This is a genomic window from Stenotrophomonas sp. CFBP 13725 (assembly GCF_014841935.1).
In the GTDB taxonomy this organism is placed as follows: domain Bacteria; phylum Pseudomonadota; class Gammaproteobacteria; order Xanthomonadales; family Xanthomonadaceae; genus Stenotrophomonas.
The window spans coordinates 1-115,343 of sequence record NZ_JACYUV010000002.1 but is presented as its reverse complement, the minus strand read 5'-3'; the positions used below and the strand labels follow the sequence as shown (position 1 = coordinate 115,343).

84 protein-coding genes, 1 pseudogene and 1 riboswitch (1 of these 86 running past the window's edge) are annotated in these 115,343 nt (G+C 66.4%); of the genes and pseudogenes, 37 read left to right on the top strand and 48 right to left on the bottom strand.

Annotation, left to right across the window (positions count from 1 at the left end):
• From IFT65_RS03610 to hflK, 6 genes are all read right to left on the bottom strand, one after another.
• Positions 1–106, bottom strand: the start of a protein-coding gene (locus tag IFT65_RS03610; RefSeq protein ID WP_192080257.1) for a hypothetical protein. 308 nt of this gene lie to the left of the window's left edge; the window shows 106 of its 414 coding nt (coding positions 1–106); the start codon lies at positions 104–106; its stop codon lies beyond the left edge, outside the window.
• A gap of 378 nt (positions 107–484) precedes the next feature.
• Positions 485–1,777 (bottom strand): adenylosuccinate synthase, encoded by a 1,293-nt coding sequence (locus IFT65_RS03605; protein WP_188324631.1) that lies wholly within the window; start codon positions 1,775–1,777, stop codon positions 485–487.
• A 207-nt stretch (positions 1,778–1,984) separates the two neighbouring features.
• A complete protein-coding gene (locus tag IFT65_RS03600) occupies positions 1,985–4,123 on the bottom strand; it encodes a M13-type metalloendopeptidase (RefSeq protein ID WP_192080255.1) in 2,139 nt (712 codons plus the stop codon).
• 212 nt (positions 4,124–4,335) lie between these two features.
• Entirely contained in the window at positions 4,336–4,521 is a 186-nt protein-coding gene (locus IFT65_RS03595) for a DUF2065 family protein (RefSeq protein ID WP_192080254.1), read from the bottom strand.
• Between the two features lie 68 nt (positions 4,522–4,589).
• On the bottom strand, positions 4,590–5,453 hold the full coding sequence (locus IFT65_RS03590; protein ID WP_188324634.1) for a protease modulator HflC: 864 nt from the start codon (positions 5,451–5,453) through the stop codon (positions 4,590–4,592).
• Positions 5,450–6,583, bottom strand: coding sequence for an FtsH protease activity modulator HflK (gene hflK, locus IFT65_RS03585; RefSeq protein WP_188324635.1), 1,134 nt, complete (start codon positions 6,581–6,583; stop codon positions 5,450–5,452). The genes IFT65_RS03590 and hflK overlap by 4 nt, the downstream gene beginning before the upstream one ends.
• 143 nt (positions 6,584–6,726) lie before the next feature.
• Between hflK and IFT65_RS03580 the strand changes: the two genes are divergently transcribed.
• Positions 6,727–7,722, top strand: coding sequence for a YhdH/YhfP family quinone oxidoreductase (locus IFT65_RS03580; RefSeq protein ID WP_192080253.1), 996 nt, complete (start codon positions 6,727–6,729; stop codon positions 7,720–7,722).
• An 89-nt stretch (positions 7,723–7,811) separates the two neighbouring features.
• On the top strand, positions 7,812–8,183 hold the full coding sequence (gene pilH / locus IFT65_RS03575; RefSeq protein WP_188324637.1) for a twitching motility response regulator PilH: 372 nt from the start codon (positions 7,812–7,814) through the stop codon (positions 8,181–8,183).
• Positions 8,184–8,757: 574 nt separating this feature from the next.
• Here the strand turns inward: pilH and IFT65_RS03570 are convergent.
• A complete protein-coding gene (locus IFT65_RS03570; RefSeq protein ID WP_192080251.1) occupies positions 8,758–9,654 on the bottom strand; it encodes a DnaJ C-terminal domain-containing protein in 897 nt (298 codons plus the stop codon).
• A gap of 195 nt (positions 9,655–9,849) precedes the next feature.
• On the opposite strand from IFT65_RS03570, the gene IFT65_RS03565 reads away from it, so the two are divergent.
• Together IFT65_RS03565 and IFT65_RS03560 are read left to right on the top strand one after the other, a co-directional pair.
• The gene (locus tag IFT65_RS03565; protein ID WP_192080249.1) at positions 9,850–10,332 is read left to right on the top strand and encodes a peroxiredoxin; all 483 of its coding nucleotides are present in this window, start codon (positions 9,850–9,852) and stop codon (positions 10,330–10,332) included.
• Positions 10,333–10,376: 44 nt separating this feature from the next.
• Positions 10,377–10,946 (top strand): ferritin-like domain-containing protein, encoded by a 570-nt coding sequence (locus IFT65_RS03560; RefSeq protein ID WP_188324640.1) that lies wholly within the window; start codon positions 10,377–10,379, stop codon positions 10,944–10,946.
• Between the two features lie 78 nt (positions 10,947–11,024).
• Here IFT65_RS03560 and pbpC read toward each other — a convergent pair whose 3' ends face one another.
• Positions 11,025–13,442 carry a penicillin-binding protein 1C gene (pbpC, locus tag IFT65_RS03555; protein WP_192080247.1) on the bottom strand — a complete coding sequence of 806 codons (2,418 nt, stop codon included), beginning with the start codon at positions 13,440–13,442 and terminating at the stop codon, positions 11,025–11,027.
• A gap of 326 nt (positions 13,443–13,768) precedes the next feature.
• Here pbpC and IFT65_RS18640 point away from each other — a divergent pair, with 326 nt between their 5' ends.
• Entirely contained in the window at positions 13,769–14,131 is a 363-nt protein-coding gene (locus tag IFT65_RS18640) for a carbonic anhydrase family protein (RefSeq protein ID WP_192080245.1), read from the top strand.
• Positions 14,132–14,189: 58 nt separating this feature from the next.
• Here IFT65_RS18640 and IFT65_RS03540 read toward each other — a convergent pair whose 3' ends face one another.
• From IFT65_RS03540 to prpB, 5 genes are all read right to left on the bottom strand, one after another.
• Positions 14,190–19,133 (bottom strand): alpha-2-macroglobulin, encoded by a 4,944-nt coding sequence (locus IFT65_RS03540; protein WP_192080243.1) that lies wholly within the window; start codon positions 19,131–19,133, stop codon positions 14,190–14,192.
• Between the two features lie 174 nt (positions 19,134–19,307).
• The gene (gene prpF, locus IFT65_RS03535; RefSeq protein ID WP_192080241.1) at positions 19,308–20,492 is read right to left on the bottom strand and encodes a 2-methylaconitate cis-trans isomerase PrpF; all 1,185 of its coding nucleotides are present in this window, start codon (positions 20,490–20,492) and stop codon (positions 19,308–19,310) included.
• A 28-nt stretch (positions 20,493–20,520) separates the two neighbouring features.
• Entirely contained in the window at positions 20,521–23,136 is a 2,616-nt protein-coding gene (gene acnD / locus IFT65_RS03530; protein ID WP_192080720.1) for a Fe/S-dependent 2-methylisocitrate dehydratase AcnD, read from the bottom strand.
• A gap of 148 nt (positions 23,137–23,284) precedes the next feature.
• Entirely contained in the window at positions 23,285–24,442 is a 1,158-nt protein-coding gene (gene prpC / locus IFT65_RS03525; RefSeq protein ID WP_192080239.1) for a 2-methylcitrate synthase, read from the bottom strand.
• Between the two features lie 30 nt (positions 24,443–24,472).
• A complete protein-coding gene (prpB, locus tag IFT65_RS03520; RefSeq protein WP_192080237.1) occupies positions 24,473–25,363 on the bottom strand; it encodes a methylisocitrate lyase in 891 nt (296 codons plus the stop codon).
• Between the two features lie 155 nt (positions 25,364–25,518).
• On the opposite strand from prpB, the gene prpR reads away from it, so the two are divergent.
• The gene (gene prpR, locus IFT65_RS03515) at positions 25,519–27,096 is read left to right on the top strand and encodes a propionate catabolism operon regulatory protein PrpR (protein ID WP_192080719.1); all 1,578 of its coding nucleotides are present in this window, start codon (positions 25,519–25,521) and stop codon (positions 27,094–27,096) included.
• A 357-nt stretch (positions 27,097–27,453) separates the two neighbouring features.
• Here the strand turns inward: prpR and pdxH are convergent, their stop codons facing one another.
• Positions 27,454–28,053, bottom strand: coding sequence for a pyridoxamine 5'-phosphate oxidase (gene pdxH, locus IFT65_RS03510; RefSeq protein WP_192080235.1), 600 nt, complete (start codon positions 28,051–28,053; stop codon positions 27,454–27,456).
• Between the two features lie 40 nt (positions 28,054–28,093).
• Here pdxH and IFT65_RS03505 point away from each other — a divergent pair, with 40 nt between their 5' ends.
• From IFT65_RS03505 to mdtD, 7 genes are all read left to right on the top strand, one after another.
• Complete coding sequence (locus IFT65_RS03505) at positions 28,094–28,921, top strand: kinase (RefSeq protein ID WP_192080233.1); 828 nt, start codon at positions 28,094–28,096, stop codon at positions 28,919–28,921.
• 226 nt (positions 28,922–29,147) lie between these two features.
• A complete protein-coding gene (locus tag IFT65_RS03500) occupies positions 29,148–31,601 on the top strand; it encodes a hypothetical protein (protein ID WP_192080231.1) in 2,454 nt (817 codons plus the stop codon).
• A gap of 26 nt (positions 31,602–31,627) precedes the next feature.
• Entirely contained in the window at positions 31,628–32,170 is a 543-nt protein-coding gene (locus IFT65_RS03495; RefSeq protein ID WP_188324650.1) for a shikimate kinase, read from the top strand.
• Positions 32,167–33,276, top strand: a complete 1,110-nt coding sequence (gene aroB / locus IFT65_RS03490; RefSeq protein WP_192080229.1) for a 3-dehydroquinate synthase — start codon at positions 32,167–32,169, stop codon at positions 33,274–33,276. Before IFT65_RS03495 ends, aroB begins: the two co-directional genes overlap by 4 nt.
• A 108-nt stretch (positions 33,277–33,384) precedes the next feature.
• Positions 33,385–33,624 (top strand): WGR domain-containing protein, encoded by a 240-nt coding sequence (locus IFT65_RS03485; RefSeq protein ID WP_192080227.1) that lies wholly within the window; start codon positions 33,385–33,387, stop codon positions 33,622–33,624.
• 61 nt (positions 33,625–33,685) lie between these two features.
• A complete protein-coding gene (hemE, locus tag IFT65_RS03480) occupies positions 33,686–34,759 on the top strand; it encodes a uroporphyrinogen decarboxylase (protein ID WP_192080225.1) in 1,074 nt (357 codons plus the stop codon).
• Between the two features lie 95 nt (positions 34,760–34,854).
• Entirely contained in the window at positions 34,855–36,252 is a 1,398-nt protein-coding gene (gene mdtD, locus IFT65_RS03475) for a multidrug transporter subunit MdtD (protein ID WP_188324654.1), read from the top strand.
• 359 nt (positions 36,253–36,611) lie between these two features.
• Here mdtD and IFT65_RS03470 read toward each other — a convergent pair whose 3' ends face one another.
• Positions 36,612–40,136, bottom strand: a complete 3,525-nt coding sequence (locus IFT65_RS03470) for an ATP-binding protein (RefSeq protein WP_192080224.1) — start codon at positions 40,134–40,136, stop codon at positions 36,612–36,614.
• A 163-nt stretch (positions 40,137–40,299) separates the two neighbouring features.
• On the bottom strand, positions 40,300–43,836 hold the full coding sequence (locus IFT65_RS03465; RefSeq protein ID WP_249405034.1) for an ATP-binding protein: 3,537 nt from the start codon (positions 43,834–43,836) through the stop codon (positions 40,300–40,302).
• 229 nt (positions 43,837–44,065) lie between these two features.
• On the opposite strand from IFT65_RS03465, the gene IFT65_RS03460 reads away from it, so the two are divergent.
• Genes IFT65_RS03460 through IFT65_RS03450 form a run of 3 tightly spaced genes read left to right on the top strand, consistent with a single transcriptional unit; the run spans position 44,066 to position 45,843 of the window.
• Positions 44,066–44,707, top strand: coding sequence for a YceI family protein (locus IFT65_RS03460; RefSeq protein ID WP_249405049.1), 642 nt, complete (start codon positions 44,066–44,068; stop codon positions 44,705–44,707).
• Complete coding sequence (locus IFT65_RS03455) at positions 44,704–45,273, top strand: cytochrome b (RefSeq protein ID WP_192080221.1); 570 nt, start codon at positions 44,704–44,706, stop codon at positions 45,271–45,273. The genes IFT65_RS03460 and IFT65_RS03455 overlap by 4 nt, the downstream gene beginning before the upstream one ends.
• A gap of 3 nt (positions 45,274–45,276) precedes the next feature.
• Positions 45,277–45,843: a YceI family protein gene (locus tag IFT65_RS03450; protein WP_192080219.1), complete on the top strand. Its 567-nt coding sequence runs from the start codon at positions 45,277–45,279 to the stop codon at positions 45,841–45,843.
• Between the two features lie 64 nt (positions 45,844–45,907).
• On the opposite strand, the gene IFT65_RS03445 is transcribed toward IFT65_RS03450, so the two are convergent.
• Positions 45,908–46,135, bottom strand: a complete 228-nt coding sequence (locus IFT65_RS03445) for a glutaredoxin family protein (protein ID WP_192080217.1) — start codon at positions 46,133–46,135, stop codon at positions 45,908–45,910.
• Between the two features lie 97 nt (positions 46,136–46,232).
• Between IFT65_RS03445 and IFT65_RS03440 the strand changes: the two genes are divergently transcribed.
• Positions 46,233–47,615, top strand: coding sequence for an L-serine ammonia-lyase (locus tag IFT65_RS03440; RefSeq protein WP_192080215.1), 1,383 nt, complete (start codon positions 46,233–46,235; stop codon positions 47,613–47,615).
• 109 nt (positions 47,616–47,724) lie between these two features.
• The gene (locus IFT65_RS03435; protein WP_192080213.1) at positions 47,725–48,717 is read left to right on the top strand and encodes an alpha/beta hydrolase; all 993 of its coding nucleotides are present in this window, start codon (positions 47,725–47,727) and stop codon (positions 48,715–48,717) included.
• A 48-nt stretch (positions 48,718–48,765) separates the two neighbouring features.
• Here IFT65_RS03435 and IFT65_RS03430 read toward each other — a convergent pair whose 3' ends face one another.
• Both IFT65_RS03430 and IFT65_RS03425 read right to left on the bottom strand, forming a co-directional pair.
• On the bottom strand, positions 48,766–50,592 hold the full coding sequence (locus tag IFT65_RS03430) for a S8 family peptidase (RefSeq protein WP_192080211.1): 1,827 nt from the start codon (positions 50,590–50,592) through the stop codon (positions 48,766–48,768).
• Between the two features lie 43 nt (positions 50,593–50,635).
• Positions 50,636–54,106 (bottom strand): ESPR-type extended signal peptide-containing protein, encoded by a 3,471-nt coding sequence (locus IFT65_RS03425; RefSeq protein ID WP_192080209.1) that lies wholly within the window; start codon positions 54,104–54,106, stop codon positions 50,636–50,638.
• 242 nt (positions 54,107–54,348) lie between these two features.
• Here IFT65_RS03425 and IFT65_RS03420 point away from each other — a divergent pair, with 242 nt between their 5' ends.
• The gene (locus IFT65_RS03420) at positions 54,349–55,653 is read left to right on the top strand and encodes a HAMP domain-containing sensor histidine kinase (protein WP_192080207.1); all 1,305 of its coding nucleotides are present in this window, start codon (positions 54,349–54,351) and stop codon (positions 55,651–55,653) included.
• Here the strand turns inward: IFT65_RS03420 and IFT65_RS03415 are convergent.
• The 4 genes from IFT65_RS03415 to IFT65_RS03400 are packed head-to-tail and all read right to left on the bottom strand — an operon-like array spanning position 55,650 to position 59,766.
• Positions 55,650–56,363: a response regulator transcription factor gene (locus IFT65_RS03415; protein WP_342365839.1), complete on the bottom strand. Its 714-nt coding sequence runs from the start codon at positions 56,361–56,363 to the stop codon at positions 55,650–55,652. The two genes, IFT65_RS03420 and IFT65_RS03415, sit on opposite strands and share 4 nt — an antisense overlap.
• Before the next feature lie 51 nt (positions 56,364–56,414).
• Positions 56,415–57,503, bottom strand: a complete 1,089-nt coding sequence (locus IFT65_RS03410) for a homoserine dehydrogenase (RefSeq protein ID WP_192080205.1) — start codon at positions 57,501–57,503, stop codon at positions 56,415–56,417.
• On the bottom strand, positions 57,500–58,738 hold the full coding sequence (locus IFT65_RS03405) for an O-succinylhomoserine (thiol)-lyase (protein ID WP_192080203.1): 1,239 nt from the start codon (positions 58,736–58,738) through the stop codon (positions 57,500–57,502). The genes IFT65_RS03410 and IFT65_RS03405 overlap by 4 nt, the downstream gene beginning before the upstream one ends.
• Positions 58,735–59,766, bottom strand: a complete 1,032-nt coding sequence (locus IFT65_RS03400) for a homoserine O-succinyltransferase (protein WP_192080201.1) — start codon at positions 59,764–59,766, stop codon at positions 58,735–58,737. The genes IFT65_RS03405 and IFT65_RS03400 overlap by 4 nt, the downstream gene beginning before the upstream one ends.
• A gap of 90 nt (positions 59,767–59,856) precedes the next feature.
• Positions 59,857–59,975: riboswitch (SAM riboswitch) on the bottom strand.
• Positions 59,976–60,224: 249 nt separating this feature from the next.
• Here IFT65_RS03400 and IFT65_RS03395 point away from each other — a divergent pair.
• The 4 genes and pseudogenes from IFT65_RS03395 to IFT65_RS03380 all read left to right on the top strand — a co-directional run.
• Positions 60,225–60,698, top strand: a pseudogene (locus tag IFT65_RS03395) (M23 family metallopeptidase); the annotation flags it as partial.
• A gap of 114 nt (positions 60,699–60,812) precedes the next feature.
• Positions 60,813–62,414, top strand: a complete 1,602-nt coding sequence (locus IFT65_RS03390; RefSeq protein WP_192080197.1) for a peptide chain release factor 3 — start codon at positions 60,813–60,815, stop codon at positions 62,412–62,414.
• 85 nt (positions 62,415–62,499) lie between these two features.
• Positions 62,500–63,138: a hemolysin III family protein gene (locus IFT65_RS03385; protein WP_188327334.1), complete on the top strand. Its 639-nt coding sequence runs from the start codon at positions 62,500–62,502 to the stop codon at positions 63,136–63,138.
• Between the two features lie 1,094 nt (positions 63,139–64,232).
• Positions 64,233–66,125, top strand: a complete 1,893-nt coding sequence (locus IFT65_RS03380) for an AsmA family protein (RefSeq protein ID WP_249405048.1) — start codon at positions 64,233–64,235, stop codon at positions 66,123–66,125.
• Positions 66,126–66,171: 46 nt separating this feature from the next.
• On the opposite strand, the gene IFT65_RS03375 is transcribed toward IFT65_RS03380, so the two are convergent.
• From IFT65_RS03375 to mtgA, 3 genes are read right to left on the bottom strand one after another with little or no spacing between them, the layout of a single operon-like run.
• Entirely contained in the window at positions 66,172–66,603 is a 432-nt protein-coding gene (locus tag IFT65_RS03375; RefSeq protein WP_188324672.1) for a CBS domain-containing protein, read from the bottom strand.
• Positions 66,563–67,582 carry a glycosyltransferase family 2 protein gene (locus IFT65_RS03370; RefSeq protein WP_192080195.1) on the bottom strand — a complete coding sequence of 340 codons (1,020 nt, stop codon included), beginning with the start codon at positions 67,580–67,582 and terminating at the stop codon, positions 66,563–66,565. Before IFT65_RS03370 ends, IFT65_RS03375 begins: the two co-directional genes overlap by 41 nt.
• A 13-nt stretch (positions 67,583–67,595) precedes the next feature.
• The gene (mtgA, locus tag IFT65_RS03365) at positions 67,596–68,336 is read right to left on the bottom strand and encodes a monofunctional biosynthetic peptidoglycan transglycosylase (RefSeq protein WP_192080716.1); all 741 of its coding nucleotides are present in this window, start codon (positions 68,334–68,336) and stop codon (positions 67,596–67,598) included.
• A gap of 80 nt (positions 68,337–68,416) precedes the next feature.
• On the opposite strand from mtgA, the gene IFT65_RS03360 reads away from it, so the two are divergent.
• From IFT65_RS03360 to IFT65_RS03350, 3 genes are all read left to right on the top strand, one after another.
• On the top strand, positions 68,417–69,310 hold the full coding sequence (locus IFT65_RS03360) for an Hsp33 family molecular chaperone HslO (RefSeq protein WP_188324674.1): 894 nt from the start codon (positions 68,417–68,419) through the stop codon (positions 69,308–69,310).
• A 129-nt stretch (positions 69,311–69,439) separates the two neighbouring features.
• The gene (locus IFT65_RS03355) at positions 69,440–70,288 is read left to right on the top strand and encodes a hypothetical protein (protein ID WP_188324675.1); all 849 of its coding nucleotides are present in this window, start codon (positions 69,440–69,442) and stop codon (positions 70,286–70,288) included.
• 239 nt (positions 70,289–70,527) lie between these two features.
• Positions 70,528–73,284: a TonB-dependent receptor gene (locus IFT65_RS03350; protein ID WP_192080193.1), complete on the top strand. Its 2,757-nt coding sequence runs from the start codon at positions 70,528–70,530 to the stop codon at positions 73,282–73,284.
• Between the two features lie 146 nt (positions 73,285–73,430).
• Here the strand turns inward: IFT65_RS03350 and IFT65_RS03345 are convergent, their stop codons facing one another.
• The gene (locus tag IFT65_RS03345; RefSeq protein WP_188324677.1) at positions 73,431–74,030 is read right to left on the bottom strand and encodes a TetR/AcrR family transcriptional regulator; all 600 of its coding nucleotides are present in this window, start codon (positions 74,028–74,030) and stop codon (positions 73,431–73,433) included.
• Positions 74,031–74,206: 176 nt separating this feature from the next.
• Here IFT65_RS03345 and IFT65_RS03340 point away from each other — a divergent pair, with 176 nt between their 5' ends.
• Together IFT65_RS03340 and IFT65_RS03335 are read left to right on the top strand one after the other, a co-directional pair.
• Complete coding sequence (locus IFT65_RS03340; protein ID WP_192080191.1) at positions 74,207–75,124, top strand: alpha/beta hydrolase; 918 nt, start codon at positions 74,207–74,209, stop codon at positions 75,122–75,124.
• Positions 75,121–77,601 (top strand): acyl-CoA dehydrogenase, encoded by a 2,481-nt coding sequence (locus tag IFT65_RS03335; RefSeq protein ID WP_188324679.1) that lies wholly within the window; start codon positions 75,121–75,123, stop codon positions 77,599–77,601. Before IFT65_RS03340 ends, IFT65_RS03335 begins: the two co-directional genes overlap by 4 nt.
• A gap of 123 nt (positions 77,602–77,724) precedes the next feature.
• On the opposite strand, the gene IFT65_RS03330 is transcribed toward IFT65_RS03335, so the two are convergent.
• On the bottom strand, positions 77,725–78,090 hold the full coding sequence (locus IFT65_RS03330) for a DUF1304 domain-containing protein (RefSeq protein WP_192080189.1): 366 nt from the start codon (positions 78,088–78,090) through the stop codon (positions 77,725–77,727).
• A gap of 82 nt (positions 78,091–78,172) precedes the next feature.
• A complete protein-coding gene (locus IFT65_RS03325; RefSeq protein ID WP_192080187.1) occupies positions 78,173–79,513 on the bottom strand; it encodes an MFS transporter in 1,341 nt (446 codons plus the stop codon).
• Between the two features lie 296 nt (positions 79,514–79,809).
• Here IFT65_RS03325 and IFT65_RS03320 point away from each other — a divergent pair, with 296 nt between their 5' ends.
• The gene (locus IFT65_RS03320; RefSeq protein ID WP_192080185.1) at positions 79,810–81,192 is read left to right on the top strand and encodes a serine hydrolase domain-containing protein; all 1,383 of its coding nucleotides are present in this window, start codon (positions 79,810–79,812) and stop codon (positions 81,190–81,192) included.
• Between the two features lie 132 nt (positions 81,193–81,324).
• On the opposite strand, the gene IFT65_RS03315 is transcribed toward IFT65_RS03320, so the two are convergent.
• The 8 genes from IFT65_RS03315 to IFT65_RS03280 form a co-directional block, all read right to left on the bottom strand.
• On the bottom strand, positions 81,325–81,894 hold the full coding sequence (locus IFT65_RS03315) for a histone (RefSeq protein ID WP_192080183.1): 570 nt from the start codon (positions 81,892–81,894) through the stop codon (positions 81,325–81,327).
• 308 nt (positions 81,895–82,202) lie between these two features.
• Positions 82,203–82,397 carry a hypothetical protein gene (locus IFT65_RS03310; protein WP_192080181.1) on the bottom strand — a complete coding sequence of 65 codons (195 nt, stop codon included), beginning with the start codon at positions 82,395–82,397 and terminating at the stop codon, positions 82,203–82,205.
• A 306-nt stretch (positions 82,398–82,703) separates the two neighbouring features.
• A complete protein-coding gene (gcvH, locus tag IFT65_RS03305; protein WP_188324684.1) occupies positions 82,704–83,099 on the bottom strand; it encodes a glycine cleavage system protein GcvH in 396 nt (131 codons plus the stop codon).
• 94 nt (positions 83,100–83,193) lie between these two features.
• A complete protein-coding gene (gcvT, locus tag IFT65_RS03300; protein WP_192080179.1) occupies positions 83,194–84,306 on the bottom strand; it encodes a glycine cleavage system aminomethyltransferase GcvT in 1,113 nt (370 codons plus the stop codon).
• Positions 84,307–84,747: 441 nt separating this feature from the next.
• On the bottom strand, positions 84,748–85,182 hold the full coding sequence (locus tag IFT65_RS03295; protein ID WP_188324686.1) for an NfeD family protein: 435 nt from the start codon (positions 85,180–85,182) through the stop codon (positions 84,748–84,750).
• A 1-nt stretch (position 85,183) separates the two neighbouring features.
• Entirely contained in the window at positions 85,184–86,143 is a 960-nt protein-coding gene (locus IFT65_RS03290; protein ID WP_188324687.1) for an SPFH domain-containing protein, read from the bottom strand.
• A gap of 222 nt (positions 86,144–86,365) precedes the next feature.
• Positions 86,366–87,109: a FadR/GntR family transcriptional regulator gene (locus IFT65_RS03285; RefSeq protein WP_188324688.1), complete on the bottom strand. Its 744-nt coding sequence runs from the start codon at positions 87,107–87,109 to the stop codon at positions 86,366–86,368.
• Between the two features lie 104 nt (positions 87,110–87,213).
• Entirely contained in the window at positions 87,214–90,012 is a 2,799-nt protein-coding gene (locus IFT65_RS03280) for a TonB-dependent receptor (protein WP_223203075.1), read from the bottom strand.
• A 338-nt stretch (positions 90,013–90,350) separates the two neighbouring features.
• On the opposite strand from IFT65_RS03280, the gene IFT65_RS03275 reads away from it, so the two are divergent.
• The 5 genes from IFT65_RS03275 (at position 90,351) to IFT65_RS03255 (ending at position 97,355) form a co-directional block, all read left to right on the top strand.
• Positions 90,351–91,784, top strand: coding sequence for a polysaccharide lyase 6 family protein (locus IFT65_RS03275; protein WP_192080177.1), 1,434 nt, complete (start codon positions 90,351–90,353; stop codon positions 91,782–91,784).
• The gene (locus tag IFT65_RS03270; RefSeq protein WP_192080175.1) at positions 91,781–94,024 is read left to right on the top strand and encodes an oligoalginate lyase; all 2,244 of its coding nucleotides are present in this window, start codon (positions 91,781–91,783) and stop codon (positions 94,022–94,024) included. The genes IFT65_RS03275 and IFT65_RS03270 overlap by 4 nt, the downstream gene beginning before the upstream one ends.
• Positions 94,021–95,343: an MFS transporter gene (locus IFT65_RS03265; RefSeq protein ID WP_192080173.1), complete on the top strand. Its 1,323-nt coding sequence runs from the start codon at positions 94,021–94,023 to the stop codon at positions 95,341–95,343. The genes IFT65_RS03270 and IFT65_RS03265 overlap by 4 nt, the downstream gene beginning before the upstream one ends.
• 67 nt (positions 95,344–95,410) lie before the next feature.
• Positions 95,411–96,163, top strand: coding sequence for a glucose 1-dehydrogenase (locus IFT65_RS03260; RefSeq protein WP_188324692.1), 753 nt, complete (start codon positions 95,411–95,413; stop codon positions 96,161–96,163).
• Positions 96,164–96,176: 13 nt separating this feature from the next.
• Complete coding sequence (locus IFT65_RS03255) at positions 96,177–97,355, top strand: GDSL-type esterase/lipase family protein (RefSeq protein WP_192080171.1); 1,179 nt, start codon at positions 96,177–96,179, stop codon at positions 97,353–97,355.
• Between the two features lie 40 nt (positions 97,356–97,395).
• On the opposite strand, the gene IFT65_RS03250 is transcribed toward IFT65_RS03255, so the two are convergent.
• Genes IFT65_RS03250 through nudE form a run of 4 tightly spaced genes read right to left on the bottom strand, consistent with a single transcriptional unit; the run spans position 97,396 to position 99,956 of the window.
• Positions 97,396–97,722 (bottom strand): YnfA family protein, encoded by a 327-nt coding sequence (locus IFT65_RS03250; protein ID WP_192080169.1) that lies wholly within the window; start codon positions 97,720–97,722, stop codon positions 97,396–97,398.
• Positions 97,719–98,540, bottom strand: coding sequence for a nucleoside triphosphate pyrophosphohydrolase (gene mazG, locus IFT65_RS03245; protein ID WP_192080167.1), 822 nt, complete (start codon positions 98,538–98,540; stop codon positions 97,719–97,721). The genes IFT65_RS03250 and mazG overlap by 4 nt, the downstream gene beginning before the upstream one ends.
• Positions 98,537–99,364 (bottom strand): 3'(2'),5'-bisphosphate nucleotidase CysQ, encoded by an 828-nt coding sequence (cysQ, locus tag IFT65_RS03240; protein WP_192080165.1) that lies wholly within the window; start codon positions 99,362–99,364, stop codon positions 98,537–98,539. The genes mazG and cysQ overlap by 4 nt, the downstream gene beginning before the upstream one ends.
• A gap of 43 nt (positions 99,365–99,407) precedes the next feature.
• Complete coding sequence (gene nudE, locus IFT65_RS03235) at positions 99,408–99,956, bottom strand: ADP compounds hydrolase NudE (protein WP_188324697.1); 549 nt, start codon at positions 99,954–99,956, stop codon at positions 99,408–99,410.
• Positions 99,957–100,119: 163 nt separating this feature from the next.
• Between nudE and IFT65_RS03230 the strand changes: the two genes are divergently transcribed.
• Entirely contained in the window at positions 100,120–100,857 is a 738-nt protein-coding gene (locus tag IFT65_RS03230) for a 16S rRNA (uracil(1498)-N(3))-methyltransferase (RefSeq protein WP_192080163.1), read from the top strand.
• Positions 100,858–101,256: 399 nt separating this feature from the next.
• Here the strand turns inward: IFT65_RS03230 and IFT65_RS03225 are convergent, their stop codons facing one another.
• The 7 genes from IFT65_RS03225 to pilG all read right to left on the bottom strand — a co-directional run bounded on the left by IFT65_RS03225 (position 101,257) and on the right by pilG (position 113,065).
• Entirely contained in the window at positions 101,257–101,718 is a 462-nt protein-coding gene (locus tag IFT65_RS03225; RefSeq protein ID WP_188324699.1) for a chemotaxis protein CheW, read from the bottom strand.
• On the bottom strand, positions 101,715–102,995 hold the full coding sequence (locus tag IFT65_RS03220; protein WP_192080161.1) for a chemotaxis protein CheB: 1,281 nt from the start codon (positions 102,993–102,995) through the stop codon (positions 101,715–101,717). Before IFT65_RS03220 ends, IFT65_RS03225 begins: the two co-directional genes overlap by 4 nt.
• Positions 102,982–109,554: an Hpt domain-containing protein gene (locus IFT65_RS03215; protein ID WP_192080159.1), complete on the bottom strand. Its 6,573-nt coding sequence runs from the start codon at positions 109,552–109,554 to the stop codon at positions 102,982–102,984. Before IFT65_RS03215 ends, IFT65_RS03220 begins: the two co-directional genes overlap by 14 nt.
• A 112-nt stretch (positions 109,555–109,666) precedes the next feature.
• Positions 109,667–111,703 (bottom strand): methyl-accepting chemotaxis protein, encoded by a 2,037-nt coding sequence (locus IFT65_RS03210; RefSeq protein ID WP_192080157.1) that lies wholly within the window; start codon positions 111,701–111,703, stop codon positions 109,667–109,669.
• 49 nt (positions 111,704–111,752) lie between these two features.
• Positions 111,753–112,283 (bottom strand): chemotaxis protein CheW, encoded by a 531-nt coding sequence (locus IFT65_RS03205; RefSeq protein ID WP_188324703.1) that lies wholly within the window; start codon positions 112,281–112,283, stop codon positions 111,753–111,755.
• Positions 112,283–112,645, bottom strand: coding sequence for a response regulator (locus IFT65_RS03200; protein ID WP_188324704.1), 363 nt, complete (start codon positions 112,643–112,645; stop codon positions 112,283–112,285). Before IFT65_RS03200 ends, IFT65_RS03205 begins: the two co-directional genes overlap by 1 nt.
• An 18-nt stretch (positions 112,646–112,663) precedes the next feature.
• The gene (pilG, locus tag IFT65_RS03195; protein WP_042614342.1) at positions 112,664–113,065 is read right to left on the bottom strand and encodes a twitching motility response regulator PilG; all 402 of its coding nucleotides are present in this window, start codon (positions 113,063–113,065) and stop codon (positions 112,664–112,666) included.
• Positions 113,066–113,281: 216 nt separating this feature from the next.
• Between pilG and gshB the strand changes: the two genes are divergently transcribed.
• Together gshB and IFT65_RS03185 are read left to right on the top strand one after the other, a co-directional pair.
• Positions 113,282–114,229, top strand: a complete 948-nt coding sequence (gene gshB / locus IFT65_RS03190) for a glutathione synthase (protein ID WP_188324705.1) — start codon at positions 113,282–113,284, stop codon at positions 114,227–114,229.
• The gene (locus IFT65_RS03185) at positions 114,229–115,107 is read left to right on the top strand and encodes an energy transducer TonB (RefSeq protein WP_192080155.1); all 879 of its coding nucleotides are present in this window, start codon (positions 114,229–114,231) and stop codon (positions 115,105–115,107) included. Before gshB ends, IFT65_RS03185 begins: the two co-directional genes overlap by 1 nt.
• Positions 115,108–115,343 lie beyond the last annotated feature (236 nt).

The following is a 115,343-nucleotide window of genomic DNA, read 5'->3' as shown; positions in this document are numbered from 1 at the left end:
CTTTGAGGGTTGTTTCCAGACGCTCGGCCAAGTGGCGCGGGATATCGAGCACGGCATCGCCGATGAGGGCATGGAGCCGTGCGCCGGGGGGAGAGAATTCACCCATGGAATGCCTGTCCTTCGCTGTGGCCACCCGCAGGATGCGGGGTGGCGGACGGTGCGGGTTGGCATACCGGAGCTTTCAATCACCATCAAACCGGCGGATCGGGTAAGGATCCCCACGCACCGCCCGCCGCAAGCCGGCAGGACGATGCATTCTCCGCCGTCCCCGAAGGGCCACAACAGAGATGGTGATTTGAAAACTAACGGAATGCCAATCCCGGCTGGAACTGTTGATTCCAGCCTCTGCATCGTCGATGCGATGGCCCGACGGGGATATCGGCGGATGTGTAAAACGGCAGAGGGCGTGACGACCGCTGGTCGCCACGCCCTCCGTGTGAAGCCCGCCGAGCAGAGCTCGGCGCTACCGCGTCACTGCCTGGGATCAGGCGAACGGGTCCTGCAGCACCATCGTGTGGTCGCGGTCCGGGCCGGTGGACACGATGCTGATCGGGCAACCGGCCAGCTCTTCCAGCGAACGCAGGTAGGCGCGTGCGGCCGGCGGCAGGTCGTCCCAGGTGGTGATGCCGTGGGTGTTCTCGGTCCAGCCCGGGAACTCCAGGTACACCGGCGTGCACTCTTCCCAGCCCTGCCCGTCCAGCGGCGCGTACTCGGTACGCTTGCCACGGTATTCGTAAGCGATGCAGATCTTCAGCTTTTCCATGCCATCCAGCACGTCCAGCTTGGTGATGCACAGGCCGCTGATGCCGTTGATGGCAACCGCGCGCTTCAGCGCCACGATGTCCATCCAGCCGCAACGACGCGGGCGGCCGGTGGACGCACCGTACTCGGCGCCGCGGTCACGGATGCCCTGGCCGATTTCGTCGTCCAGTTCGGTCGGGAACGGGCCACCGCCCACGCGCGTTGCGTAGGCCTTGGCGATGCCCAGCACGTAGTCGATGGAATCAGCGCCGACGCCGGCACCGGCCAGTGCACCACCGACGGTGGTGTTGGAGCTGGTGACGTACGGATAGGTGCCGTGATCGATGTCCAGCAGCGCGCCCTGCGCACCCTCGAACAACACCCGCTTACCCTGCTTGCGCAGGTCGTGCAGGATGCCGGCCACGTCGGACTTCATCGGCTGCACGTATTCGCCGAAGGCCAGCGCTTCATCGAAGGTCTGCTGGAAATCGACAGCATCGGTGCCCAGGTATTTGGTCAGCACGAAGTTGTGGTAATCCAGCGCGGTGCGCAGCAGCTCTTCCAGCTGCGCCGGGTAATGCAGGTCGGCGATGCGGATGCCGCGACGCGCCACCTTGTCTTCGTATGCCGGGCCGATGCCACGGCCGGTGGTGCCGATCGCCTTGCCACCGGCAGCGCGTTCGCGCGCCTGGTCCAGGGCGATGTGGTACGGCATGATCAGCGGTGCCGCCGGGGAGATCTTCAGGCGCGAGCGCACTTCCACGCCGGAGGTTTCCAGCTCGGCGATTTCTTTCTGCAGCGCGGCCGGGGAGATCACCACGCCATTGCCGATCAGGCACAGCGCATCAGGACGCAGGATGCCTGACGGGATCAGGTGCAGGACGGTCTTCTTGCCGTTGATGACCAGCGTGTGGCCGGCATTGTGGCCGCCCTGGAAACGTACTACGGCACCGATTTCCTCGGTGAGCAGATCGACGATCTTGCCCTTGCCTTCATCGCCCCACTGGGCACCAAGCACTACGACAGACTGACCCATGACGGGCTCCTCGAATTGTGTGCGGCCATCGGGGCCGCTGACGGGTAAACCGTGGCAGGACAGGCCAGCGCGGGATGGCGGCTCCAACGGGGAGGCGCCGGCGAAGGAAGGTCCCGGACACAGAAAAAGCCGAACGGGAGGGCCCGTCCGGCTTTTGTGCATTATCCGGGTTTCAGGGGGCAGGTGCCACCCCGGCCGGGGTACGGGTCAGCCACGGTTGGGGTCGGTCGTACCGGCGGCAGCGTCGCGCACGGGGAATAGATACTCGAAGGGCTGGGCGGGGCGCGGCGTGCAACCGAAGGCGCTGTCGAAGCCCTGCACGAATCGGGCCAACCCCGCGCGAAACGGGCCCGGCGGGTGGTCATCTTCGGCAACCTGCCGCCGCAGTTGCCGCTCGGTGGGATTGGCGGCGTGCAGGCCTGCGGCGGCAAGAAAAAAGCGCTGTAGATCGAACGACTCCCCTGCCGCCTCGGCCTCGGCCTGCCCGGCGCGTCGCGCCGCACTGATACCGCGCAGGTCACACGCGGCTTCTTCCTGCACGCGCGTGGCGTTCAGATGCGTCTGGTCTATCCACATGTCCCCGATACGTTGTCGGATGGCGGTGTCTTCGCGTGCCATCAGCGCTTCCGCCTCGGGGCTCAGGTCGCGCGCTTCGCCCAGCAGGTGCGCGATCTCATGCCCCAGCATGAAACCCAGCAAGCCCCAGCGCTCCTCACGGGATGAACCAAGGTGCTCAAGGCTGTCCAGCAGCGCCGGCGAAAGCATGACCCGTTCGTCGATCACGTTCGTCCCGAGCGAGAGGTGATGCGCAGGTCCCGCAAGGAGGGAATCGGTGGGGCCTTCAATGATGGCCAGATCGTTGCGGGTCGCGAGCACGTCCAGCGCCTGCATATTGGCAAGGTGCGAGGCCGAGGCGATGAATCCGTCCCAAGGCACCTGCTGGCCTGCATCGTCGAATACCAGCTGGACGGCTTCAAGCGCGGCGTGCAGCGAGGCGCGGTCCGCATCGGGCAACGCGGACATCGCCAGGTCGTCGATGAACACCTGGCGGATCGCATCGAACATCGCCAACGCCGGCGCGGTCAGCGCCGGTGCCATGCGCTGGCCGTACCACGCACTGAGCAGCAACCTGCCGCCGCGGCTTTCATCCAGTTGTTTCAACCGCGCTGGCGGTTCGACACTCCCCAGCAGATACCCCTGTGCGCGACGCGCCTGGTGGTACTGCAGGAATGCCCGCCAATCGGCAAGCGGGCGCCGTTGCAGCATCACGTCAAGCTTCCTGCAACTCTCCATGGTGATGTACAGCGACGTCATCGGATCCAGGCCCAGCGTTTGCCAGACGGTCTGCCAGGCAAAACCCGGCAGCGCCGCCTCGGCTTGGGAAAGCGTGTAGGAATTCACCTGCACAGGGGCTTGGGCCAGCGTGCGCTCCATCTCCAGCACCGTGTCTGCGGCCGCAGCCGCGTCGGTGGGCGCCATGCCGGACGTGCGCAGCAGGTCGGCAATGCGATCACGGTAAGCCAGCACATCGGGATGCGAAGGGGGCAGGCCGTACACCGCACCATCCGGGCTGCCAAGCGCGAAACCTGCGGCCAGCACGCCGTTGAGAAAGAAGCGCTGCAGGCCGAGCACCGACTCCTGCCCTCGCAGCATGCCCTGGCATATGTGGTGCTCGATGTCGGCTCGGCTGGCGAGCGCGGCAATGGCATCGCGCTGCGGCCGGAAATGCGACCATCCCCGGCCCGCCGGATCGGCGGCGGCAGCCCAGGTTGCGGCAAGTGCGGCCTCGGCGCCCCCCGCTGCAGTGGATGCCTGCTGCGCCAGCGGCAGCAACGACTCGCTGGCGTGATGACGCATTTCCGCGAAGCGGGTCGGGATCTCACGGCCCGGTGGGTGCTGCAGTTTCCAGAAGCCGTTGACGTAGCTGTCGAGCTGGCCGCAGGGGGTGGCGAACCACGCGGCGATGCCTTGCCACAGCAGTGAACTGCCGGCGCCGCCGCTCTCTTCGGCCACCGCGAGCGCTTCGGCATTGGCCAGCATTTCCAGCGGCTGCACCAACGGGTTGAACAGATCCGGGTGGAAGGCCTGCGGAAGTGGTGCGGCAGGTGTCGGTGCAGCGGCAGGCACGCAGCGCACGGCGTGCGGGCGCACGGCGGCCAGCAGGGATGACCCCGCCGGTGGGGGCCTCGGTGGCAGGGCCGTATCGTCTTGCCGCATGCCGGCCCGCGCCCCCAGTGACGCCGCCTGCTGCCCTGCCAGCAACACGACCGTGCCCAGCGTCAGCGCGCTGCGCAGGTCCCAGGACCGGTTGCCGACAAAGCCAAGGCCCGGCACCCGTTTCGGCATGCGGCCTGCACGCCCTGAAACGGGCTGGCGGTGCGCCTCCCTCGCGACCTCATTGTTGCCCTGACGTGCGCGAACATCCCCCACTGCAATCGGCATCGTTCCACCTCCTGACCAGGAAGCTCCAACCCTAGTGAAGGTGCGTCAGGCGTCATAGGGACGCATGCGTCAATGAGCGGGAACTGGCAGTGGGGTGCGTGTCAGCAGGGTGCGTGTCAGTGCCGCGCCCACCACAGCAGGCTCAAGCCGGCCAGCAACACCAGTCCGCCAAAACTGCGCAGCGCCGGACCGGGCAGGTCCAGCAGGCGCTCGGCCATGCGCTTCCACGCCAGCGGCGCGGCGAACAGCAGCAGGCCTTCCAGCACCGCCACCAGGCACAGCGCGGCGAACAGGTCTTTCATCCGGTTTGAACTCCACGAAAAGCACGAGGCCCGGACATGCCGGGCCCCGTACGAAGCAACTACAGAACTTACTTGTCGCTCTTCAGGTACTGCAGGAACGGATCATTCTTGTCCAGCACGATCACGCCATTACCATCGGTCAACGAGTTGCGGTAAGCCTCAAGGCTGCGCGTGAACGCGTAGAACGAGGGATCGGCCGAACCCGCCTGCCCGTAGATGCGCGTGGCATCGGCATCGCCCTCGCCTCGCATCCGTTGGGCATCACGCTCGGCAACGGCCACCAGCACCGTGGCCTCACGATCGGCCTGGGCACGGATGGTCAGCGCCTGTTCCTCGCCTTCCGCCCGCAGCTTCGCGGCTTCCTGCTTGCGCTGTGCACGCATGCGCTCGTACACATCATTGATCACCTGGCTGTCGGTCGGCAGGTCGATCTGCTTGATGCGCAGGTCGATGATCTGCATGCCCAGGCCCTTCACCGCCTCGTTGATGCCGGTCAGCTGATCGGCGATCAGTTCGCTGCGGTCACCCGATACCAGCTCGGTCAACGAACGCGAGTTGATCTGGTTGCGCAGCGAGTCGGTGATGATCGGTGCCAGGCGGGCATTGGCCACGCGCGGATCGCCACCGGTGGCGCGGAAATAATCGCCCACGTTGGAGATGTACCCGATGGCGAAGAAGTCAACGCTGACATCCTTCTGCTCGGCGGTGAAATACCGCGCCGGTGCCGTGTCGAGCACCTGGAAACGGCGATCGAACACGCGCACGCTTTCCACCAGCGGCACCTTGAAATGCAGGCCCGGCTTGATGTCCGCACGGACCACACGGCCCAGATTCAGCACCATGCCGGTCTGGTCCTCACGGACCACGAACACCGAACCCAGCAGGCCGAACAGGATCACGACCACCAGGCCGATCCACAGTGAACTCCTCATTGGCTGCCCTCCTCACGGCCGTTCGGTCGACCCGTCGGACGGCCCACCGGCCGACCTGGATCACGCGGAGCGGTCGTTGCACTGCCGGTCACGGCAGGCAGCACGACATCCGGATTGGTCAATGGCAGCTGCGCCGCACCGGTCGGGCGCGTTTCACCCGGGAACGGTACGTACAGCACCTGGCGGCTGTCGCCACCGATCACCTTGCGGTTTTCGGCCAGCACCTGCTCCACCGTTTCCAGCCACAGGCGCTTGCGGGTCACGTCCGGCGAGTTCTTGTACTGCTGCTGCAGCAGGGTGAAGCGCTGGGCGTCACCCTCTGCACGCGAGACCACCGCCGCCTTGTAGCCCTCGGCCGTGGTGCGGGTACGTGCGGACTGGCCGCGCGCTTCCGGAACCACCTTCGCTGCATAGGCCTGCGCCTCGTTGATCAGACGCTCCTTGACCTGCTGCGCACCATTGACCTCGTCGAAGGCCGGCTTCACTTCTTCCGGCGGGCGCGCGTCAGGCAGGGTCAGACCGGTCACCGTCACACCGGTGCGGTACGCGGCCAGCAGGGTCTGCAGGCGCGTTTCGGCCGCCGTCGCCAGCGGGCCACGGTTGTTGAGCACCGAGTTCAGGTCGGCACGGCCGACCTCTTCACGCACCGCACTCTGCGACGACTGCTCCAGTACCTGGTTGGCATCGAATGTGCCGAACAGGAACAGGCGCGGATCATCGATGCGGTACTGCACGTTGAGCGAGACGTTGACGATGTTCTCGTCGCGGGTCAGCACCGGCACCGAGATCGAGAACGTCTTGATCTCCGTGGCGTTGACCTTGGTCACCGACTCGATCGGCCACGGCAGCTTGAAGTTCGGGCCGGGCTGCAGGATGCGCGAGAACTGGCCGAAGCGCAGGACCACGCCCCGCTGTTGTTCGCCTATCAGCTGGAAGCTGGAGAACAGCAACAGCAGGACCGCCGCGATCGCGATCCAGCGGACGATGCCTCCATCGAACATTTCCTTCAACGGCCCCGGGAACCCACCCCAGCCACCACCAAATCCGCCGCCGCGGGGCTTGGAAGGCCCCCGCCGGTTGTCTTCGGGACGTTGTCCGTCCCTGTTGCCGCCGGGTGTATTCCAGGCCATGCACGCTCCATCTGTATTGGGCCGCGCCACGGGCCCTTCCCGTGACACCAGCCTTGTACCGGTTTCCCTGATTCTACAAGATGGGGCGGATCAGGAGGATTGGAAGGGGGTAAGGTGATATTTCCCCGTCAGCGAGCGTTGCAATGTCCCTCCCCGCGTCTTTCACCGCCTTCCGTATCCACCAGGACGACCACGGCCATCGTAGCGGCCTGGAATCGATAGGCCTGGATGACCTGTCCGCCGGGCAGGTGCTGGTGCGGGCGCACTGGTCCTCGGTGAACTACAAGGACGCCCTGGCTGGCACGGGCAAGGGCCGTATCCTGCGGCGCTTCCCGCTGGTGGGAGGCATCGATGTCGCCGGCACGGTGGTGGCCTCCACGGATCCGGCCTGGCGTGAGGGCGATGCCGTACTGGCGACCGGATGTGGGCTGAGTGAGACCCGCGACGGGGGCTACAGCCCGTACGTGCGCCTGGAGTCCAGTGCCGTCATCGCCCAGCCGTCCGGGCTTTCCCCGCGCGAGGCGATGGTCATCGGCACCGCCGGATTCACCGCCGCGCTGGCGTTGGTGCGCATGCAGGACAACCGGCTCACCCCCGCTCATGGTCCCTTGGCGGTGACCGGTGCCAGCGGCGGCGTTGGCTGCCTGGCCGTGGATATCTTCAGCCGCGCGGGGTATGCCGTGCATGCGATCAGTGGCAAGCCCGGCCAAGCCGACTGGCTGCGCTCGCTGGGCGCCGCCGAGGTGCTGCCGCGTGAGGCCCTGGCGGATGCCGGGCCGCTGCAGTCGGCGCGTTTCGGCGGCGGCCTGGACAGTGCAGGCGGGACGATGCTGACCAGCCTGTTGGCCCAGACGGTGCCCTACGGCAGCGTGGTCAGCGCCGGTCTCGCTGCGGGCCCATCGCTGGAGATGACCGTGATGCCCTTCATCCTGCGGGGGGTGTCACTGCTTGGCGTGTCCTCGGCCAATGCACCCCGCGCGCTCCGCGAACAGGTCTGGGCGCAGCTGGGCACGGCCTGGCGGCCCGCACACCTCGATGCCATCTGCACACGGGAAGTGGTGCTCGCCGACCTGCCCGAGGTCTTCGATGGAATGCTGGCCGGGGGATCGACGGGGCGCACGGTCGTGCGGATCGACTGAACGTTGCAGGCGGGCGACGGACGGTGCGGCCTTTGCTTCACCCTGCCATGAGCAGCGCACTACACTGCTGGCATCACTTGGGGAACAACATGGCACGCATCCTTATCGTCGACGATTCGCCGTCGCAGCTGTTGGGGATACAGCGCATCGTCGAAAAACTCGGCCACGAGATCCTGACCGCCACCGACGGTGCCGCGGGCGTGGAAGCAGCACGCGCCGCGCTGCCCGATCTGGTCCTGATGGATGTGGTGATGCCCAACCTCAACGGGTTCCAGGCAACGCGCACGCTGGCCCGCGACGCATCCACGCGGCACATCCCAGTGATCCTGGTCACGACCAAGGATCAGGACACCGACCGTATGTGGGGCATGCGCCAAGGCGCGAAGGCGTACATCACCAAGCCGTTCTCGGAAGATGAGCTGTCCGAGGTGCTGGAGCGGGTGTTCGCCGGGCAGCCCTGACGGGGTGGTCGAACGGGTGGGGCCCCCTCGCGGCTGGCTCTGACAGCAGACTGCTTGCTTGGGGCCAGGCGGTGGGGCTGGTCGGGGGACGGCAAAAGCCGCTCCTGCGGGCCTCGTTTCGCGCCATCCATGGCGGGGTCCACGTCATCGCATTCGCGCTGCCGCTCCCACGCTTTGCTGCGCAAACCGCGGGCCCCGTCTCACCAGCACCCACACCCCGCCGCTTCGCGGCACGGGTCCACGTCATCGCATTCGCGCTGCCGCTCCCACGCTTTGCTTCGCAAACCGCGGGCCCCGTCTCACCAGCACCCACACCCCGCCGCTTCGCGACCGCCCCTGACTCAGGGGCTCCCTCCACCAGACGGGTCAATGCGGCCTGTGGTAGCGCCGACCCATGGTCGGCGAGCGCAGCGGGCCGTTGGCGTGAACACTCCGCCGAGCACGGCTCGGCGCTACCGATTCATGCCTGCCATGTTCCTGCCGACAAGCGGCCCTGCCGCCCTTGCCTCGGACGTTGCCGTTGCCGTTGCTTCAGAGCGGGTGCCGGGCGCAGCCCGGCCCCTACCACGCACCCTTACACCGATTCGCCGAACGCCTTCGCCAGGTTCTGGTAGGCCTTCTTCTGTGCTTCGTCGGTGGCCGCCGGGGCGACGATCTCCAACTCCACGATCTGGTCGCCGTCCGGATTACCCGGCAGCCCGCGCCCGCGCAGGCGCAGCTTTCGGCCCGCATCGGAATCGGCCGCGATCTTCAGGTCCACCGCGCCGCCCAGCGTGGGGACGCTGATGCTGGTGCCCAGTGCCGCCTGCCAGGGGGTCACCTGCAGGGTGTACAGGATGTTGCGCCCGTCGACCTCAAACTGCGGGTGCGCGGCGTATTCCACTTCGAGCAGGAGATTTCCGCCGTCGGTACCCTGCCCGCCCAGCCGGATGACCTGCCCCGGCTTGATGCCCTTGGGCACACGCACGTCCAGCTGCCGCCCGTTGACGGTGATGCGCAGCGTATCGCCGTTGTAGGCCGCCTCCAGCGGCACCGACAGCTTGGCCCGGGTGTCGCGCTGCGGTGCCTGGCCGGCACTGCTGAACCCCGGGCCCGGCCCACGGCCACCGGCGCCGCGCTGGCGGGCGAACAGGCTCTCGAAGAAGTCGCTGAAGCCGCCGTTGGCCGCGCCGCCACCACCGAATACCTCTTCGAAATTGAAGCCTGCGCCACCACCGTAGTTCGGCGGCACATTGAATTCTTCGCCAGGCCGGTAGCCCTGCGCGCGCAACTGATCGTAGGCGGCGCGCTTCTGCGGATCCCGCAGGGCCTCGTACGCCTCGTTGATGCCCTTGAACGTGTCTTCCGCCCCGGCCTCCTTGCTGACGTCCGGGTGGAACTTGCGTGCCAGCCGCCGGTAGGCGGTCTTGATCTCGGCCTCGCCTGCGGTCGGCTCGACCCCCAGGGTGGCGTAGTAATCCTTGAATTCCATCGTGCTACCTCGATTGATCCGTCGGCACCGGGGGCGCCGACCCATGCATATTCTAGCGGCAGCCGCGTGCGGGGCCGGTCAGCAGCTGCACCGGCGGCGCCTGGTTCGGCAGATGGGCCTCAACGCCGGTTTTTCAATCCGTTGACACCGCCATTCCACGGCCTTGCCTACCCTGCAGGCCTGCAAGGAGACCCCATGAGCATCCGCGTCGGCGACCGCATTCCGGAAGTGACACTCAAGCGTATCCGCGATGGCATCGAAACACTGGATACCCGCGCCCTGTTCCAGGGCCGCAAGGTCGTAATGTTTGCCGTCCCGGGTGCTTTCACCCCGACGTGCTCGGCACAGCACCTGCCCGGCTACGTCACGCGCTTTGCCGAGTTCCGCCAGCGTGGCATCGAGGTGTACTGCATGGCGGTCAACGACCCCTTCGTCATGAACGCCTGGGGAAAAGACCAGAACGTGCCGGACGGACTGTTGATGTTGTCCGACGGCAATGGCGACTTCAGCCGGGCACTCGATCTGCAGCAGGACGCGAGTGCATCCGGCATGGGCACCCGCTCCCGCCGGTTTGCCCTTTACGTGGAGGACGGCACCGTCCGTGGCGCATGGGTCGATGCGCCGGGCGCGTTCGAGGTGTCCTCCGCCGACCACGTGCTGCAGCAGCTACCCGCGTAGGTCGACGACCACGCGTCCCCCACCGAAAGGAGAAAAGGCCAGCCATGTCAAAGCCAGCCAACCAACCGCATCCCGCCCATCCCGCTGGCATCAGCGACCGTCAGGTACTGCGTGAGAACGCGCGCCGCAATGTGGAAGATGGGGCGATCACCGATTCCTACAGTGCCGACCGCAAGGCCGTCATCAAACTGCTCAACGATGCCCTCGCCACCGAATACGTGTGCGTGCTCCGGTACTACCGCCACTACTTCACCGCCAAGGGGATGTTCGCCGAGTCGGTGAAGGCCGAATTCCTCGAACACGCGCAGCAGGAACAGGCACACGCGGGCAAGCTGGCCGAGCGCATCGTGCAGTTGGGCGGCGAGCCGGATTTCAATCCCGACACGCTGACCGCACGGTCGCATGCCGAATACAAAGAGGGCACCGACCTGCGTGACATGGTCCGTGAGAACCTCATTGCCGAACGCATCGCGATCGACAGCTATCGCGAGATGATCAACTTCGTCGGTGACAAGGACACCACGACCAAGCGCATCCTCGAGGAGATCCTCGCGCAGGAAGAGGAACACGCGGATGAGTTCGCTGACCTGCTGGATGGCTGGATCGGCAAGTAACCCGCCCATGCAGCAGGGCAGTGGGTGACGATCGGCTGTCGTCACTCACTGCACTGGCCGATGCCCCGCGGTCCAGCATCAACGCGCCACTGTAAAACGCACCTGGGTCCATGCACCGTCGTTGGCAAGCGCGGTCAGCGTGTGTGCACCCGTCTGCTCGAGCACCGGGTTGAAGGGTTGCGCACCGCGGGTGCGTGCCAACCAGCGCCCGTCCATCAGCCAATCAATCTCGTGCTCGCTGCCCAGGGCGCGAAGCTGCAGGCGGACGCCCTGGGTGTTGCCGGGCGCACGCGCCAACGTCGCGCCGTCGTTCAGTCCGTCGATGTGCAGGGCGATGCTGGACTGGCGCCCATCGTCACGACAATCCGGTGCCAGTGCCGGCAGCTGCGAGGCCTTGCGCGCCGCCTCTGGCAGCCACGGTGACAGCAGTGCGGGCCAGCGCGCGATCTCGCGCTCTTCCTCATCGTGCACCGCGCTGCAGTCGGCTGAAAGGCGCAGGCCGGTGACGGCGTCTACCTGGTAGCGCTGCCTGCCGGGCTGCCAGCGGCGCGCATCGCGCTCGGCGAAGGTCGGCGGTACGTTGCCGTCGAGCAGCCACGCCTTCAGACGTCGCTGGCACAAAGCGGGCGGCAGCTCGGACGCCAGCCCGCCACCGGGCCAGCAGATGTCGGCCTGGCTGACGCTCACGGGCGCAGGCACGGCGTGGCCCGCGCCTGCACCGCGCGGCAGGCTGTCCACCACTTCGAACATAAGCGGCAGCGCCGTGACGGCGCCGTACTGCCCGGGCAGCGGTGTGCCATCGGGCCGTCCGACCCATACCCCCACCGTGTACTGGCGGGTGCTGCCGATCGCCCAGGCATCGCGGTAGCCATAGCTGGTTCCGGTCTTCCACGCGACCCGCGGGCGCCCTCCCACATCGAAGGTATCAGTGCCCTGCCCCGGCCGCGGGTTGGCCTCCAGCATCTCGCGGGTGATCCATGCCGCGCCCGGTGACACCAGCCTGCGCTCCTGCAGAGGCGCCTCATCGGTATAGCGCACGCGCCCGGCGATTCCGCCCCGGTTCAACGCGGAAAAGGCACCCACCAGGTCTTCCAGGCGCGCGCCTGTGCCGCCCAGGATCAACGAAAGATTCGGTGAACTGCCGCGCGGAAACCGCAACTGGATGCCGGCATGCGACAGACGCGCGGCAAAGCGCGCAGGCCCCACACGGTCCAGCAGGTCCACGGCAGGCACGTTCAGCGACAGACGCAACGCCGTGGCCGCGCTTACCGGGCCGTTGAAGGCCTCATCGAAGTTGCCCGGCCGGTAGCCGCCGAAGCTCTGCGGCGCATCCACCAGCAGGCTCTCCGAATGGATGAGTCCGTCATCCAGCGCCATGGCGTACAGGAACGGCTTCAGCGTGGAGCCTGGCGAACGCCAGGCCTGCACCATGTCCACATGGCCCAGCCGTTGCCGATCGCCGAAATTCAAGGTGCCCACATAAGCGCGCGCCTGCAGGGTCTGGTTGTCGATGACCAGCAGCGCTGCCGAAGTCCGTTCGGGCAGGGTGGAAAAATAGCTGGCGAGGCGTTCTTCCAGCGTGCGTTGCAGGTCGATGTCGATGCTGCTCTGGATGCGCGCCTGGTCAGGCTGCGCTGCATGCAGCCGCTGGGCCAGCAAGGCCGCATGCAGGGGCGGCCGCAGGGAGCGAGCCACCACGGTTTCCATGCGCGCATCGGCCACCACGTCGGCGGGCCATTGCTGCAGCGATTGCATGCGCGCCAGCACCTTGTCCCGGGCCCGCTGCGCTGCCTGCGGATGCCGGTCCGGCCGCAGCCGGCTGGGCGCCTGTGGCAGAACAGCCAGCAAGGCCGCTTCGGCGTGTGACAGGTGCGCTGCGGATTTGCCCAGATACGCCCAGCTCGCCGCCTCCACCCCTTCGATGGTGCCGCCGTAAGGCGCGCGCTCCAGGTACAGGGTCAGGATATCGCGCTTGCTGAGGTGTACTTCCAGCTGCAGCGCCCGCAGTACCTGCTTGAGCTTGCCCCACGGCGTACGCGTGTGCGGATCCAGGATGCGCGCGACCTGCATGGTCAAGGTCGAGCCGCCGGATACGATGCGGCGCTGCCCTGCCATCTGCTTGCCTGCACGCAGCAGTGCGACCGGATTGATGCCGGGGTGGCGCCAGAACCAGCGATCCTCATATCCCAACAAGGCCTGCAGATAGAGCGGCGACACCGCGTCCACCGACGCCGGATAGCGCCACACCCCTTCTGCGTCCGCAAAGGCGCGCAACGGGCTGCCGTCCTGCGCTACCACCAGCGTACTGGTATCACGCCGCGTCGGCAGCGGCGGCGGGAAGACGAGGTCCATCACCAGCAGGGTCACCAGCAGCGCAGCCAGCGCCCAGCGCACCCAGCGCAGAATCGGACCAGACCAAGGGAGGCGACGGCGGAAGCGGGCAGACGATGCGATCACGCGCTGCACCTGCCGACGACAGCGACACGGGCGAGCCATTCCGGCACGGCTGCGCAACGGTTTCCACCCTGGGCTGCGGCGCCGCGCTTTTTCTCCGCTTCCCGGACACCTCGATGCCCTTCATTGCTCGTACTTCCCTGTTCCGCACCGGCCTGCTGGCTGCAGCCGTATGCGCGACGGCCGCGTCGGCCTGCTGCGACCCATCTCACTGGGGCTAAGACAACCTGGCCAGCCCGTCCCAGTGGGCTGGCATCGCGCCTGCCTGTGCCGGCCCCCAGCAGTCGCCCATCGATCTGTTGAGCAGCGACATCCAGCACGGCGCGAAGTCCGCACTTGAATCGGATTAACAGGACACCCGCTTCGAGGTGATCAACAACGGTCACACCCTGCAGGCGACGCCGCAGCCGGGTGGCGCGAACACCATCACGCTTGACGGTGAAACGTTCACGCTGGCCCAGTTCCACGTGCACACGCCCAGCGAGCATATCCGCCTGTACGCCCCCATCAATCCGGCACGATTGCTGCCTGACCACTCCCGCGTCGTCCATTACACCGGTTCACTGACCACGCCGCCGTGCACCGAAGGCGTGCTGTGGAACATCGAAATGGAACCGCAGACCCTCTCCCGGCAGCAGCTGGACGCGCTGCGGTTTGTGTTCCCGCACAAGGCGCGACCGATCCAGTCATTCAACAAACGCGCGCTCATCGACGAGCCGGCCGCGCCGTGATCCGCCGCGCGGATGGGCTGCGTGCGCAGTCCATCCGGCGTTGCCACCAGGCACGCGATCACGGCTGCACCACCGTGATCGTCGACGGATTGCTCCGGCCTACGCCCCGCAGCTGCGGCCGGTACATGTCTTCCACCAACGAGGGTGGCACGGTGTAGGTACCCGGCGTCACCGCACGCACGAGGTAGAACACGGTCGCCTTGCTGCCGCGCGACAACTTCAGCGCGGCGACGTAGCGGTCGTCGCGGAACTCCTCATGCTGCACCTGGGCCGCATCGCTGCGGTCGTTGATGCCGATGCCGTCGACCACCACGTCGGCCCACTGCTTGGCATCGCCCAGGTTGAAGTTCTCGATCTCCAGGCCGGCCGGCAGCAGGTCAATGAGCAGCGCGTCAGGCATCGTGCCGTCCGGGGTGACCGTGACCCGCACGATCAGCGCCTCGCCTTCCTTCAACGGACGCGGCGTCCAGGGCTTACCGTCGGTACCGAACCAGCTGCGCTCCACGCCTATCACGCTGTTGTCCGGCGCCGGCGCGGTGCGCGGAATGCCGGCAACATCGATGCTGGCGAACATCGGAGGCTCGCCCGTGGGACTGAACCGTACGCCGCTGGCCAGCTGAGCCGCATCGAAGCTGCGGCCGAACAGACGGCGCTCACTGATGACTTCGGACTGCGCGCCGATGAACAGCTCGCCGGCCACCCGCTTCTTCTGGTTGGCGGCCAGCGCCTTGCCCAATCGCGCGATCGCCACCTGCTCCTGCGTGCTCAGCCACATCCAGCCGCTGTTGCGGCGCGCATCCAGCTCGCGGCCCAGGTCGACCGAACGGGCGTCCCAGGCCGACGTGGCCAGGCCGTGCTCGTGCGTGAGCGCGATCATCAACGCATCGTCGCGGATCGCACTGCCGTAGTCACCGAAGTAGGACGGCCGCTCGCTGCTCGGCTTGGCGAAGCCAGCGGCAATGGCGGCCTCACCCCGCTTGCGGTCGCCCTGCAGCGACAGCGCAACGCCCAGGTGCACCAGCGGCAGCCCGCCGATGGCCTTGGCCCGCTCGTTGTCATACAGCGTGCGCAGGGTGCCCAGCGGCGCACGGTTGACCCGTGCCAGCACATAACCGGAATACGCTTGGTTGGCGAACTTCAGGTTGTCGCGGCGATCCTGTCCATAGAACTGGTTGCCCCCGGACAGCAGATCCTCGCTGAGGCGGTTGAGCGCTTTCTGCAGTACGTTGTCCGGCACAGCGAAACCGGCATCGCGCGCATCCAGCAGGAACTCGGTGATGTAGGGCGTCAGCCAAGGATTGACGTAACCGTCGTCACCCCACATCGAGAAGTTGCCGTTGGCCACCTGCATCGACGCCAGTCGACCAAAGGCACCCTCCATGCGCTCACGCCGGACCTTCGCATCCAGGCCATCGGCGCCCAGCATCGACGACGTCGCCTGGTCCAGGATCAGGGCGGCGTAGCCCTTGCTGGTGGTCTGCTCGGCACAGCCATAGGGATAGTTCAATGCGCCCTGCAGCGCGCTGGCGAACGGAATCGGCGGCAGCGGGCTGACCAGCAGGCGTGCGGTCACCGACTCGGCCATCAACCCGTCCAGCAGGGTGCTGTCCAGGTTCACCGCGGCCAGCGGATCCAGCGTACGCACCTGCGAACGCAGCACCTGCGGCCATGCCGCGCGCACGGGCAGTTCATAGCGGCGGTCCGCCTTGAAGCCATTGCCCTCCACGCGCACGCGCACCTTGGCCACGCTGTGCCCGTCACGCGCACTCAGCGGGAAGCTCAGGGTGCTCTTGGCGTCGGCAGCCAGCTGCACGCTGCGGGTACCCTCGCCCAGGCTCAACGGGCCGTCGGTGTCCACCCGCACGTTGAACTGGCCGGGCTTTCCGGTGAAGTTCTGCACATCCAGGGTCACCGTACTGCGGTCACCCGGCGCCAGCACGCGCGGCATGCTGGCCTCGGCCAGGATCGGGGCGCGCACTACCGTCTCCACGTCACGCTTGCCGTAGTGGTCATCGGAATAGACCAGCGCCGATACCCGCAGCGTGCCGTTGAAGTCAGGCACTTTCAAACGGATGCGCGCATTGCCCTTGGCATCAAGCTGCACAGGGCCGGTGAACAGATCCACGGTCTGTACCCGCGCGGTGGGCCGCTTGGCCTGCGGCAACGCCGCCAGCGCCATGTCGCCACCGAACTTCAGCTTGCCGCTGCTGCCGTCGAAGCTCTCGATGACCCGGCTGTAGATGTCATACGCATCGATGCCCAGCCGACGCTGTGCGAAGAAATGCGCCGCCGCGTCCGGCACCGGGAACCGGGTGATGTTGAGGATGCCGACGTCCACGGCGGACACCGTCACGTAGGCGGACTTGCCCGCCAGCTGCGGCGCACTCACCGTCACCGGCAGGTCCTGCTCCGGACGCATCTGCTTCGGTGCGACCAGACCGACCGCTACCGTCCGTGCCTTGCGGTCCATCGGTACGTGCACCACGCCCACGGCCCGCGCCGGCGTCACCTTGCTGGGCGCACTGCCGCCGCGGAACACCAGCGCGGTGATGTAGACGTCGTGCCGCTCCCAGTCTGCAGTGACTGGAATCTTGAACGTACTGCCCGGCTTGGCGTCGATGTCCTGCACGTAGATCATGCGATCGGTCTCCACCATCAGCACGCCACGTCCGGCATGCGGCGGCGTCACCGTCACTTCCAGTGTGTCGCCGGCCTTGTAGCCGGTCTTGTCCAGCGCCAGCTTGACCTTGTCCGGGCGCGCATCCAGGCCGCGGTTGTCATCGCCCCAGCTCCAGCCCGCCCGGAACGGATAGCGGCTGGTCAGTCCGGTCGCCGGGTCGAATACATCGACGCGGTACTCACCCCATTCCACGGGCACGTCGAAGGCCACCGCGCTGGTACCCGCATCGACGGTGCGCGTGTCTTTGTTCTCGAAGCGACGGGTGAAATCGTAGTCCCAGCGGTTGTCGTTGAATGCCCAGTGGTAGTCACGCAACTCGCGTACCAGGGTGACTTTCAGGCCCTTCGCGGGCTGCGGCTTGCCTGCCGCATCCACGCGCATCAGCTCGAAGCGCGCGGTGCCGTTGGCATCTGCACCGTCGTCAGGGTTGAACAACGGGCGCACGCCGACCAGCGCCGCAGCCGGCCACATCACCCGCTTCAAGGAGCGGTTCACGGTGCGGCCACCAGTTTCATACAGGCTGCCCGACAGCACTACCGCCACAGGCGTCTTCGCCTTGGCTGCCTCTTCCGGCAGGTCGATATCCTGCTTCAGCGAGCCGTTGGCCGGCAGCTCGGTATCCAGCACATCCTTTGCTTCGCGCGGCAATGCCACGGTCGGGTCGCCGAAGAAATAGCCTGGCAGACCCTCCACCGGCTGTTGCTCCACCGCCACGGCCAGGCGCGCGGTCAGCCGATTGCCATCGGCCGGCGCGCCGTACAGATACGCGCCGTCTGCCTGCAGGCGCAGCGCAGCGCCCGGCTTGAGGCTTTTCTGCGGGCTGTCCAGGTCCAGCTTCATGCGCTCCGGCAGGAACTCTTCGATCCGCAGGGTCATGCCCTGGATCGCTTCCTTGCTGGCCGGGTCGGTACGGAACTCCACCTGCCAGCGGCCTGTCGGCGCGTCGGCGGGGATCAGCTGCTCGAAATTGAAGTATCCCTGCGCGCCCGGCTGCAGCTGGGTCTCGCGGAAAATCTTGCCGTCGGGCTGTTTCAGGCGCAGGAACACGGGTTGGCGGGCCTTGGCGTCCTTTGCATCCTTGCCGGCTGCGACCGGCTTGCCATCGTTGTCGCGCAGCAGCGCCGACAGCCTGATCGTTTCTCCCGGGCGATACAGGTCACGCCCGGACCAGGCAAATACATCGAACCAGGCATTGTCGCGGCCGGCGACGGCGAACTCGCTCAGGTCCAGCGCGGGCTGGTTGAACGGGATGAAACTGGTGTCCTTGCCGCTGCCTGCCACCAGCACGTGGCTGGCATCCAGCGTGTAATCCAGCAGCGCATTGCCGTTGCCGTCGGTGCTGCCGCGCAGAACGACCTCGCCCTTGCCATCGAGCACGCGCACGTCGACCTTCTTCAGCGGCGAACCGTCCTTCAACGAGGCGGTATGGACGAACAGCTTGTCCTTGTAGGCCCGCGTATGCAGGCCGATGTCACTGACGCTGAAGAACGCCGTGTCGAACTCGCCATCGAAGGCACCGGTGCGCTTGAGCACGGCGAAATACAGCCCTGGCTCCTGCAGCTCTTTGATGTCCTGCGTCGGCAGGTAGGTCAGCACGCGTCCGTTCTGCTTGCCACCCAGGATGAAACGGTTGACGTACACCGGCTCGGCCAGACGGCTGATCGGGGTGCGCTCGCTGTAATCACTGTCCAGCTCCCAGCTGCCACGGCGGCCGCCGCGCTGGTACTGGCTGAAGAACGTGGGCAGCTCCTTTTCGCGGACCCGCAGGAACTCCACGTCCACTTCCGGCACGTTGACCGACACCACGGGCAGGCCGCGGCTGTCACGGGCCGGCAGGACACTGCCCTGCGAAGCGAAGCCGGCGACCGCCTTCAGCTCACCGCTGAAGACCTTCTGCCGCAGTTCCTTGCCAAGCCGGCTGCCATCGGCGGCCAGCAGGTCCTCGGACACCACCAGTGAATATTCCTTGGCCGCTTCGACGAACGGATAGCGCAGCGTCCTGCCGTCGTCGGACAGGGTCCAGCTGCTGTCTTCGGTGCCGACCTTTTCTTCGAAGCGCACCAGCGCGTCGAAATCCTGCGTACCGACCAGCGGCCGCGAAAACTCCAGCGCCAGCGACAGACCGTCGTTCTTCTGGTCGGGGTAAGCGCGCAGCAGGACGAACTCGGTCACCTGCTCGGCCTTGGCGGTGATCGCCTCGCCGCTGGCGGCAGGCAGCTGACCGCTTTCATTGCGGTTGCAGCCGACCAGTCCCGCCAGCAGGCTTCCTGCCAGCAGGGCCGTCGCCCACCCCCATTTCCGAAGCCGCGCAGGACCGGTCATGTCGTCACTCCTTGAACAAGGAGGGCATTATGCCCCTCCCTGCACCGGTAGTGACGGCTGCTGGCCGTCATCCGTCATCCGCATCCGACAGGGTAGTGAGAGCCGCTGGCCGTCAACGGGCATCGCGCTGACGGCCAGCGGCCGTCACTACCACGTCAAGGCGTCACTACCGCTTCAAAGCGTGTCGGCCGGCACCCGCACCGTCCCTTCCATCAACACCCGTGCGCTGCGGCTCATGATGGCCTTGGTCACTACCCACTGGCCGTCGACCTGCGACGCCTGGGCCCCCACCCGCAACGTGCCGGACGGATGGCCGAAGGTGACGGCCTCGCGCGTGCCGCCGCCTGCCGCCAGGTTGACCAGCGTGCCGGGAATGGCCGCGGCCGTGCCGATCGCCACCGCGGCCGTTCCCATCATCGCGTGGTGCAGCTTGCCCATCGACAGCGCACGCGCATGCAGGTCGATGGCGGTGGCCGGAATGGTCTTGCCGCTGGACGAAACGAAGTCCTGCGCCGGGGCCACGAACGCAACCTTGGGCGTGTGCTGTCGCGTTGCGGCCTGTGACACGTCTCCGATCAGGCCCATGCGCACCGCACCCTGGGCGCGGATCGCCTCGAATTTCTCCAGCGCTGCGCGGTCCTCGTTGATCGCCGGCTGCAGTTCCGTCCCGGTGTAGCCCAGGTCTGCCGCGTTGAGGAAGATGGTGGGGATGCCCGCCGTGATCATCGTGACCTTGAACGTGCCGACACCGGGCACCTCCAGGTCATCCACCACATTACCGGTCGGGAACAGGGCCGCGCCTTCGTCACCGTCGGACGGGTCCAGGAACTCCAACTGGATCTCCGCCGCCGGGAAGGTCACGCCGTCCAGCTCGAAGTCGCCCATTTCCTGCACCTCGCCATTGCGCATCGGCACATGGGCGATGATCGTCCTGCCGATGTTGGCCTGCCAGATGCGCACCGTGCACACGCCGTCACGCGGCACGCGCGACGGATCGATGAAGCCATTGCTGATGGCGAAAGGACCGACGGCGGTGCTCAGGTTGCCGCAGTTGCCACTCCAATCGACGAATGCAGTGTCGATGGAGACCTGGCCGTAAAGGTAGTCGACATCGTGGTCCGGCACGCTGGCGCTGGAGATGATCACGCACTTGCTGGTGCTGGACGTCGCCCCGCCCATGCCGTCGGTGTGCTTGCCATACGGGTCCGGCGAGCCGATCACCCGCATCAGCAGCGCATCGCGCCCCGGGCCGGGAAGCTGCGCGGCGAACGGCAGGTCCTGCAGGCGGAAGAACACCCCCTTGCTGGTACCGCCACGCAGGTACGTGGCGGGAATGCGGCGCTGCGGGAGATCATTCATGAGACAGGATCCTGGAAGAATGAAGGCATCAGGCGACCTGGGTCGCCTCGAGGAAATCCTGCGCGAAGCGCTGCAATACCCCACCGGCCTCGTAGATGGACACCTCTTCGGCGGTATCCAGGCGGCATGTCACCGGCACCATCACCTGGCCCCCGTCGCGGCGATGGATCACCAGCGTCAGCTCGGCCCGTGGCACGCGCTCGCCGACCACATCGAAGGTCTCCGTGCCATCGATGCCCAGAGTCAGGCGGGTGACACCCGGCTTGAACTCGAGCGGCAGCACGCCCATGCCGATCAGGTTGGTGCGGTGGATGCGCTCGAAGCCCTCTGCCGCGATCGCCTCCACGCCGGCGAGTCGTACGCCCTTTGCCGCCCAGTCACGCGAACTGCCCTGCCCATAATCGGCACCCGCGATGATGATCAGCGGCTGCTTGCGCTGCATGTAGGTCTCGATCGCTTCCCACATGCGCAGTACCTGGCCTTCCGGCTCCACGCGCGCCAGCGAGCCCTGCTTCACCACGCCGTCCACCACCGCCATCTCGTTGATCAGCTTCGGGTTGGCAAAGGTGGCGCGCTGGGCGGTCAGGTGATCGCCGCGATGGGTCGCATAGGAATTGAAGTCCTCCTCGGGCAGGCCCATCTTCGCCAGGTACTCACCGGCTGCGCTGCTGGCCAGGATCGCATTGGACGGCGAAAGATGATCGGTGGTGATGTTGTCACCGAGCACCGCCAGCGGCCGCATGCCCGTCAGGCTGCGCTCGCCCGCCAGCGCACCTTCCCAGTACGGCGGTCGGCGGATGTAAGTGCTCTGCGGCCGCCAGTCGTACAACGGGCTGATCGGCGCACCGTGCTCCACCTTGAAGGTGAACATCGGCTCGTACACCTTGCGGAACTGTTCCGGCTTGACGCTGGCCTTGACCACCGCATCGATCTCTTCGTCGCTCGGCCAAAGGTCCTTCAAGGTGATCGGGTTGCCCAGCGCATCCGTGCCCAGTGCATCTTTCTCGATGTCAAAGCGCACCGTACCGGCGATGGCGTAGGCCACCACCAGCGCCGGCGACGCGAGGAAGGCCTGCTTGGCGTAAGGATGGATGCGGCCATCGAAGTTCCGGTTGCCCGACAGCACGGCCGTGGCATACAGGTCGCGGTCGATGATTTCCTGCTGGATCACCGGATCCAGCGCGCCGCTCATGCCGTTGCAGGTGGTGCAGGCGAATCCCACGATGCCAAAACCCAGCTGCTCCAGCTCGACCAGCAGATCGGCCTCTTCCAGGTACAGTTGCACGGCCTTGGAACCGGGGGCCAGCGAGCTCTTCACCCATGGCTTGCGCGTCAGGCCGGCACGGTTCGCGTTGCGCGCAAGCAGCGCCGCGCCGATCACATTGCGCGGATTGCTGGTATTGGTGCAGCTGGTGATCGCGGCGATGATCACCGCGCCGTCAGGCATCAGGCCCTCTGCCTGCTCGACCCTGCCGGACGCCAGCTTGGCCTCGTCGGAAATACCGCGTGCGGCCAGCTCGCTGGTGGCGACGCGCTTGTGCGGGTTGGACGGTCCCGCCATGTTGCGCACCACGCTGGACAGGTCGAACTGCAGCACACGCTCGTACCGCACCTGCCCCAGGTCGTCGGACCAGAGGCCGGTCGCCTTCGCATAGGTCTCCACCAACTCGATCTGGGCCTCTTCGCGTCCGGTCAGGCGCAGGTAGTCCAGCGTCTGCTGGTCGATGGAGAACATCGCAGCGGTCGCGCCGAACTCCGGCGTCATGTTGGATATCGTCGCGCGATCGCCAATGCTGAGCGCGCTCGCACCCGCGCCGAAGAACTCGATCCATGCGCCCACCACGCGCGACGCGCGCAGGAACTCGGTCAGCGCCAGCACGATGTCGGTGCAGGTGATGCCCGGCTGCGGTCGACCCGTCAATTCCACCCCGATGATGTCCGGCAGACGCATCCACGAAGCACGACCGAGCATCACACTCTCTGCTTCCAGGCCACCGACACCGATGGCGATCACCCCCAGTGCGTCCACGTGCGGGGTGTGGCTGTCGGTGCCGACGCAGGTATCCGGGAACGCGACGCCATCGCGTATCTGGATCACCGGCGACATCTTTTCCAGGTTGATCTGATGCATGATCCCGTTGCCCGGCGGAATCACGTCAACGTTCTCGAAGGCCTTCTTGGTCCAGTTGATGAAGTGGAATCGGTCTTCGTTGCGGCGGTCCTCGACGGCGCGATTACGCGCGAACGCGGCCTTGTCGAAGCCGGGATATTCCACGGCCAGCGAGTGGTCGACGATCAACTGGGTGGGCACCACCGGATTGATCCGGGCCGGGTCACCGCCCGCATCGGCGATGGCATCACGCAGCCCGGCCAGGTCCACCAGGGCGGTCTGGCCGAGGATGTCATGGCACACCACGCGCGCGGGGAACCACGGGAAGTCGAGGTCCTGGCGGCGCTCGATCAGCTGCCGCAGGGACGGCTCCAACATGGCCGGATCACAACGGCGCACCAGGTTTTCAGCCAGCACGCGCGACGTATAAGGCAGCGTGGCATAGGCACCGGGCTGGATCGCATCGATCGCAGCACGGGTATCGAAATAGTCCAGCGTCGTGCCGGCGAGGGGCTTGCGGTATTCGGTGTTCAAAACGGGGCTGTTCATGGCTGGCTCTTGATCGTTGGCGGGCCGGGTGTCGCTTCGCCGGCAAACAGGGCGCTGCGACGCCAGAACGAAGCCGGGACGGCCAGGCCGTCCCGCTCCGCAGTGCACCCTTCACGCGGGTGCACATCATGCATCAGGCGCGCTTGTCGATCGGCACGAACGCCTGGTCTTCCGGACCGGTGTAGTTGGCACTCGGACGGATGATCTTTCCATCGATGCGCTGCTCGATGACATGCGCACTCCAACCGGAGGTGCGTGCGATGACGAACAACGGGGTGAACATCGCCGTCGGCACGCCCATCATGTGGTAACTGACCGCACTGAACCAGTCCAGGTTGGGGAACATCTTCTTGATGTCCCACATCACCGTCTCAAGACGTTCGGCGATGTCGTACATCTTCGTGCTGGACTGTTCTTCGGACAGCTCGCGGGCCACGTCCTTGATCACCTTGTTGCGTGGATCGGACACCGTATACACCGGATGGCCGAAACCGATCACTACTTCCTTGCGCTCCACGCGTGCCTTGATGTCGGCCTCCGCCTCATCGGCCGTGTCGTAACGCTTCTGCACTTCGAACGCCACTTCATTGGCGCCGCCGTGCTTCGGGCCACGCAATGCGCCGATGCCGCCCGCGATGGCGCTGAACATGTCGCTGCCCGTGCCGGCGATCACGCGGCACGCGAACGTGGACGCATTGAACTCGTGCTCGGCGTAGAGAATGAGCGACGTGTGCATTGCCTTCACCCACGAATCCTGTGGCTTCTCGCCGTGCAGCAGGTGCAGGAAATGGCCACCGATGGAGTCATCGTCGGTTTCCACATCGATGGCGCGACCGTTGTGGCTCCAGTGGTACCAGTACAGCAGCATCGAACCGAGGCAGGCCATCAGCTTGTCGGCGATGTCACGCGCGCCCGGATGATTATGGTCGTCCTTCTCCGGCGATACGCAGCCGAGCACGGACACGCCCGTGCGCATCACGTCCATCGGGTGGGCCGACGGCGGCAGCTCTTCCAGCGCGGCCTTCACCGACGCCGGGATGCCGCGCAGTGCCTTCAGCTTGGCCTTGTAAGCGACCAGCTCGGCCCGGGTGGGCAGCTTGCCGTGCACCAGCAGGTGGGCGATTTCCTCGAACTCGCTGGTCGTGGCCAGGTCCAGGATGTCGTAGCCCCGGTAGCGCAGATCATTGCCACTGCGCCCTACGGTGCACAGGGCGGTGTTGCCGGCGGCGGTGCCGGACAGCGCGACGGACTTCTTCGGCTTGAAGGTCGGGGTAGCGGTGGTTTCGTTCATGGTTTTCCTCCCGGAAATCGTGAGAGCAGGTTACTTCCTGGCGGCGAACAGCGCATCGAGCTGCTGCTCGAACGCGTGGTAGCCAATGCGGTCATAGAGTTCATTGCGCGTCTGCATGGCGTCGACCACGCTGCGCTGGTGGCCGTCGCGGCGCACCGCTTCGTACACGTTCTCGGCGGCCTTGTTGGCGGCGCGGAAGGCGGACAACGGGAACAGCTGGATGGCCACACCCGCAGATGCCAGCTCATCGCGACTGAACAACGGCGTAGCGCCGAACTCGGTGATGTTGGCAAGCACCGGCACCTTCACCGCATCGACGAAACGACGATAGGTCTCCAGATCATAGGCCGCCTCGGCGAAGATGCCGTCGGCACCCGCGTCGACACAGGCGATGGCGCGCTCGATCGCGGCGTCCACGCCATCCACCTGGATCGCATCGGTGCGCGCGATCAGGAAGAACGCCGGATCCGTCTTGGCATCGGCTGCGGCTTTCACGCGGTCCACCATTTCCTCCTGCGACACGATCTCCTTGCCGGGACGATGACCGCAGCGCTTTGCGCCGACCTGGTCCTCGATATGGCAGGCGGCGGCGCCGGCCTTGATCAGCGACTTGACCGTGCGCGCGATGTTGAACGCGCTTGGCCCGAAGCCCGTATCGATGTCCACCATCAACGGCAGGTCACAGACATCGGTGATGCGGCGGACATCGATCAGCACGTCTTCGAGCGTATTGATGCCCAGGTCCGGCAGGCCCAACGATCCGGCCGCGACGCCGCCACCGGACAGGTAGATGGCACGGTAGCCGGCGCGCTTGGCCAGCAGCGCGTGGTTGGCGTTGATCGCGCCAATTACCTGCAGCGGAGATTCGGCCGCGAGCGCGTCGCGGAATCGGGTGCCAGCGGATACGGGAGAGGCAGTCATGAAGCGATCCTTTCAGTGGTCAGGGTAACAAGCGCAAACTCCGTGCCAACTGCCAAGTCATTGATTTGAATGACAACGTACCTGCTACGCAATGGAACATATGAAACACTGAAACACCTGTATCATGAAACGCCTCTCTCGATGAGCCGGTCGTGATGCATCTGCCCCGCCTCCCCTTCGTTGCCGCCGAGGCCGATCCCTCCCGACCGGTCATCTGGACCGTGAGCGTGTCTCGCCTGACGGGACTGCTCGGCGACGTGATCCCGGAGTTCGACCGCCGCGCGCGCATCGAACAGATCAACCTCGGCTTCGAAGAAGCCGTGGCCGTGATCAACCAGCGCCTGCGCCAGGAGCACTGCGATGTAGTGATCGCCGGCGGCTCCAACGCCGCTTGGCTGCGCAGCCGGCTGGACGTGCCGCTGGTGCCGATCCAGGCCAACGGCTTCGACCTGATGGAGGCGCTCGCACGGGCACGGCGCATCGCACCTCGCATAGGGCTGGTCACCCACGCCAGTGACGTGCCCACGTTCGGCAGCTTCCAGGACAGCTTCGGCCTGCAGATCGAACATCGCCGCTTCGTGACCCGGGAAGATGCGCGCGATTGCATCGCGGATCTGCGCGCCAACGGGATCGAGGTGATCGTCGGCACCGGCATGGCAATCGATCACGCCGAAGCCGCCGGTCTGCAGGGCGTGCTGCTGTATTCGGCCGACTCGGTGCGACAAGCGTTCGAGCATGCTCTGGAGCTGACGCATACCCTGGCGCGCTCCGTGACCCGCACCGCGCGCATTCCCCGGCGCAGCAGCCCGCCGGGCCACGGGCAGGTGCTGCTCGGCGACAGCCGGGTGATGCAGGACGTTCGCAAGCAGATCGCCCTGTATGCCCCACACGACAGCACGGTACTGGTCAGCGGCGAGACCGGCACCGGCAAGGAGCTGGTAGCCCGTCAGCTGCATGCGGACAGCGGTCGTCGCGGACGTTTCGTTGCACTCAACTGCGGCGCCATCAGCGAGTCGCTGCTGGAATCCGAACTGTTCGGCTACAGCGATGGCGCCTTCACCGGCGCCCGCCGCGGCGGACGTATCGGCCTGGTGGAAGCCGCGGATGGCGGCACCTTGTTCCTGGATGAAATCGGCGAACTGCCGCTTCCGCTGCAGACGCGGCTGTTGCGGGTCCTGGAAGAGCGCGAGGTGTTGCGGGTGGGCTCGACCGAACCGACGCCGGTCAACCTGCGGGTGGTTGCGGCGACGCTGCAATCGCTGGAGCAGCGGGTGCAGATGGGCCTGTTCCGTCGCGATCTCTATTACCGGCTGGCGACACTGCGCATCGCCCTGCCCGCCCTGCGCGTGCGGCGCGACGATATCCCCCTGCTGGCACGCGCGTTCTTCCAGCAACTGCGAGGCCTGGACGCTCCCCTGGATGAGGATGCCATGGTGGCGCTCGCGGCCGCCGACTGGCCCGGCAACGTGCGCGAACTACGCAATCTGATGGACCGCCTGCGGATTCACTGGCAGCCCAGCGAGGGCCCCGTCAGCCGTGCACGGCTGCTGGAGCTCGCCCCCGAACTGGGCGACGCAGCGGCCGCCGGCGCCATCGTGCCGGGGCGCCCCTCGCCGGCCCACCTGCAGCAGTTGCTTGCCACCCATCGCCATGATCGCGAAGGCATGGCCCAAGCACTGGGCATCTCACGCACCACCCTGTGGCGTTGGCTGCGGGCGGCAGGATTGGCGTAACCCCCCGCCTCCGGTAGAGCCGATTTCAGTCGGCTGTCCTTCGCGTAACGCCCAGCCTCAGGTAGAGCCGACTTCAGTCGGCTGCCCGTCGCGCAACCCCCAGCCTCCGGTAGAGCCGACTTCAGTCGGCTGCCCTTCGCGTAACTCCCGGCCTCCGGTAGAGCCGACTTCGGTCGGCTGCCCGTCGCGTAACCCCAGCCGACTGAAGTCGGCTCTACCCTTTTGCGCTGCCCTTCGCGTAACGCCCAGCCGACTGAAGTCGGCTCTACCCTTCTGCGATGCTCTTCGCGTAATGCCCAACCGACTGAAGTCGGCTCTACCCACGCGCGGATGCGGGGGGGGGGCAACGTGGGGCAATCAGGGATACAGCTGTCGCTTGCTCCACGTGTCATCGGCTGCGCGCTCGTAGCACCAGCGCTCGTGCAGCCGGAACTGCGCGCCGTACCAGAACTCGAACCGGTCAGGCACCACGCGCAGGCCGCTCCAGCCCGCCGGCCGTGGCACGTCCTGGCCTTCGAAGCGCGCCTCGACCTCGGCGACCCGCGCGTCGAACTCGTCCCGCGAGGCCAGGGTCTGCGATTGACTCGATGCCCATGCCCCGATCTGGCTCAACCGCGGCCGTGATGCGAAATAGGCATCGGCCTCGGCATCCTCCACCTGCTCGACGCGCCCTTCGATGCGCACCTGGATGCCCGCCTCGCGCAGGCTGCGCCACAGGAACAACAGCGCAGCCTGCGGATTGGCCTGGAGCTCCTGGCCCTTGTGGCTGTCCAGATGCGTATAGAACACGAAACCACGCGCGTCGAACGCCTTCAGCAGCACGGTCCGTGCCGACGGACGGCCGCTGCGATCGGCGGTCGCCACCGTCATCGCGTTGGGCTCCAGCTCGCTGCTCTTGCGTGCCTCGTCAAACAACGTGGCAAACGTGGAAAGCGCTTCGGCGTGCAGATTGCTCATGACAACGGGTTCCCTACTTGGATTGGGCTATTGTGGCGGCATGAAGGCTGCTGCGTACACGCCCCCGTCGAAAGGTTTCCCCGATGCCCTGGTAGAGCAGGCGCTCGATGATGCGATGGCGAGCGCCACCCCGGTTCCGGTGCTGGCCATCAGCGGCCTGCAGGGCAGTGGCAAATCGACGCTGGCCGCGCAGGTCGTGGCGCGCGCGCAGGCGCGTGGCCTGCGAGCCGCCGCGCTCTCCATCGACGATGTCTACCTCACCCGTGCCCAACGCCAACGGCTGGCGCGCGATGTGCATCCGTTGTTGCTCACACGGGGTCCACCCGGGACCCATGACCTCGCCTTGGCGCACAGCGTGCTGGATGACGCTGCGGGGGGAACGCTGCGGGCCCTGCCACGATTCGACAAACTGGCCGATGAACGTCTGCCGCAGGCGGAGTGGCCTCATCTGGCGGCGCCTCTGGATCTGCTTGTGTTCGAGGGCTGGTTCCTCGGCACGCCCGCTGAAGCGGCCGACACGCTGAACGCCCCTCTCAACGCATTGGAGCGTGAGGCCGATGCGGACGGACGTTGGCGACACTGGTGCAACACGGCGCTGGAAACCGAGTACCCCGCACTATGGCGACGCTGCGATCGCCTGTGGTTCCTGCAGCCGCCTGATTTCTCCGTCATACCGCGCTGGCGTTGGCAGCAGGAGCAGCATCTGCAGGCCGCGCAGCCCGGACGCAGCGGGATGACGCGACCGCAGTTGGAACGTTTCGTGCAGTACTACGAGCGGGTGAGTCGCCATGCCCTGCGTACGCTGCCCGGCATCGCCGACCGCACGATCGCACTGGACGCCGAGCGCGCCATCGTCAGCGTACGCTGACGGGCTGACCACCATTGCTGCGGCGACGTGACGCACCCGGCGCCCCCCGTCCCCCCTCTCCAGGGGGACGTGCGATTCGCACGCGCATTACCTGCTTGCAGAAACCCTGCCTGCACACCCTCATGCCGCGAGGGCATCTGCATATGCACAGAAATGCGCGCACACCGGCAGGGTCGGTTGGCTAGGGTTTTGGCTTACCGCATCCCAACCTGACCGGACCCCCACCGTGCTCCTTGCTGCTGGTAGTGCCGCCACGCTGCAGACCTTCAACGCCGTTACGAAGGGCGCACACATCCTGACGCGCAGCGTGCTTTCCTGCGTGCGCAACGCGCCCTCGTGGTCGACGCCTTCCCTGCGGAAGCCCACGCCTTTCCCGGACGCCGATGCCGTATGTCCGGACACGATCGGCGGGATGATCCGCGACCTGGGCGCGGCGCTCGAACGCGCCGACGCACATCGCGCGACGTCGCTGGCGCTCATCGCCCACCGTGCACGCGCGCCCGTGCTGGACGCCGCTGCGCTGGTGGCATTACGCAAGGCGTGCAAGGTTGAAATCGAAGCGCAGAACGGCGGGCGAATGCCAGAGATCCAGCGCATGCGCCTGCAGGCACTGCATGACCACGCACGACTTGGCCTGCAGCCGGTGCGGATAGCGCAGTCGCACCGGCGCTGGTGTGTGCGCCTCAAGCCCATGAGCGCGCCAGGGGCACAACGCAGCACCTCCTTCGGATGTTCGGCCCGCGCCGGCGTAGGCCTGACCATGGCCGGTACAGGGGCCACCGCCGGACTCTCGGTTGGCGCACAGTCCGGCAGCAAGAGCAGTTGTTTCGAGACGCTGGAATACGCGCGCGGTCGGCACCACGTCATCAGTGCCGAGGTATCGGCCGATGCGCAGTTGGCACCCGGTACCGCGGCCGGCGCCGGCCTGACGGCAAGCGTGGAGTACACCCGCTACGACGGCGCGGCATCGATCCACGACTATGCCGCTTTCCGGGCGCGGCGCTCCGTCGCCACGCCACGGCGCAGCCGAGCGGCCCAGCGCCTGCTCAGCGTCGTCTCGCTGGGCCGCGCCACGCCCCACGACCGCGTGGCCCACGCCGCACGTGCCGCGCTGCGCTGGGCCCCCTTGATGCCCACCCTGGTGTCCTGCGGCGGCGACAACAGTCCGCCCTTTGCTGCGCTGACGCAGGATGCACTGGTGCCCTCCCCGGCCCCCTTGCTCGACGTCGGCATCCGCACACGCACGATCTCGATGCAGGCCGCCGCCGACGCGATCGTCGCCAACGCGGGCATCTCCGCTGCGCGCAGCCGGCTGCGCGTGGAAATCGATGTGCCCCTGTGGTTGTGCGACCTGGATCTGGACCCTGTGCAGCGCGGAGCGCTGGCCTGGCAGCTTCGGGAGCGGATCACCGCCGGTCTCGGCTCACACGCCAAACGCTTCAGCGCTTTGCAGGTCGATGATGGGCACGCAGGTGCGGCCCGGGAAGAGGCGCTGCAACGCGTACAGACGGAGTTCCAGTGCCTGCAGTCCCTGCTACTGGAGCAGCAGCGTGGCATCGACAAACGACAGCTCAAGCACGTGTTGGCACGAACCTGCGCGGACTGGAACTGCCGTACGCCGCAGCAGGCACTGGCGCGCATGCTGGAGCTGGTGAACTGGCTCTGGCTGGTGATGCCCGCCGATCAGCGCAGCGCCGCGCAGGCACTGGCCGCCACAGTGCGTGATTCGCCTGTCCTGCGACAGGACGCCGCCTCGCTGCGCCCCCTTTACGCGCACCAGGCCCTGCAACAGTTCATCCGCACAGACACCATGGCGGTCCATGGTGGCGCGTCACAGCCCATGGCGGGCGCGGGCACGACGGACGTCACCATCAGCGTCAGCCGGAGCCATCAGCGCAACTACAATGCCCTGCGCGATGGCCGCTATGTCGAGGCCAGGATCACGCTGACCGGGGCGACCAGCACCGACACCATCCTGACGTTGCTGCAGCAGCGGCTGCCCGATGCCAGTCTGGCGGCGGAGACCCGCCATGAACTCATGCGCGTACTGGGTGATGCAGGCGCGCTGAGCCTGGCAGGCACGACCGCGGTGACCGTGGGCGTCCGGTTCTTCAGGCCATCGTTCCAGGACGATGTGCGCTTTCCCACTGCCGCCCGTGGCCTGCACCTGCAGCAGATCACCGTGCGCGGGGCATCCACCTTCAGCGTGGACGGCCGACTCCCCATTACCGGTGTCCCGCTGGCCTCGCTCGGGCTGGGGGCGCGCCTTCAGCATGCACGCCACACAGCGCTGCATGCGGACGTGTTCTGCAGCGCCACCTTGACCGCCTCGCTGTTGCGCTATCAGTGCCTGATCGGCCAGCGGATGGCACCGGCGCAGGCATGGAAGAAGATGCTCGATGCCCATGGCAGCAGTCTGACCCGCCTTGCCCACAGGATGGCGGACAAGACGTCCAGTGCCAGGGCGGAGGCGCATCACTGGCTGCCTCCTCCTCCTCTGGCCGCGGGTCACGACGCCGATGGCCTGATCACGACGGCCGGCACGCTGGAGCCCGGGCTGGCCGGGCTACATGCCTTGTTCGATGCCCTGCTGCCGCCCCTGGCCGAAGCACAGCGCCTGTCTCCCCTGTGCCACCCCATCGCGCTGGGCGGCACGCAGCTGCGCAGCACCCGGCTGTAGAGGGTGAAGTGGTAGGATTCACGGCGATGAATCCTGCTCCGAACCTGATCCTGATCGGCCCGATGGGAGCCGGCAAAACCTGCATCGGCCGCCGCCTCGCCGAGCGTTTCACGCTGGAATTCGTTGACCTGGACCAGGTCATCGTGGAGGCGGCAGGTGCCAGCATCCCGACCCTGTTCGATCTGGTCGGCGAAGCCGGTTTCCGCCGGCATGAGCAGCAGGCACTGCAGCGCGTGCTCGGCGGGCACGGGCAGTTGGTGTCTACCGGCGGAGGTGCCGTGCTGCATGCCGACAACCGTGCCGCCATCGCCGGCCATGGTTTCGTGGTCTACCTGCGGGTCAGCGTCGCGGCGCAACTGGAACGACTGGCGCGGGACAAGGCGCGGCCGCTGCTGCAGCGCCCGGACCGTGAGCAGGTGCTGCAGGACCTGGCCTATCACCGCGACCCGCTGTACCAGCAGCTGGCCGATCTCACCCTGGATACCGACCTTTACACCGCTGCCGAAGCCACGTCCCAGCTTGTGGTCAAGCTGGCCGCGCACTGGCAGCGACAGGACCCGATCGCATGACCGCACCCTCCCCCCTGCACGTCGCCGTCGCTGGCGACCATCCTTATTCGATCACCATCGGCCCGGGCCAGCTGTCCGATGGCCACGCGCTGGCGCGGCATGTCCGCGGCCGGCACGTGCTGCTGGTCAGCGATAGCGATGTGGCCCCGCTTTATCTCGCCGGCGTGCGTGGCGCGCTGATGCAGGCGCGCCCGGAGCTGTTGGTGGCCGAGCACGTGCTGCCGGCCGGTGAAGCGTCCAAGACGCTGGCCGAGTTCGGCCGGGCCATCGACGCTTTGGCCGCGCTGGGCGCCACGCGGGATGCCTGCATCTTTGCGCTGGGCGGCGGCGTGGTGGGCGACCTGTCCGGCTTCGCCGCGGCCTGCTGGATGCGCGGGGTGGACTGCGTTCAACTGCCGACCACGCTGTTGGCCATGGTCGATTCGTCGGTCGGTGGCAAGACGGCGGTGGACATCCCGGCCGGCAAGAATCTGGTGGGCGCCTTCCATCCGCCGCGGGCGGTGATCGCCGACACCCACGTGCTGGCGACCCTGCCGGTGCGCGAGCTGCGCGCAGGGCTGGCGGAGGTAGTGAAGTACGGTGCACTGGGCGATCCGGACTTCTTCGACTGGCTGCAGCAGCATGCCGATGGCCTGTCTGCCGGCGATGCCACGCTGCTCGCCGAAGCCATCGCGCGCAGTTGCAGGCACAAGGCCGCCATTGTCGAACGCGACCCCTTTGAGAAGGGCGAGCGGGCCCTGCTCAACCTGGGCCATACCTTCGGCCATGCCATCGAAACCGAACAGGGCTACTCGGCGCCAGGACGCGATGCCCTGAACCACGGCGAAGCCGTAGCGGTCGGCATGGTGCTGGCCGCCCGTCTGTCGACCGCGATGGGCAGGGCACCGGCCGCGGACGAGCACCGTCTTTCTGCGTTGCTGACATCGCTGCACTTGCCGACCGCCATTCCCACGGGGCTACAGCCTGCCGCACTGCTGGCACGCATGCGGCTGGACAAGAAGAACGTGGCCGGGCGGCTGCGCCTGGTGCTGTGGCGCGGCATCGGCCAGGCCGATGTGGTGGCCGATGTGGAAGAAGCCGCCGTGCTTGCGGTGCTGGCTGGCTGATCCTGTCGCGGGTCCGCCCTGCACGGGGTGCTTTCTCCGCCGAGGACCGCTCGACGCTGCAGGCACCGCGCGTCTCCGCCGTTCATGGGGCAGCGCTACAATTGCCCCATGCATGCCCATCTGCAACAACCGGCCATCGGTACCGAGACGCCGCGCTTCCTGCGCCTGACCCTGGCCGCCGACCTGTTCGGCGGTTGGGAACTGCTGCGCGAATCCGGCCGCGCCGGGGGCCGCTCGCAGCTCCGGCGCGAACTGTACCTGAAGGAAGCCGACGCCCGCGCCGCCTTTGCCAAGGCACGCGATGCCGAGCTTCACCGCGGCTTCGAGCTGGCCTCGCACGGCGAGTGAGCATGCCCCCCCTTCTTCCCACACGGCGTTGCATGCAGCGCCCGCACAAGGATCGCCTTCCGTGACCAGCCCTCTTCGCAACGATCGTCTGCTGCGCGCCCTGCGCCGCGAGCCGGTGGATCACACCCCCATCTGGCTGATGCGCCAGGCCGGTCGTTACCTGCCGGAGTACCGTGCGACCCGCGCGAAAGCAGGCAGTTTCCTGGCGATGGCGAAGAACCCGGATCTCGCCTGCGAAGTCACCCTGCAGCCGCTGCGCCGCTTCCCGCTGGATGCGGCCATCCTGTTTTCGGACATCCTGACCATCCCCGATGCGATGGGCCTGGAGCTGTATTTCGTCGAAGGCGAAGGTCCCAAGTTCCGGCACCCGATACGCGATACCGCCGCCATCGCCAAGCTGGCGGTGCCGGACATGGAACAGGAACTGCGCTATGTGATGGATGCCGTGCGGGTGATCCGCCGCGAGCTGGATGGCCAGGTGCCGCTGATCGGCTTTTCCGGCAGCCCGTGGACGCTGGCCTGCTACATGGTGGAAGGCGGCGGCAGCAAGGATTTCGCCCGCATCAAGGCGATGGCGCTGAACCACCCGCAGGAACTGCACCGCCTGCTGGAGGTCGTGACGGATGCGGTGGTCGCCTACCTTGGTGCGCAGCGCGCGGCCGGCGCGCAGGCCCTGCAGGTGTTCGATACCTGGGGCGGCGTGCTGTCGCCGGCGATGTACCGCGAGTTCTCGCTGCGCTACCTGCAGCGCATCTCCGCCGAGCTGGAGCGCGGTGAAGGCAGCGCGCGCACGCCGCTGATCCTGTTCGGCAAGGGCACGGGACTGCATCTGGAGGCGCTGTCCCATACCGGTGCCGATGCGCTGGGACTGGACTGGACCCTGGACCTGGACGAAGCGGTGCGCCGCACAGGGGGGCGCGTCGCGCTGCAGGGCAACCTGGATCCCACCACCCTGTACGCCAGTCCCGAGGCGATCAGCGCGGCGGCGGGCCGGGTGCTCGATACCTATGCGGCCGGCAACGGCGGCTCGCGCGAGGGCCATGTATTCAACCTGGGCCACGGCATGTCGCCTGACATGGATCCGGCCAGTGTGCAGGTACTGGTCGAGGCGGTGCACCGGCTCAGCGCACGCTGATGCTTTACCCGGCATGGCGGTACGGCGCTTCCTGATCGCGCCGTTACCGCGGTTGGTCCATCATGTCGCCTCCCGGTCGCGCGGATCCAAGCCCGATGACGTCAAGCTACGCCTCCATCCGCCCCTTGTTGTGGCTGGTATCGCTGGCGATCTTCATGCAGATGCTGGACTCCACCATCGTCAACACGGCATTGCCGGCGATGGCGCGAAGTCTGGGCGAAAGTCCGCTGCAGATGCAGTCTGTCGTTTTCAGCTACGCACTGGCCGTAGCCACCTTCATCCCGGCGTCGGGCTGGATCGCCGACCGCTTCGGCACGCGGCGTACCTTCCTGGTCGCCATCATCCTGTTCACCCTTGGCTCGCTGGCCTGCGCGTTGGCGCAGACCCTGCATCAGCTGGTCGCAGCGCGCGTGCTGCAGGGCATCGGTGGCGCGATGCTGCTGCCCGTCGGTCGCTTGGCCGTGATGCGCTCGGTACCGCGCGAGGACTTCCTGCGCGCGATGAGCTTCATCGCCATCCCGGCATTGATCGGCCCGCTGATCGGCCCGACGCTGGGTGGCTGGCTGGTCGAAGTCGCGTCGTGGCACTGGGTGTTCCTGATCAACCTGCCGATCGGCGTGATCGGTTATCTGGTCGCGATGAAGGTGATGCCCGACCACTATGCGGCCCATCGAAGCCGCTTCGATCTGCGCGGTTACGCGATGCTGGCCTTCGGCATGGTGGTGCTGTCGCTGGCATTGGACGGCATCTCGGGAATGGGCACGCCGCACGCGCTGGTGATGCTGATGACCGTCGCCGGGCTGGCCGCGCTGGCGGGCTACTGGCTGCACGCCGCCAATTCGACCGCGCCGCTGTTTTCGCTCGCGTTGTTCCGGGTGCCGAGCTACCGCATCGGCATCCTCGGCAACCTGTTCTCACGCATCGGCAGCAGCGCCATGCCGCTGCTGATCCCCCTTCTGCTGCAGGTGGGCATGGGCATGAGCCCGATGAATGCCGGCCTGATGATGATCCCCGTCGCTGCCGCCGGCATGGTGTCCAAGCGGCTGGCAGTGAAACTGGTGGAGCGCTTCGGCTACCGCCGCGTGCTGATGGTCAACACCGTGCTGGTTGGCATCGCCATGGCCAGCTTCGCGCTGATGGGGCCGGGCCAGCACCTGGGCTGGCGGCTGCTGCAACTGGCGTTGTTCGGCGCGGTGAACTCACTGCAGTTCACGGTAATGAACACGGTGACGCTGCGCGACCTGGATCGGGAGTTCGCCAGTTCCGGCAACAGCCTGTTGTCGATGGTGATGATGCTGGCGGCGGGGTTCGGCGCCGCAGCGGCGGGCAGCCTGCTGGCGGCCTTCGCACCGCTGGAATCGCACGGCGCCACGGCCGCCCTGCACGCGACCTTCCTGTGTGTCGGCGCGATCACGCTGACGTCCACGCTGATCTTCTGGCAGCTGCCGGATACAGGCCCGGACCCGAAGCAGATCGAGGAAGTCGCGGAGTGATGATGCGGGGGTTGGGCGGATGGGTTGGGCCGACCGATTGGGCCGACGGGGTGGGCCGATGGGCGCGAACGGGCTCTGCGAACGGGTTGGGCTAACGGGTTGGGCCGGCGGGCCGGGCCGACGGATTGGGCCGACTGATTGGGCTGACTGATTGGGCTGACTGATTGGGCTGACTGATTGGGCCGACTGATTGGGCTGACCGATTCGGCCGTCCGATTGGGCCGACGGGTTGGGCCTCTTGGTAGAGCCGACTTCAGTCGGCTGCTCCACCAATGCAGCCGACTGAAGTCGGCTCTACCGAAAGGCAGGGGCAGCCGACTGAAGTCGGCTCTACCAAAAGGCAGGAGCGGTCGGCGGCGCTAGCGGGCGGTCAGCGCGCGGGCGATGGCCTCGGCCAGCAGCTCGCCGGTCACCGGCTTGCGCAGGAACCCCTGCATGTCCGCCGCCGCCACCTGCTCGGCGAGATCGGGATCGGTGCGCGCGGTGACCGCCAGCAGGGGCAGGTCGTGGGCCTGGTTGCGCAGGTGCAACGCCAGGTCGAAGCCACTCAGGCCGGGCAGATCGAGGTCCAGCAGACCGATGTCGAAGCGGTCGCCGGCCATTTCGCGCAAGGCCGCGAGCGCATGTTCGGCATGCACCACCTGGTGCCCGCGGGCCGCCAGCAGGCCGGCGATGACCTCGGCCACGGTGGGATCGTCTTCCACCAGCAGGATGCGCAGCGGCGCGGCCGGTACGGCCACCGCGTGCGGCCCCTCGCCATCGGCATGCCCGCTGCCATCCTGAAGCGGCAGGGGCAGCACCACGCTGAAGCACGTCCCGTTGCCCAGCTGGCTGCGCACGGCAATGTCACCGCCCATCGCCACCGCAAGCTCGCGACTGATCGCCAGCCCCAGGCCGCTGCCGCCGTACTGCGCTGCGGTGCGTGCACCGTCGGCCTGCTCATAGCGGCGGAACAACCGTTTCTGCAGTTCGCTGCTGATGCCGGGCCCGGTATCGCTCACGTCGAAGTGCAGGCCCTGCGCGTCGGTGTCGCTGCGTGCGCGCAGGGTGATGCTGCCGCGCTGGGTGAACTTGACCGCATTGCCCAGCAGGTTGAGCAGGATCTGCCGCACCCGCAGCGGATCGCCCTGCGCGCACAGCCCGACGGTCAGCTCATTCTGCAGCCTGAACTGCACGCCCTTCTGCCGAGCCAGCGGCGCGGTGAGCGCCTGGACATCGGCAAGCAGCAGGTTCAGATCGAATAGCTGCGACTGCAGCTCCAACCGCCCCGACTCGATCCGCGCCAGGTCCAGCGCATCGTTCACCAGCAACAGCAGGTGCTCGCCCGCACTGCGGATGGACTCGGCATGGTTGCGCTGGCGCGTGTCCAGCGGCGACGACAGCAGCAGTTCGGTCATGCCAAGCACACCAGTCATCGGCGTGCGGACCTCATGGCCCAGGTTCGCCAGGAAGCGCGTCTTGGCCGCCGAGGCCTGCTCGGCAACCTCCTGCTTATGCACCGCCATCTGGTAGGCATGCCGGCGTTGCAGACGTCGCCGGTACAGCCAGGCAAATCCGCTCAGCAACAGCAGGCCCAGTGCCATCAGCATCAACACACCGGTCACGCTGCGCCACCACGGCGGCAAGACGTCGAACTCCAGCGTCTGCACCTTGGACCATACGTGGTCGGCCGAGCGCGCCTGCACCTCGAGCGCGTAATGACCGGGAGGCAGGCGTGAAAAGACGCGCTCGCCGCCCGCACCGGCATCCACCCAGTCCGGATCGTAGCCGCCCAACCGATACCGGTACACGTTGGACGCCGCATCGCTGAACGACAGCAGCCGGGCCACGATGTGCAGGTCGCGGTCACCATCTTCGATGACCATCGGCGTGGCGTGGGTCAGCTCGACCGTCCGGTCGCCACGGCTGACTTCGACACGCTCGATCACCAGCGGTGCCTGCCGGGTCGGCGGCCCCACCTTGAGTGGATCGAACAGCACCACGCCTGCCGGCGTACCTGCCAGCAGCTGGCCACTGCGGCTGGCCACCAGGGTGTTCTCGCGGAACTCCTGGCTGGGCAATCCATCATGCACGCCATACAGGCGCACGCTGGGCACGCGCGGATCCACCCGCAGCATGCCGCGTGGGCTGCTCGCCCAGACGATGCCCGTTTCGTCCACGGCCAACCCGTTGGCGGCGAGCGCCGGATACCCCTGCACCGCGCCGATCACCCGGTGCCGCTGCAGCGCGCTGCCCGTCCACCGGTGCTGGACCAAGCGCCCATCCTGCGAAAGCCAGACCTGGTCGCCACTGGCAAAGGCCATTGCATGGACCGCCCCCGCAGGACCACCGTCGACCAGGGCGAACACATGCAGGTGCGGATCCCATTCCTGCAGCCCTTGGCTGCCAGCCAGCCAGGGTTGCCCGCGCGGCCCACACTCCAGGCTGATGTTCAGCTGCCCCGCGCGCAGGCCACCCTCACCCAGCGGCACGCCCACCTGCACGCGCCCCTGCAGATCACGTGCCTGCACACCGGTCGGCGACATCGTCCACACCAGCCCGCCACATACCGCGATATCCTGGACATTGCCTTCCATCACCGCGTCGGCTCCGTCATCGCGGCCCCAGCGACGCACGCGTCGGCTGCCAGGTTCATAGCGCGCCAGTGCGTCCATGGAGCCTGTCCACACGTTGCCCTGATCATCCTCGGCGACAGACATCAGCCAGTGGTTGCCATTCACCCAGGTCAGGTGCTGTTCCACCTTGCCCGTGGCCGGGTCCAGCTTGTCCAGTGCACCGTGGCCACCCACGGTCCAGACACCGCCGTCCGCGGCAGCGGCGGTGCCGAGCACGAAGGCGTTGCGCAACGACGCAGGATCATCTTCAAGGCGGGACAGCACCGAGAACTGCCACCAGCGTGGCAGCAGGTGCCACAAGCCGGCGTTGAGGCTGGCCAGCCAGATGCCGCCTTCGCGGTCCTGGAAGGCCCCGCTCCAGTTCGGACGCACCCGCCCCCGTGCCAGCGCGCTGTACAACGGCACCTGTTGGAAGCGCCCTGCCACCCCCCGTCCGAGACCCGACCGGGTATCCAGCCAATAGCCGCCCTGCTCATCGTGCAGCATCATGCCCAGCACCTGGTCGCCAGCGGGCACCGGCCACGGCGCCGGCTCGAAGCGACCATCGGCGTGACGCACGATCACGCTGCCCAGCGTGTTGATCCACAGACTGCCATCGGCATCAGCGGTCATGCCGTTGATCATCGCATCGCCCAGCACGCTGTCCGGCGCGCGTTCGAAATCGTGTCCCGTCCATCTCGCCAGGCCGCGCTTGGTGCCCACCCACAGACTGCCGTCGGGCAGTGTCGCCAGGAAGGGCACGCTGTTGGACGGCAGGCTGCGGTCGTTGCCCTCTTCCGGCAGGAAGCGCTGCAGGGTGTCGTCGGCATCGATGCGGTACAGGCCGCCTTCGTAGGTGCCGAACCAGATCGCCCCGTCCGGCGTGGCCGCCACGCTCCACACGGTGTTGCTGGCCAGCAGCGGCTGGCTGTCACGGTCATAGAAACGCATGACCCGCCGATCAGCGGACAGCCGTACCAGACCTGCGTTTTCAGTCCCTATCCAGAGCTGGTTGCGTGCATCGGCAAGCACCGTCCAGATGCGGTTGTCGCGTAGCCCGTCTTCGGCCCGCCAGATCCGGTAGCTGCGGCCATCGAAGCGGGCGAGCCCGTCATTCGTGGCGATCCACAGATAGCCCAGACGGTCTTCCGCCATCCGGTTGACGGTATTGGACGGCAGGCCATCGAACACGGTCAGCTGCCGCGGCGTCGGCGGAACCGGCTGCGCGCTGGCCGGCAACAGAGCCAGCCATGCCGACAGCAATAGTGCCAACGTCCTACGCAAACGCATTGCCCCTGCCTGCTCCCCGTTGCCACTGGCCCCTGCGCAGCAGGGATGGACACCTCATGCCTGCGGTGCCCGCGACGGCTGATGGCTTGGATGGCATGGTAAACCGAAGGTGGCGGTCTTCACGACGTGGAACCGCCGAAGCGTGAACTCCGTGCCACCTGCGTCACGGGAGGGCGCGACGCAGGCGCGCGCGGGCAATCGCCCCGACCAGCAGGTCGCCCGTCACCGGCTTGCGCAGGAAGCCATCGAATCCGGCGTCCAGCACCTCCGCTTCGGCGTAACTGTCCGAACGGGCGGTCACCGCGATCAACGGGAACCGATGACCCATCGCCCGCAGCTGACGTGCCAGCCCCAGCCCGTCAAGGGCCGGCAGGTCCAGGTCGAGCAACCCGACTTCGAAGGACGACGTCGCCGCCGCCGACAGCGCCGCCAGTCCATGCAGCGCGTGTTCGACCTCATGCCCACGTGCGCTCAGCAGACCCTGGATCACACTAGCGACCGTCGGGTCGTCTTCGACCAGCAGGATCCGCAGGGACGGCAGCACGTCGGGCGAGGGCTGCGCCTCGGGCACGGGCGCCACGTCTTCCGGATGCCACGGCAGCGGCAGCAGCACGCTGAAACGCGCCCCGTGTCCTGGAAGGCTGTCCACGTCGATGGTGCCGCCCATCGCCATGGCAAGCTCCTGGCTGATCGCCAGACCCAGGCCGGATCCCCCGTAGCGCGACGCCGTCCGCGGACCGTCGGCCTGTTCGAATCGCTCGAACAAGCGCGCCTGCTGCTCGACGGCAATGCCCGGGCCGGAGTCCTCCACCTCGAACCGAAGGCCCACGCCGTCGCCGCCGGGACGGACGGATACCCCGACGTGGCCGCGCTCGGTGAACTTGATCGCATTGCCGAGCAGGTTCATCAGCACCTGCCGCACCCGCATCTCATCGCCGCTGACCGATATCGGACCGGTAAACGCCATCTCGCGGCGGAAGGCCAGCCCACGCTGGCGCGCGATGGGCTCCATCAAGGCCTGCACCTGGTCGAACAAGGCATCCAGCGCGAACGGCCGGATGTCCAGTTCCAGCCGACCGGCCTCGATCCGCGCCATGTCCAGCGCATCATTGACCAGCCGCAGCAGATGGGTGCCGGCCTGGTGGATGGCGCCGGCGTAGCTGCGCTGCTGGTCATCCAGCCCGGTGTCCAGCAACAGCTCGCTCATGCCCAGCACGCCGGTCATCGGCGTGCGGACCTCGTGCCCCAGCGTTGCCAGGAAATGGCTCTTCGCCTGCGATGCCTGCTCGGCCAGATGTTGCTTGTGCAGGCTCAACTGCCATTGCTGTCGCCGGCGCAGGCGCAGGCGGACGTACCACGCCACGCCAGCGACCAGCAGGGTCCCACCCACGCCGTAGGCCAGCAGGGCGACACCGCTTCGCCACCAGGGCGGCAGCACCTGCACCTGCAGTGCCTGCACAGGCGTCCAGTCGCCGCCCGCGTGTCGCGCCTGGATCTCGATCTGGAACGCGCCGGACGGCAGCCGCGAGAGCGTGCGCTCGCCATCGGCGGCGGTGACCCAGTTGAGGTCATAGCCCTGCACGCGGAATCGATAGGCATTGCTGCGTGGATTGGCGAAGGACAGCAGCCGCGCGTTGATCTGCAGATCACGGTCGTCCGGCCCCAGCGTGATGGGCGAGCGGGCGGTGACCTCCTGCCAGCCCTCGCCATCGTCGCGGCGCACGCGCACCGAGGCGATGACCAGCTGCGAAGAGGGCAGCGGCGCGTCGGCCGTATCCGGATCAAACCCGACCAGACCGGTCTGCGACACCGCCAGCACGCGTCCGGCAGCGTCCTGTGCCGGCGGGCGGCCGGTGAACTCCGCGTCCGGCAGGCCATCGCGCTCACTGTAGATGCGCAGCTGGCGCTTCCCGGTATCCCAGCGCATCAGTCCGCGCGGGCTGGTCGCCCACAGTTGCCCCGCCGCACCGATCACCAGGCCGCCGATGGACACCGGCAGCACGCCTTCTGCTGCGCCGACCTGCTCACGCAGCGTCAAGCGCTTTCCATCCCAGTCGTAGCGTTCAAACGCCCCCTGGCGCGCCAGCCACAAGCTACGCGGGCCGGCCCAGGCCAGGTCGAAGATGGTGCCGCGCGAGACGCCCGGAATGGCAATGATGCGGTCGTCCTGGAAGCGCAGCACGCCCATGTCACCCACCACCCACAGCTGGCCCTGCGGGTCGAAACGCAGCTGCTCCACCGGCGCCTGGCTGCGGCCGGGCAACGTCGCGCGAGGGAAATCGCGCAGCACGCGTCCCTGCGCGTCGCGCTGCTGCAGGCCGTGATTCATCACCGACAACCACACCGTGCCATCCGGTGCCTGCCGCATCAGATCAATCCGCTGGCGCAGATCGGCACCGCCCTGGATCAGCCAATCGCGATGCGTCCGGCGCTTGGGATCGAACACGGTGATCCGGCCGGCCCGCCCCAGCCACAACGATCCGTCCGGTCGCGGCAGCAGTGACCATATCGCGCCACTGCCGATCTGCTCATCGCTCACCAGCAACGACAGCGTGCCCCCGGCATCGAGCCGATACACCCCGTGCGCGGCGCCCACGAAGAAGTCGGTGCCGTCGCTGGCCACACTGAGCAGGTACTGGCTGTCCAGCGGCTTGCCGTCCAGCTGGAACCAGGTCGAGAAGCGCTTCCAGTCCGGCGGAAGATAGGCCAGGCCCTGCGTCAGCAATCCCACCCAGATGCCGCCTTCATGATCCTGCAGCATGTCCAGCACGCCGCTGTGCGCGGTCAGGAAGCCGCTGCCACTGTCGTGCTCGAGCCGCCGCAGCTGCCGGTCATCACCGCGCAGCAGCCCTTCGGAGCTGCCGACCCAATAGCCGCCCTGGCGATCGTGCAGCATCAGCGCCGCGCGCAGCGTGGCGGCGTGTGACCAGCCTGGTCGCTGCGCCCGGTCGTCGGCGCCGATCACGAACGCACCATCGCCCTGGGTACCTACCAGCACGCTGCCGGCTTCACCGCGGCTGAGCCGCACCACCGACACATCACCCAGCACATCCGCGCCGACACGATCAAACCCGCTGCCATTCCAACGCGCTACGCCCTGCTCGGTCCCCAACCACAGACGTCCGCGCTCGTCGACCACGCTGGAAAAGATCGTGTCGCTCGGCAGACTGTGCGGGTCGGTCGGATCATGCCGGAACCGGCGCAGTTGCCCCGTTTCGTCGCGACGGCACAGGCCGAAGGCACTGGTACCCACCCACAGCGCATTCTCCGCGTCGGCCAGTGTCCAGAACTGACCTTCGCAGGCCGCACTGATGTCGTTGATGACCTCGAAGGCTTGCCGCTCGGGCCCCATGCGGACCAGGCCCACCCCGTTGATGCCCAGCCACAGGCGATCACGGCCGTCGACCAGCATCGTCTCGATCTCATTGCCGGGCAACGAGCCTTCCTGCAGCGGGTCGTTCCGCCAGGTCTGCAGGGAAACCCCGTCATAGCGGGCCAGCCCACCGTCGGTCGCGGCCCACAGATAACCCTGCGCATCCTCGGCCAGCGCCGTCACCATCCGCGACGGGAGCCCTTCGGCCGTACCGATGCGACGCAGGCGGGGCGTCTCCGCGCCGGCGGGTGCCGCCTGCGCTGCTGGCAGCAGCAGGCTGGTGAGCAGCACCAGCAGCAACAGCACCACCCTCTGTCCTTGACGCATGCCCTTCGCCATTCCACTTCCCTGGATAAAACGATTGTCACACAGCCTTGACGAAGCGGCGTGCGGCAGGCTGCTCCGCAGGCCAGCGACGACACGCGCTGGCAGGCACGGTGCCATCCGCACCATGAACTGTTGCAGCCATGTGGCTGCTCGCGAAGCCAGCGGGGTGGGTATGATCGCTGCGTCCCCTGCAGGAGCTGCACGCGTGCTGCTACGTCTTACCCTCAGCCTGTTGTTGTCCGCCCTGCCCGGCCTGGCTGTGGCAGCCGATACGCTCTATCGCCTCGATCCGGTCCACACCCGGGTGCTGTTCGCCATCAAGCACGCAGCCTTTTCGAATGCCTTGGGTACCGTGTCCGGCAGCGAGGGCGAACTGTATTTCAGCCCGGACGACTGGGCAGCCGCGCGGTTGGACGTGCGCGTTCCCATCGCGCACCTGGACCTGGGGGACAGCAAGTGGAACCAGGCCGTCCTGGCGCGCAACCTGCTTGATGGCGAGCGTTTCCCGGAAGCCCGCTTCGTGTCGACCTCCGTACAGCCCATCGACGAAACGCACGCCCGCGTGTTGGGGGATCTGACCCTGCGCGGCGTGACGCGTCCCGTTACGCTGGACGTCACCCTCAATGCGCTCAAGCGCCACCCGCTGCCGCCCTTCCGCCGCACTGCCGGCTTTTCCGCCACCGCCACGCTGAGCCGCCGTGACTTCGGCATCACCGCGTGGTCGAGCGTGATCGGCGATGACGTGCAGCTCCGCCTGGAAGTGGAAGCCGTGCGCGACCGCAAGGGGGACGATGACGCCCCCGACACGGCACCGCCGTCCGGGTCCAAACCCCCGATCGACGCCACGCCGGCGCCCAGGAGCCTGCCATGAGCCGTCCCAATACCCAGCGCTGGGGTGGCGTCAGCCAGACCCTGCACTGGCTGATCGCACTGCTGATCCTCACCCTGGGCATCGTCGGCCTGACCATGGGCGAACTGCCGAAGACGCCGAAGTACTTCTGGGTGTACACCGCCCACAAGTCGCTGGGCATCACCGTGCTGACGCTGGTCGTGCTGCGCTTGGGCTGGCGTCTGTATGCCGGTGCGCCGCCCGCGGTGCCTGGCACGCCGACCTGGCAGGAGCGCATCGCGAGCGTGACCCACGCCTTGCTCTACGTGCTGATGTTCGGCATCCCGCTGTCCGGCTGGATCTACGACTCGGCCAGTGGCCTGCGGCCGTTCCGCTGGTTTGGTCTGGTCGACGTACCCAAGCTGGTCGCGCCGGATCCGCAGACCGTGTCCATTTCCCATGCGATCCACGAATACGGCTTCTGGCTGCTGGTGGCCGTCGTCGCCGCGCATGCCGGTGCCGCGCTCTACCACCACGTTTTCCAGCGTGATGCCACCCTGGTGCGGATGCTTCCGCGCGGCTGGATCTCCTCTCCCCAGAAGGATTGAACGATGACCATCAAACTGACCTCCCCGACAGCCGTTGCTGCCGCCCTGGCGGGCCTGCTTGCCGCCTCCCCGGCCATCGCCGCCGACTACGTGCAGGCACCCGGTTCCACCCTTGCCTTCGCGACCAAGTACGACGGCGAAGTCTTCGCCGGCACCTTCCCGGGCTTCACCACGCAGCTCAGCTTCGACCCGGCCAATCTGGCTGCCGGCAAGCTGGATGTGACGATCCCGCTGGCTGGCGCGAAGAGCGGCAACGCCGACCGCGACTCCACGCTGCAGGGGGCGGATTTCTTCGATGTGGGCAAGTTCGCCACCGCGCATTACCGCGCCAGCGGCTTCCGCGCACTGGGCAACGACAAATACGCTGCGGACGGCACGCTGGAACTGCGCGGCGTCAGCAAGCCGGTCACCCTGACGTTCACCTGGACGCCGGGCGCACAGCCGGTCCTGAAGGGTCAGGCGAGCGTCAAGCGACTGGAATTCGGCGTCGGCGGCGGTGACTGGGCCGATACCAAGACCATCCCGGATGAGACCGCGATCAGCACCGTGGTCAACTTCAAGGCGAAGTGACATCCTGCCATCAGGCTGCGGGCGTCCGGACATCCGGCGTCCGCCGCGCATGGTGCGGCACTACCTACCCGGCCCGCAGCCATCCCGCGAGCGTATGCGCGTCGAACGGCCAGTCCAGCTCGCGTCTGCCGGTGCTGTCACGCAGCACCGGCACCCGCGCGCCATAGCGTGTTTCAAGTTCTGGATCTGCGTCGATGAATACCGACTCGAGCCGGGGCACCCGTGCCTGCGCCAGCACAGCCAGCGCCAGGTCACACAGATGGCAGTCGTCACGCTGGTACAGGATGAACACCGGGCCCGCTCCGTAGGGGTTTGCTGCGCCGCAGCCAAGGAACCGCCGCATCAACCGCTAGAATAGCGGCTTTCCCGGTACCTGCAGCACGGCATCCATGGCAGTCAGCACGTTCGACGTATTCAAGATCGGCATTGGCCCGAGCTCTTCGCACACCGTAGGGCCCATGAAGGCGGCCGAACGGTTCGTGCATCGCTGGCTGATGGATCCGGGCAGACTGCAGGATGTGGTACGCATCCGTGCAGACGTCTACGGATCACTCGCGCTGACCGGGCGCGGCCACGGCACGGACAAAGCCGTGCTGCTGGGACTGGAAGGACAGCGCCCCAACCTGATCGATCCGGACATCATCCCGGCGACGCTGGAGCGTATCCGGACCAGCAAGCGGCTCAACCTGATGGGTCAGCACGAGATCGTGTTCGATGAAAAACGCGATCTGGGACTGAACAAGCGGCAGAAACTGCCTTATCACACCAACGGCATGCGCTTCACCGCTTTCGATGCGAACGACGAGGTGATCGCCACGCGCGACTATTATTCCGTCGGTGGCGGCTTCGTGGTCAACCAGGACGATGCCGCCGATGATCGCATCGTGCCCGATGAGACCCCGCTGCCCTACCCCTTCAAGAGCGGCGACGAACTGTTGGCGCAGACTGCGCGCAGTGGGCTGAGCATCGCCCAGTTGATGTTCGAGAATGAGAAATCCTGGCGCAGCGAGGACGAGATCCGCGAGCTGCTGCGCGAGATCTGGACGGCCATGCAGGCATGCGTGGCACGTGGCATCCGCCAAGAGGGCGTCCTGCCGGGGGGACTGAAGGTGGGCCGACGCGCACCGGCGCTGTATCGCGAGCTGTCATCGAAACCCGAAGCGGCGATGCGTGACCCGCTGACCACGCTGGACTGGGTGAATCTGTACGCCTTGGCGGTGAACGAAGAGAACGCCGCGGGCGGTCGCGTGGTCACGGCACCGACCAATGGCGCGGCGGGCGTTCTGCCATCGGTGCTGCATTACTTCGATCGCTTCTGCCCGGGCGCCAATGAACAGCGCATCTTCGACTTCCTGCTGACGTCGGCGGCGATCGGCATCCTGTACAAGGAAAACGCCTCGATCTCCGGCGCCGAAGTGGGTTGCCAGGGGGAAGTCGGGGTGGCGTGCTCGATGGCGGCCGGCGGGCTGGTCGCGGCGTTGGGCGGCAGTCCCAGCCAGATCGAGAATGCCGCCGAAATCGGCATGGAGCACAACCTCGGGTTGACCTGTGACCCCATTGGCGGACTGGTTCAGATCCCCTGCATCGAACGCAATGCGATGGGGGCGGTGAAGGCGATCAACGCCTCACGCATGGCGATGCGCGGCGACGGCAAGCACAAGGTGTCGCTGGACAAGGTCATCAAGACCATGCGCGATACCGGCCGCGACATGCAGGACAAGTACAAGGAAACCAGCCGCGGCGGCTTGGCGGTCAACGTCATCGAGTGCTGACGGCGGGTGGTGCCGAGCGCGGCTCGGCGCTACCGGATGGATGCGATGGTTCGACAAGGTGATGTTTGGCGCTGCGGTATGCTCGGCCTCCCCTTCCATGGAGACCGCCATGCGCCTGCTGGCCGCCGCCCTGATCGCTTGCTGTCCTGTCGCTGCTACTGCCGCGGATGTCTACGGCCCCCGCCTGGAGGGGTTTGATTACCCCTATCCGGTAAAGACGTTCGCATTGGAATCCCAGCGCCAGTCGCTGGAGATGGCTTACCTGGACGTCGCTCCAGCGCGGTCACCGATTGGCACCGTGGTGCTGCTGCATGGGAAGAACTTCTGCGCCGCCACGTGGCAGGAGACCATCAAGCCGTTGCTTGATGCCGGATACCGGGTCATCGCACCGGACCAGATCGGCTTCTGCCGGTCCAGCAAGCCTGCCGGCTACCAGTATTCGTTCGGCCAATTGGCGGCCAACACCCATGCCCTGCTTGAGCAGCTGGGCGTGCAGCGGGCGCATATCGTCGGCCATTCGATGGGCGGCATGCTGGCCGCGCGCTATGCGCTGCTGTATCCGCAGGCCACCCAGTCGCTGTCACTGGTCAATCCGATCGGACTGGAAGACTGGAAAGCCCTCGGCGTGCCGTGGCGCAGTGTCGATGCGTGGTATTCCAACGAGTTGAAGACAACCTTCGATTCGATCAAGAAGTACCAGCTGGACGTTTACTACAGCGGCGACTGGCAACCCTCGTTCGAACACTGGGCGCGCATGCAGGCCGGCATGTACGCCGGCGCAGGCAAAGAGGCGGTGGCCTGGAGCCAGGCGCTGACCTCGGACATGGTGTTCAACCAGCCGGTGGTGTACGAACTGAAGAACATCCGCGTGCCGACCACGCTGTACATCGGCCAGAAGGATCGCACCGCGATCGGTCGCGACCAGGCGCCCCCTGCGCTCAAGGCCAAGCTGGGCAATTACCCGCTGTTGGGCAAGGCCGCCGCAGCGGCCATACCCGGTGCACAGCTGGTGGAGTTCGCCGACCTGGGGCATTCGCCACAGGTGCAGGATCCGGCGCGCTTCAATGCTGCGCTGTTGCGGTCACTGGAGGCGCACCGGTAATTCATGCAGCGGGCACGCGCTCGGCGTGCCCGCGTACAGAGGAGACGATCAGCGCGCGATCGCGGTCACGCCAACGCCGGTGAAGTCCGCCTCTCCGACCACCTTCAGATACCACGTGCCAGCGCTCGGTGCGCTGACGATGATCACCTCCGCATTGCCTGCCCGGCGCGAGCGGTATTGGGCGTCATCGACGGTGGGTTCCACGCCGGCCGAAGCATACAGACTGACGTCCCCTCGCCCCCCCAGCGTGCGCAGGTTGATGCTGCGGGTACCTGCGGGCACATCGAAGCGGTAGCTGACCGAATCGCCGGCAGCACCGTTGATCGCAACGCTGGTCACGCCGTTCTGCAGACTGGGCAGGGGCAACGGGTTGCCCAGTGCCAACTGTACGGCGCGCCCCGCGTCGGCCAGGCCTGCGCCGATCGGGCGGGCCGCTGGCGGCGCGACCGGGAACACGCGGGCCGAATCAACCAGCATCTGCCGCACCTGTGCGGGCGTCAGCGCGGGGCGGCCGGCGCCCACCGCCGCGGACTGCATCAACGCTACGATGCCCGCCACATGAGGTGACGCCATCGACGTGCCCATCATGCCGACCACGGCGTCATCGCCAGGAACGGTGGTACCTGCGTTGCTGGTAGACCAGATGTTGCCTTTCGCTATACCGCCGCTGTTGTCTGTGTCACCGCCCGGTGCGGCGAGCGTGACCGTGGGGCCAAAATTGCTGTAGCTGGCAATCCGCCCACCGACGCCGGTCGCCCCGACCGAAATGACGTTACGGCAACTGGCCGGGCTGAACCCGGCGGCATCGGCGCCCTGATTGCCGGCCTCCACCACCACCGTGGTGCCTTGCGCGACAGCGAAATCGATAGCCTCCTGCGTAACCGGGTCGTCCGTGCAGGCGCCGCTGCCGCCCAGGCTCATGTTGATCACGTCGGCTGGCGTCGGGTTGGCGGGGACGCCCTCGATCGTGCCGCCCGCAGCCCACACGATCGCGTCGGCGATATCGGAGGTAAATCCGCCACAGTGACCGAGCACCCGGACGGGTTGCACCTTCGCGCCCCAGGCGGTCCCGGCGACGTCACGCCCGTTGTTGGTCATCGCCGCTACCGTGCCGGCCACATGGGTGCCGTGCCAGGTGCTGTCCCGGGTGCTGCCACACCAGGGCATCGACGCGTCGGTCCAGTCACCCGGGTCCGACGCATCCGGGTCGCGCCCATCGCCGTCACCGGCAATATCCCAATCGTCTTCGGACTGACCATACGAAGACACGAAGTCGTAGCCCGGCAGCAGGTTGTCCTTCAAGTCAGCATGTGGCCTGTAACCGGTGTCCAGCACCGCTACCACCACACCTTCGCCAGTGCTTTCACCCCATGCCTCGGGCCCGTGGATGCCCCCGATCGTATTAAGCAGATCCCACTGGTAGATCGGCAGCTGCGGATCGTTCGGCATGACATCCGCCGCATACTTCAGGGTGTCCAGCTGCGCATAAGCGACATCCGGATCCTGGCGCAGCTGCTTCAACAGCGCCTGCGCTTCGTTGCTGGCCAACCGGCGTGAGCTGCTGACGATGTCCGCCCCGGTCGCAGTGCGGCGTACGCTGTGCAGCGCGAACGCAGTATTGGTGGAGGCAACCGCCATCCCGCGCGCCACTGCCGAGTTCAAGCTGACCGTCACCCGGCCCCGGTCGCGGGCTGGCGCGCTGCCAGGCTTGTATTTGACGATCAAACGAGTGGAGGTATCACCTGCGTTGGCAGCAGGCAGTGACCGCAGCGGCATGACGCGTTGCTCGATGGCTGCCACCGGCGCGGCCAAGGTGATGAGCGCAATACTGGCGGCCACGGCACACGCGCAGTGGGAAACGTACGATTTTTTCATGATGTTCCTTCAAGAGAAATGCAGAGGGTGCGGAAGCGCGTCATCAGAGGTCGATACCGAAGCCGATGCCGGCTGAACGGTCACTGCCGCTGAACGCGCCGCCCAGGCTGATGCTGGCGCGCTCGCCTACCTGCTTGCCGTAGCCAACGGACAGCGCCTGCTCACCGTTCTGCCAACCGGCGCCCACCGCCACGCGACCACGGGGGCTACGGCTGCCCGATGCGTTGATGGCCATGTTCATCATGGCGCTGCTCATTGCGGCCTGCCGGTCGATGCGACGGTCCTGCTGGCGCAGACGCTGATCCACACCCTGTGACAGATCGAGGAAGCGGTCGTCCAACTCCTTGTAACGCGAGTCCGTGTAACTGCGGGCCGATGCCAGGGTCTGTGCGTCGCCTGCATTGACCTGACCGACATTGGCCGCATCGGTGTCTGCCGTGCCCGTACCTACGTGAGTGACGCGACGTGGCTGAGCGTCGGTGCCCACCGACACCGTTCCGGTCTCATCGGCGACGGAACCCTTACCGATGGCCACCGAATCTGGCGCACTGCCAGCAGCGATCAAGCCGTTATCCGGATCGACACCGCCGCCACCGCCACCGACGGGAGGAGGCGTAACGCCGGTTTCAAGCGCACCCACTCGCGTGTCCAGCTTGCCCAGTGCGTTGTCGAGTGCTCCAAAGGCCCCTCCGACATTGTCGTAACCCGCCCCGCCTATCGTATAAACCGGCCTCACCAGCATGCCGTCGGTGCCAAGTTGCGCGCCACCGCCCAACGCATGCGCAACACCTTGCAACTGCGAGACATTGACGGCGTCCCGGTCAGCGATACCCGCCTTGAGGTTGCTGATGGTGGTGCCCTGCTCGCCGCCCAAGCCGATGCGCGCCTTGTCTTCATCGTCGTAGCGCACTGCCGTGGCGGTGACCTCGCCGACATCGGCCATGGCTGAATCGAGCTGACGCTTGTTGACCGCATCGGTCGCCTCGGTCCCGTCGGCAACGTTGGTGATCTGTCGTTCGGCCCCGACGCTGCCCACCGACACGGCGTTCGGGCGATCAGCTACTGAGCCGGTTCCCAATGCGACGGCATTTTCCGCCGTGGCGCTGCTGAGTCTGCCAAGCGCGATCGAGCCTTCGCCGGATGACACCGCGCTGTCTCCGATGGCCATGGCGAAGTCTCCCGGCGCTCGTGATTGCTCACCAATAGCGAGTGAATCCATGCCCAGCGCTGATGCCCATGTGCCGAGCGCAATTGCGCCAGGCGCGCCAGCCGTGGAGTACGCACCAATCGCCACAGACCGGTTGCCTTCGGCATTCGTCCAGCGGCCCACCGCTATCGAGCTCTCACCATTGGCGCTGGACAAGTACCCCAGGGCGGTGGATCCGATCGCGTCGGCTGTCGACAGTGCCCCCACGGCGGTCCCGTTCTCGGCGTTGGCGCGGCTGACGTAGCCAATGGACACGCTGTTGTCAGCCAGTGCGCCCGCAGAGCGCCCCAAGGCAGTGGAATTGGCTCCGGTCGCCTGACTGCGCTGTCCCACCGCAACTGCACTCGGCACCGTGGCCTGGGCATCACCGCCCACCGCCACCGCCCCGTCGCCACGCGCCGTGGCGCCTCCACCGAATGCCGCCGCCAGCGTGCCATCGGCGCTCGCGCCGGCCCCTACGGCGGCTGCCGATACTCCCAGCGCCGTGCTGGCCGCACCCACTGCAACGGTGCGCTCGCCGTAAGCAAGCGACTGCGCACCCGCTGCGATTGCGCCCTCTCCCAACGCATTGCTCTGGTAGCCCGCAGCGCTTGCCCCGTCACCTTCCGCAATCGCCTGCGGCCCGACCGCCATGGCACCGTCACCGCTGGCCAGCGGATCCTCACTGCCATCGGTCACCGAATCCACCGCCAGGAAGCGCGTCGTTCCCGCCTTCGCTTCCACTGCCTTCAGCTGGGCCACGTTGACTGCATCGAAATCTTCCGTACCGGCCGCCACATCGGTGATCTGCCGCTGCATCACCCCGTGGGCGTCGTCCAGGATGTCGAACCACTCCTGCGATGCGCCCACCGACACCGCATTGGGCCGCGTCGCCAGCGATCCGTAGCCGAGGGCCACGCTGCCGGTGGCCTGCTCCTGCGTCCAGGCGTTGCCGATGGCGACACTGCGATCTGCATACGCAATCGCCATGGTGCCTATTCCGGTCGCGTATTCCCCATGCGTGTAAGACAGCTTGCCCACGGCAACACTGCCCAGGCCATCGGACACGCTGGAACCGCCCAATGCCATTGCCGCGCTGCCGGTGGCCTTGGCGCCGGCACCCAGCGCGACGGCCTGGAACGCGCCGGCCTGGCTGCTGTCACCCAGGGCCACGCCAAACGCCCCGCTCGCCGCCGCGCGAGTTCCGACCGCCAGCGCACTCCATTCCGACGCCTGTGCGTTCGAGCCCAGTGCCATCGACGACAAGCCCGTGGCCCGAGCCTGCGGACCCAGCGCGGTGGCATTGGCATAATCGGCCAGGCTGTTGGCACCGATGGCGATGTTGTTGCTCAACGTCGCGGGATTTTCCGTACCCATCGCACGCGCGTTGCTGCCCAGCGCGATGCTGTTGGCCCCCGTGGTGACGGCCTGCTGGCCGATAGCCGTGCTGTTGTTGCCCTGGGCCCTGCTGTCCGCACCAATGCCCACCGCACGGTCGCCGAAGGCGGCGCTCAGCGCCCCCAAGGCAACCGCATCGCTGCCCAGCGCGCGCGCAGACTGGCCTACGGCCATGCTGTTGCTGCCGCTCGCTTGGGTGTTTTCCGCCACGCACAGATCACACACGTACTGACCGCCGATGGCGATCGCGCCATCGCCGCTGGCGGTGGCCAGGTACCCCGTGGCGACGCCACGGAAACCCGATGCGCTGGCGCTGGTACCCAGCGCGACTGCCCCGTTGCCGGCGGCTTGGCTGTCCATGCCGATGGCGGTGGAGAAATCCCCCTCTGCCGCGGACTGCAATCCCACGGCAATGCCGGCGGCGCCCTTCGCGTGCGACTGCGTACCCAGCGCCACCGAACTGTTGCCCTCGGCGTTGGCCAGCCCACCAGTGGCCACGCTGGCGTACCCACTGGACGACGACTGCGAGCCCACCGCGACCGCACCGGCACCGGATGCTGTGCTGCCATCGCCGACCGCGATGGCAGACTGCGCCGAAGCGACTGCCCCCGTACCCAGCGCGATCGCATTGGTCGCCTGCGCCTGGGCCATCACACCCACTGCCAAAGCACCGTCACCGCTTGCGCTCGCATCGTCGCTCCCATCGTCCTTGCCATCGACATCCACATAACCCGAGGCAGTGGACGTGGTGGGCAGTGGTGAGGCGTCCGATGCCATCGACGCCCACGCCGGCACCAACAACGCACCGGCTACCAGGCAACGCACCACGCGTCGCCTCTGGCCTGTCCCGCGGCCCGGCGAGGCCAGCTCCGAGGCCACGACCAGTTGCTGTAGCGAGCGGCTCCACACACGACTGAAAATCCTGTTCATTCATCACCTGATGAGTTGAAGGGCAAGGCACTCCCGTCCCGCAGGCAGGCAGCGCAAGGCGCTGCACTGGATCGCAGGTCCAGAAGCAGAAGGTGTGCACGTCCCAGCAACTTGAATGCGCGAAAACTGAAAGCGCGCTGCGACGGCGCGGATGAACGTACGGTTCAGCTGCAATCGTTGTCACGCACGCAACCTCACCAAATACTCGCCATTTCTCACCGTCACCCGCGACGACGCATGTCATGACGAGTCAGTACGCACCGCGTTCCCTTTCCCCCGCCGAGACGACGCAGCGGCCTTGGGCGACGCTACCCAGCGCATGCTCCGGCCGGCTGTTCGTGCAGCTGCAGCTGCTGCTGTTGCTGCACGCAGGCGTGCAGCTGCTGGATGGGGGATCGATGCTGTCCGTACGCCCGTTGCCCCCGCACTGGATGCCGGACCTGTTGATGGCCTTGCTGGCAACGACCACCGCCGTGCTGTGCGCGACGTGGGTTGCGGCGGGACGCGTGCGGTCGGGTGTGGGCACGCTGGTGGCTGTAAGCCTTGTCAGCAGCCTGTCCGCCGCGCATTGGATAGGCGTTTCGACCGCTGCGCTGCATCCTGTCACCTTGCTTTTACTGCCGCTGCTGGCGGGCCTTGCGGCAGGAAGGGCCGCGCTCTGGTCCGTCTGGTTCGCCCTGGTCTGCCTGCTGGCACTGAACAGAGAAACCATGCCGCTGCCGTGGGCGGCGGGATACACCCTGCTGACGCTGGGCATCGATGGCGCGCTACGGATGCACACCGTAGAGCGGACACGCCAGCACCACGACGCCGCGCGGGTGCAGCAGGAGGTGGCACGTTGCAAGCAGCTGCGGGCACGTCTGCATCGCGCCGAAAAGCTGGCGGTAATTGGCCGCTTGAACCGGGGCATCGCCCACGATTTCAATCACGTCCTGGCGCTTTTGCAGGGCTTCTGCGACCAGGCGCAGCGCCGTTCGATGCAGCTGCCGCCGCACGAGGAACTGGACAATACCCTGCAGGGAATGAACCAGGCGGTACAGCTCGGCGAACATCTGAGTGGTGCGCTGCTGCGCGTCAGTCGCCTGGATGACATGCGCCCTGAGCGGTTTGACGCAGGCTGCGCGCTGCTGCAGCTGCGGCCGCTGCTGGAGCCGCTTTTCATCAACCGCAGCCAACTGCGTCCGCTGCACATCAGCAGTACGGCAAGCCTGCACATGGACCGCAGCGAGTTCGCGCTGATGATCCTGAATCTGGTAATCAATGCACGCGATGCGCTGCGACCCGCGTCGGCCGACCATGTGCGCATCGCGCTGGACCGGCACGGCGATCAGGTAGAAATATCGGTCCGCGACAGCGGCCGCGGCATGCACGCGCTGCAACGACAGCGGCTGTTCGATCCCCTTTACAGCGGTCGGACGTCGGGGCGCGGCCACGGGCTAGGGCTGATGCTGGTGCAGGAGCGGGTGACCGCCTACGGGGGCACGATCAGCGTGCACAGCGCGTTGGGCGAAGGCACCGACGTGCGACTGCGGCTGCCTGCCGCCTAGGGCGCGAACACGTAGCCCTGGCCGTGTACGGCAAGCAAGGGAAAGCGATGGCCGCTGGCGGCCGCTATCTTGCGCCGCAGACGATGGATCAGCGAGTCGAGCCGATGCGGATCAAACGTATGCACATCACCTGTCAGCAGGGCGATCAGTGCATCGCGGCCCACGACTTCACCGCTGCGAGCGATCAGGCAGTGCAACAGCGGGCGCTCACTGCGGGTGAGCGCCATCGTGCGGCCGCAGGGAGCCAGCAGGCGCCAGCCGTCCGCGTCCAACTGCCATCTTCCGGTCAGCGCGTGCTCCTGCGTGGCACCTGCGTGGCTATCGGCCAAGCGCCGGCCCACGCTGTGCAGCGTGGCCGCCAGCAACTCGATCTTCACCGGCTTGACCAGATAGGCATCGGCGCCGTCGACCAGGCCACGCACCTGGTCGGCCAAGGCACGGCGGCCGGTCAGCATGACGATCCCGACACCGGGCAGCTGTAACCGCAGCGAGGGCGCCAGCTCGAAGCCGTCAGCGTCTGGCAGACCCGGATCCAGCACGATGAGGTCCGGAACCGCCACCCGCAGTGCCTCCTGCAGCGCCGCCGCCGTGCCGACACCGTGGGCCTGGAAGCCGTGCTCGCGCAGTCCCGGCAGCAGGATGCGCTCACGCAGAAGACCGTCATCTTCGACAACGATCAGCCGCAACGCGGAAGAATCAGATGGGTGCACGTGCTGCCCTTCAACAGATCAACGCACTGCATCCTAGCCCAGCGATCAGCCTCACCTGCCAACGCCAATCGACGTCCGCGCGATGCGCAGCACGTCGTCCAGCAATGCCGCGGCGGTCACCTCAGCGCCCGCGCCAGGCCCCTGGATCAGAAGGGGTTGTTCGCGATAGCGGTCGCTGTGGATCGCGACACGGTTATCGGTTCCCGCGCCGAGCGCCAGCGGATGGTCAACAGGCAACGCCTGCACGCCCACCTGCGCCGTGCCACGCTCGATGCAGCCGATGAAACGCAGTCGCCGGCCTGCGTCTTCGGCCTGCCGCCAGCGCGCGTGGATGCCTGCATCCAGCAGCTGCAACTGCGCCAGTGCCTCGGCCGACGACAGGGCAGCCAGGCCGGCGGGCACCAGCGACGTCACCTGGACCTGGCTGGCGTCCATGGCCAGGCCGCAGGCGCGCGCCAGGATCAGCAGCTTGCGGCGAACGTCTTCACCGGAAAGATCTTCACGGGGATCCGGCTCGGTGTAGCCCGCTGCCACCGCCTCACGCACGGCGACGGAAAACGGCTGACGGCCATCGTAACGATTGAACAACCACGCCAGCGATCCGGACAGGACACCTTCGATGCGATGGATGCGGTCGCCTCCTTCCACCAATGCACGCAGGCTGCTCAGCAACGGCAGTCCGGCACCGACAGTGGCACTGTCGCCGTAGACCGCACCGGTGTCGGTGCAGCCCCGATGGATCTGCTGCGCGCGTTCCAGCTGCGCGCCCTGCCCCAGCTTGTTGGCGGTGACCACGTGCACCCCCCGCGCTACCCACGGGGCGTGCTCGGCGGCCACAAGGTCGCTCGCCGTGGCATCGACCACCACGTCACCGGCACGCAGCGTGTCGGCGTGCGACCACGGCAATGCGCCGACGGTCCGCTGCGGCGCACTGCGCACCTGCTCCAGCGATTCCGCCGGATCGGCAGTGCAGGCCAGCGTGGTACGCGAATTGGCCAGCCACTGCAGCGCAGGCAGCTGGGCGCCACCGGCCCGTAGCGCCTGATAGCGGGTGACGAAGGCAGTACCGACCGTGCCCGTACCCAACAGGGCCAGGCGCGCGGTCTGCGGCGGGGTGCATCTGGCGAGCAGCGCATTCATGCGTCGACAGCCTGTTTCCGGCCTGCGCCCGCAGTGACCACCGTCGCCGCACGCTCCAGCGCCAAGGTCAGGTCGACCAGCAGGTCACGCTCGGATTCGATGCCGACCGACAGGCGCAGCAGACCCTCGCTGATGCCGGCAGCCTGACGCGCCTCGACGCTCATTGCCGCGTGCGTCATGGTGGCCGGATGCGCCACCAGGCTCTCTACACCCCCCAGCGACTCGGCCAGCGTGAAGTACCGCAGGCCGTCGACGAAGGCGCGCACCGCCGCATGCGGGTCGTCGCCTTCGCACTGGACCAGCTCGAACGACAGCATCGCGCCGAATCCACTCTGCTGCCGCGCCGCGATCGCATGGCCGGGATGGTCCGCCAGGCCGGGGTAGTACACCTGCGCCACGGCCGGATGGTCCGCCAGCAGCGACACGATGGCCGCCGTGTTTTCCTGGTGCACGCGCAGGCGCGCGTCCAGCGTGCGCAGCCCGCGCAGGGTCAGGAAGGCGTCGAACGGCGAGCCGGTCAAGCCGAGCGCGTTGGCCCACCAGGTCAACTGCTGTGCCAGTTCGGGATCACGCGCCACGACCGCTCCACCGACGACATCACTGTGACCATTGATGTACTTGGTGGTCGAGTGCAGCACCAGGTCAGCACCAAACGCCAGTGGCTGCTGCAGCGCCGGCGACAGGAACGTGTTGTCGACCACGACCCGCGCGCCGGCTTTGTGCGCGGCATCGATCACGAAGCGCAGGTCGGTGATGCGCAGCAGCGGGTTGGACGGCGTTTCCACCAGCACCAGTTTCGGCGAGGTGGCCAGGGCCTGTGCCAGCGAGCGCGGGTCGGTCAGGTCGGCAGTGACCAGCTTGAACTGGCCTTTGCCGGCCAACGCGTTGAACAGGCGCCAGCTGCCGCCGTACGCGTCATGCGGCACCACCAGCGTGTCGTCCGGTCCCAGCAGTGCCTGCAGGACCAGGTTGATCGCGCCCATGCCGGTCGCCGTCACCACGCCACCCGCACCGCCTTCGAGTTCGGCCAGTGCCTCGCCCAGCAGGTCGCGGGTCGGGTTGCCACTGCGCGTGTAGTCGTATTGCCGCTTGTTGTTGAAGCCATCGAAGCTGAAGTTCGAGGACAGCACGATCGGCGGTGTCACCGCACCGTGTGCCGTATCGCGGTCAATGCCGGCGCGGACGGCGGCCGTGGTGCGACTACAGGGCAGTGCAGCGTTATCGGAGCGGCTCATGCGGTTTCTCCCGGGATGCGGATGGCGTTGGCGAGGATCGCGTCGATGCGATCGGTTTCTTTGAGGAAGGCGTCGTGGCCGTAAGGCGAGCGCAGCACGCGCAGACTGCCGCGCGGACCCAGGCCTTCAACCAGGCTGACAAGATCGGCCAGCGGTACCAGCCGATCACCTTCCACGGCGACGACCACGGTCGGCAGCAACAGCTGCGCCGGATCGATGCGATGCAGGTCGATGGATTCAGACAGGCGCAGCCACGCGATGACCGGTGTGCGCGCGACGTACTGCGCGGCAGCCGCATCCAGATAATCTTCGGCAGCGACACGCACGCGCCCATTGATGACTTCCGGGGCCGCATCGAAGCGTTCACTGAACTCTTCCGGCGTGCGGTAGCTCAGCATGGCGAACTGGCGGGCGAGTGCGAGGCCGTTCTCGTCGCTGCACTGCAGCTGGCCCAGCGCGACGGCACGGCGCTGCAGAGCGCGCCAGGCGGCAGCGTAAGGATGTGCCCGATGCGCGCCGCTGACCACGACCAGACGCTGCACGCGTTGGCGGTGGCGCAGACCGAACTGCTGCGCAACCAATGCGCCGTAGGAATAGCCGACAAAGGCCTGCAGCTGCGCGATGGCCAACTGATCCAGCAGGATCGCCAGCGCGTCGGCCTGGTCGGCGGTGTCGATCGGTACGTCCAACGCGCCGTCGGCGCCGATGAAGTCGAACGCCAGAATGCGCAGCACCTGCGGATCCAGCGTGCGGCCCGAGCCGACCAGTCCCTCGGCCCAGCCTTTTTCGCTGAACTGCGCATTGGCCGCGACATGGCGGTTGGCGGAGATGCCGCCGGCCAGCACCACGACGGGCGCATCGGCGGGGCCGACGCATTCATAGCGCAGGCGGATGGCGCGTGGTCCCGCGTGGCGCATGTCCAGCACCGCGGCCAATTCGCCGCGCACGGCATGCACGCGGTCTTCTACCGGCACGCTGACGGGGACAAAGGATTCGGAACGGAGGGCAGTGGCGGGGGCGAAGCTCATGGCGGTATCCAATAAGGGAAACATTCCCGAGGAGTGGCCATCGAGCCTTCGCAGGGCTCGCGTCCAAGCGGCACCCACGGGTGCACGCTCGAACCATCTTCCGGTAGACACGACAGTCCCCGCAGGATTTGGCACCTACGCCGACGCTTGCGCGCCTGCGGGCTGCCCCGGCTTCAAAGGGCCTGTCCCTCTGCCGGTCTCGATGGTGGAGCCACGATGCCAGCAGATTTTCGACCTGTCAATCCCTTCATGCGGATGAAGAGATGGACGCCGAGCGCTGCAGCCTTGGGTCCGTACGGCACGGTCGGGCCTGCTAGAGTCCGACGTCCCCCCTTTTCGGCCGCTTCATGCGTCGCCTGCTGCTCTGCCCCGTCCTGCTGCCATTGTTGGCCCTGTCCAGCCCTGCCTCTGACTGGCGCAGTGGCTGGGGACTGACGGCTGGCGGGCACGACGCACCCGTCGCCTACCAGCTTCCGTTCGATGAACGACGCTTCAGTGTCGGTCAGGCGCCCGAGGGCCGGTTCAGCCACCGCGATGCGGAGAACCGCTACGCCGTGGATTTCACCCTGCCCGAAGGCACGCCGGTGCTTGCTGCCCGCGCCGGACGCGTCACCCGCGTGCAGTCAGGCTTCAGCGGCAACGGACTGGCACCGCGCGACCGCGAACGGGCGAACTATGTCCGCATCACCCACGACGACGGCAGCATGGCCGTGTACGCCCACCTGCTGCAGGACGGTGTCACGGTGCGCGAAGGCCAGTACGTGGACGCCGGCCAGCGCATCGCCCTGTCCGGCAACACCGGCTACAGCACCGCTCCGCACCTTCACTTTGCCGTCCAGGTACAGCAGGGCACCCAACTGCACTCCATCCCAGTGCGCATCGTCACCCCCCGCGGCGAACTCCACTTCCCAAAAGGGGACGGAGGGGATTAAGACGCATCTGGCCTCCGACATGGCCAGATGCGTCTTAATCCCCTCCGTCCCCTTTTTCGGCGATAATCATCGGCTTACTTCATTGATCTGCGCCCCGGGCGGGCGCCCCCTGCCATGTCCGATGTCGCCACTGAAGCCGCGCGCCGCCGCACCTTCGCCATCATTTCCCACCCCGATGCGGGCAAGACCACGCTGACCGAAAAGCTGTTGCTGTTCGGCGGCGCGATCCAGATGGCCGGCTCGGTCAAGGGCCGCAAGGCCGCGCGCCATGCGACGTCCGACTGGATGGCGCTGGAAAAGGAGCGCGGTATCTCGGTCACCTCGTCGGTGATGCAGTTCCCCTACGAAGGCAAGATCGTCAACCTGCTCGACACGCCGGGCCATGCCGACTTCGGCGAGGACACCTATCGCGTGCTGACCGCGGTCGATTCGGCGCTGATGGTGATCGACGTCGCCAAGGGCGTGGAAGAGCGCACCATCAAGCTGATGGAGGTCTGCCGGCTTCGCGACACGCCGATCATGACCTTCATCAACAAGCTGGACCGCGAAGGCAAGGAACCGATCGACCTGCTGGACGAAGTCGAAAGCGTGCTGGGCATCCAGTGTGCGCCGGTGACCTGGCCGATCGGCATGGGCCAGCGCCTGAAGGGCGTCGTGCACCTGATCAGCGGCGAAGTGCATCTGTACGAGCAGGGGCGCAACTTCACCCGCCAGGACTCGACCATCTTCCCCTCCATCGACGCACCGGGACTGGCCGAGAAGATCGGCGCGCAGATGCTGGCCGAACTGCGCGATGAACTGGAACTCGTACAGGGCGCCAGCCATCCGTTCGACCTGGATGCTTACCGCGCCGGCAAGCAGACGCCGGTGTTCTTCGGCTCGGGCGTGAACAACTTCGGCGTGCAGCCGCTGCTGGATTTCTTCGTCGAACACGCGCCGTCGCCGCAGGCACGCGCCAGCACCGGCCGGAACGTCGCGCCGCAGGAGAACAAGCTCACCGGCTTCGTGTTCAAGATCCAGGCCAACATGGACCCGCAGCACCGCGACCGCGTGGCCTTCATGCGCGTATGTTCGGGCCGTTTCGCCGCTGGCATGAAGACCCTGCATGTGCGCACGGGCAAGGATATGAAGCTGGCCAACGCGCTGACCTTCATGGCCAGCGACCGCGAGATCGCCGCCGAGGCGTGGCCGGGCGATGTGATCGGCATTCACAACCACGGCACCATTTCCATCGGCGACACGTTCACCGAGGGTGAGGCGATCACCTTCACCGGCATCCCCAACTTCGCTCCGGAGCTGTTCCGCCGGGCCCGCCTGCGCGATCCGCTGAAGCTCAAGCAGCTGCAGAAGGGCCTGGCGCAGCTGTCCGAAGAAGGCGCCACCCAGTTCTTCCGTCCGCTCATGAGCAACGACCTGATCCTGGGTGCGGTGGGCGTGCTGCAGTTTGACGTGGCGGCGTATCGCCTCAAGGACGAATACGGCGTGGAAGCGGCCTTCGAACCGGTCGGTGTGGTCACCGCGCGCTGGGTCACCTGCAGCAACGAAAAGAAGCTGGAAGAGTTCCGCGAGAAGAACGCGCTGAATCTGGCGGTGGATGCGGCCGGTCAGCTGGTGTATCTGGCCCCGACCCGCGTCAACCTGCAGCTGGCGCAGGAACGTGCGCCGGACGTGCGCTTCTCCGCTACCCGCGAAGCAGCGTATACCGCTACGTCCTGAACCCGCGTCTGGCCGGGCGTGCACGCACCGGCCATCGCGGCGATGATAGGGGGGATGCAGGACCCCCTCCCTGCGACCCCTCTCACTGTCCATGACCTCTGTTGAATCAATCCGCGAGGAAATCGCGAGCGCACTGACCCACGGACTGGGCGCGGTAGCGGCGTTGGCTGGCAGCGCCGTGTTGATCACCCTGGCTGCCATCCATGGCGACGGCTGGCAGTTGTTCAGCTCGATCGTGTTCGGCGTGGCGCTGTTGCTGCTGTACACGGCCTCGACGCTGTATCACGCGATCCAGCACCCGGTGGCGAAAGGACGGTTGAAAGTATTCGACCACTGCGCGATCTACCTGCTGATTGCCGGCACCTATACGCCCTTCATGCTGATCGGTCTACGCGGTCCGTGGGGCTGGGGCATGTTCACGGCGATCTGGATCCTCGCGTTCGCCGGGGTGGTGTTCAAGCTGTTCTTCACCGGTCGGTTCAAGGCCTTGTCCACCGGCATCTACATCGCGATGGGCTGGCTGATCGTCGTGGCGATCAAGCCGATGCTGGCGGCGATCGACATGTGGACGCTGGGCTGGCTGCTGGCGGGCGGCCTGTCTTACACCTTGGGTACGTACTTCTATCATCGTGAATCGATCCGCTACTCGCATGCGATCTGGCATCTGTTCGTGATCGGCGGCAGCGTCTGCCACTTCGTCGCCGTCACCGCGCAGGTGCTGTGATTTTCTGCGCTGCGCTTGGCTTTTAAGCACCAGCACCAGCAACAGCAACAGCAACAGCAATAACAACTTCAACGGCTGCGGGGACGTGTGCTGGCGGGGCGGGGTGGGTTGGCGGGGGACGGCAAAAGCCACTCCTGCGTGCCTTGTTTCGCGCCATCCATGGCGCTCAACACCCCCGCCAACCCACCCCGCCCCACCTTCGACAGATCCACGGTGCTGCGTTGGTAGCACCGACCCATGGTCGGCGGATTCTTTGGTTAATGGGGTCGGATGGTTCCCGCCGAGCGTGGCTCGGCGCTACCGGTGACAGTAAACCGTCTGGTGGAGGGAGCCTGCGGTAGCGCCGAGCCGTGCTCGGCGGAATGTCCCCGCCAAGGGCCCGCTGCGCTCGCCGACCATGGGTCGGCGCTACCGCTTTTCTTTTTTATTACGCGGCTGGCGGCCACGGAACCTGTCAGGGGGCCGGGCGGTGGGGCTGGGCGGGGGCGTTGAGCGCCATGGATGGCGGGTCCACGTCATCGCATTCGCGCTGCCGCTCCCACGCTTTGCTTCGCAAACCGAGGGCCCCGTCTCACCAGCACCCACACCCCGCCGCTTCGCGGCCGCCCCTGACTCAGGGGCTCCCTCCACCCGACTGGTCAACGAGGTCTGCGGTAGCGCCGACCCATGTTCGGCTGAATGTTTCCGCCAACGGCCCGCTGCGCTCGCCGACCATGGGTCGGCGCTACGGCTTTTCTCTTTTTTATTACGCGGAGGGCGGCCACGGAACCTGTCAGGGGGCCGGGCGGTGGAGCTGGGACGGGGGCGTTGAGCGCCATGGATGGCGCGAAACGAGGCCCGCATGGATGCGGCTCTCGCCGTACCCCGTCCCAGCCCCACCGCCCGGCCCCAAGCAAGCAGCCTGCTGTCAAAGCCCACCGCGAGGGGGTCTCACCCGTTCGACAACCGCACCTGCACGTAATCCGAATGCCCCATTCGCGCTATGTGCACGATGAACGGGCAACCATGCGGATGTGAATGCCACCCTGCCCCCTGAAACCAGCCCTCCGGTTCGCCGGCGTTTCCGTCGTCCCGGCAAGCGGGGCCAGCGCTGGCTGGCGGTGTTGGTGTTCCTGATCGCCGCCGTGCTGCTGCTGATCGCGCTGTGGGACTGGAACTGGTTCAAGGGCCCGGTGGAGCGTGCCGTGCAGGCAAAAACGGGGCGCGCGCTGCATATCGGCAACCTGGATGTCGACCTTGGCCGCGTGACCACCATCCGCGGTGATTCCGTCACCTTCGCCAACGCAGAGTGGGCCAAGCGCCCGCAGATGGTCAGCGCCGACCGCGTGGAAATCGACGTGCGCGTCTGGCCGCTGCTGCGCGGCAGCGTACAGCTGCCGGAAGTACGTCTTACCCGTCCGGACGCGTTGTTGCAGACCGCGCCGCGCGCGGACCAGGCGGGCAACTGGGATTTCATGGGCGAAAGCAGTGGCGGCGAGCCGTTGCAACTGCAGCGGCTGTACATCGATGACGGCCGATTGCAGTTTCTTGATGAGCGGGGCCGTACCGACATCCAGGTGGCGGTCCGCAGTGGCAAGCCGAAGCAGGCCGATGCCGCACCGCCGTTGCTGGTCGGCGGCAAGGGCTCATGGCAGGGCAATGCCTTCACCCTCAACGGCAATACGGAATCACCGCTCGAGCTGACCAACAGCGGCCATCCCTTCCGCATCCATCTGGATGGGCGAGCGGGTGGCACGCATGCGGTGGCCAGCGGCACGCTGATCAATCCGTTCCAGTTCCAGACCTTCAGCCTGCAGTTCCGCCTCAGCGGCCAGGACCTGGAAGACCTGTATCCGCTGGTCGGCATCGCCTTGCCCTCTACTCCGCCCTATCGCCTGGACGGGCAGCTGACGCGCGACCACCAGGTCTGGCAGTACCAGAAGTTCAACGGCCGTGTCGGCGACAGTGATCTCGGCGGTGATGTAAAGGTGGAGGTTGGCGGCGAGCGCCCGCGACTGACCGCCAACCTGGTCTCCAAACGCCTGGATTTCGATGACCTCGCCGGCTTCATCGGTGCGCCGCCGAAGACCGGTGGCGACGAAACCGCGAATGCCGAGCAGAAAGCGGAGGCCGCGCGCTTGGCCGCCAAGCCGACGATCCTGCCCGACACGCCGTATGACCTCGGCAAACTGCGCGCGATGGATGCCGACGTTCGGTTGAAGGCGCAGCGCATCAATGCCCCCAGCCTGCCGCTGGATGACATGGATGCCCACCTGAAGCTCGACGATGGCCTGTTGCGCTTGGATCCGCTCAACTTCGGCGTGGCAGGCGGCGACATCCGCAGCACGATCCGCATGGATGCGCGTCGGCCCCAGATCGCCACGTCGTTGAAAGCCAGCGTGCGTCGGGTGCAGCTCGGCCAGTTGTTCCCGGATGCGAAGCTGGCCGAGCAGGCCTCCGGCGGCATCGGCGGTGAGATCGACCTGAGCGGCAACGGCAATTCAATCGCCGCCATGCTGGGCAGCAGCGACGGCACCGTTGCCATCGGCATGGGCAAAGGCCACGTGGGCAACCTGATCATGGAACTGGCCGGCTTGGACGTCGCCGAATCGTTGAAATTCCTGTTCACCGGCGACCGACAGATCCCGCTGCGCTGTGCCTTCGCCGACTTCGGCGTGAAGGATGGGCGCATGGACAGCCGTGCCCTGGCGGTAGATACCACCGATACGCTGATCGTCGGCGAAGGCAGCATCAACCTGAAGAACGAGCAGATGGACCTGCTGCTGAAACCGCGTCCGAAGGACATCAGCATCCTGGCGCTGCGTTCGCCACTACGCATCGACGGCACGTTCAAGGACCCGTCGTTCCGTCCCGATTTCAAGGCACTGGGCCTGCGCGGTGCGATCGCCCTGGCGCTGGGCAGCATCGCACCGCCGGCCGCGTTGCTGGCCACGTTCGAGCCCGGTCCGGGCAAGGACAGTGACTGCGGCGGGAAGTACGCCCGCTGAGGGATACGGGCAGGGCGGCCGCTGGTCGCCCCCGCCCCGTCGTCGGTCAGCCGGCGACGATGTACTGCTGCAACTGCTCCAGCTCCCGCGCCTGCGCGTCAATCACCGCCTTGACCAGATCGCCGATGGAGATCACGCCCAGTACGCGGCCTTCCTCCACCACCGGTAGATGGCGGATGCGATGGTCGGTCACCAGTTGCAGGCAGTGCGCGACCTGCGAATCGGGCGATACCGTCACCACCTGCGATGTCATGATGTCCGCCACGCGCGTGTCCCGCGAGGAGCGGTCACGCAGCACGATCTTGCGCGCGTAATCGCGCTCGGAGAGGATGCCGGCAAGCTGCGGCCCCTCCATCACCAGGACCGCGCCAACGCCCTTTTCCGCCATCAACTGGATCGCATCGAATACCGCCGCCTGTGGCGCGACGGCGTGCACTTCAGGAGACTTGCCGTCCAATACCTGCCGAACCGTGGTCATCTGCCTGCCCTCCGAGGGTGGGTTGCAGGTTCGAGTCTGCCACGGACGGGCCTATGCAGGTGTCAAGCAGGTACAGCGGCCGCTGTTTGGACTCTTCGTATAGCCGCCCCAGGTATTCCCCGATCAGTCCGAGCGCGATCAGCTGGACCCCGCCAAGGAACAGGATGACCGCCATCATCGTCGGCCAGCCGGCGACACGGTCGCCGTACAACGCCGCTTTCACCACCACGCCCACGGCGAACAGGAAGGCACCGGCCGCGGTCAGCATCCCCAGATACGTCGCCGCCCGCAGCGGCACCGTGGTGAAACTGGTGATGCCTTCCAGCGCGAAGTTCCACAGGCGCCAGAGGCTGAACTTGCTGGTGCCGGCCACCCGCGCATGCCGGTGATAGGGCACCGCGATACGGTTGTAGCCTACCCAGCTGAAGAGCCCTTTCATGAAGCGATGGCGCTCGCGCAGTTCCCGCAGCGCCTGCAGCGCGCGAGGCGACAACAAGCGGAAATCCCCGGTGTCGGCGGGAATCGGCGTCGGCGACATGCGGCCGATGACGCGATAGAACATGCCGGCAGTGGCTCGCTTGGTCCAGCTCTCGCCCTCGCGCGCCAGGCGTGTCCCGTATACGTTGTCATAGCCTTCGCGCCAACGTGCCACGAAGGCAGGAATCAATTCGGGCGGGTCCTGGCAGTCCGCATCCAGGATCATGGCGGCGCCGACGCACACCTGGTCCAGCCCAGCGGTCAGCGCGGCCTCCTTGCCGAAGTTGCGCGACAGACGCAATGCCGACACGCGGGGGTCCTGGCGGGCCAGCGTTTCAATGCACGCCCAGGTCGCGTCGCTGCTGCCGTCGTCGACATACAGAATGCGGCCGGTCACATCCGGCATGTCGGCGAACACCGCCGATACGCGCGCGTGCAGCTGCGGCAGTGCGGCCTCCTCATTGAAGGCAGCGACGACGACGGTCAACGGTTCTGGGTTCATCGTCGGATTGTACTCAGTCATCCTGCAGGTACGCGCCGCCACCCAGCTGCCGCGCCTGCCGTTGGATCCACGTGGCGCGCCGCTGCACGTAAGGGCCCGGCTGCGCAGCGTCGTAACGCCGGGGTGCCGGCAGCACGGCGGCCAACCGAGCGCTTTCCGCAGGGGTCAGACGCGACGCATCCTTGTTCCAGAACTGCCGTGACGCGGCCTGGGCACCATAGATACCGTCACCGAACTCGGCGATGTTGGCGTACATCTCCAGGATGCGCTGCTTGGGCCAGAAGGTCTCTATCAACAGCGTGTACCAGACCTCCAGCCCTTTCCGCAGCCAGCTGCGGCCCTGCCACAGGAACAGGTTCTTGGCCACCTGCTGGCTGATCGTGCTGGCCCCGCGCACGCGTCCACCCCGCGCATTGTGATCGCGGGCTTTCTCGATGGCCTGCAGATCAAACCCATTGTGCTGCGGAAAGCGCTGATCTTCCGCAGCCACCAGCGAGATCGGCAGGCTGGGTGCCATCTTCTGCAGATCGCGCCATTCATAGTGCAGGCGGTAAGCACGATCGCCCTGCCCCACCGCCTCGCCATAGCGCCACAGCATCACCGTAGACACGGGAGGGTCCACGAAGCGCAGCACCAGCACCTGCAGCACACTGAACGCGGCCAGCACGACCGGCAGCCACAGCAGACGCCGCCAGCGCCAGCGGGAGGTACCGGCGGCCTGCACTGCCTTGAGGTTGTCGTCCCCTGACCCCATTGATGGCTCACTCATTTCTTCATCGGTTGTCGGCGCATTATCCGGCAACCTCACCTTCTTATATACGTGCGGCCCCAACCATGACCGATCAGAACGACTCCCTGTTCCGCTTCCTGCTTCCCGATGCCGGCGTGCGCGGTGTACACGTACGCCTGCATGAGACGTGGAAACAGATCCTGTCGCATGCGGACTACCCCGCCCGCGCGGCCGGCATGCTGGGCGACGCCACCGTGGCGGCCGCCCTCTTCACCGGCCATACCAAGGTGGACGGCCGCCTGTCGATCCAGTTGCGCAGCAGCAGCTCCCTGCGCACCCTCTTCGCCGAGTGCACCGCCGCCGGTACGCTGCGCGGCATCGCCAAGCTGGAAGAAGGCCAGGACGCGCCGGCCAGCCTGGATGGACTGGGCGATGACGCGGTGCTGGCCATCACCATCGAGAACCCGGGCCTGGATCCGCGCGAACCGCAGCGCTATCAGAGCCTTGTCGCGCTCAGCGCGCCGAACCTGGACGAGGCATTCGAGGACTACTTCCGCCAGTCCGAGCAGCTGCCGACGCGCCTGCTGCTGGCGACCGACGGCGAACGTGCCGCCGGCCTGCTGATCCAGAAGCTGCCGGGCGAAGAGGGCGACCTGGACAGCTGGACCCGTATCAGCGCCCTGTTCGAGACGCTGGGCAAGGCCGAACTGCTGGCCACCTCGGCGGAGGACCTGGTCTACCGCCTGTTCCATGAGGAGCAGCCGGAGCACATGGGCGACAAGCCGCTGCGCTTCGAATGCACCTGCTCGCGCGAACGCGTGGCGGGCATGCTGCAGTCGCTGGGTGAGGAAGAAGCCCGGGCCGCCGCCGAGCCCACCGGTGCGGTGGAGGTCCGTTGCGAATTCTGCGGGAAGGAGTATCACTTTCCTTTGACGGAATTCGGGATACTGTTCCACGGTGGCGGTACTTCCATCCCGGCACCTGAGCGACTTCAGTAAAGCAGGCCAGCCGCTGGCGAGCTCGTGTTCTGGGGAGGACAACGACTTGTTAAAGAATCATAAACAGCCTACGCTCCAGATCCCGCTCCGGCGGGAACTTGCCATGCATCTGACTGTCTGACTGGACTCATGACTACATTCCTGCGCCAATCGCTTGCACTGCTGATCGCCCTCGGGGCGGCCTCCGGCGTGCACGCGCAGGCCAAGGACACCCGCACCGTCATTCCGGTGTGGAACAAGGGCAGCGGCAAAGTAGAGGCCCTGCTCTATCTGGAGCCGACCGGTGAGCAGGTAGCCGGTGCACGCTGGCATTTTGGTCGCAGCTCGCTGGATGCGGCCTTCGGTCTGTCCTCCGGTGACTCCCTCGGCCTGCTGTGCAACAGCAGCCGTGGCACGAACATCAGCGGATTGGCCAGCCATTGCATGCTGGCCAGCCTTGGCGACGACGAAGACACCTTGTCACGGCGCTTCAGTGGCACCGCCGCATTCAATCGACCGGGCGGGCGCGTGGGCCTTACCGTCGGCAGTGGACGTGAAACCCTTCCCGGCTGGTTGTCAGGCCCGAACAAGGCGACGTCGCTGCGCGCCGAGCAGAACGACCTGACCGTCTTCGGCCAGAAGAACATCGGCCGCGAGGGCTTCGTCTCGATCGGCGGTACCTATGCGAAGGCCCGTCTGGTTCCGTTGGCGGATGTCGCGCCTTCGATCGTCGACCGCTGGGACAGCAAGAGCCTGAGCATCGGCGCCGGCTACGGTAATTTCAGCGGAAACATCATCGGACGCGTGGTCGACGTGCCCGGCCAGCCCGGCAAATGGGAAGGCCTGGGCGTTGGACTGACCTGGCGGACCCCGTGGTCGGGCCAGTTGACGGTCGGCGCGGAAAACGTGGTCAGCCGGGGCAAGAATCCGTTCTCACCGCGCAATGAGAGCAACGATGATGGCACGGTTCCGTACGTACGGTACGAACAGGACCTTTAAGCCCCTGTTATTAAAGCATTTTTTTTGAAAACGCCCCGACTTTCGGGGCGTTTTCGTTTGTGCGCGACCTGAACGGGTTTGCCGAATTTCACCAAAATCACGCGAATCATTAACAAAGCTTTAATTTTGCAAAAGACGGAAGTAGTATCGGGACCAGCCCAGCGAAACTTGGAAGCGCCTTTCGCCTCCTTCGCGGGCCACACCACGTAGTTACCAAGACCACTTGGAGAGAGAGTCCAATGAACCGCAACAGCAACACACTGCGTGACGCCGTCGTCCTGGCGCTGATCACCAGCGCTGCCGGCACGGGTACTGCCATCGCGCAGGAAGCCTCGGGCACCACCAACCTGGACCGTATCTCGGTCACCGGTTCGCGCATCAAGAGCACCGACGTTGAGACCTCCCAGCCGGTTCTGAGCCTCACCCGCGCAGACATCGAAAAGCAGGGCGTGACCTCGGTTGCCGACATCCTGCAGCGCGTCGCCGCCAACGGCGCCGCACTGAACCGTACCTTCAACAACGGCGGTGACGGTTCGTCCGGCATCAGCCTGCGCAACCTGGGCAGCTCGCGCACCCTGGTGCTGGTCAACGGCCGCCGCTGGACCACCGGCCTGGACGGCAGCGTCGACCTGAACACCATCCCGGTGGCCATGGTCGAGCGTATCGACGTGCTGAAGGACGGCGCTTCGACGATCTACGGCTCCGACGCCATCGCCGGCGTGGTGAACATCATCACCAAGCGTGACTTCGACGGTGCGGAAGCCAACTTCTACAAGGGCCAGTACAGCGACGGCGACGGCGAGCGCGAAGCCTATGACTTCACGCTGGGCACCACCACCGATCGCGCATCGGTGATGATCGGCGCCTCGTACGTCAATGAAAAGGAAGTCATGGCGGGTGATCGTGCGATCTCCGCAGGTGGCCCGCCGTTCTTCAGCGGCCAGAGCGGCACCGGCATCCCGGGTTCGTACGTCCGTAACGGCACCCGTCGCATCATCATCGATGGCACGGAAGTTCCGTTCGTCAGCAACGTGCACGGCTACAACACCTCGCCGGACAACTACCTGCTGACCCCGAACGAGCGCACCTCGCTGTTCGCTGCCGGTTCGTACAACATCACCGACAACGTCACGTTCCGTACGGAAGCGATGTACAACGAGCGCAAGTCCGAGCAGCTGCTGGCCGCCATGCCGGTGACCGGCATGACCCTCAGCGCCGACAGCGTCTACAACCCGTACGGCGTCAACCTGACCGGCGTGAACCGCCGCTTCAACGAGACCGGCGGCCGTTCGTTCAACCAGAACGTCAAGAACTGGCACTTCTACGGTGGCTTCGAAGGCTTCTTCGAGTTTGCTGACCGTACCTTCGATTGGGACGTCGGCTACCGCTACGACAAGACCGACCAGAACGACCTGACCTACGGCCTGCTCAACGTGGCGCGTCTGGACGAAGCCTATGGCCCGTCCGAGATCCGTGGCGGCGTGCCGGTCTGCGTCACCGCCCCGGGCGGCGACGTGATCACCGGTTGTGCCCCGATCAATCCGCTGGGCGGCCTGGGCTCGATCAGCCCGGAAGCGCTGGAGTACACCACCTTCACCGCGCATGACTCGGCGACCCAGGAGTCGAAGGGCTACTACGCCAACATCTCCGGTGAAATCGTGCAGCTGCCGGCCGGTGCGCTGGGCTTCGCGGCCGGTTATGAATACCGCAAGGAAAGCGGCCAGTTCGACCCGGATGCGTTCATCGCATCGGGCCTGAGCACCGGCAACGGCGCCAGCCCGACCAAGGGTTCGTACGACCTGGACGAAATGTACCTGGAGCTGTCGATCCCGGTGCTGGCCGACCTGCCGGGCGCCCAGCTACTGGACTTCAGCGTGGCGACCCGCTACTCCAAGTACAGCAACTTCGGTAACACCACGAACAACAAGTTCGGTTTCCGCTGGAAGCCGATCGACGACCTGATGGTCCGTGGTAACTACTCCGAAGGCTTCCGCGCAGCAAGCATCAACGATCTGTTCCGCGGCAACACCGATTCGTTCGAAACCTACGCCGATCCGTGCGCCGCCGCCAACCTGCCCACCGGTGCCGTTCTGGCCCAGTGCCAGGCGCAGGGCGTGCCGGCTGGCCTGGTCCAGCCGGGTACCGATGGCGACGCAGGTCCGCTGCAGACCGTCGAGCCGTTCACCTGGACCTCGAACCCGAACCTCAAGCCGGAAACCTCGACCAGCAAGACGCTGGGCCTGGTCTTCAGCCCGAGCTTCGTGCAAGGCCTGAACGTGACCCTGGACTGGTGGCAGATCAAGATCGAAGACGCGATCACCCGCCCGTCGATCGACGACATCATGGACCGCTGCTACGGCGGCACCGCGCAGGAACAGGCAGCGTACTGCGGCCTGATCACGCGTGACCCGAACTACGGCACCACCGCCGAGAACGGCGCCATCGTCAATGTCGACATGCCGCTGCAGAACCTGTCCTCCTACAAGGTGGAAGGCTGGGATCTGGGCATGCTGTACCGCCTGCCGGAGTTCTCCTTCGGCCAGTTCACCATCAGCTGGGACAGCACGTACCTGAGCAAGTGGGAAACGCAGGCAACGGCCGACTCGGCAGTTGAAGGTCGTCAGGGCAAGTACCTGAACCAGGATCCGTACTGGCGCATCCGTTCCAATCTGTACCTGGATTGGAGCTACCAGGACTTCGGCATCAACTACGGTTTCCGCTACAAGTCGGGCATGACCGAAGCCTGCCTGCTGGGCGCCGCAACCCGCGCATACTGCTCGGATGCTGTGAACCGCGAGAACCACATCAGCTCGACCGTTTATCACGACGTCCAGTTCCGCTACAACACCCCGTGGAACGGCACCGTCATGGTGGGTCTGAACAACGTGTGGGACAAGGATCCGCCGCAGTCCTACGCCGTGTCGTACAACATGTTCGACCCGCAGTACGACCTGCCGGGCCGCTACATGTACATGCAGTACAAGCAGAAGTTCTGATCGATCCACTGATCGGAAATGTCTGATGCAACGGCCCCGAAAGGGGCCGTTGTTGTTTGTGCGGTCTGCGCCGGCAAGGCGAGGATCGCAGCCACAAAAAAGCCGCGCTGGTGCGCGGCTTCGGGTAACGCGGATCTGGCGCCGGATCAGCCCGGGATCAGCGTATCGATCACATGCTCCACGTACGCCTCGAACTCTTCACGCGCCTGCTTCGGCTGCTGCAACTGCAACGACAGTTGCAGGAAGCCGACATAGGCCGCATAGGCCAGGCGCGCACGATGCCGCGCATCGGTCGAGCTCAACCCGGCCTGGCGGAATGAGGCGATCAGATAATCCATGCGACGCTGCGACACGCGGTCGATCACCGGGCGCACCATCGGGTGGTCCAGCGCTTTCAGCAACTCGCTGTAGATGATATGTGGCTGTACTTCATGGGCCACGACCTGGAACAGCTGGCGCAGGCGCACCCGCGGATCCGGCACCTCTTCCAGGCTGCCGAACACCTGCTCCTGTTCGAACAGCTCCCAGCGCTCCAGCGCCGCCTGCAGCAGCGCATCGCGGGACGGGAAATGCCAGTAGAAACTGCCCTTGGTCACCCCAAGGCGGCGGGCCAAAGGCTCCACGGCCACCGCGCTGACGCCCTGCTCGGCAATGAGATCAAGGGCGGCCTGGGCCCAGTCTTCCGCACTGAGGCGGCTGTTGCGTCCAGCGCGCACGTCGCTGGCAGGAGTTTCGGATTCGCTCATCCGCTGATTTAACCATACGCAGGGGTTGGTTGCAGTATGAGGGCAGGCGCATTGATGCCGCCCGGTAGCGCCGAGCCAGGCTCGCAGGCTCGTTGCCGTTGGATTTTCCAAGCCCGCTGCGATGCACCATACGTCGGAGTATTGACTTCCCTCGCAGGCACTCCATACTAATAGGTATGGTTACCCCTACTCCCTCCCTTACCCTCAACGATCTGCGCCTGGACGCTGCGCACGGCGCGACGTTGGCCGTATCGGCCGAGACGACCGGTCGCCGCGGGCCCGTGCTGTTCGCGCACGGATTCGGGCAGACCCGTCACGCATGGACGCCCGCGGCGCACGCGCTCGCCGCCCATGGATTCCAGACCCTCGCCTATGACGCACGCGGCCACGGTGATTCGGACTGGAACGCGCCGGATGTGCCTTATCACGGTGACCAGTTCGCCGATGACCTGATCGTGCTGGCGGGCGAGCAGACCCGGCCGCCCGTGCTGGTGGCTGCGTCAATGGGCGGCCTGTTCGGCCTGCTGGCCGAATCGCGTTGGCCCGGCCTGTTCTCCGCGATGGTGCTGGTGGACATCACACCGCGCTGGGACACCGCCGGTGTCGAACGCATTCTTGCCTTCATGACCGCGCATCCACAGGGATTCGGGTCACTCGCAGAGGCGGCGGATGTCATCGCGGCCTATCTGCCGCATCGGCCACGCAAAGCGGACGATTCCCTTCGCGCCCTGCTGCGCGAAGACGGCCACGGCCGTTGGCGCTGGCACTGGGATCCGCGCCTGGTGGCTGAGCTGGTGCGTGACAGTGAACAGCACCAGGATGCACTCGCAGCGGCGGCGAGCAAGGTGAAGTGCCCGCTGCTGCTGGTCAGTGGCGGACGCAGTGATCTGGTGACACCGCAGACCATCGCCGATTTCCTTGCATTGGCACCGCATGCCACACACGTACAGCTTCCGCAGGCCACCCACATGGTGGCCGGCGACGACAACGACGCTTTTACCGCTACTGTGTTGAACTATCTGGACGTGTTGCCACCGGCCCTGGCCGCAGCATCGTCCGCCGAACCCGAGCACGTCACCGGAGTACGCTCATGAGCATCGTTCTTCCCTTCCTTGCCCTTCTGCTGGCAAGTGCATTCGCGGCCTATCACCGCATGCGCCTCATTACGTGGACGATCATCAGCGTGGCCGTGTTGGCTGTGTGCTGGTTCGTCCCGTATATCAACCAGACGGCAACGATCGTCGCCGCTGCCATCGTGGCGGTCATCGCGATTCCGCTGCTGCTGCCCTTCGTCCGCAAGCCGCTGCTGACCGCGCCGATGATGAAGGTGTTCCGCAAGGTGCTGCCGCCGCTGTCGCAGACCGAGCGGATTGCCCTGGAAACCGGCTCGGTCGGTTTCGAGGGTGAGCTGTTCACCGGTGACCCGGACTGGAACATCCTGCTGAACTATCCCAAGCCGCAGCTCACCGCCGAAGAACAGGCCTTCATGGACGGCCCGGTGGAAGAACTGTGCAAGATGGTCAACGACTGGGAAATCACCCATGTCCATGCCGACCTGCCGCCGGAGATGTGGGCCTTCATCAAGAAGAACCGTTTCTTCGGCATGATCATTCCGAAAGAATATGGCGGCCTTGGCTTCAGCGCGCTGGCCCACCACAAGGTGATCCAGAAGCTGGCCTCGGTGTCGTCGGTGGTCAGTTCCACCGTCGGTGTGCCGAACTCGCTCGGTCCGGGTGAACTGCTCAACCACTACGGCACCCAGGAACAGAAAGACCAGTACCTGCCGCGCCTGGCCGATGGCCGCGAAGTGCCCTGCTTCGGTCTGACCGGCCCGTTCGCCGGCTCCGATGCCACGTCCATCCCCGACTACGGCATCGTCTGCCACGGTGAGTGGAACGGCGAGCGCGTGCTGGGCGTCAAGCTGACCTTCGACAAGCGCTACATCACCCTGGCCCCGGTCGCGACCCTGATCGGCCTGGCCTTCCGCATGTACGACCCGGACAAGCTGATCGGTGACACGCGCGACATCGGCATCACTCTGGGCCTGCTGCCGCGCGAAACACCCGGCGTTGAAGTCGGCCGTCGCCATTTCCCGCTGAACTCGCCGTTCCAGAACGGCCCGATCAAGGGCAAGGATGTCTTCATCCCGCTGACCCAGCTGATCGGCGGCGCCGCCATGGCCGGCAAGGGCTGGAACATGCTCAACGAATGCCTCGCCGTGGGCCGCTCGATCACCCTGCCCTCCACGGGCAGCGGCGGTGCGAAGGCCGGCGCGGTCATCACCGGTGCGTACGCACGCATCCGCAAGCAGTTCGGCCTCTCGGTCGGTCGCTTCGAAGGCGTGGAAGAAGCCTTGGCGCGTATCGGTGGCAAGGCCTACAAGATCAGCGCACTGGCCCAGGCTACTGCTGCGGCGGTCGACCGCGGTGACGTGCCGTCGGTGCCGTCGGCAATTGCCAAGTACCACTGCACCAGCATGAGCCGCGAAGTGATCTCGGACATGATGGATGTGATCGGCGGCAAGGGCATCATCCTGGGGCCACGCAACTTCGCCGGCCGCAGCTGGCAGGCCGCGCCCATCGCGATCACCGTGGAAGGCGCGAACATCATGACGCGCAGCCTGCTGATCTTCGGCCAGGGCGCGATCCTGTGCCACCCTTGGGTGATGAAGGAAATGAAGGCCGCGCAGGATCCGGACCGCAAGGCCGGCCTGCAGGAATTCGACCGCAGCCTGTTCGGCCACATCCGCTACGGCATCTCCAACGCCGTGCGTTCGTTCTGGTTCGGCCTGACCGGCGCGCGCTTCGGTGCCGCCCCGGGCGATGCCTACACCCGCCGCTACTTCCGCAAGCTGGACCGCTACTCCGCCAACCTGGCGCTGATGGCCGACATCTCGATGATGACGCTCGGCGGCAAGCTGAAGTTCAAGGAATCGCTGTCCGGGCGCCTCGGTGATGTGCTGAGCCATGTCTACATGACCAGCGCCATGCTCAAGCGTTACCACGATGAAGGCGCACCGCAGGCCGACCAGCCGTTGCTGGCCTGGGGTTTCCACGACAGCGTGCACAAGATCGAAGAGTCGCTGTCGGCGGCGCTGCGCAACTTCCCGATCCGCCCGATCGGTTGGTTGATGTGGCTGTTGATCTTCCCGCTGGGCCGCCGTGCCGAAGCGCCGGGTGACCGCCTGAGCCGCCGCGTTGCCGCCCTGCTGATGGCCCCCAACGAGGCCCGTGACCGCCTGGCCGACGGCGTGTTCCTGACGCCGTGCGAGAACAACCCGGGTGGCCGCATCAACAGCTACCTGGCCAAGGCCATCATGGCCGAGCCGGTGGAGCGCAAGTTCCTGAAGGCGCTGAAGAGCAAGGGCATCGAGGCGCTGGACTACAACAAGCAGCTCGACGAAGCCGTGGCCGAAGGCGTGCTGACCCAGGACGAACGCACCCTGCTGGACGAGCTGCGTGCGATCACCCTGGAGGCGATCACCGTGGACGACTTCGATACCCACGAGCTGCGTTCGGCGGGTTACTACGACCTGCCGCGCAAGGAATCCGGTTCGCAGCAGGCGGCCTGATCACCTTGGACAGTGAATAAAAAAACGGCGAGCCTCGGCTCGCCGTTTTCCATTGCAGCGTCACGCCATCCAGGGCGAGCGACCCGCACTACGCGGCTGAGAGACCCCGCCGCTGGCGCGGCGTTACAACCGGCTGCCTGCGTGCCAGATCGCGGCCAGCGCCAGCAGTGCCGGCAGCGCCTGCACATAGAAGATCCGCTTGTTGACGGACCATGCGCCGTAGCAGCCTGCCACGACCACGCAGACCAGGCAGAAAATGGTGATCTCGAAATGGCGGACCAGTCCCACCAGGATGCCGGCCGCCAGGAAGCCGTTGTAGAGCCCCTGGTTGGCCGCCAGCACGCGCGTGGCCTGCGCCTTCTCCGGCGTGTTGCGGAAGGTCTTCAGGCCCAGTGGACGCGTCCACAGGAACATCTCCAGCACCAGGAAGTAAACGTGCAACGCGGCTACCAGCAGCGTCAGGGAAAGGGCAACGGAAATCCAGAACATGACGGTCCTTCTGAGAGTTGGGTGAACTGAGCAGCGCCCTCACCGCTAGCACCGAGCCATGCTCGGCGAGCGCAGCGGCAGGCTATTGATCGCGCGGCAGCTTCTTTTCTTCGCGCAGCACGCCGAACGCGGCCACGGTCATCATGCCGGCCACCACCACACCGCCGACGAACACCAGGTGCGGACCCATCAGCGACAGCACCTTGTGCAGCCAGGCGAAGCTCAGGTCGGCACCGCGGTAGACCACGGTGTCGATGGCCGCGCCGGCCTTGTAGCGCCACTGGCGGTCAACGCGCGTATAGATCGTCTCGCGCGCCGGCTTGAACAGCGAGAACTCGCTGGCGCGGGTAACGATCTGCACCACCGCTACCAACAGCGGCAAGGGCGAAGCGGCAAGTACCGAGAAGCCGACGATGATTGCGAAGGCCGGGATGAGCAGGGCCGGCGCCACGCCATGGCGCGACAGCAGCCAGCGCGTCAGCCCCAGCTGCACCAGCAGGGTCAGTGCGTTCACCGCCAGGTCGATATGCGAATAGAACGCCGTGCGCGCTTCCGGATCCGGGTAGGCCGCCCGCACGATGGACGCCTGTTCGTTGTACAGCAAGGTGCCTACGCCCACGCCGAAGACCACCAGTACAGCCAGCCAGCGCAACAGCGGCTCACGCACGATCAGCTTCAGCCCGTCCAGCACGCTGCCGCCCATCGGTTTTTCGCCCGACACCAGCTGCTGCTCACGCTCGCGCAGCACGGCCCAGTGCCGCAGCCGCCAGATGCACAGCAGGCACACACTGAGGAAGCCCGCGGAGACCAGCATCAGGTTGGCGATGCCCACCCGCTGCACCAGCGCACCGGTGATGATCGGGCCGAGAAACGCTCCGATGGTTCCCGCCGCGCCGATGTAACCGTAGTACGCCCGTGCCTGCACGTTGGTGAACACATCGGCCATGAAGCTCCAGAACACCGCGACGGCGAACAGGTTGAACACGGTGATCCAGAAGAAGAACGCCATGCCGCGTCCCGGCACGTCGCTGTCGAACATGACGTGGAAACCAAGCAGGGTGACGATGAAGAACCCGTACACCACCGGCATGAACACCCGCCGTGGATGGCGACTGACCAGCCAGCCATATACCGGCTGCAGCACCAGCATGATCAGGAACACGCAGGTGAACAGGAACTGCAGGACGAAATCCTGCAGCGCCACCCCATGGCTGGCAAACCAGGCGATCAGCGAAGGCGGAAACACTTCCTGCATGTCCGACGAGGACGCCATCGCCTCGCGCACCGGCCGCAGCACGTAATACCCGCTGAGCAGGCAGAAGAAATACAGGAACGACCACCATAACGCGGGCGTCTCGCGCAGCGCCTGCGTCAGTTGCCGTACCGGTCCGCCCACGGTGGCAGGTGCCAGCGGCGCGCTCACGTGTCACCCGGCGCGCGCGTCAGGCGGCAGCAGGAAGGCATGGGCGACTCCGGATGCGGGGAAGCGCGTACGGTATCCAATGCACTGCAACATCGCCAGCATCGCGGGCCGGTCCAGGCCGGATGTCCGCCGTACACCAACAGTACCGCTGCGCATGGCAGTGCTCACGAGCGCTGCTTTTGCCCCTCAAATCATCGATTATTCAATAAGATGCGCATTCATCTTCGCTTTGTTTGTGCAATGACGAAAAGCGGGGATAGAATCGGTCACAGCAGTCGCGCTCGGGTCCCGATCTAATGAACAAGAACAGCCGCCGTCGTCCGTTCCGTACGGCGGCCACCGGAATGCTGGGCATGTTGATGCCCGTTGCCCTGTCCACCACCGCGCAGACGTCGGCGCTGCCGCCGATGCCGGCCAACATCGAAGTGGCAGCCGCTGCCCCGGCGCATACCCAACCGGCGGCCTATCGCACCGGATTGACGGCCAACCCGCAGGCCCCCGCCGCCGGCTTCAATGTCAGCCAGATCGAATCAATGGCCCAGCAGCTGACCTATGGCGAGCGTGTGCCGGGCATGGCCGTGGCCATCGTCCAAGGCGGTCGCATCCTCAGCGCGCGCGGCTACGGGGTCACCGACGTCAACAATCCCCTGCCCGTCGATTCGCACACCGTATTCCGCCTGGCCTCGTTGTCCAAGGCCTTCGCCGGCACCATGGCCGGGTTGCTGGTCAACGATGGCACCCTGCGCTGGGACAGCAAGGTCACTGACTACGTGCCGGGCTTCCAGCTCACCACGCCCGAGGCCACCGAACGGCTTACGGTCGCCGATCTGCTCAGCCATCGGGTGGGCCTGCCGTACAACGCGTATGACCGCGATATCGAAGCGAATGCGGAGTACTACACGCTGACCCAGAAGCTGGGGTCCACGTCGTTGAAATGCCTGCCGGGTGATTGCTATGCCTATCAGAACGTGGCCTACAGCCTGATCGGCGATGTGGTCTACGCCGCCTCCGGCAGCTTCTACGAACAGGCGGTGGAACGCCGGCTGTTCAAGCCACTGGGCATGGACGATGCCAGCCTCGGGCTGGCGGGCATCCAGGCCAGTTCGCGCTGGGCGCGCCCGCACGTGCGCAGCCGCAATGGCTGGGTCTCGCTGACGCCCAAGCCGACCTACTACCGCCTCGCACCAGCGGCGGGCGTCAACGCCAGCGCCAACGACATGGCGCAGTGGCTGCTGGCACAGACCGGACATCGCCCTGACGTGCTGCCCGCGCCGCTGCTGGCCACCCTGCACGCCTCGCTGGTCAACACGCCCGGCGAAATGCGCTCGGGCTGGCGCCGTGAGCGCCTGCGCTCGGCCGGTTACGCACTGGGCTGGCGCAACTTCGATTACGCCGGTCACGAAGTGGTGTTCCATGCCGGCGCCGTGCAGGGCTACCGCGGCCTGGTGGCGCTTGTGCCGGAACGTGACCTGGGCATCGCCATCCTCTGGAATGGCGAAAGCAGCCTGCCCAGCGGACTGCTGCCCACCGTGCTGGATGCGGCCATGGGCCTGCCGACCCAGCGCTGGCTGGATGTCGATACCGATTTCGGCAGCGACAGCCTGATGGCGGAAGGCGCACCGGCCCAGGACAAGCGCAAGGGCGCCTCCTCCAGCCGCGCTACGGCCTCACCCCGATAACGGAACAAAAAAAGGGGACGGAGGGGATTAATCTCGATTAATTCCCTCCGTCCCCTTTTTGCTGCATAAAAAAAACCCCCGCTCCGCTGGGCTGTCGGAGAGGGGGCTTCAGGTATCGCTATCGGGACGTGCTTAGATCAGCGGCGCCGGGGTTGCGGGCAAGGCCACCGGAGCGGACTTCTTGCGACGGACCGGGGTCTTGCGCGCTGCTTTCTTCGCAGCCGGCTTCTTCGCGGTGGCCTTCTTCGCCGCCTTCTTGGCGGTCTTCTTTACGGCCTTCTTCGCGGTCGCCTTTTTCGCGGTCGCCTTACGCGCGGTTGCCTTCTTGGCTACCTTTTTGGTCGCCTTCTTGGCGGTCTTCTTGGCCGCAGCCTTCTTTACCGCTTTCTTGGCGGGCTTGCGCGCGACCTTCTTGGCAGCCTTCTTCGCGGTGGTCTTCTTCGCGACCTTCTTGGCGGTCGCCTTCTTGGCTACCTTTTTCGCGGTCTTCTTTACGGCCTTCTTCGCCGTTGCCTTCTTGGCGACCTTCTTGGTTGCCTTCTTTACTGCCTTCTTCGCCGTTGCCTTCTTGGCGACCTTCTTCACTGCTTTCTTGGCAGTCGCCTTCTTCGCGACCTTCTTCACTGCCTTTTTCGCAGCGGCTTTCTTGACTACCTTCTTCGTCGCCTTTTTGGCGGCGGGCTTCTTCTTCGCAGTGGCCATGGGATGGCTCCTCGTCAGTGATGGAGAATTGAAACGCCCAGGTAAATCGAACCCGCCGGATGGGTTGGCGGGGACCGCCGACGCGTACCACGCGTCGTGACGGGTGCTGCGGTGCCCGCTTCGATCGGCGAGGCTGGCATCGCGGCAGAACGGATGGTGCGAATCTCCGGGGGAAGCTGTGCCGACTCCACCGTCGCTCGACGTGCAGTGGATGTCCGGGTTGTGCTTCGCGCCTGTCGGTTGATCGGGTGCACTCGGTTTCGAAGAAAGGTCCGTTGGGCGAAACCTAATCACGCTTTTTTGGGCTGTCAACAACCCCAGGCAAAAACTTTCACGCAGAACCCGCCTCGCGCCTGCTCGATCACTGCAGCGCAGGCAGGGCACCAGCGCCCCGCGAGGGCCTTGCGCGCCTTCGACGGCGCGACGCGCAGCGCCTCGGTCGCGCGCGAAAGTGCTTTAAACAAGTCCTTTTCAAAAACGACGTGCAACGCATGCGTTGGCACGCACGTTACCCGTGGGCAAACGTATCGCTGCAACCTGGTTACCGGAACACTTCGGAAACGTGCCGTTTTTTTTTCACACGAATGAAGCCGATGCACGTGGTGCAAACGCGGTTTTGCGCAAAACTTTTCCGCTTTACGCGACCAGCAGGTGCACGATTCCGACCGCACATCGAACGGGCGTGGGCGACACGCATGTCATCAGCGCGCGGTCGGCGCCGGTCCGGCGCAAGAGAAAACGCATCACGCGTCGGCCAAAAAAAAGACCGCCCCTGGGGGCGGTCCTTCGCTGCAACCGGTCAACCCCGATCAGTGATCGTCGTCTTCCAGCACCTCGGCGTAGTCGTCCGGACCGAGCAGCTCATCGAGCTCACCCGCACCCGCGGCATCGACCACATACAGCCAGCCTTCGCCGTACGCATCTTCATTGATGGTCTCCGGCTTGTCAGCCAGCGCCGAATTGACCTCGACGATGGTGCCGGTGACCGGGCTGTAGACGTCCGAAGCCGCCTTGACCGATTCGACAACGGCGATGGCTTCGCCCGCCTTTGCCTCGATGCCGACTTCGGGCAGCTCGACATAGACCAGATCGCCGAGGAGGCCCTGGGCGTGGTCGGAAATGCCAACGGTGATGCGGCCGTCGGACTCGACGCGCGCCCACTCGTGGGACTTGAGGAACTTGAGGTCGCCGGGGATCTCGCTCATGACACTGCTCCAGGAATACAGGGTGTGGAAAAAACGCCGCTAGTGTAACCAACCGGCCGGGCCTGCTGGCAGGCCCGTGCCGACAAACCCGCGATCACGCCTCGCCCAGCACACCGGCCTGCGCTTGCCCTTCGCGCACGAACGGGAACTTGACCACGCGCACGGGGACGGCGCGGCCGCGGATGTCGACGGTGACTCCGCCCAGTTCACCCGCGGGTACGCGGGCGAAGGCGATGCCCTTGCCCAGCGTGGGCGAGAAGGTGCCGGAGAGGATTTCGCCCTGGCCGCTCGCGGTCGTTACGACCTGACCGTGGCGCAGCACGCCCTTTTCGTCCATCACCAGCCCGATCATCTGCCGTGCATCGCCGGCGGCCTTCTGCGCTTCCAGTACATCGCGGCCGATGAAATCGCGGCCCTCGTCCAGCGATACCGTCCAGGCAAGCGCCGCCTCGTACGGCGTGATCGCTTCGTCCATGTCCTGACCATACAGGTTCATGCCGGCTTCCAGCCGCAATGTATCGCGCGCGCCCAGACCGGCCGGCTTGACCCCGGCCTTGATCAGCTTGTCCCAGAACGCGACGACCGCGACCTGCGGCAGCAGGATCTCGAAACCGTCTTCGCCGGTGTAGCCGGTACGCGCGACGAACAACGGCACGCCATCGGCGGCACTTACCTGGGTGGCGGCGAAGCGACCGAGCTTGGCCAGTGCGTCCTTGTCGTCGGTGTCGACCAATCCGCCCACCGCGTCACGGGCCTTCGGCCCCTGCACCGCGAGGATCGCCAGATCCGGACGCTGCTGCACGCTGACGGCGAACGGGATGGCCTGTTCGGTAAGCCACGCCAGGTCCTTTTCGCGCGTCGAGGCATTGACGACCATGCGGAAGAAATCATCGGCCACGTAGTAGACGATCAGGTCATCGATGACGCCACCGCGCGCATTGAGCATGCAGGAATACAGCGCCTTGCCTGGGCCCTTCAGCTTGTCCACGGAATTCGCCAGCAGGCGACGCAGGAACGGCTTGACCTGATCACCCCGCAGATCGACGACGGTCATGTGGCTGACGTCGAACACGCCGGCCTCGCGGCGCACCAGGTGATGCTCATCCAACTGCGAACCGTAGTGGATGGGCATGTCCCAGCCCCCGAAGTCGACCATCTTTGCGCCGAGGGCGCGGTGGGAATCGTTGAGCAGCGTCTTCTGGGTCATGACCGGTCCGGGAACTAGGAAACAAGACCCGCATTATCCCAGATAGCACCACAGGGTCCACGTCATCGCATTCGCGCTGCCGCTCCCACGCTTTGCTGCGCAAACCGCGGGCCCCGTCTCACCAGCACCCACACCCCGCCGCTTCGCGTCCGCCCCTGACTCAGGGGCTCCCTCCACCAGACGGCTTGCTGTCATCGGAATGTTCCCGCCAACGGCCCGCTGCGCTCGCCGACCATGGGTCGGCGCTACCGCTTTCCTCTTTTTCATACGCGGCTGGCGGCCACGGAACCTGTCAGGGGGTCGGGCGGGGGGGCTGGGCGGGGGCGTTGAGCGCCATGGATGGCGCGAAACGAGGCACGCAGGAGCGGCCTTTGCCGTCCCCCGCACAGCCCCACCGCCCGGCCCAACCCCAGATGCACCCCAGCCACCCGCGAGGGGGTCTCACCCGTTCGCTTCCACCTGCAGCACACCATTGACCACCGCCACCACGCGCACCGGCGTGCCCGCCGCCAGCTCCGGTCCGGTGACCTGCCACGACGAATCATCGATGCTGACCCGCCCCTGCCCCGCCACGATGCCCTGCTGCAGCACCGCCACGCGGCCCACCAACTGCGCGCTGCGACGGTTCAACAGCGGCGCATCGCTCTGCCGACCGTGCGTCCTGCCCCAGCGGCGATACGCCTGGATAGCGACCACGCTGAGGACCACGAACGCGACCACCTGCCACAGCACCGGAATGCCGGGCACCAGTGCGGTGATCAGAAACACCGCCGCCGCGCCGATGCCGATCCACAGCATGAACGCACCCGGCGCCATCGCTTCGGCAGCGAACAACAGCAGCGCCAGTGCCCCCCATCCGACGACTTCCCAGCGCATGTCAGTCTCCAAAGCGCGGCGGCACCGCGCGGGCAGGCTTGTCGTCCTGTTTGGCGAAAGCATGCTTGGCCAGTTCGGCAACGCCGGCGATCGAGCCAATCACGCCACTGGCCTCCATCGGCATCAGCACCAGCTTCTGGTTCGGCGAGGTCGCCAGGGCCTTGAACGCTTCTACATACTTCTGTGCGATGAAGTAATTGATTGCCTGCACGTCCCCTTCGGCGATCGCCACCGAAACCATCTGGGTGGCCTTGGCTTCGGCCTCTGCCAGGCGCTCGCGTGCCTCTGCATCGCGGAATGCGGCCTCACGGCGGCCCTCGGCCTCCAGCACGGTCGCCTGCTTTTCACCGTCGGCACGCAGGATCTCGGACTGGCGCGCGCCTTCGGCTTCGAGAATCTGCGCGCGCTTTTCGCGTTCGGCCTTCATCTGCCGCGCCATCGCGTCCAGCAGATCACGCGGTGGCTGGATGTCGCGGATCTCGATCCGGTTGACCTTCAGGCCCCACGGATTGGTCGCCTGATCGACGACGCTCAGTAGCTGCGCATTGATCACCTCGCGCTGGCTCAGGGATTCGTCCAGGTCCATCGAGCCGATCACGGTGCGGATGTTGGTCTGTACCAGGGCGATCATCGCCACTTCCAGGTTGGAGACCTCGTAGGCCGCCTTGGCCGCGTCCAGCACCTGGAAGAACACCACGCCGTCCACGCGCACCGCGGCGTTGTCCTTGGTGATCACTTCCTGGCTGGGCACGTCCAGCACCTGCTCCATCATGTTCACCTTGCGCCCTACCCCGTACACGATCGGGATCAGGAAATGCAGGCCGGGCGACATCGTATGGGTATAGCGGCCGAACCGCTCCACCGTCCATTCAAAGCCCTGCGGCACCATGCGCACCGCCTTGAACAGCACGATCACGGCCACGATCGCCAGTACCACCGTAAAGAACATCGTCGGGAACATCGCGCTTCCTCTTCCATGAAAACCGACCTGCAGCATACCCCGCAGGTAGGTTTGCCGCGCTGGCGGGCGTTTTCGTCTGGGTCTCGCGGCGACGGGAGAGGCTGCACGGGACAAACGAGAAGAAAAGAAAGAGCAGTGGTAGCGCCGGAGCCATGCTCGGCGAGCGCCGTCCGTAGGCGTAGACAGCAAGCCGCCGAGCATGGCTCGGCGCTACCGCTTATTTTAAATGCGGGTGGTAGCCATGAAGCGTTCGCGGTCCTGCGCGGTGCGTCGGCGGATCTCGGCCAGCGCCTGGTTCTCGGTCGCCTCCAGCATCGCTTCGAACAGGCGCTGGAAGTGATAACGCATCGCATTGCGCGCTGCAGCAGGATCGCGCGACGCCAGTGCCTCGAAGATCGCCATGTGCTCGTCGGCACGGCTGGCGCCGTCGTCGTGGCAGACACGGGCATACACCTCTGCCACGCGCGGCATGTCGCTGCGCATGCGCCAGATCTGCTGCACGAAATACTCCACCACCGGATTGCCGGACAGGCGGGCGATGGTCAGATGGAAGCGGCGGTCGAAATCACCCGCCTCGGCATCGGTCAGGTCGCGACGGCAGAGCGCCTCGGCCAGCACCCGCAGTTCGGCGATGTCCGCGTCTTCCAGGTTGCCGGCCGCCAGTGCGGCGGCCTCGGCCTCGAACACCGCACGTGCCGCGGTCAGGTCGAATGCGCTGACATCCGGAAAGCCACCCAGGCCATCCAGTGGCCGCGGTTTCACATACACGCCCGAGCCGATGCGGATCGCGATCCAGCCCTGAGCTTCCAGGGCGATCTCCGCTTCACGCACGGTGACCCGGCTGACGCCGAAGCGTTCGGCCAGTTCGCGTTCGCCGGGCAGCCGTGTGCCGGGCGGGAACTCTCCGTCCTCGATCAACGTGCGGAGTTTGGCGGCGATGGTCTGGTACAGGCGGTTGGCGGACATGGGCTGACCCTTGGTGGTTCCCTCCGGCACCGTCCCGGGCCACCGCGCGCGGGGCTGGTCCGGTTGGAGCAACGGCGCGACCCTGAAGGCCGCGCCGTCTCGATTTAGAACTTGTATCGTACACCGAAAAACGCACGTCGCCCGTAGCTCACGACCTCGCGGAAGTTGCCAAAGGACGGTTGGTACGCCACGCGCGGTTCGTTGGTGAGGTTCATCAGTTCCAGTGACAGCGACAGGTTGCGGCTGACCCGGTAACGCGCGCGCAGGTCCACGCTGGTGTTGTCGTCGTAGTAGCGATTCTGCTGTGCGGTGTTGCCGGTGAAATCCTGGTAGTAGCTTGAGCGGAACTTGGCGATCGCCTGGATGTTGAACGGGCCCACGTCCCAGTACAGCGAACCGGACAGCACGTGCCGCGAGAACCCGCTCAAGCCGGCCGTCGGCACGATCGCCGGGATGACGCTGCCATCGCTGGCCAACTGCTCGCCCAGACGCGAATCCTGCGTCTCGTAATCCGAATCGGCGTAGTTGTAGCTCACCTTGAAGCCCAGGCCGTCAAACGGCTTCGGCAGGTACGAGAAGCGGTGTGTCGCACTGAGCTCCATACCGGTCAGCGTGCTGTCTTCGTCGGTGGTGACCTGCTGGCGCACCGGCACGGTCACCGTCTGGCCATCGATGGTGTAGGTCTCATCCACCAGCGAGGTCGCGGTTCCGCCATTGAACTGCTTCCAGTACACGGCGGCGGCCAGCAGCGTATCCGGGTTCGGGTACCACTCCAGCGACAGATCGCCGTTCCAGCTCATCAGCGGCTGCGCGGCCGGGTTGCCGCTGGCACTGATGTCGTCCAGTGCATCGGCCAGGTTGCCGAAGGTCGCATCGCTGTTGACGTTGATCGTGCGGCCCGCACCCAGCGCGGAAATGTCCGGGCGCGACATCGCGCGGTAGCCGGCGACACGCAGCAGCAGGTCCTCACGCAGCGCGAATGACGCATTGGCGCTGGGCAGCAGCTTGTCGTTGCCGGCCTTGAACGTCTGCGTGCTGAACTCGCCGGTCGGCTGCAGGCGGATCGTGCCGTCGCCGTTGTCACGCACGGTCAGGCCGGTGCGTACGCCTTCGGAACGCACGTCGGTCTTGACCCAGCGCGCGCCGACGTTGCCGGTGACGGGCAGGCCGAACCACTCACTGCTGAACTCACCGAGCAGATACAGCGAGCGTGTCTTCTCGGTGATGTCGACGTTGTTCGGGTCCGGCCGATCCGGATCGAGCAGGTTGTCGGTGGTACCGCGGAAGGACTGGTACAGGCACATCGGATCGAAGTACGCCCACTCGGAGATCGTGTTGCCGCTGGCGGCATCCATGAAATCCTTCTGCGGGAACGCCGCGCGGCAGCTGGTGTTGGCCGCGATGATGGCGGCCTTGTCGCCCGCCACGCGCTGGTCGTAATCGGTGATCAGCGTATTGTCACGCAGGGTGTAGTCCGCCTGGCTGGCGCGCAGCCCTGCCTTGATGCGGGTGAAGAATCCTTCCTCCGGCATGAAGCTGGCATCGAAGCGGCCGGCGCGGATCTGATGGTCGTTCTCGGTCTGGCTGGAGGTGACGCGGGCGGCGCCGGTGTAGGCGTCCCAATTGCTCGCATCGAACGCCGGATCCAGTGCCACGCTGGGCACCTCGCCCTGCCAGGCCCAGTCGTAGTTCACATAGCCGGTGGTCCCGCTGCTGATGCCCGGCACGATCGCATTGGCGGTATCGCGCTGGTTGGCCCGCAGGCGGGTGGCACGCTCGTCGTCCACGCGCTGGGTGTGCGAATAGGACAGGTCGGTGGACAGCTCCCAGGCCGGGCTCGGTCGCACGATCAGGTTGATTCCGCCGCCGGTGTATTCCTCGTTGCGCGTGTAGCGGTTGGAGGTCGAATCGATGGAGGTACTGCCGGACAGCTGGCGCAGCACGCCGTCTTCGTCGACCACCCGGTTGACGATGCCACGCCGCGCATTCGACAGGCTCAGGTCGCTGCGGTTTTCATACCAGTTGCGGTCCGTGTGCTCGACATCGACGTTGACCTCGACGACGTCGTTGGGGCGCCATTGCACCGCAGCGAACTCACTCTGCCGGTCGTTGCGTTCCTGCTTCAGGCGATAGATGCGGCTGCTGGGCACCAGGTAGAACGGCGTGCCGGCCGCGATGGCCGCTGCACCCGGCTCGGTGCAGTTCGCGTTGGCCACGTTGACCCGGCCATCGCAGGCATACCAGGTGGATCCGCTGGTGATGCTCTCTTCCGGATCCGACCCGTCCAGCCGCTGCACGCCCAGCGATACCCCCAGCTTTCCGCCGTTCTTGAATTCGAACTGGTCGATGTAGCTGGCGGTGCCGCGATAGCCGATGCCGTCGTCGTCGCGATACTTCTTGTCGTACTCCGCCCAGCTGCCACGCAGGTCCAACTGTATCGCCTGCTTGCCGTACTCCAGCGGCTTGACCGTTTCCAGGCCGATGGTGCCGGCCACGCCGCCTTCGATGATGTCGGCCCGCTGGGTCTTGTAGATCGCGACCGTGTTGATCAGCTCGGCGGGGAACATGTTGAAGTTAACCGAACGATCGCCGCTGCCGTTGGTGATCTCGCGCCCGTTGAAGTTGGTGCTGCTGAGAAACGCGCCCAAGCCACGGATCGAGATTTCCGATGCACCGGTCTTGTCACGGGTAGACGCTGCACCGGTCAGCGTTTCGATGGCGTCCGCCAGCGACGGGGCCGGCAGGTCGCCGATATCTTCGGCCGACAACACGTCTGAGATCACCGTGTCGTCGCGCTTCTTGTTGATCGAGCTCTGCATCGACTCGCGGATGCCGGTCACCTGGACCTGGTCCAGGTTGGTCGCGGTGCCGCCTGCCGGCGGCGGGTCGGTCTGCTGCGCCATTGCCGGGCCGCTGGCGAAGAGCGCAGCCATCAGGGCAAGGGACAGGGCATTTCGGTGGAACGGTGCTGCAGGCATTTCGATACGACGCATGGTGTCCTCCTCCCAAAGGATGTCCCGCAGTGCGGGCATGGGGCGCACTTTCGACATGCGGACACACAAATGTCAACCAATTGGACTGATTCTTTCGTCTTACCTTTGCTATAGGCCAATTCAGCATGAAATCTTGTGCTGTTGCAGCATGACTTGCCGACACACATGCCCTACAACTGCATCCCACTGGTCTAGCAAACCGGCTTACAATCCGTCCTGAGTCAGTGCCATCGTCCGGAGGAGACACCATGAAGTTTCCATCACAATCCCTGCCTTTAGCACTGCTGTTGGTCACGGGTGCTTCGTGGGCCGGGGCCGCTCATGCGGCGAGCCACCTGGTGCACGACGTGAGTGCGTTCAACGCGGTGGCGGCCACTCTCCAGCCCGGCGATGAGGTGGTGCTGGCCAATGGCACGTGGACGGATGCACGGCTGCTGCTGAAGGCGAACGGCACCGCGGCGGCGCCGATCACTCTGCGCGCGCAGACCCCCGGCCAGGTGATCCTCAGCGGTCAATCGGATCTGCGGCTGGCGGGTGAGTACCTGCACGTGGCGGATCTGGTGTTCCGCGATGGCTTTTCGCCCAGCGAGGCGGTGGTGGCCTTCCGTGAATCCAGCAAATCGGTCGCCCGCCACAGCCGGGTCAGCGGTGTGGTGATAGACGATTACAGCAACCCGGACAGCAGCGACCAGGATCAGTGGGTGATGCTCTACGGCGCGTTCAACCGGCTCGACCACAGCCAGTTGCGCGGCAAGACCAACGCCGGCCCCACCGTGGTGGTGGTGCGCGATGCAGCACAGGGCCTGGACAACCAGCACCGCATCGATCACAACTGGTTCGGCCCGCGCCCGGCGCTGGGCGTCAACGGCGGCGAAACCCTGCGCGTGGGCACCAGTGACAGCTCGCTCAGCGATTCCAACAGCACCGTCGAGTACAACTGGTTCGAGGGCTGCGACGGCGAGACCGAGATCATTTCCAACAAGTCCGGCGGCAACGTTTACCGCGGCAATGTGTTCTATCGCTCGGCCGGCGCATTGACGTTGCGTCATGGCAACGGCAACCAGGTGATCGACAACATCTTCCTCGGTGATGGCAAGTCCGGCACCGGCGGCGTGCGGGTGATCAATGCACAGCAGCAGGTCAGCAACAATTACTTCCAGGGGTTGGCCGGCAGCAGCAACCGCGCAGCGCTGGCGGTGATGCATGGCCAGGCCACGCCGGCGTTGTCCGGCTACGCGCCGGTGGTCGATGCGACGATCGAGCGCAACACCTTCGTCGATGTCTCCAAGGTGAGTTTCGGCGTCGGCTACAACGCGGCGACCGGCGTCGTGGTGCCCGCCAGCAACAGCCGCTTCCGCAACAACCTGCTGGTCAACCGCACTGGCGCGGATCCGGTCACGGTGAACGGCAGCATGGCCGGCGTCGCCTCCACCGGCAACCTGCAGTCGCCGCTCGCGTCCCCCGCCCTGCCCGGCGGCGTGGACAGCGTCGCGGCAACCCTCGTACAGGCGCCGAACGGACTGTGGGTGCCCTCGCCGGCCCTCCCATCGGCCGGCGCCTCTGCCACCCTGAGCGTGACATCCCGCGATGCCACCGGCGTGGCCTGGTATCCCAAACAAGGGGAATGGACGGATGCGGCCGTTGTCGGCCACCGCCTGCCCACCAATGGAGCTGATCGATGAAGCACACGTACCTGTCGCTTGCCCTCGCGTTGGCCACGGCCAGCGGCGCCGTGGCCGTGCTGCCCGCGCCCGCCTACGCGGCGACGGCGGCGTCCACGCCGGCCGAAACCGCAGTGGCGCCGGTGCTGGTCACCGCCAGCCAATGGAAGCAGATGGCCAGCGAGGGCGCTCGTTATCCTTCCTTCGCCAAGGAGCAGGCACGCAACGAGGCGATGCTGCGGCGGATGATGAAGGCCGGCATCGACGTCCCCTTTCCCAAGGACAAGGGCGGCGGGCGCACGCATGAGCAGCACAAGCGCAACTACCAAGCGCTGCTGGCCGCCGGCACGCTGTACCGCTTGACCGGCGACACCGCCTACGTCGATTACGCCCGACGCATGCTGCTGGAATACGCCGCGCTGTACCCCACCCTGGGCCCGCATCCGGAAGGACGCGGGCAGATCCCGGGCCGGGTGTTCTGGCAGGTACTCAATGACTCGGTGTGGCTGGTGAACGCCGTCCAGGGCTACGACGCGATCCGCGACGCGCTGCCCGCCAAGGACCGTCAGACCATCGATGACCGCGTGTTCCGGCCGATGGCCGAGTTCCTTGCCAGCGAGCCGAAGAACTTCGACCAGATCCACAATCACTCCACCTGGGCGGTGGCGGCCACCGGCATGACCGGCTACGTGCTGCGCGACCAGGACCTGGTGGAGAAATCGCTGCGCGGCAGCCGCAAGGACGACGAATTCGGGTTCCTGCGCCAGGTCGACCTGCTGTTCTCGCCCGACGGGTACTACGAAGAAGGCCCCTACTACCAGCGCTATGCCCTGGCGCCATTCCTGTTGTTCGCCAATGCCATCGAGCGCAACGAGCCGCAGCGGAAGATCTTCGAGCGCCGCGACGGCGTGCTGCTGAAGGCCGTCGATGTGCTCGTGCAGAGCAGCTACGGCGGCCTGTTTTTCCCGATCAACGACGCCATCCTCGACAAGGGCGTGGATACGGAAGAACTGGTGGCAGGCATCGGCATCGCTTACGCGCGCAGCGGTGACGACCAGTTGCTGTCGGTGGCCCAGCACCAGGACCGCCTGCTGTTGACCCCGGAGGGCCTGCAGGTCGCCCAGGCGCTGGCCGCCGGCAAGGCCAAACCCTTCGATTACCGCCCGATGCTGCTGCGCGATGGCCCGGACGGTGATCGCGGCGGGTTGGCGATCCTGCGCATGGGCGACGAAGACGGCCAGGTACTGGTACAGAAAGACACCATGCAGGGCATGGGCCATGGTCACTTCGACAAGCTCAACTGGCTGTTCTATGACAACGGCCAGCGCGTGGTGACGGACTACGGTTCAGCGCGCTTCCTCAATGTGGAAGCCAAGCGCGGCGGCATCTACCTGGCCGAAAACCGCAGCTGGGCCAAACAGACCATCGCCCACAACACGCTGGTGGTGGATGAAAAGAGCCACTTCAACGGCGACTGGAAGCGGGGCGAAGCGCATGCGCCGACCGTGCGTTTCTTCCAGGCCGATGAAGATACCCAGGTTGCCTCGGCCACGATGCGCGATGCGTACCCCGGCGTGACGTTCACCCGCACCCAGGCGTTGCTGCGCCATCCGGACCTGGCCCTGCCGGTCGTGCTGGACCTGATGCAGGTGAAGGGTGAGAAGGCGGCCCGCTTCGACCTGCCCCTGCACTTCAACGGCCACATCGTCAGCACCGGGTTCGAAGCCGAACGGTTCGTCGAGCAGCGTCCCGTGCTGGGCGCGGAAAACGGCTACCAGCATCTGTGGGTGGACGCGCGCAGCGCGCCCGGCACCGAACAGCGCAGCCTGGCCTGGCTGCTGGATGGACGCTTCTACACCTACCGTTTCGGCAGCACCGCGCCATCACGGGCGCTGCTGGTGGAAAGCGGTGCGAACGATCCCGAGTTCAACCTGCGCCGCGAACCGGCGCTGGTGCAGCGCGTGGAAGGCCAGCGCGAAGTGAGCTTCTTCAGCGTGCTGGAACCGCACGGTGAATACAACGGCACGGCCGAGTACGTGCACGGGGCCGACAGCCAGGTCACTGCGCTGGTGCGGGTGCGCGGCAAGGACGCCGAACTGCTGCAGCTGACGCTGGCCAGCGGCGCGCGCATCGCACTGGGCGTTGCCGATGACAGCAGTACCGATAGCGAACACAGCGTGGTGGTGGATGGCCATACCTACACGTGGCGCGGCAGCCATGCGCGCATGGACCAGGCCGCCGGCAAGCGGGGCGGCCGATGAACGTGTCTTCTGCCGGCGCGCAGTTGCGCAAGGTGCCGGTCCGCTCGGCAGTGCGGTGGCTGATCGTGGGCCTGATCGCGGTCGCGACGGTCATCAACTACATCGACCGCAATGCGTTGGCGGTGATGTGGCCGGAGATCGCCCGCGAAGTCGGGGCCACCAAGGATGACTACGCGCTGCTGGTGACGGTGTTCATGCTGTTCTACGCCGCTGGCCAGTTCCTGTTCGGCCGGTTGTTCGACCTGATCGGCACGCGCATGGGGTTCGCACTGTCCATCAGCGTGTGGTCGATATCGATCGCCCTGCATGCGGTCACCCATTCCATCCTGTCGTTCAGTCTGGTGCGGGCGATGCTGGGCGTCAGCGAAGCCGGCGCCTGGCCGGGTGCGGTCAAGGCCAACGCGGAGTGGTTCCCGGCACGCGAGCGTGCGCTGGCACAGGGCGTCTTCAACGCCGGCGCCTCCATCGGCGCGATCGTGTCTGCGCCCGCCATTGCCGGCCTGTACCTGTGGCTGGGCTGGCGCGGGACGTTCGTGGTGATCGGTGCGATGGGCTTCCTGTGGCTGCTGCCGTGGCTGTTCGTGTACCGCGCAGGGCCGGACAAACACCCGTGGGTCAGTGATGCCGAGCGTCGCCTGATCATGGAAGACCAGGCCGGCGCCGCCGATCCCGCCGCACCGCGCCGCAGCGTGCGTGAGCTGCTGGCGCACCGGCAGAGCTGGGGCATGCTCGCCTGCCGCTTCCTGCTGGACCCGATCTGGTGGCTGTTCGTGTCCTGGCTGCCGATCTACCTGGCAGAAACCTTCGGCTTCGACATCAAGCAGATCGGCCTGTTCGCATGGGTGCCCTTCGTCGGTGCGATGCTCGGCAGCCTGACCGGCGGCTGGCTGTCCGGCCGGCTGATCCGCGCCGGGCACAGCGTGGACCGCGCGCGCAAATGGTCGATCACCCTCGGCTGCATCATCATGGCGCCTGCCCTGCTGGGCGCGGTGATGGCCGCCGGCCCGTTGGCCGCGGTGCTGACCATCGCCGCCGTGCTGTTCGGCTTCCAGGTCGCCATCGGCAATATCCAGACCCTGCCGGGCGATCTGTTCGGTGGGCGCTCGGTGGGCACGCTGGCCGGCCTGGGTGGCCTGGCCGCCGTTGCCGGCACCTTGATCACCACGTGGCTGGTGCCGGTGCTGACCCGCGAGTCCTATGCCCCGATGTTCATGCTCGTCGCCGCCCTCGTGCCGCTGTCGCTGGTCGCGCTGTGGTGGTTCACCGGCACGATCCGTCGCCTCGATGCACCCACGCCGACGCCTGCGCCGCAGCGCTGAGCGCACGCCTACGTTCCCCGCCCCTTTTTTCTCTCACACACCCCACGTAACAAAGGAGTTCCAACGCATGTCATTCCAGGACAAGGTGGCCATCGTCACCGGTGGCGGCCGCGATATCGGTCGCGCCATTTCGATCAAACTCGCCGCCGCCGGCGCCCGCGTCTGCTTCAACTACGCCAACGACGAAGCCAGCGCACGCGAGACACTGGCGCAGATCGAAGCCGCCGGTGGCCAGGCCATCCTGCATCGCGCCGACGTGACCGATCCGGCCGCCGTCGCCGGGCTGGTGGCTGCCGCGCAGGCCGCGTTCGGTCCCCGCATCGACCTGCTGATCAACGTGGCCGGTGGCATGGTCGAGCGTCGCCCGCTGGCCGACATCGATCCGGCGTTCTTCCACAAGGTGATCGATCTCAACCTGACCTCGACCTACCTCACCACCCATGCCGTGGTGCCGCACATGGGCGAAGGCGCGGCAATCGTCAACTTCGCCTCGCAGGCCGGTCGCGATGGCGGTGGCCCCGGTGCATCCATCTATGCAACCGCCAAGGCCGGCGTGATGACCTTCACCCGCGCCATGGCCAAGGAACTGGGCCCGAAGGGCATCCGGGTCAACGCGCTGTGCTGCGGCATGATCGCCACGCGGTTCCATGACGAGTTCACCAAGCCGGAAGTGCGCACCGCCGTAGCCGCCGGTACGCCGCTGCGTCGCCAGGGTCGTCCGCAGGAAGCAGCCGACGTGGCCGTGTATCTGGCCTCGGACGAGGCCGCCTTCATCACCGGCGCGAACATCGACGTCAACGGCGGCACGTTCTTCTCCTGACCGGAGTTTCACCATGCTGCGCTGGATCACCGCTCTTTCCCTTGCCGTTGGTTCCGCGCTGTCCGCATCGGCTGCCCCCGCGCAGCCGGTGTGGGTCACCGCCTGGACCGCATCACCCGCGCCGGATCGCCTGGACGGCACGCCGCAGGCCCCCGTGCAGTTCGCTGCACAGACCGTCCGCCAGGACATCCGGCTGGGCAGCCGCGCCGACGCGCTGCGCCTGCGCATCAGCAATGAACTGGGCACGTCCCCACTGCGGGTCGAAGACATGACCGTACGCGGTTCCTCCGGCCGCCCGCTGCCCGTGCAGGTGGACGGACGCAGGGTCATCGACGTACCGGTAGGGGCTGCGTTGCTGACTGATCCGCTGCCATTGAAGGCCGCGGCGCTGGATGAGATCCAGGTCACCGCCTATTTCCCACAGGCGACGCGCCCCGCCGTGCGCCGTACCACCGTGCGGGTGGCCGAGGGCCGACAGCCGCGCGTGGCCGACAGCGTGGCCGTGTCCTATCGCCAGAATGTGATTTCGGCGGTGCTGGTGCAGCGCGCGGATCGACCATCGGTCATCGTGGCGCTGGGTGATTCCATCACCGAAGGCGCCACCGCCGCACGCGGCTCGTACAACCAGTGGCCCGAGCGCCTGGCCGTGCGCTTGCAGCAGGCCTGCCCGGACCGCTTCGTCGTGCTCAACCAAGGCATCAGCGGCAACAAGCTGCTGGACCACGGGCGCAGCCACAGCGCGCTGTCCCGGCTGGACCGCGACGTGATCGCCGTGGCCGATGCCGATCAGATGATCCTCTTCGAAGGCATCAATGACATCCGTCATGGCGGCGGACCCACACCGCTGCCCGGCCGCACGGCCGACGACATGCTGCTGGGTTATCGACAGATCGCCACGCGCCTGCACCAGCACGGCGCGCGCGCGTTCATCGGCACGCTGACGCCCTTCGGTGGCTCCGAGCGCTATGAACCGCTATCGGCCGCGACCCGGACTACGATCAATGCATGGGCGCGCGGCAATGACAGCGGCTTTGACGGCGTAGTGGACTTCGATGCGGCGCTGCGCGACCCGGCCACGCCGGAATCCCTGCCTGCCGGCATCACCCGCGATCACCTGCATCCCAACGACGCAGGCTATGCGCGCATGGCCGATGCCATCGACCTGACGATGCTGGGCTGTCAGGCACGTTGAGCACGCGATGCGTGGCCTGCACGGGTGGGGCGGGCGCTGACTACGCCCCGCTGCGTGGAGCGAACATGATCACGGCCATGCCGGCCAGGCACAGCGACACGCCCAGCACGTCCCACCGACCGGGACGGATGCCGTCGACCAGCCAAAGCCAGAGCAGCGCCGTGCCCACATAGACGCCACCGTAGGCCGCATAGATGCGCCCACTGGCATCGGGATGCAGGGTCAGCAGCCAGGCGAACAATGCCAGGCTGGCCGCGGCCGGCAGCAGCAGCCACGCGCTGCCATCACGACGCAGCCACAGCCACGGCAGGTAACAGCCGATGATCTCGGCCAGCGCCGTGATCAGGAACAGCCCCAAGGTCTTCACAATGCGGCTTCGTCCGCCTTCGCGCGTTGCCAGAGTGCTTCCTGCGCCTGCAGGTCCAGGTCCGCCATGCGCTCGCCCGCAGCGTCGGCGTAGCCTTCCATCGCCCGGAATCGACGTTCGAACTTGTGGTTCGCACCGCGCAGTGCACTGCCCACGTCCACATCGGCCTGCCGGGCCAGTTTCGCGCAGACGAACAGCAGGTCGCCCAGCTCTTCCTGCAGCCGCGCCTTGTTGCCGGCGATGTCACCCCGCTCGAACTCCGCGCGCAGCTCCTGGAGCTCCTCTGCCGCTTTATCCAGCACCGGCAGGGGACCAGACCAGTCGAATCCCACCTTGGCGGCGCGCGACTGCAGCTTCAGTGCGCGCTGCCATTCCGGCAGCCCGCGCGAGATACCTGCCAGCGCCGAGCGATCCGTTTCGCCCTTGGCTGCACGCTCTTCCCGCTTGATGGCGTCCCAGTTGCGCAGCACATGGGCGGCATCGTCCACGCTGGCATCGGCGAAGATATGCGGATGGCGGCGGACCATCTTTTCATTGATGGAGCGGGCAACGTCGGCAAAGGCGAACGCGCCCTGCTCTTCCGCCATCCGGGCATGGAACACGACCTGCAGCAGCAGGTCCCCAAGCTCGTCACACAGATCATCCAGGTCACCGCGATCAATCGCATCGGCGACTTCGTACGCCTCTTCGATGGTGTACGGGGCGATGGTGGAGAAGTCCTGTTCAAGATCCCACGGACAGCCACCGTCCGGATCGCGCAGGCGCGCCATGATCGCCAGCAGGCGGCCCAGTTCGGTTGCTGCGTCGGTCGCGCTCATTCGGTACTCCCGTTGCTGTCGTCGAGCCAGCCGCGCCAGGGCAACGCAGGATCACCCAGTGCCATGAAGTCACCGTTGAGCAGGCTCTCGCGGCGGTTGTAGCGGAAGGGTTTGCCGGTGCTCGCCGACAGCACGGCGCCGCCGGCGGCGTGCAGGACACACTGGCCCGCGGCGGTGTCCCATTCACTGGTCGGTCCCAACCGCGGATAGACATCCAGATCGCCCTCGGCGATCCGGCAGAACTTCAGCGAAGACCCCTGTGCCACCGTCTCGATGTCGCCCATCCGCTGCAGCAGCGCCTCGGTGCGCGCGGACCGGTGTGAACGACTGGCGGCAACGCGCAGCGGGGCATGGGCGGGCGCGCGCGTGCGCAGCACCGTGTCATGCACGCCCTGCCGTCGATAGGCCTGCTCACCCCGCATCGCGTGCCACACCAGGCCGGTTACCGGTGCCAGTACCACCCCGAAGGTCGGTGCCCCCTGGTAGACCAGCGCGATGTTCACGCTGAACTCGCCATTGCGCTTGATGAACTCACGGGTGCCGTCCAAGGGGTCGACCAGCCAGTACGCGCCCCAGTGGCGTCGCGTCTCCCAGTCAGCGGCCACGGACTCTTCCGACAGCACGGGCAGGTCCGGCGTCAGCCGCAGCAGCCCACTGACGATGCGGTCGTTGGCCGCCAGGTCCGCCGTGGTTACCGGGCTGTCGTCATCCTTCAGGCTGACGTCGAACCCGGTGGCATACACCTGCATGATGGCCGCCGCCGCATCCTGGGCGATGGCGATGACGGTTTCGCGCAGGTCGGTCGTAATGCGTACGTGGGTCACGGCAGCAGGCGCCCGCGACACCGTGACGCGGCGGCATGCCGGCTCATGGGCGACCCTGCAGCCACTGCCGCGCGATGAACAGCGCCGCCAGCGAACGGCCTTCGGAGAAATCCTCGCGCAGCATCAGCTGATCGAGTTCGGCGAGCTTCCACGGCACGACTTCCAGCTCTTCGGGTTCATCGCCCTGCAGTTTCTCCGGATAAAGATCGCGCGCCACGACGAGCCATGACTGATGGCTCATGTACGTAGGGGCCAGCGTCATCGCGCGGAGCACGTCCACGCGCCGCGCGCCATAACCGGCTTCTTCCTTCAGCTCGCGATCGGCCGCCTGTTCCGGCGTCTCGCCTGCGTCGATCCGTCCCTTCACCAGGCCCAGTTCGTAGCGGTGCATGCCCGCGGCGTACTCCCGCACCAGCAGCACGGTGTCCTCGTCCAGCATCGGCACCACCACGACGGCACCGTGGCCACGGCTGACCAGGCGCTCGAATCGCCGCTGTTCGCCATTGGAGAACTCCAGGTCCAGATGCTGGCGCTGGAAGGGCCCGTTTTCCTCGTCGGTGATCCGATGGATGATGGGCAGGCGACGGCTCATGCGGAATGCCCCGCGCGGGCCGATAGAATGGACGAAGGCAGCAACATGTTCATGAGCTCACGATGCTAGCAGAGACGCAGCCCTCCCCGCAGGGCAACCCGTTCGAAAACCCATTGTTCCATGACCGCGGTGCGTGGCCTGCGCGCCGCAAGGAGACCTGTGCATGCGTGTGACCCGCTGCCCGGTGCCGCTTGCACTGCAGGCGGGCCAGACATTTTCACTGCCTGAAGAGACCGCCAACCACCTGGTGCGCGTGCTGCGCCTGCGCGAGGGCGATGGCTGCGTGCTCTTCAATGGGGATGGCCACGATTACCACGCCACCCTGGTCACGGTTGGCAAGCGCGATGCGCAGGTACGGATCGACCGGGCCAGCCGACTGGACAACGAATCCCCCTTGCCCCTCACCCTGCTGCAGGGCGTAGCGCGTGGCGAGAAGATGGATCTGATCCTGCAGAAGGCAACGGAACTGGGGGTGGCGGCCGTGATCCCGGTCAATGCCGAACGGACCGAGGTCAAACTGGATGGCGCGCGCGCAGAAAAGCGGGTCGCGCACTGGAACAGCGTGGTGCAATCGGCGTGCGGCCAGTCCGGGCGCGCGCGGATTCCGCAGGTCGGCGCTCCGTTGTCGTTGGCGGCCGCCGTCGCGGCGCTGCCCGAAGAGACGCTGCGGCTGACCCTGGATCCCTTGGGCAGCCATCGCCTGTCCACGCTGCACGCGGCCCCGCCAGGCGGCATCGTCGTGGCCATCGGCCCGGAAGGCGGCTGGTCGCCACGTGACCGCGACCTGCTCGCCACGGCCGGCTTCCTGGGATTGCAGCTGGGGCCGCGCATCCTGCGCACGGAAACGGCGGGCCTCGCGGCGATCGCCGCGCTGCAGGCACGGCTGGGTGACCTCGGCTGACGCGTAGCGCCAAGCCGTGCTCGGCGAGCGCGAAGCGCGGGCAGTTCCGGCCTGACCGGTCACGGACGCCATCCGCCGAGCGTGGCTCGGCCCTACGGGTGTCTCACGGTTGTGCGGTGCCGTCTTCTGACGGTAGCGCCGAGCCAACGCTCGGCGAGCGCGAAGCGCGGGCAGTTCACCCTGCGCCAGCTCGCGGACGCCATCCGCCGAGCGTGGCTCGGCGCTACGGGTATCCCACGGTTGCGCGGTGCCGCCTTCTATCGGTAGCGCCGAGCCGTGCTCGGCGAGCGCGGAGCGCGGGCAGTTCACCCTGCGCCAGCTCGCGGACGCCATCCGCCGAGCGTGGCTCGGCGCTACGGATCTCTCACGGCTGCTCGGCGAGCGCGAAGCGCGGGCAGTTCAGTGAAGTGAATCCAGCGCCCTTTCCAGCGCATCCAGGTTCGGCAGCAGTGCGCTCTGCTCGCCCAGCAGCACGCGCATGTGCACGCTGTCAGGCAGGTTCTCTTCCGACGCGTCTGCCAGCAGACCGTCACGCGGCACCGAGATCAACTGCGGAAAGCCCTGCGTCAGCACCGCGTAATACGGCCGCTCTGCGTTGCCAGCCAGCGATTTCAACACCACCACCTTGTTGTTGCTGCCCACGCTTTCTTCGCCCAAGCCGGACAGGCGGGCAAAGGACACCAGCGGTATGTCCCAGCCGTGCCAGGCCAGCCGACCCAGCAGCCAGTGCGGGCCGTCCGCCGTCGGCTCGACCTGTACCTTGGCCATCATTTCAGCGACGGTCGCATTCGGCAGCAGCACGCGCTCGGGGCCGGACTGGATGAGGACACCGCGGATTTCATCATTATTGGCATGGCTCACGACGGCTCTCCTTGCTCAGGCAGTTCCCAGCGCGCACTGATGGCCTGCGCCAGCTCCTGGGGTTCGCCGGCGAACATGCCGGCAGCGACCACCGCGGTTGCGGCAGCCGGGTCATAGCATCCCTCACCGACCTGACCGCCGACCCACGCGCCGGCTTCGGCGAGGGTGAGCGCCGGGTCGACCTGGGACAGATCGGCACCGCTGAGCAGGATCACCGCACTGTGCGCGGGCGGCAACGCGGCCAGGTCCAGACCCTGCGCGCTGCCGAGGAAATACAACCCGCCATCCCGCAGGGCGGCGGCCGTATCATCGGACAGGATGTACACCTGCCCCTCGACGACGTCGGCACCGATTTCAGCCAGCTCGACCGGCAGCGGAGAGACGCGTGCCATCTGCTTCACCAGGTTGCCGTAGCGCGCGCCATCCAGCGGCATGCGGACCAGCAGGGGCACGTCGAGGCGGGCCGGCAGCGCGGCCAGCAGGCGACGCAGCGCATCGGGGCCGCCAATACCGGCCAGTACCACCACCGCGCCCTTGGCACCGCGACGTGGGCCGGCCGCTTCGTCCATCTCGACCAGTGACAGTCGATCCGAATCGAATGCCGGCAAGGGCGGCGGTCCCGCGTCCACGCGTGCGGCGGGGGCAAAGGATGCCTCGTCGTCCAGCAAGGACCAGCTTCCGTGATCGAGCGGCACGGACGGCAGCACGGGGCTGCTGATGGCGGCCGGCTCGTCCCGCTCGGTCACCTGCGATGGCTGCCAAGGGCCCGGGGGCTCGTACAGACTGTCGCCCGCCAGCAGGTCGGCCGCGTCGACGGCTTCATCGACATGGAACGCCAGCGGTGCGTTGGCATGCAGCTGCTCGGGAGTGTCCGGCAGGCCAGGTTCCGGCACGAGCTCTTCTTCGACTTCCGCACCCGGTGGCAGCACCTGGCGGTGGCCATGCAGCTTGGCCGCCAGATGGCGTGCCCAGCGCTGGGTTTCCCACCCTTCGCGGCGTGCCGCCAGTTCGGCCTCGTCGAACACCAGGGTGAAATCAGGTGAAGACAGCACCGCATCGAGGCGTTCCAATGCGTCCTCCACCGCAGGCTCCAACGCGATCACCACCGCCTGCGGCGCAACCGCAAGCAGCGCGGCCGGGTCCAGCACGTTGGGATCCTCTTCCAGCACCAGCGCTACATCGGCCTGCGCGAGTGCTTCACGCAGGCGGTCGCGTGCGGCGCCCTCCCTGGCCAGCAGTGCAACGGCCGGCGGCGGCATTACGTCATTCACGGACACGGGCGATCCCCAGCAGGTCGTACACGTTACGCATCAGGTCAAGCTCTTGGTAGGGCTTGCCCAGGTAACGCTGCACGCCGATTTCGAAGGCGCGCTGGCGATGCTTTTCGCCACTGCGCGAAGTGATCATCACAATGGGCACGTCGCGATAGCGCGGGTCGGCACGCATGGCCGTGGCCAGTTCATAACCATCCATGCGCGGCATCTCGATATCCAGCAGCATCAGGTCGGGCACCCGTTCTTCCAGCCGCTCCAGCGCCTCCACGCCGTCGCGGGCAACGCTGACATCGAAGTTGTGGCGTTCCAGGATGCGCCCGGTGACCTTGCGCATGGTGAGTGAATCGTCCACCACCATCACCAGCGGCACCTGCCGCTGCAGTTCCTGTTCGGCAACCAGCAGCGGACGCTGCGGATTGGCGACGAAGCGGCGCACCAACGGGGCCACGTCCAGGATCACCACCACGCGGCCATCGCCGGTGATCGTGGCGCCGTAGATGCCCGGAACCGACGCAATCTGCAGGCCGACCGGCTTGACCACGATTTCGCGGTTGCCGAGCACCTGGTCGATCGCCACCGCCGCGCGCAGGTCGCCTGCGCGGACCAGCAGCAGCGGCACCTGGGCCTGGCCCTCGGCACGCGCCGGCGCCTGGCCGATCAGGCTGCCGAGATCGTGCAGCGTGTACTCCTCGCCACTGTAGCGATAGGTGCTGTCGCCCGCTTCGAAGCGTTCGCGTGAGATCCGGCCGATACCGCTGACCGATGCCACCGGCACGGCGTAGGTGGTCTCGCCGATCTGCACCAGCACCGCCTGGGTCACCGCCAGCGTCTGCGGCAGGCGCAACGTGAAGCGCGCGCCCTGGCCACGGACCGAGTGGATTTCCACGCTGCCACCCAACTGGCGCACTTCGTTGCGCACCACGTCCATGCCTACGCCGCGTCCGGACAACTGGCTCAACTGGTCGGCGGTGCTGAAGCCGGCGGCGAAGATCAGGTTGTCCAACTCGTTGTCCGCCAGCACCGCCTCGGCCTGGATCAGCCCGCGTTCCAACGCACGACGACGGATCGCCTCGCGGTCCAGCCCTGCGCCATCATCCGACACGTCGAGCACGATTTCCGAGCCTTCGCGGTGCAGGCGCAGGGTGATTTCACCCTCTTCCTGCTTGCCGGCGGCGCGGCGCTGCTCGGCCGTTTCCAGACCGTGCGCCACAGAGTTGCGCAGCATGTGTTCCAGCGGCGCCACCATCCGGTCGAGCACGTTGCGATCGAGCTCGCCATGCGTGCCTTCCAGGGTGAGGTGGACCTGCTTGCCGGTATCCACGCCCGCCTGGCGAACCACCCGGCGCAGACGCGGCACCAGGCCATCGAAGGGCACCATGCGTGCGCGCATCAAGCCATCCTGCAGCTCCGAACTGACGCGCGACTGCTGCTGCAGCAAGGTGTCGTACTGCCGCGACAGGTCGTCCAGCACACCCTGCAGCCCGCCCAGATCGGCCGCCGATTCGTTCAGTGCACGGCTCAGCTGCTGCAGCGTGGAGAAGCGGTCGAGTTCCAGTGGATCAAACGTGTGGTCCGCCTGCTCCTGCTCACGCTGGTAGCGCGCCACGATCTGCGCTTCGGTCTCCAGATCAAGGCGGCGCAACTGATCACGCAGTCGGGCATTGGTGCGTTCAAGCTCGCCCATGGCGCCGCGGAAGGCACCAAGCTGCTGTTCCAGCCGCGAGCGGTAGATCGCCACTTCACCGGCGTGGTTGACGAGTCGGTCAAGCAGGTCGGCGCGCACGCGCACCTGTTCCTGCTGCGGTCGTACGCCACCCTCTTCTTCGCCACCGCCGTCCAGCGGCAGCGGTGCCGACAACGGCAGGCTGGCGATGAGGTCAGCGGCGGTCGGCTGCGCAGGTGCGACAGCCGGCTCAGGGGCCGAGCCATCGAGAACGACCTGGCCACGCGTACGTGCGTCGAAGGCGGCCACCAGGTCATCGGCGGCGTCCACGCCGCGATGCGCACCGGTGCGGGTCAGCATCTGGTGCAGGCGATCGAAGCCGCGCTCCAGCAACTGCACATCGGCGTGTCCGATGCTGGTGCGCCCGGCTGCGACAGCCTCCAGCAGCGACTCGATGCCATGCCCCAGATCACCGATGGCGTTGATGCCCGCCATACGTGCACCGCCCTTCAGCGTGTGCAGATCACGTTGCAGGCCAGCCAACGCGTCGCGGTCCTCCGGTTCGGCGCGCAGGTCGCTGATCAGGCCATCGCAATGATCCAGCAGATCCTTGCCTTCTTCGACGAAGATATCGACCAGCTCGCGGTCCAGCACGGTGAAGTCCAGCGCATCGGCAGCCGCCACCTCGTCGTCCTGCCCCGTCTGTTCGTGCGCCACGTCCTCGCCTGCAGGCGCGACGGTCGGGGGCTCCATCTCGAAGTAGGGCTGACGGTCAGCGGAGACCGCTTCGGCTTCGGCTTCGGCTTCTGCTTCGGCTTCGGCTTCTGCTTCGGCTTCGGCTTCTGCTTCTGCTTCTGCTTCTGCTTCTGCTTCGGCTTCTGCTTCGGCTTCTGCTTCGGCTTCTGCTTCGGCTTCTGCTTCGGCTTCGGCTTCTGCTTCTGCTTCTGCTTCGGGCTGCTCGTCTTCCACCTGTTCGGCGAATGCGGTGGTCTCCAGCGGAGACACGTCGTGGCCTTCTATCGAGAGCAGCGGACTGTCCTCCTCGTCCTCGGCGCCCTCCTCGATGATGTGCAGACCTTCGTCCAGCGCTTCCTGCAGGGCCACGGCATCGCCAAAGGTCGGCGCGGCAGGCAGTTTGTCATCGGCGTCTTCCTCAGCGTCAGCCGGTGCCAGCTCGGCGTCGGCGATGTCCGGTGCAGCGACTTCGTGCACATCCGGGCCCGCACTGGACGGCAGTGCAGCGTGCGCGGCATCGTCCAGATAGAGCGACAGGTCTTCGGCGCCGGTCAGCTGCACGTCTACGTCTGTTGCACTGACCGGCTCGGCCACGTCTTCGAGCGATTCGACAGCGTCGACAGACGCGGCGTCGGCCGCATCCCGCAGTGGCGCATCGTCCACGTTGGATGCTGCTTCAAAGAAGCGCGACAGATCGGTGGCACCGGTAAATTCGACCGGCGGTTCCACGACGGGCGCAGAGAGGTCGACCGGCACAGCGTCCTGCCCGACTGCCTCGTCTGGCGTCCACTTCGCGGCTTCGTCACCGTCGATCAACCGCAGCTCGCCCTCCTCGACCATGGATTCGGCCAAGGCCTCGAGGTCCGCATCGCCGTCCGTCGGGTCGGTCGGCGCCAGGCCAGCGTCGGCCTCGACCTCGACCGGTCCGTCCACCTGCGTATCGGCAGTGTCGGCAGTATCGGCATTGTCGGCATTGTCGGCATTGTCGGCATTGTCGGCATGCTGCCACGGCGCGACAGGTGCTTCCTCCTCCCCCGTGGCTTCGACGGCCTCAACATGCCCGTCCACGTCGGCAAGGTCGTCGGTGTCCTCGAACCCGTCGGCGACGGGCCAGCGGGCTTCCGGCAGCGTCGCGGCCAAGGCCTGCAGACGCTCGGCAAGCGCGTGCTGCGGCGGCACCCGGGGGGCGTCGGCCTGCAGGGCACGCATGGTGACGTCCACTGCCTGCGCGGTGGCCGCCAGTGCATCCACCGCATCCGCGGTAGGCACTTCGCCAGCGGCCAGGGCGCGCTTGATGTAAGTTTCGGCTGCACCGGTGACCGTGGTGATTTCCGGCACATCGGTCATCGCAAATGCACCATTCATGGTGTGCACTGCGCGCAGCAAGGGATCGTTGACCGGCTGCGGTTCGCTACCAGAGGCTTCCAGCCAGCCATGCAGCGTGGCCATGTGCGCTTCCACCTCGGCCTCGAGGATCTCGCGCAGCACGCTGTCGATACTGGCAGGCGTTCCGTCCAGTTCCGCGGCGACCGGGATCTCGGCGCCATCAACGGAGGGTGTGACCGCGTCGTCGGCAGATACCCCGACGGCGGCTTCTTCCACCCTGTCCACCGAGCGGGCAGGCAGCGGCACATGGAAGGTCTCCTCGCCGGCCGCCACGCGATCCGCGATGGACTGCAGCGCCTGCAGGTCCGCGGTGATGAGGTGGCCGCCACGCAGCGCTGCGTTGAGTTCCGGCAACACGCCGAAGGCCTGCTCGACCACCGCCACCACGGCCGGCGATGCCGGCCGCGTGCCGTCCAGCACGCGGTTGAGCATGCCTTCGATCTTCCACGCGAATTCACCCAGGGTGCGGGCACCGACCAGTCGGCCGCTGCCCTTCAGCGTGTGGAACACGCGGCGGATAGGCCGCAGCCGGTCCATGTTGTCGGGTTGGGCGCGCCATGCCGGCAGCAGATTGCCCAGGTTTTCAAGTTCCTCGTCGAACTCTTCGAGGAAGACATCACGGATGTCCTGATCGATATTCTCGGCGTTCTCGTCGAAACCGCCCTGCAGGCCCGTGATGACCGGTGCCGCGGACACCTCGTCGACCACCGGCACGGCCGGCGATCCGAACGCAGGATTGAAGGCCGCCGCTTCAGCCGCGAGCTCGGCAAGAAAGCGCGCATCCGCCTCGGCGAAGTCGCTGGCACTGGCACTGGTAGCGTCGTCGTCGGCGGCGCCAATGGACGGCGGATCGGCGTCCAGCACGTTGTCCATCGCAAGGCCATCGGCGTTGAACGTGATGACATCCGCTTCCACGGCATCCAGCGACAGCACGTCATCGGCGCGACTGAGCTCGCCGTCGTCGAAGCGGAAGCTCACCGGAACCGCAAACGCATCGTCTGCATCGCCTTCGGCCAGCACCGGATCGAACACGCCGCCCTCGAAGCTGATCAGCGTGTCGTCGGCTGCGCCGGCAGGTACGGAAACGGCATGTTCAAGATCTGCAGCCGCCATGTCGAGTGAACCATCCACCTGCGGGGTCGGTTCAATGGACCAGGCGGACGGATCCGGCGCATCTTCGGCCGATACCGGGTCGAAGCTGGCGAAGGTCGGTGTATGGTCCGACGTCTGCTCGACCTGGAAGCTGCCGAGCTCCCAGGCGGGGACCTCGGGCGGCGCGGCGGTTGTGGCGGCGAACAGCAGCGTCGGTTCGGACGACGGCGCGTGGATGTCGTCTTCTGCGATGTCCTGATCACGCGCCGTGGGCGGTGCGTCGAAGACGAGATCCGGCAACGGCGGAGGCCCCTGCGGCGACACGGCCGCCAACGGGCGCGTGTCGAATTCCGGCACGTCCAACGGCGGCGGCTGGATGGACTCGCGTTCTACCGGCTGCACCGGCTCGCTGGCTACGGCCTCGGCCGCGATGGCATCGGCCACCGGCAGCGGCCAGTAACGCAGGCTTTCCAGGCTGCTGCGGGTGATGTCCAGAATGTTCTCGCGCCCCGGACGGCGGTCGCGCAGCGCTTCAAGGTAGTACTCCAGGCTGGCCATCGCATCGGCCAGCGTGTCCAGCTGGCGACCGCTGGGTACACGTTGGCGCTCCACCAGCTCTGCCTTGATGTACAGCTGCACGCCCTTCAGGTAATCCGCCGGCACCTGCAGGTCCAGCATGCGCAGCGCGCCGCCGACCTCGCCCAGCAGGCGTGGCACGTCCTGCAGTTCGGCGTGGTTCCAGTTTGTCTCGATGAAGGCGACGAAGTGCTCGCGGGCCACGGTGAAATTGGCGATGGCTTCGTGGGCCAGAACCTCCAGCGTGCGGCGGGTCTCTGCGGCGGACGGATCGTCCTCGCCGGTTCCCGCTGCGCCCAGATGGGCGACCTGGTCATCCAGCGATGCATCGACGTAAAGCAGCGCACCGGCGACATCGAGCAGCATGCCCTCATCGATCGCCTGATTGCCTTCCACCACCGCGCTCAGCGCGTCACGCTGCTGCACCACCACGTTGCGCGCCACATCCAGGCCCATCATGGCCAGCGTGTCACCCACCGCCGTCAGCTCACGTACCTGCTGGTGCAGCTGTTCGGGCTGCCCGCCCGTGCGCAGGTGCAGGTCAAGGGCATCCTTGATGCGCAGCAGTTCTTCCTTCACCGCGCTGCCGACCGTATCCAGCAGTTCACGGTTGCGTCCGCTCAGGCTGCCCCGTGCGTGGTCCAGTTCGGCTTCGCTGGCACTGACGCTGTCGGGCGCGAACGCCAGCAGCACGCTTTCGTTGATGCCGGCCACGCCGCGCGCGGCACGGATCTCATTGAGCAGCGGCAGCAGCACGATGGGAATATCGCGATGGCCATTCTGCAGCCGCTCCAGATAGTCGGGCAGCAGCACGCTGCCACGCATCAGCGTCGCGCAGGATTCATCACGCTCGGCCACCTCGCCGGTGCCGATCGCCAGCGCGAGCTGCTCCAGCTCTTCGGCCACCATCGCCGGGGCGTACAGCTCCACCATCCGCAGGGTGCCCTGCACCTGGTGCAGGTAGCCGGCGCACAGGCGCATGCGGCTGCCATCGGCGGGGGCCTCGACGAAGTACTCGACCTCATTGCGCACCTGGCGCAGGGTCTCGTCCAGCTCAGGTTTCACCCAGCCGAGGGCGGCGTGGCTCATTGCGTCACGCAGGCTGCTCATGGGCGGGCTCCGGTCGCCAGTACGACCCTGCACACGCGGGCAGGACGTTCAATGTGGCGGATGTCATGTCGATGCTTCATCAGGTGATCCTTGCTTCTCCGCGCCACACCGCTTACGCGGGCAGCTTGAAGTCGGCGACCGAGCGGCGAAGGTCGGCGGCCAGCTGTGCCAGGTGGCCGATCGATTCGGCGGTCTGCCCCGCACCCTGCGATGTCTGGCCGGTGATCTGCCGGATCACGCCCATGGTCTGGGTGATGTCCGATGCAGCCGACGACTGCTGCTGGGCGGCGACGGAGATGTTCTTGATCAGGTTGTTCAGCGCATTGGACACGCGCTCGATCTCGGTCAGTGCCGTACCGGCGTCTTCCGCCAGGCGGGCACCGGACACCACTTCGGCCGTGGTCTGCTCCATCGAGGTAACCGCTTCGTTGGTATCGGCCTGAATGGCCTGTACCAGGCCCTCGATCCGACGCGTCGCACCGGACGTACGTTCTGCCAGGCGCTGCACTTCGTCGGCCACTACGGCAAAGCCACGACCGGCCTCGCCTGCCGAAGCCGCCTGCACCGCGGCGTTCAGTGCCAGGATGTTGGTCTGCTCGGAAATGTCGTTGATGAGTTCCACGATCGAGCCGATCTCCTGCGAGGACTCGCCCAGGCGCTTGATGCGCTTCGACGTTTCCTGGATCTGGTCACGGATCTGGTCCATGCCCTGGATCGTCTCGCGCACCACGCCGGCACCCTCGGCGGCGATCACCACCGAGCGCTGTGCCACTTCGGCCGATTCAGACGAGTTGCGCGACACCTGTTCGATGCTCGCTGCGATTTCACCGATGCGGTCCGACGCGTTGGTGATCTGGTTGGCCTGGTGGCCTGCCGCCTCGGCCAGCTGCATGGCCGTGGCCTGCGTTTCCTGGGTGGACAGCGCGACCTTGGCCGAGGTGTCGTTGATGGTGGTCACCAGATGGCGCAGTTCGTCCACGGCATAGTTGATGGCGTCGGCAATGGCGCCGGTCATGTCTTCGGTGACCGATGCCTTCACCGTCAGATCGCCTTCACCGAGCGAACTGATTTCATCCAGCAGCCGCATGATGGCCTGCTGGTTGCGGCTGTTGAATTCCACCTGGGTCTGGTAGCGCAGCTCCTGCTCGCGCGAGCGGCCGCGCACCGAGGTACTGACGAAGCCGATGATCGCGATCAGCGACAGGACACCGGAGACCACGCCGATCCAGAAATTGGGGAACAAGCGGGTATCGCTGACCGAACCGAACGAGGAGAACGCATTGAAGAGCGTCTTGCTGTCGGCCAGCATGTCCGCCGAGCCGGTGGCCAAGCTGGCTGATGCGGCCTGCGCGGCAAACAGCTGGCGCGAACTGGCCAGGATGGCATCGGCGTCCGTTTTCATCGCCGTCCACTGCTGCTGCGACTGCTCCAGCGCAGCCAACGCGGCCGCACCGCGCACCGCAACGATGCCAAGTTCGTCATTGCCGTTGCGCAATGCATCCATCACCTGGCTGAAGACCGTGATGTCGCGGGCCAGCGCATCACCGGCCGCCGATGCCGATGAGCCCCCGGCCCGGATTTCGGTGATACGACGGGCCATCGAGCCGGCCACGACGACCTGCTGCAGTGCACTGTAAATCTGCGAGGAGGGGGCGCCGGCGGCGCTCATCGCGCGGACGACCTCGTTGAGCTGTGCCTGCAGGCCGGGGATCGCGCCGCTGAAGTTGTTCGCGTTGCCCGCCAACGTCAGCACCGCCGACTCACTGGCGATCAGCTGCGTCGCACTCTTGCCCAGCGGCTGCCACGTCGCGGCCAGCTTGCTGATCGGCGAGGACACGCCCGGCTCATTGCCGTAACGGCCCTGCAGCGTCGACATGTTCTCGTCGATCGCGGTGCGCGTGGCCTTGAACGCGGTGAACGCCTGCGCATTGCCGGCGACCGCATCACGGCCCTGGTTGGCCAACTGCTGGGACAGCACCTGCAGATCGGCTGCCTTCGTGCTGGCGTCGGCCAGACGGCTGCCCTGCCAGGTCGCCACACCGGTGTTCAGGCCGAACAGCGCCATCGCCACCAGCAACAGGATCAACCACGCGTTGGTGCCACCGAGGCGCAGCTTGCTGGCCTTGTTGGAATCCGAAGTAGTACTCATCGTTCAACCTCGATGTTCAATGCAATGCAGAGACGACGTACCGGTACCTTCAGGCAGCGGCTTGTCGGAATTCAGGAGTGCGCGACAGCAGCGAGAGCGAGAAAACGCCCCAATCGTGCCCGTCGGCCTGGAATGCGCGGTCGACGAAGTGGCCGTAGCGGCCTTCGGCCAAGCCACCGACCGATACTTCCTGGTCCAGCTCGAAGCTGCGCTGGCCGAACAGTTCGTCGATGGTCAGCGCCACGTCACCGCCGGCCTGTCGCATCACCAGCACGCGCTGGCCTTCCTGCTGCACGGTGCGGTTGCCTTCCAGGAACAGCTTCAGGTCGATCACCGGAAACAGGTTGCCTCGCAGGTTGCCCACGCCCAGCAGCCACGGCTGCGCACAGGGCACCGGCGTCACCGGCGGCATCGGGACGATTTCCACCACTTCGCGGAAATCCGATACCAGCCGACGGTTGCCGACCCGGTAGCCCACGCCACGCCACAGATCCTGCGCGAACTGCCGCTCGGGCAACTGCACGGCATGGGCGAGGCTGCGCCGTTCGTAGGCTTCAAGAATGTCGAAGGGTGAACGCATCAGGACACCAGCTCGTTGATGCGGGCGATCAGGTCTTCTTCGCGCGGCGGCTTGACCATGTAGTCACGCGCACCCTGGCGAAGGCCCCACGCCTTATCCGTGTCCATCGCCTTGGTGCTGACGATGATGACCGGAATATTCTTGGTCGCCGCGTCGCGGGCCAGCGAACGGGTAGCCTGGAAGCCACTCATGCCCGGCAGCACGACGTCCATCAGGACCAGCTGCGGCATGTGTTCCTTGACCAGCACGATCCCGTCCTCGGCGTTGTCCGCTTGCAGAACTTCGTGCCCGGCCTTGGTCAGCCATTGCGTGAACACCGCCCTGTCGGTCGGTGAGTCCTCGATAAGAACGATTCGAGCCATTTTGCCTTTCCCCCCTGGTCAGGCGTTGACGTATGTGCGGATGGCACCCAGCAGTTCTTCACGCGTAAAGGGCTTGGTCAGGTACTGCTCCGAACCCACGATGCGACCACGCGCCTTGTCGAACAGGCCATCCTTGGAGGACAGCATGATCACCGGCGTGGACTTGAACAGCTGGTTTCCCTTGATCAGCGCGCAGGTCTGATACCCATCCAGACGCGGCATCATGATGTCCACGAAGATGATCTGTGGCTGCTGGTCGGCGATCTTGGCAAGTGCCTCGAAGCCGTCGGTCGCGGTGACGACCTCGCAGCCTTCCCGTTTCAACAACGTTTCCGCGGTCCGGCGGATCGTCTTCGAATCATCGATGACCATCACCCGGAGTCCTGCGAGCTCCCCGCCCGCAGTCATGTTCTCAGTCATTGCCGTTCCCCATGCGCGGCACTTCGGTCGGTGCCGCTGCGAAGGCGTATCTATATCGCACTTGCGTGACCGCCAGCAAGTTCGGCGATGAATCTTCTGCGCAACCCCCGTCCGGCGGGCCTGCGGCCATCGGCCGCACGCAGCGTTGCGCGCCACGGGGCAGGCAACACCGGGCCGGAGCCGCTACCATCAGCACCTTGCCCCACAGGTGCTCCCATGCCGCTGAACGTCATCGTGGTGATGGATCCCATCGCCCACATCAAGATCGCCAAGGACACGACCTTCGCCATGCTGCTCGAAGCGCAGCGGCGCGGCCATGCCCTGCACTACGTCAAACCCGGTGGCCTCAGCCTGGACAGCGGACGGGCCGTAGCCCGCACGGCGCCCCTGCAGGTCCGCGACGACGCGGCCGACTGGTACACGCTGGGCGAGTTCAGCCTGACCGAGTTCGGTCCCGGCCAGGTCGTACTGATGCGCAAGGATCCGCCGGTCGATGCGGAATTCATCTACGACACGCAGGTGCTGGACGTGGCCGCGACGGCCGGTGCGTTGGTGGTCAACAACCCGCAGGGACTGCGCGACTACAACGAGAAGCTCGCCGCGCTGCTGTTCCCGCAGTGCTGCCCCCCTACCCTGGTCAGCCGCGATGCCAAGGCGTTGAAGGCCTTCGTGCTGGAACACGGGCAAGCCGTGCTGAAGCCGCTGGATGGCATGGGAGGCCGTTCGATCTTCCGCAGCGGCACGGGCGACCCGAACCTCAACGTCATCCTGGAAACGCTGACCGACGGCGACCGCAAGTTGACCCTGGCGCAGAAGTTCATCCCCGACATCACTGCCGGTGACAAGCGCATCCTGCTGGTGGATGGCGAACCGGTGGATTACTGCCTGGCCCGCATTCCGCAGGGCGACGAGTTCCGCGGGAACCTGGCTGCCGGTGGTCGCGGCGAAGGCCGCCCGCTGAGCGAGCGCGACCGCTGGATCGCCGCCCAGGTGGGGCCGGAGATGAAGCGTCGCGGCATGCGCTTCGTCGGCCTGGACGTGATCGGCGATTACCTGACCGAGGTCAACGTGACCAGCCCGACCTGCGTTCGTGAACTGGATGCCCAGTATGGGCTGAACATCGCCGGCACCCTCTTCGATGCCATCGAGGCCAGCCTGCCGTAATGCCGGTGGTCGCGCCCCTGCTCTTGGCGGACCGCTCCGCGCAGCGTCTGGGCACCACCCTGGCGCTGTCGGTGGCGGTGCATGGCGCGCTGCTGCTGGGCGTCGGCTTCGCCGTTCGCGGCGAAGCGCCGCTGGTGCCGACGCTGGATGTGATCTTCAGCCAGACGCGCACCGCGTTGACGCCGAAGCAGGCGGATTTCCTGGCCGCTGCCAGTCAGGTCGGTGGTGGCGAGCACGACAAGGCGCTGCGCCCACGCGACAGCCAGGCGGGGGTAGTGCCGCAGGCGCTGCCAGGCAGCAGTCCGGTGCCGCAGCAGCGCCAGGATGCCGCGGCCCCGCCGCCACCGCAGTCGCGGGTGGTCAGCAGCCGCAATGGTGAGCAACAGGTCGCACAGGCCCAGTCGCAGCCGATGCCGGAGCAGCCACGCCCCGACGCGCCGTTGAACGCACGCGAGCAGCGCGATGCCGACATGGCGCGCCTGGCGGCCGAGGTGCACCTGCGTTCGGCGCAGTACGCCAAGCGGCCAAACCGCAAGTTCGTTTCAGCCAGCACCCGCGAGTATGCGTGGGCCACGTATCTGCGCGCCTGGGTGGACCGCGCTGAGCGCGTGGGCAACCTGAACTACCCCGATGACGTGCGCCGTCGTCGCCTTGGCGGGCAGGTCGTGATCACGGTCGGTGTGCGCCGCGATGGCAGCGTGGAAAGCGCGCGCATCCTGAGATCCAGTGGGACGCCGTTGCTGGACGAGACCGCGCTGCGCGTGGTTCGCCTGGCCCAGCCCTTCCCCGCCCTGCCACAGACGAAGGATGACATCGACATCCTGCAGGTGACGCGTACCTGGGCGTTCCTGCCCGGCGGCGAACTGCGCGACGACTGAGGGTGGATGAGGCCGGGCTGCGCCCGGCACCTGCTTTGAAGCAACGGCAACGGCAACGGCAACGGCAACGGCAACAGCAACGGCAACGGCAACGGCAACGGCAACGTCAAAGGCCTGCAGAGCTGTGTGCTGGGCGGGGCGGGGTGCGGTGGCGGGGGACGGCAAAAACTGCATCCATGCGGGCCTTGTTTCGCGCCATCCATGGCGGGGTCCACGTCATCGCATTCGCGCTGCCG

Coding starts and splice junctions, on each gene's coding strand:
- IFT65_RS03605 (WP_188324631.1), bottom strand. CDS start 1,777: ATGGGTCAGTCTGTCGTAGTGCTTGGTGCCCAGTGGGGCGATGAAGGC.
- IFT65_RS03600 (WP_192080255.1), bottom strand. CDS start 4,123: ATGCCGAAACGGGTGCCGGGCCTTGGCTTTGTCGGCAACCGGTCCTGG.
- IFT65_RS03595 (WP_192080254.1), bottom strand. CDS start 4,521: ATGAAAGACCTGTTCGCCGCGCTGTGCCTGGTGGCGGTGCTGGAAGGC.
- IFT65_RS03590 (WP_188324634.1), bottom strand. CDS start 5,453: ATGAGGAGTTCACTGTGGATCGGCCTGGTGGTCGTGATCCTGTTCGGC.
- hflK (WP_188324635.1), bottom strand. CDS start 6,583: ATGGCCTGGAATACACCCGGCGGCAACAGGGACGGACAACGTCCCGAA.
- IFT65_RS03580 (WP_192080253.1), top strand. CDS start 6,727: ATGTCCCTCCCCGCGTCTTTCACCGCCTTCCGTATCCACCAGGACGAC.
- pilH (WP_188324637.1), top strand. CDS start 7,812: ATGGCACGCATCCTTATCGTCGACGATTCGCCGTCGCAGCTGTTGGGG.
- IFT65_RS03570 (WP_192080251.1), bottom strand. CDS start 9,654: ATGGAATTCAAGGATTACTACGCCACCCTGGGGGTCGAGCCGACCGCA.
- IFT65_RS03565 (WP_192080249.1), top strand. CDS start 9,850: ATGAGCATCCGCGTCGGCGACCGCATTCCGGAAGTGACACTCAAGCGT.
- IFT65_RS03560 (WP_188324640.1), top strand. CDS start 10,377: ATGTCAAAGCCAGCCAACCAACCGCATCCCGCCCATCCCGCTGGCATC.
- pbpC (WP_192080247.1), bottom strand. CDS start 13,442: ATGGCTCGCCCGTGTCGCTGTCGTCGGCAGGTGCAGCGCGTGATCGCA.
- IFT65_RS03540 (WP_192080243.1), bottom strand. CDS start 19,133: ATGACCGGTCCTGCGCGGCTTCGGAAATGGGGGTGGGCGACGGCCCTG.
- prpF (WP_192080241.1), bottom strand. CDS start 20,492: ATGAATGATCTCCCGCAGCGCCGCATTCCCGCCACGTACCTGCGTGGC.
- prpC (WP_192080239.1), bottom strand. CDS start 24,442: ATGAACGAAACCACCGCTACCCCGACCTTCAAGCCGAAGAAGTCCGTC.
- prpB (WP_192080237.1), bottom strand. CDS start 25,363: ATGACTGCCTCTCCCGTATCCGCTGGCACCCGATTCCGCGACGCGCTC.
- prpR (WP_192080719.1), top strand. CDS start 25,519: ATGCATCTGCCCCGCCTCCCCTTCGTTGCCGCCGAGGCCGATCCCTCC.
- pdxH (WP_192080235.1), bottom strand. CDS start 28,053: ATGAGCAATCTGCACGCCGAAGCGCTTTCCACGTTTGCCACGTTGTTT.
- IFT65_RS03505 (WP_192080233.1), top strand. CDS start 28,094: ATGAAGGCTGCTGCGTACACGCCCCCGTCGAAAGGTTTCCCCGATGCC.
- IFT65_RS03495 (WP_188324650.1), top strand. CDS start 31,628: ATGAATCCTGCTCCGAACCTGATCCTGATCGGCCCGATGGGAGCCGGC.
- aroB (WP_192080229.1), top strand. CDS start 32,167: ATGACCGCACCCTCCCCCCTGCACGTCGCCGTCGCTGGCGACCATCCT.
- IFT65_RS03485 (WP_192080227.1), top strand. CDS start 33,385: ATGCATGCCCATCTGCAACAACCGGCCATCGGTACCGAGACGCCGCGC.
- mdtD (WP_188324654.1), top strand. CDS start 34,855: ATGACGTCAAGCTACGCCTCCATCCGCCCCTTGTTGTGGCTGGTATCG.
- IFT65_RS03470 (WP_192080224.1), bottom strand. CDS start 40,136: ATGCGTTTGCGTAGGACGTTGGCACTATTGCTGTCGGCATGGCTGGCT.
- IFT65_RS03465 (WP_249405034.1), bottom strand. CDS start 43,836: ATGCGTCAAGGACAGAGGGTGGTGCTGTTGCTGCTGGTGCTGCTCACC.
- IFT65_RS03455 (WP_192080221.1), top strand. CDS start 44,704: ATGAGCCGTCCCAATACCCAGCGCTGGGGTGGCGTCAGCCAGACCCTG.
- IFT65_RS03450 (WP_192080219.1), top strand. CDS start 45,277: ATGACCATCAAACTGACCTCCCCGACAGCCGTTGCTGCCGCCCTGGCG.
- IFT65_RS03440 (WP_192080215.1), top strand. CDS start 46,233: ATGGCAGTCAGCACGTTCGACGTATTCAAGATCGGCATTGGCCCGAGC.
- IFT65_RS03435 (WP_192080213.1), top strand. CDS start 47,725: ATGCGCCTGCTGGCCGCCGCCCTGATCGCTTGCTGTCCTGTCGCTGCT.
- IFT65_RS03430 (WP_192080211.1), bottom strand. CDS start 50,592: ATGAAAAAATCGTACGTTTCCCACTGCGCGTGTGCCGTGGCCGCCAGT.
- IFT65_RS03425 (WP_192080209.1), bottom strand. CDS start 54,106: ATGAACAGGATTTTCAGTCGTGTGTGGAGCCGCTCGCTACAGCAACTG.
- IFT65_RS03420 (WP_192080207.1), top strand. CDS start 54,349: ATGACGAGTCAGTACGCACCGCGTTCCCTTTCCCCCGCCGAGACGACG.
- IFT65_RS03410 (WP_192080205.1), bottom strand. CDS start 57,503: ATGAATGCGCTGCTCGCCAGATGCACCCCGCCGCAGACCGCGCGCCTG.
- IFT65_RS03405 (WP_192080203.1), bottom strand. CDS start 58,738: ATGAGCCGCTCCGATAACGCTGCACTGCCCTGTAGTCGCACCACGGCC.
- IFT65_RS03400 (WP_192080201.1), bottom strand. CDS start 59,766: ATGAGCTTCGCCCCCGCCACTGCCCTCCGTTCCGAATCCTTTGTCCCC.
- IFT65_RS03390 (WP_192080197.1), top strand. CDS start 60,813: ATGTCCGATGTCGCCACTGAAGCCGCGCGCCGCCGCACCTTCGCCATC.
- IFT65_RS03375 (WP_188324672.1), bottom strand. CDS start 66,603: ATGACCACGGTTCGGCAGGTATTGGACGGCAAGTCTCCTGAAGTGCAC.
- IFT65_RS03370 (WP_192080195.1), bottom strand. CDS start 67,582: ATGAACCCAGAACCGTTGACCGTCGTCGTCGCTGCCTTCAATGAGGAG.
- mtgA (WP_192080716.1), bottom strand. CDS start 68,336: ATGGGGTCAGGGGACGACAACCTCAAGGCAGTGCAGGCCGCCGGTACC.
- IFT65_RS03360 (WP_188324674.1), top strand. CDS start 68,417: ATGACCGATCAGAACGACTCCCTGTTCCGCTTCCTGCTTCCCGATGCC.
- IFT65_RS03355 (WP_188324675.1), top strand. CDS start 69,440: ATGACTACATTCCTGCGCCAATCGCTTGCACTGCTGATCGCCCTCGGG.
- IFT65_RS03350 (WP_192080193.1), top strand. CDS start 70,528: ATGAACCGCAACAGCAACACACTGCGTGACGCCGTCGTCCTGGCGCTG.
- IFT65_RS03345 (WP_188324677.1), bottom strand. CDS start 74,030: ATGAGCGAATCCGAAACTCCTGCCAGCGACGTGCGCGCTGGACGCAAC.
- IFT65_RS03340 (WP_192080191.1), top strand. CDS start 74,207: ATGGTTACCCCTACTCCCTCCCTTACCCTCAACGATCTGCGCCTGGAC.
- IFT65_RS03335 (WP_188324679.1), top strand. CDS start 75,121: ATGAGCATCGTTCTTCCCTTCCTTGCCCTTCTGCTGGCAAGTGCATTC.
- IFT65_RS03330 (WP_192080189.1), bottom strand. CDS start 78,090: ATGTTCTGGATTTCCGTTGCCCTTTCCCTGACGCTGCTGGTAGCCGCG.
- IFT65_RS03320 (WP_192080185.1), top strand. CDS start 79,810: ATGAACAAGAACAGCCGCCGTCGTCCGTTCCGTACGGCGGCCACCGGA.
- IFT65_RS03315 (WP_192080183.1), bottom strand. CDS start 81,894: ATGGCCACTGCGAAGAAGAAGCCCGCCGCCAAAAAGGCGACGAAGAAG.
- gcvH (WP_188324684.1), bottom strand. CDS start 83,099: ATGAGCGAGATCCCCGGCGACCTCAAGTTCCTCAAGTCCCACGAGTGG.
- gcvT (WP_192080179.1), bottom strand. CDS start 84,306: ATGACCCAGAAGACGCTGCTCAACGATTCCCACCGCGCCCTCGGCGCA.
- IFT65_RS03295 (WP_188324686.1), bottom strand. CDS start 85,182: ATGCGCTGGGAAGTCGTCGGATGGGGGGCACTGGCGCTGCTGTTGTTC.
- IFT65_RS03290 (WP_188324687.1), bottom strand. CDS start 86,143: ATGTTCCCGACGATGTTCTTTACGGTGGTACTGGCGATCGTGGCCGTG.
- IFT65_RS03285 (WP_188324688.1), bottom strand. CDS start 87,109: ATGTCCGCCAACCGCCTGTACCAGACCATCGCCGCCAAACTCCGCACG.
- IFT65_RS03280 (WP_223203075.1), bottom strand. CDS start 90,012: ATGGCGCAGCAGACCGACCCGCCGCCGGCAGGCGGCACCGCGACCAAC.
- IFT65_RS03275 (WP_192080177.1), top strand. CDS start 90,351: ATGAAGTTTCCATCACAATCCCTGCCTTTAGCACTGCTGTTGGTCACG.
- IFT65_RS03270 (WP_192080175.1), top strand. CDS start 91,781: ATGAAGCACACGTACCTGTCGCTTGCCCTCGCGTTGGCCACGGCCAGC.
- IFT65_RS03265 (WP_192080173.1), top strand. CDS start 94,021: ATGAACGTGTCTTCTGCCGGCGCGCAGTTGCGCAAGGTGCCGGTCCGC.
- IFT65_RS03260 (WP_188324692.1), top strand. CDS start 95,411: ATGTCATTCCAGGACAAGGTGGCCATCGTCACCGGTGGCGGCCGCGAT.
- IFT65_RS03255 (WP_192080171.1), top strand. CDS start 96,177: ATGCTGCGCTGGATCACCGCTCTTTCCCTTGCCGTTGGTTCCGCGCTG.
- mazG (WP_192080167.1), bottom strand. CDS start 98,540: ATGAGCGCGACCGACGCAGCAACCGAACTGGGCCGCCTGCTGGCGATC.
- nudE (WP_188324697.1), bottom strand. CDS start 99,956: ATGAGCCGTCGCCTGCCCATCATCCATCGGATCACCGACGAGGAAAAC.
- IFT65_RS03230 (WP_192080163.1), top strand. CDS start 100,120: ATGCGTGTGACCCGCTGCCCGGTGCCGCTTGCACTGCAGGCGGGCCAG.
- IFT65_RS03215 (WP_192080159.1), bottom strand. CDS start 109,554: ATGAGCAGCCTGCGTGACGCAATGAGCCACGCCGCCCTCGGCTGGGTG.
- IFT65_RS03210 (WP_192080157.1), bottom strand. CDS start 111,703: ATGAGTACTACTTCGGATTCCAACAAGGCCAGCAAGCTGCGCCTCGGT.
- IFT65_RS03205 (WP_188324703.1), bottom strand. CDS start 112,283: ATGCGTTCACCCTTCGACATTCTTGAAGCCTACGAACGGCGCAGCCTC.
- IFT65_RS03200 (WP_188324704.1), bottom strand. CDS start 112,645: ATGGCTCGAATCGTTCTTATCGAGGACTCACCGACCGACAGGGCGGTG.
- pilG (WP_042614342.1), bottom strand. CDS start 113,065: ATGACTGAGAACATGACTGCGGGCGGGGAGCTCGCAGGACTCCGGGTG.
- gshB (WP_188324705.1), top strand. CDS start 113,282: ATGCCGCTGAACGTCATCGTGGTGATGGATCCCATCGCCCACATCAAG.
- IFT65_RS03185 (WP_192080155.1), top strand. CDS start 114,229: ATGCCGGTGGTCGCGCCCCTGCTCTTGGCGGACCGCTCCGCGCAGCGT.